Annotated in this window: 110 protein-coding genes and 2 riboswitches (1 of these 112 only partly in view); of the genes, 69 read left to right on the forward strand and 41 right to left on the reverse strand. The window is 65.9% G+C overall.

The genetic code is table 11. The features are described 5' to 3' along the window. Positions 1-60: 60 nt before the first annotated feature. The 9 genes from AC1MLZ_RS15620 to AC1MLZ_RS15660 form a co-directional block, all read right to left on the reverse strand. Positions 61-960 (reverse strand): SDR family NAD(P)-dependent oxidoreductase, encoded by a 900-nt coding sequence (locus AC1MLZ_RS15620; protein WP_480959268.1) that lies wholly within the window; start codon positions 958-960, stop codon positions 61-63. Positions 961-1055: 95 nt separating this feature from the next. After that, on the reverse strand, positions 1056-1367 hold the full coding sequence (locus tag AC1MLZ_RS15625) for a hypothetical protein (protein WP_480959269.1): 312 nt from the start codon (positions 1365-1367) through the stop codon (positions 1056-1058). 116 nt (positions 1368-1483) lie between these two features. Then, a complete protein-coding gene (gene phoB, locus AC1MLZ_RS15630) occupies positions 1484-2176 on the reverse strand; it encodes a phosphate regulon transcriptional regulator PhoB (protein WP_307086425.1) in 693 nt (230 codons plus the stop codon). Then, positions 2176-2865: a phosphate signaling complex protein PhoU gene (gene phoU, locus AC1MLZ_RS15635; RefSeq protein ID WP_332743803.1), complete on the reverse strand. Its 690-nt coding sequence runs from the start codon at positions 2863-2865 to the stop codon at positions 2176-2178. Before phoU ends, phoB begins: the two co-directional genes overlap by 1 nt. 14 nt (positions 2866-2879) lie before the next feature. After that, on the reverse strand, positions 2880-3659 hold the full coding sequence (pstB, locus tag AC1MLZ_RS15640) for a phosphate ABC transporter ATP-binding protein PstB (RefSeq protein WP_480959270.1): 780 nt from the start codon (positions 3657-3659) through the stop codon (positions 2880-2882). After that, on the reverse strand, positions 3659-4969 hold the full coding sequence (gene pstA / locus AC1MLZ_RS15645) for a phosphate ABC transporter permease PstA (protein WP_480959271.1): 1311 nt from the start codon (positions 4967-4969) through the stop codon (positions 3659-3661). Before pstA ends, pstB begins: the two co-directional genes overlap by 1 nt. Then, entirely contained in the window at positions 4962-6338 is a 1377-nt protein-coding gene (gene pstC, locus AC1MLZ_RS15650; protein ID WP_480959272.1) for a phosphate ABC transporter permease subunit PstC, read from the reverse strand. Before pstC ends, pstA begins: the two co-directional genes overlap by 8 nt. 211 nt (positions 6339-6549) lie before the next feature. Further along, positions 6550-7620: a substrate-binding domain-containing protein gene (locus AC1MLZ_RS15655; RefSeq protein ID WP_480959273.1), complete on the reverse strand. Its 1071-nt coding sequence runs from the start codon at positions 7618-7620 to the stop codon at positions 6550-6552. A 46-nt stretch (positions 7621-7666) separates the two neighbouring features. Continuing rightward, the gene (locus AC1MLZ_RS15660; RefSeq protein ID WP_480959274.1) at positions 7667-8893 is read right to left on the reverse strand and encodes an ATP-binding protein; all 1227 of its coding nucleotides are present in this window, start codon (positions 8891-8893) and stop codon (positions 7667-7669) included. 129 nt (positions 8894-9022) lie between these two features. On the opposite strand from AC1MLZ_RS15660, the gene AC1MLZ_RS15665 reads away from it, so the two are divergent. Genes AC1MLZ_RS15665 through AC1MLZ_RS15680 form a run of 4 tightly spaced genes read left to right on the forward strand, consistent with a single transcriptional unit; the run spans position 9023 to position 11577 of the window. Then, positions 9023-9439: a hypothetical protein gene (locus tag AC1MLZ_RS15665; protein ID WP_480959275.1), complete on the forward strand. Its 417-nt coding sequence runs from the start codon at positions 9023-9025 to the stop codon at positions 9437-9439. A gap of 4 nt (positions 9440-9443) precedes the next feature. Further along, on the forward strand, positions 9444-9746 hold the full coding sequence (locus AC1MLZ_RS15670; RefSeq protein WP_480959276.1) for an HPr-rel-A system PqqD family peptide chaperone: 303 nt from the start codon (positions 9444-9446) through the stop codon (positions 9744-9746). Beyond that, complete coding sequence (locus AC1MLZ_RS15675) at positions 9743-10603, forward strand: HprK-related kinase A (RefSeq protein WP_480959277.1); 861 nt, start codon at positions 9743-9745, stop codon at positions 10601-10603. The genes AC1MLZ_RS15670 and AC1MLZ_RS15675 overlap by 4 nt, the downstream gene beginning before the upstream one ends. Then, positions 10588-11577 carry a nucleotidyltransferase domain-containing protein gene (locus AC1MLZ_RS15680; RefSeq protein WP_480959278.1) on the forward strand — a complete coding sequence of 330 codons (990 nt, stop codon included), beginning with the start codon at positions 10588-10590 and terminating at the stop codon, positions 11575-11577. Before AC1MLZ_RS15675 ends, AC1MLZ_RS15680 begins: the two co-directional genes overlap by 16 nt. Here the strand turns inward: AC1MLZ_RS15680 and AC1MLZ_RS15685 are convergent. Next, positions 11574-11954 carry a VanZ family protein gene (locus AC1MLZ_RS15685; RefSeq protein WP_480959279.1) on the reverse strand — a complete coding sequence of 127 codons (381 nt, stop codon included), beginning with the start codon at positions 11952-11954 and terminating at the stop codon, positions 11574-11576. The genes AC1MLZ_RS15680 and AC1MLZ_RS15685 overlap by 4 nt on opposite strands. Beyond that, positions 11951-12619: an HAD family hydrolase gene (locus tag AC1MLZ_RS15690; RefSeq protein WP_480959280.1), complete on the reverse strand. Its 669-nt coding sequence runs from the start codon at positions 12617-12619 to the stop codon at positions 11951-11953. Before AC1MLZ_RS15690 ends, AC1MLZ_RS15685 begins: the two co-directional genes overlap by 4 nt. A gap of 62 nt (positions 12620-12681) precedes the next feature. Here AC1MLZ_RS15690 and glmU point away from each other — a divergent pair, with 62 nt between their 5' ends. From glmU to AC1MLZ_RS15730, 8 genes are all read left to right on the forward strand, one after another. Then, positions 12682-14061, forward strand: coding sequence for a bifunctional UDP-N-acetylglucosamine diphosphorylase/glucosamine-1-phosphate N-acetyltransferase GlmU (gene glmU, locus AC1MLZ_RS15695; RefSeq protein WP_480959281.1), 1380 nt, complete (start codon positions 12682-12684; stop codon positions 14059-14061). After that, on the forward strand, positions 14058-14492 hold the full coding sequence (locus tag AC1MLZ_RS15700; RefSeq protein WP_480959282.1) for a hypothetical protein: 435 nt from the start codon (positions 14058-14060) through the stop codon (positions 14490-14492). Before glmU ends, AC1MLZ_RS15700 begins: the two co-directional genes overlap by 4 nt. Before the next feature lie 17 nt (positions 14493-14509). Next, positions 14510-16333 carry a glutamine--fructose-6-phosphate transaminase (isomerizing) gene (gene glmS / locus AC1MLZ_RS15705; RefSeq protein ID WP_480959283.1) on the forward strand — a complete coding sequence of 608 codons (1824 nt, stop codon included), beginning with the start codon at positions 14510-14512 and terminating at the stop codon, positions 16331-16333. A 292-nt stretch (positions 16334-16625) separates the two neighbouring features. After that, a riboswitch (glycine riboswitch) is annotated at positions 16626-16730 on the forward strand. Continuing rightward, a riboswitch (glycine riboswitch) is annotated at positions 16731-16839 on the forward strand. It begins immediately after the preceding riboswitch. A gap of 49 nt (positions 16840-16888) precedes the next feature. Then, a complete protein-coding gene (gene gcvT, locus AC1MLZ_RS15710; protein ID WP_480959284.1) occupies positions 16889-18136 on the forward strand; it encodes a glycine cleavage system aminomethyltransferase GcvT in 1248 nt (415 codons plus the stop codon). A gap of 1 nt (position 18137) precedes the next feature. Then, positions 18138-18509, forward strand: a complete 372-nt coding sequence (gcvH, locus tag AC1MLZ_RS15715; protein ID WP_480959285.1) for a glycine cleavage system protein GcvH — start codon at positions 18138-18140, stop codon at positions 18507-18509. Positions 18510-18622: 113 nt separating this feature from the next. Next, positions 18623-19981, forward strand: a complete 1359-nt coding sequence (gene gcvPA / locus AC1MLZ_RS15720; RefSeq protein ID WP_480959286.1) for an aminomethyl-transferring glycine dehydrogenase subunit GcvPA — start codon at positions 18623-18625, stop codon at positions 19979-19981. Next, the gene (gene gcvPB / locus AC1MLZ_RS15725) at positions 19978-21639 is read left to right on the forward strand and encodes an aminomethyl-transferring glycine dehydrogenase subunit GcvPB (protein WP_480959287.1); all 1662 of its coding nucleotides are present in this window, start codon (positions 19978-19980) and stop codon (positions 21637-21639) included. Before gcvPA ends, gcvPB begins: the two co-directional genes overlap by 4 nt. Before the next feature lie 150 nt (positions 21640-21789). Further along, a complete protein-coding gene (locus tag AC1MLZ_RS15730; RefSeq protein WP_480959288.1) occupies positions 21790-22317 on the forward strand; it encodes a CcdC protein domain-containing protein in 528 nt (175 codons plus the stop codon). 80 nt (positions 22318-22397) lie between these two features. Here the strand turns inward: AC1MLZ_RS15730 and AC1MLZ_RS15735 are convergent, their stop codons facing one another. Then, positions 22398-23291, reverse strand: coding sequence for a DMT family transporter (locus AC1MLZ_RS15735; RefSeq protein ID WP_480959289.1), 894 nt, complete (start codon positions 23289-23291; stop codon positions 22398-22400). A gap of 185 nt (positions 23292-23476) precedes the next feature. Between AC1MLZ_RS15735 and AC1MLZ_RS15740 the strand changes: the two genes are divergently transcribed. Together AC1MLZ_RS15740 and AC1MLZ_RS15745 are read left to right on the forward strand one after the other, a co-directional pair. Next, complete coding sequence (locus AC1MLZ_RS15740) at positions 23477-25012, forward strand: aminoacyl--tRNA ligase-related protein (protein ID WP_480959290.1); 1536 nt, start codon at positions 23477-23479, stop codon at positions 25010-25012. 172 nt (positions 25013-25184) lie between these two features. Next, the gene (locus AC1MLZ_RS15745) at positions 25185-25544 is read left to right on the forward strand and encodes a VOC family protein (RefSeq protein WP_480959291.1); all 360 of its coding nucleotides are present in this window, start codon (positions 25185-25187) and stop codon (positions 25542-25544) included. Positions 25545-25813: 269 nt separating this feature from the next. Here the strand turns inward: AC1MLZ_RS15745 and AC1MLZ_RS15750 are convergent, their stop codons facing one another. Next, the gene (locus AC1MLZ_RS15750; protein ID WP_480959292.1) at positions 25814-26884 is read right to left on the reverse strand and encodes a PA0069 family radical SAM protein; all 1071 of its coding nucleotides are present in this window, start codon (positions 26882-26884) and stop codon (positions 25814-25816) included. Between the two features lie 173 nt (positions 26885-27057). Here AC1MLZ_RS15750 and AC1MLZ_RS15755 point away from each other — a divergent pair, with 173 nt between their 5' ends. Further along, entirely contained in the window at positions 27058-27255 is a 198-nt protein-coding gene (locus AC1MLZ_RS15755) for a hypothetical protein (protein ID WP_480959293.1), read from the forward strand. A 54-nt stretch (positions 27256-27309) separates the two neighbouring features. Here the strand turns inward: AC1MLZ_RS15755 and AC1MLZ_RS15760 are convergent, their stop codons facing one another. The 4 genes from AC1MLZ_RS15760 to AC1MLZ_RS15775 form a co-directional block, all read right to left on the reverse strand. Next, the gene (locus AC1MLZ_RS15760) at positions 27310-27558 is read right to left on the reverse strand and encodes a hypothetical protein (RefSeq protein ID WP_480959294.1); all 249 of its coding nucleotides are present in this window, start codon (positions 27556-27558) and stop codon (positions 27310-27312) included. Between the two features lie 337 nt (positions 27559-27895). After that, positions 27896-28423 carry a molybdenum cofactor biosynthesis protein B gene (gene moaB, locus AC1MLZ_RS15765; RefSeq protein WP_480959295.1) on the reverse strand — a complete coding sequence of 176 codons (528 nt, stop codon included), beginning with the start codon at positions 28421-28423 and terminating at the stop codon, positions 27896-27898. A gap of 5 nt (positions 28424-28428) precedes the next feature. Beyond that, on the reverse strand, positions 28429-30300 hold the full coding sequence (locus AC1MLZ_RS15770; RefSeq protein WP_480959296.1) for a lytic transglycosylase domain-containing protein: 1872 nt from the start codon (positions 30298-30300) through the stop codon (positions 28429-28431). Continuing rightward, a complete protein-coding gene (locus AC1MLZ_RS15775; RefSeq protein WP_480959297.1) occupies positions 30297-31079 on the reverse strand; it encodes a uracil-DNA glycosylase in 783 nt (260 codons plus the stop codon). Before AC1MLZ_RS15775 ends, AC1MLZ_RS15770 begins: the two co-directional genes overlap by 4 nt. Before the next feature lie 139 nt (positions 31080-31218). Here AC1MLZ_RS15775 and AC1MLZ_RS15780 point away from each other — a divergent pair, with 139 nt between their 5' ends. The 6 genes from AC1MLZ_RS15780 (at position 31219) to AC1MLZ_RS15805 (ending at position 39082) form a co-directional block, all read left to right on the forward strand. Further along, positions 31219-32880, forward strand: coding sequence for an electron transfer flavoprotein-ubiquinone oxidoreductase (locus AC1MLZ_RS15780; protein WP_480959298.1), 1662 nt, complete (start codon positions 31219-31221; stop codon positions 32878-32880). 28 nt (positions 32881-32908) lie between these two features. Continuing rightward, positions 32909-34294 (forward strand): tetratricopeptide repeat protein, encoded by a 1386-nt coding sequence (locus tag AC1MLZ_RS15785; protein WP_480959299.1) that lies wholly within the window; start codon positions 32909-32911, stop codon positions 34292-34294. Between the two features lie 260 nt (positions 34295-34554). Next, on the forward strand, positions 34555-35475 hold the full coding sequence (locus AC1MLZ_RS15790; protein ID WP_480959300.1) for a 4-(cytidine 5'-diphospho)-2-C-methyl-D-erythritol kinase: 921 nt from the start codon (positions 34555-34557) through the stop codon (positions 35473-35475). A 545-nt stretch (positions 35476-36020) separates the two neighbouring features. Further along, a complete protein-coding gene (gene recA / locus AC1MLZ_RS15795) occupies positions 36021-37094 on the forward strand; it encodes a recombinase RecA (protein ID WP_480959301.1) in 1074 nt (357 codons plus the stop codon). A 498-nt stretch (positions 37095-37592) separates the two neighbouring features. Further along, on the forward strand, positions 37593-38429 hold the full coding sequence (locus AC1MLZ_RS15800) for a class I SAM-dependent methyltransferase (RefSeq protein ID WP_480959302.1): 837 nt from the start codon (positions 37593-37595) through the stop codon (positions 38427-38429). Positions 38430-38446: 17 nt separating this feature from the next. Further along, a complete protein-coding gene (locus AC1MLZ_RS15805) occupies positions 38447-39082 on the forward strand; it encodes a glutathione S-transferase family protein (protein ID WP_480959303.1) in 636 nt (211 codons plus the stop codon). Between the two features lie 302 nt (positions 39083-39384). Here AC1MLZ_RS15805 and AC1MLZ_RS15810 read toward each other — a convergent pair whose 3' ends face one another. After that, on the reverse strand, positions 39385-40722 hold the full coding sequence (locus tag AC1MLZ_RS15810; RefSeq protein ID WP_480959304.1) for a dicarboxylate/amino acid:cation symporter: 1338 nt from the start codon (positions 40720-40722) through the stop codon (positions 39385-39387). Positions 40723-40793: 71 nt separating this feature from the next. On the opposite strand from AC1MLZ_RS15810, the gene AC1MLZ_RS15815 reads away from it, so the two are divergent. The 3 genes from AC1MLZ_RS15815 (at position 40794) to AC1MLZ_RS15825 (ending at position 45628) form a co-directional block, all read left to right on the forward strand. Continuing rightward, complete coding sequence (locus tag AC1MLZ_RS15815; RefSeq protein ID WP_480959305.1) at positions 40794-42074, forward strand: M24 family metallopeptidase; 1281 nt, start codon at positions 40794-40796, stop codon at positions 42072-42074. A gap of 331 nt (positions 42075-42405) precedes the next feature. Beyond that, on the forward strand, positions 42406-45057 hold the full coding sequence (alaS, locus tag AC1MLZ_RS15820) for an alanine--tRNA ligase (protein WP_480959306.1): 2652 nt from the start codon (positions 42406-42408) through the stop codon (positions 45055-45057). A gap of 55 nt (positions 45058-45112) precedes the next feature. Next, positions 45113-45628 (forward strand): hypothetical protein, encoded by a 516-nt coding sequence (locus AC1MLZ_RS15825; protein ID WP_480959307.1) that lies wholly within the window; start codon positions 45113-45115, stop codon positions 45626-45628. A gap of 8 nt (positions 45629-45636) precedes the next feature. Here the strand turns inward: AC1MLZ_RS15825 and AC1MLZ_RS15830 are convergent, their stop codons facing one another. Continuing rightward, the gene (locus AC1MLZ_RS15830; protein WP_480959308.1) at positions 45637-47277 is read right to left on the reverse strand and encodes a thiamine pyrophosphate-binding protein; all 1641 of its coding nucleotides are present in this window, start codon (positions 47275-47277) and stop codon (positions 45637-45639) included. A 91-nt stretch (positions 47278-47368) separates the two neighbouring features. Between AC1MLZ_RS15830 and AC1MLZ_RS15835 the strand changes: the two genes are divergently transcribed. From AC1MLZ_RS15835 to AC1MLZ_RS15880, 10 genes are all read left to right on the forward strand, one after another. Further along, entirely contained in the window at positions 47369-48268 is a 900-nt protein-coding gene (locus AC1MLZ_RS15835) for an SMP-30/gluconolactonase/LRE family protein (RefSeq protein ID WP_480959309.1), read from the forward strand. Between the two features lie 207 nt (positions 48269-48475). Continuing rightward, positions 48476-49186 (forward strand): CoA transferase subunit A, encoded by a 711-nt coding sequence (locus AC1MLZ_RS15840; RefSeq protein ID WP_480959310.1) that lies wholly within the window; start codon positions 48476-48478, stop codon positions 49184-49186. Between the two features lie 128 nt (positions 49187-49314). Further along, positions 49315-50136 carry an HAD family acid phosphatase gene (locus AC1MLZ_RS15845; protein WP_480959311.1) on the forward strand — a complete coding sequence of 274 codons (822 nt, stop codon included), beginning with the start codon at positions 49315-49317 and terminating at the stop codon, positions 50134-50136. Next, a complete protein-coding gene (locus tag AC1MLZ_RS15850) occupies positions 50136-50447 on the forward strand; it encodes a DUF5076 domain-containing protein (protein ID WP_480959312.1) in 312 nt (103 codons plus the stop codon). Before AC1MLZ_RS15845 ends, AC1MLZ_RS15850 begins: the two co-directional genes overlap by 1 nt. Beyond that, positions 50447-51082 (forward strand): 3-oxoacid CoA-transferase subunit B, encoded by a 636-nt coding sequence (locus AC1MLZ_RS15855; protein ID WP_480959313.1) that lies wholly within the window; start codon positions 50447-50449, stop codon positions 51080-51082. The genes AC1MLZ_RS15850 and AC1MLZ_RS15855 overlap by 1 nt, the downstream gene beginning before the upstream one ends. Continuing rightward, the gene (locus tag AC1MLZ_RS15860) at positions 51082-51765 is read left to right on the forward strand and encodes a glutathione S-transferase family protein (protein ID WP_480959314.1); all 684 of its coding nucleotides are present in this window, start codon (positions 51082-51084) and stop codon (positions 51763-51765) included. The genes AC1MLZ_RS15855 and AC1MLZ_RS15860 overlap by 1 nt, the downstream gene beginning before the upstream one ends. Then, positions 51765-52667: an alpha/beta hydrolase gene (locus tag AC1MLZ_RS15865; protein WP_480959315.1), complete on the forward strand. Its 903-nt coding sequence runs from the start codon at positions 51765-51767 to the stop codon at positions 52665-52667. Before AC1MLZ_RS15860 ends, AC1MLZ_RS15865 begins: the two co-directional genes overlap by 1 nt. A 203-nt stretch (positions 52668-52870) precedes the next feature. Beyond that, positions 52871-54307 (forward strand): 3-isopropylmalate dehydratase large subunit, encoded by a 1437-nt coding sequence (gene leuC / locus AC1MLZ_RS15870; RefSeq protein WP_480959316.1) that lies wholly within the window; start codon positions 52871-52873, stop codon positions 54305-54307. A 112-nt stretch (positions 54308-54419) separates the two neighbouring features. Next, on the forward strand, positions 54420-55049 hold the full coding sequence (gene leuD / locus AC1MLZ_RS15875) for a 3-isopropylmalate dehydratase small subunit (protein ID WP_480959317.1): 630 nt from the start codon (positions 54420-54422) through the stop codon (positions 55047-55049). Continuing rightward, on the forward strand, positions 55012-56010 hold the full coding sequence (locus AC1MLZ_RS15880; protein WP_480959318.1) for an NADPH:quinone oxidoreductase family protein: 999 nt from the start codon (positions 55012-55014) through the stop codon (positions 56008-56010). The genes leuD and AC1MLZ_RS15880 overlap by 38 nt, the downstream gene beginning before the upstream one ends. Before the next feature lie 23 nt (positions 56011-56033). Here the strand turns inward: AC1MLZ_RS15880 and AC1MLZ_RS15885 are convergent, their stop codons facing one another. Then, entirely contained in the window at positions 56034-56168 is a 135-nt protein-coding gene (locus AC1MLZ_RS15885) for a hypothetical protein (RefSeq protein ID WP_480959319.1), read from the reverse strand. Positions 56169-56331: 163 nt separating this feature from the next. On the opposite strand from AC1MLZ_RS15885, the gene AC1MLZ_RS15890 reads away from it, so the two are divergent. From AC1MLZ_RS15890 to nadA, 6 genes are all read left to right on the forward strand, one after another. Then, positions 56332-56655, forward strand: coding sequence for a DUF1476 domain-containing protein (locus AC1MLZ_RS15890; RefSeq protein ID WP_107962716.1), 324 nt, complete (start codon positions 56332-56334; stop codon positions 56653-56655). Between the two features lies 1 nt (position 56656). Beyond that, on the forward strand, positions 56657-56887 hold the full coding sequence (locus AC1MLZ_RS15895; RefSeq protein WP_480959320.1) for a BolA/IbaG family iron-sulfur metabolism protein: 231 nt from the start codon (positions 56657-56659) through the stop codon (positions 56885-56887). A 10-nt stretch (positions 56888-56897) separates the two neighbouring features. Next, positions 56898-57221 (forward strand): Grx4 family monothiol glutaredoxin, encoded by a 324-nt coding sequence (gene grxD, locus AC1MLZ_RS15900; protein ID WP_380781529.1) that lies wholly within the window; start codon positions 56898-56900, stop codon positions 57219-57221. A gap of 253 nt (positions 57222-57474) precedes the next feature. Next, positions 57475-58332 carry an MBL fold metallo-hydrolase gene (locus tag AC1MLZ_RS15905; RefSeq protein ID WP_480959321.1) on the forward strand — a complete coding sequence of 286 codons (858 nt, stop codon included), beginning with the start codon at positions 57475-57477 and terminating at the stop codon, positions 58330-58332. After that, positions 58314-59039 carry a DUF4230 domain-containing protein gene (locus AC1MLZ_RS15910; RefSeq protein ID WP_480959322.1) on the forward strand — a complete coding sequence of 242 codons (726 nt, stop codon included), beginning with the start codon at positions 58314-58316 and terminating at the stop codon, positions 59037-59039. Before AC1MLZ_RS15905 ends, AC1MLZ_RS15910 begins: the two co-directional genes overlap by 19 nt. 27 nt (positions 59040-59066) lie before the next feature. Further along, a complete protein-coding gene (gene nadA / locus AC1MLZ_RS15915; RefSeq protein ID WP_480959323.1) occupies positions 59067-60050 on the forward strand; it encodes a quinolinate synthase NadA in 984 nt (327 codons plus the stop codon). Positions 60051-60087: 37 nt separating this feature from the next. Here the strand turns inward: nadA and AC1MLZ_RS15920 are convergent, their stop codons facing one another. Then, complete coding sequence (locus AC1MLZ_RS15920; RefSeq protein WP_480959324.1) at positions 60088-60237, reverse strand: hypothetical protein; 150 nt, start codon at positions 60235-60237, stop codon at positions 60088-60090. A gap of 166 nt (positions 60238-60403) precedes the next feature. On the opposite strand from AC1MLZ_RS15920, the gene nadC reads away from it, so the two are divergent. The 3 genes from nadC (at position 60404) to AC1MLZ_RS15935 (ending at position 62480) form a co-directional block, all read left to right on the forward strand. Next, positions 60404-61252 carry a carboxylating nicotinate-nucleotide diphosphorylase gene (gene nadC, locus AC1MLZ_RS15925; protein WP_480959325.1) on the forward strand — a complete coding sequence of 283 codons (849 nt, stop codon included), beginning with the start codon at positions 60404-60406 and terminating at the stop codon, positions 61250-61252. Between the two features lie 63 nt (positions 61253-61315). Then, positions 61316-61777: a hypothetical protein gene (locus AC1MLZ_RS15930; protein ID WP_480959326.1), complete on the forward strand. Its 462-nt coding sequence runs from the start codon at positions 61316-61318 to the stop codon at positions 61775-61777. After that, entirely contained in the window at positions 61767-62480 is a 714-nt protein-coding gene (locus AC1MLZ_RS15935) for a ribonuclease T2 family protein (protein ID WP_480959327.1), read from the forward strand. The genes AC1MLZ_RS15930 and AC1MLZ_RS15935 overlap by 11 nt, the downstream gene beginning before the upstream one ends. Before the next feature lie 215 nt (positions 62481-62695). Here AC1MLZ_RS15935 and AC1MLZ_RS15940 read toward each other — a convergent pair whose 3' ends face one another. Next, positions 62696-62893, reverse strand: a complete 198-nt coding sequence (locus tag AC1MLZ_RS15940) for a hypothetical protein (RefSeq protein ID WP_480959328.1) — start codon at positions 62891-62893, stop codon at positions 62696-62698. A 131-nt stretch (positions 62894-63024) separates the two neighbouring features. Here AC1MLZ_RS15940 and AC1MLZ_RS15945 point away from each other — a divergent pair, with 131 nt between their 5' ends. The 3 genes from AC1MLZ_RS15945 (at position 63025) to AC1MLZ_RS15955 (ending at position 70201) form a co-directional block, all read left to right on the forward strand. After that, complete coding sequence (locus tag AC1MLZ_RS15945) at positions 63025-65019, forward strand: autotransporter assembly complex protein TamA (protein ID WP_480959329.1); 1995 nt, start codon at positions 63025-63027, stop codon at positions 65017-65019. A 62-nt stretch (positions 65020-65081) separates the two neighbouring features. Further along, on the forward strand, positions 65082-69161 hold the full coding sequence (locus AC1MLZ_RS15950; protein WP_480961583.1) for a translocation/assembly module TamB domain-containing protein: 4080 nt from the start codon (positions 65082-65084) through the stop codon (positions 69159-69161). A gap of 38 nt (positions 69162-69199) precedes the next feature. Beyond that, the gene (locus tag AC1MLZ_RS15955; protein ID WP_480959330.1) at positions 69200-70201 is read left to right on the forward strand and encodes a glycoside hydrolase family 3 N-terminal domain-containing protein; all 1002 of its coding nucleotides are present in this window, start codon (positions 69200-69202) and stop codon (positions 70199-70201) included. 181 nt (positions 70202-70382) lie between these two features. Here the strand turns inward: AC1MLZ_RS15955 and map are convergent, their stop codons facing one another. Both map and AC1MLZ_RS15965 read right to left on the reverse strand, forming a co-directional pair. Then, a complete protein-coding gene (gene map / locus AC1MLZ_RS15960; RefSeq protein ID WP_480959331.1) occupies positions 70383-71156 on the reverse strand; it encodes a type I methionyl aminopeptidase in 774 nt (257 codons plus the stop codon). A 1-nt stretch (position 71157) separates the two neighbouring features. After that, a complete protein-coding gene (locus tag AC1MLZ_RS15965; protein ID WP_480959332.1) occupies positions 71158-71364 on the reverse strand; it encodes a ParD-like family protein in 207 nt (68 codons plus the stop codon). A 101-nt stretch (positions 71365-71465) separates the two neighbouring features. Here AC1MLZ_RS15965 and AC1MLZ_RS15970 point away from each other — a divergent pair, with 101 nt between their 5' ends. From AC1MLZ_RS15970 to tatC, 5 genes are read left to right on the forward strand one after another with little or no spacing between them, the layout of a single operon-like run. Then, the gene (locus tag AC1MLZ_RS15970; RefSeq protein ID WP_480959333.1) at positions 71466-72191 is read left to right on the forward strand and encodes a segregation and condensation protein A; all 726 of its coding nucleotides are present in this window, start codon (positions 71466-71468) and stop codon (positions 72189-72191) included. After that, the gene (gene scpB / locus AC1MLZ_RS15975) at positions 72188-72802 is read left to right on the forward strand and encodes an SMC-Scp complex subunit ScpB (protein ID WP_480959334.1); all 615 of its coding nucleotides are present in this window, start codon (positions 72188-72190) and stop codon (positions 72800-72802) included. Before AC1MLZ_RS15970 ends, scpB begins: the two co-directional genes overlap by 4 nt. 35 nt (positions 72803-72837) lie before the next feature. Continuing rightward, positions 72838-73083 carry a Sec-independent protein translocase subunit TatA gene (locus AC1MLZ_RS15980; protein WP_056057475.1) on the forward strand — a complete coding sequence of 82 codons (246 nt, stop codon included), beginning with the start codon at positions 72838-72840 and terminating at the stop codon, positions 73081-73083. 38 nt (positions 73084-73121) lie between these two features. Beyond that, positions 73122-73640, forward strand: coding sequence for a Sec-independent protein translocase protein TatB (gene tatB / locus AC1MLZ_RS15985; protein WP_480959335.1), 519 nt, complete (start codon positions 73122-73124; stop codon positions 73638-73640). 43 nt (positions 73641-73683) lie between these two features. Then, entirely contained in the window at positions 73684-74466 is a 783-nt protein-coding gene (gene tatC, locus AC1MLZ_RS15990) for a twin-arginine translocase subunit TatC (RefSeq protein ID WP_480959336.1), read from the forward strand. A 60-nt stretch (positions 74467-74526) separates the two neighbouring features. Here tatC and AC1MLZ_RS15995 read toward each other — a convergent pair whose 3' ends face one another. The 3 genes from AC1MLZ_RS15995 to AC1MLZ_RS16005 all read right to left on the reverse strand — a co-directional run bounded on the left by AC1MLZ_RS15995 (position 74527) and on the right by AC1MLZ_RS16005 (position 76788). Beyond that, complete coding sequence (locus tag AC1MLZ_RS15995; protein WP_480959337.1) at positions 74527-74661, reverse strand: entericidin A/B family lipoprotein; 135 nt, start codon at positions 74659-74661, stop codon at positions 74527-74529. A 328-nt stretch (positions 74662-74989) separates the two neighbouring features. Beyond that, positions 74990-76510, reverse strand: a complete 1521-nt coding sequence (locus AC1MLZ_RS16000; RefSeq protein WP_480961584.1) for a sensor histidine kinase — start codon at positions 76508-76510, stop codon at positions 74990-74992. A gap of 143 nt (positions 76511-76653) precedes the next feature. After that, complete coding sequence (locus AC1MLZ_RS16005) at positions 76654-76788, reverse strand: NepR family anti-sigma factor (protein ID WP_480959338.1); 135 nt, start codon at positions 76786-76788, stop codon at positions 76654-76656. Positions 76789-77128: 340 nt separating this feature from the next. On the opposite strand from AC1MLZ_RS16005, the gene AC1MLZ_RS16010 reads away from it, so the two are divergent. The 3 genes from AC1MLZ_RS16010 (at position 77129) to AC1MLZ_RS16020 (ending at position 78932) form a co-directional block, all read left to right on the forward strand. After that, positions 77129-77932 carry a response regulator gene (locus tag AC1MLZ_RS16010; protein WP_480959339.1) on the forward strand — a complete coding sequence of 268 codons (804 nt, stop codon included), beginning with the start codon at positions 77129-77131 and terminating at the stop codon, positions 77930-77932. Positions 77933-78044: 112 nt separating this feature from the next. After that, a complete protein-coding gene (locus AC1MLZ_RS16015; RefSeq protein ID WP_480959340.1) occupies positions 78045-78182 on the forward strand; it encodes a hypothetical protein in 138 nt (45 codons plus the stop codon). A 96-nt stretch (positions 78183-78278) separates the two neighbouring features. Then, on the forward strand, positions 78279-78932 hold the full coding sequence (locus tag AC1MLZ_RS16020) for a sigma-70 family RNA polymerase sigma factor (protein WP_192974816.1): 654 nt from the start codon (positions 78279-78281) through the stop codon (positions 78930-78932). A gap of 54 nt (positions 78933-78986) precedes the next feature. On the opposite strand, the gene AC1MLZ_RS16025 is transcribed toward AC1MLZ_RS16020, so the two are convergent. Further along, positions 78987-79169, reverse strand: a complete 183-nt coding sequence (locus tag AC1MLZ_RS16025; protein ID WP_480959341.1) for a hypothetical protein — start codon at positions 79167-79169, stop codon at positions 78987-78989. 75 nt (positions 79170-79244) lie between these two features. On the opposite strand from AC1MLZ_RS16025, the gene AC1MLZ_RS16030 reads away from it, so the two are divergent. The 6 genes from AC1MLZ_RS16030 to AC1MLZ_RS16055 all read left to right on the forward strand — a co-directional run bounded on the left by AC1MLZ_RS16030 (position 79245) and on the right by AC1MLZ_RS16055 (position 85882). Continuing rightward, positions 79245-81953 (forward strand): bifunctional [glutamine synthetase] adenylyltransferase/[glutamine synthetase]-adenylyl-L-tyrosine phosphorylase, encoded by a 2709-nt coding sequence (locus AC1MLZ_RS16030; protein WP_480959342.1) that lies wholly within the window; start codon positions 79245-79247, stop codon positions 81951-81953. Next, complete coding sequence (locus AC1MLZ_RS16035) at positions 81946-82398, forward strand: peroxiredoxin (protein ID WP_480959343.1); 453 nt, start codon at positions 81946-81948, stop codon at positions 82396-82398. Before AC1MLZ_RS16030 ends, AC1MLZ_RS16035 begins: the two co-directional genes overlap by 8 nt. 236 nt (positions 82399-82634) lie before the next feature. Further along, a complete protein-coding gene (locus tag AC1MLZ_RS16040) occupies positions 82635-83801 on the forward strand; it encodes a M23 family metallopeptidase (protein ID WP_480959344.1) in 1167 nt (388 codons plus the stop codon). A gap of 173 nt (positions 83802-83974) precedes the next feature. Continuing rightward, positions 83975-84313, forward strand: a complete 339-nt coding sequence (gene erpA / locus AC1MLZ_RS16045) for an iron-sulfur cluster insertion protein ErpA (RefSeq protein WP_056057508.1) — start codon at positions 83975-83977, stop codon at positions 84311-84313. Positions 84314-84320: 7 nt separating this feature from the next. Continuing rightward, positions 84321-85091, forward strand: coding sequence for an exodeoxyribonuclease III (gene xth / locus AC1MLZ_RS16050; RefSeq protein ID WP_480959345.1), 771 nt, complete (start codon positions 84321-84323; stop codon positions 85089-85091). Beyond that, positions 85088-85882 (forward strand): transporter, encoded by a 795-nt coding sequence (locus tag AC1MLZ_RS16055; protein WP_480959346.1) that lies wholly within the window; start codon positions 85088-85090, stop codon positions 85880-85882. The genes xth and AC1MLZ_RS16055 overlap by 4 nt, the downstream gene beginning before the upstream one ends. Positions 85883-86142: 260 nt before the next feature. Here the strand turns inward: AC1MLZ_RS16055 and AC1MLZ_RS16060 are convergent, their stop codons facing one another. Continuing rightward, positions 86143-87294, reverse strand: coding sequence for an N-acetyltransferase (locus tag AC1MLZ_RS16060; RefSeq protein WP_480959347.1), 1152 nt, complete (start codon positions 87292-87294; stop codon positions 86143-86145). A gap of 177 nt (positions 87295-87471) precedes the next feature. Between AC1MLZ_RS16060 and AC1MLZ_RS16065 the strand changes: the two genes are divergently transcribed. After that, positions 87472-88560 (forward strand): fatty acid desaturase family protein, encoded by a 1089-nt coding sequence (locus tag AC1MLZ_RS16065; RefSeq protein ID WP_480959348.1) that lies wholly within the window; start codon positions 87472-87474, stop codon positions 88558-88560. A 30-nt stretch (positions 88561-88590) separates the two neighbouring features. Here the strand turns inward: AC1MLZ_RS16065 and AC1MLZ_RS16070 are convergent, their stop codons facing one another. The 7 genes from AC1MLZ_RS16070 to AC1MLZ_RS16100 all read right to left on the reverse strand — a co-directional run bounded on the left by AC1MLZ_RS16070 (position 88591) and on the right by AC1MLZ_RS16100 (position 93508). Further along, a complete protein-coding gene (locus AC1MLZ_RS16070) occupies positions 88591-89340 on the reverse strand; it encodes a tetratricopeptide repeat protein (RefSeq protein ID WP_480959349.1) in 750 nt (249 codons plus the stop codon). Next, positions 89337-90092, reverse strand: a complete 756-nt coding sequence (locus tag AC1MLZ_RS16075) for an alpha/beta hydrolase family protein (protein ID WP_480959350.1) — start codon at positions 90090-90092, stop codon at positions 89337-89339. The genes AC1MLZ_RS16070 and AC1MLZ_RS16075 overlap by 4 nt, the downstream gene beginning before the upstream one ends. A 20-nt stretch (positions 90093-90112) precedes the next feature. After that, positions 90113-91042: an alpha/beta fold hydrolase gene (locus AC1MLZ_RS16080; protein ID WP_480959351.1), complete on the reverse strand. Its 930-nt coding sequence runs from the start codon at positions 91040-91042 to the stop codon at positions 90113-90115. After that, complete coding sequence (locus AC1MLZ_RS16085) at positions 91039-91248, reverse strand: helix-turn-helix transcriptional regulator (protein ID WP_480959352.1); 210 nt, start codon at positions 91246-91248, stop codon at positions 91039-91041. Before AC1MLZ_RS16085 ends, AC1MLZ_RS16080 begins: the two co-directional genes overlap by 4 nt. After that, positions 91245-91649 (reverse strand): hypothetical protein, encoded by a 405-nt coding sequence (locus AC1MLZ_RS16090; RefSeq protein WP_480959353.1) that lies wholly within the window; start codon positions 91647-91649, stop codon positions 91245-91247. The genes AC1MLZ_RS16085 and AC1MLZ_RS16090 overlap by 4 nt, the downstream gene beginning before the upstream one ends. 182 nt (positions 91650-91831) lie before the next feature. Then, entirely contained in the window at positions 91832-92086 is a 255-nt protein-coding gene (locus AC1MLZ_RS16095) for a DUF6356 family protein (protein ID WP_480959354.1), read from the reverse strand. A 24-nt stretch (positions 92087-92110) separates the two neighbouring features. Further along, entirely contained in the window at positions 92111-93508 is a 1398-nt protein-coding gene (locus AC1MLZ_RS16100) for a Mur ligase family protein (protein ID WP_480959355.1), read from the reverse strand. A gap of 52 nt (positions 93509-93560) precedes the next feature. Here AC1MLZ_RS16100 and AC1MLZ_RS16105 point away from each other — a divergent pair, with 52 nt between their 5' ends. The 4 genes from AC1MLZ_RS16105 (at position 93561) to AC1MLZ_RS16120 (ending at position 100620) form a co-directional block, all read left to right on the forward strand. Continuing rightward, entirely contained in the window at positions 93561-94376 is an 816-nt protein-coding gene (locus AC1MLZ_RS16105; RefSeq protein ID WP_480959356.1) for an LD-carboxypeptidase, read from the forward strand. Between the two features lie 250 nt (positions 94377-94626). Next, entirely contained in the window at positions 94627-96618 is a 1992-nt protein-coding gene (gene thrS / locus AC1MLZ_RS16110) for a threonine--tRNA ligase (RefSeq protein ID WP_480959357.1), read from the forward strand. Between the two features lie 100 nt (positions 96619-96718). Beyond that, on the forward strand, positions 96719-97249 hold the full coding sequence (infC, locus tag AC1MLZ_RS16115; RefSeq protein WP_031396176.1) for a translation initiation factor IF-3: 531 nt from the start codon (positions 96719-96721) through the stop codon (positions 97247-97249). Positions 97250-97800: 551 nt separating this feature from the next. Then, positions 97801-100620: a TonB-dependent receptor gene (locus AC1MLZ_RS16120; protein ID WP_480959358.1), complete on the forward strand. Its 2820-nt coding sequence runs from the start codon at positions 97801-97803 to the stop codon at positions 100618-100620. 183 nt (positions 100621-100803) lie between these two features. Here the strand turns inward: AC1MLZ_RS16120 and AC1MLZ_RS16125 are convergent, their stop codons facing one another. Then, the gene (locus AC1MLZ_RS16125) at positions 100804-103551 is read right to left on the reverse strand and encodes a [protein-PII] uridylyltransferase (RefSeq protein ID WP_480959359.1); all 2748 of its coding nucleotides are present in this window, start codon (positions 103549-103551) and stop codon (positions 100804-100806) included. A gap of 91 nt (positions 103552-103642) precedes the next feature. On the opposite strand from AC1MLZ_RS16125, the gene AC1MLZ_RS16130 reads away from it, so the two are divergent. Next, a complete protein-coding gene (locus AC1MLZ_RS16130) occupies positions 103643-104932 on the forward strand; it encodes a homoserine dehydrogenase (protein WP_480959360.1) in 1290 nt (429 codons plus the stop codon). Positions 104933-105287: 355 nt separating this feature from the next. On the opposite strand, the gene AC1MLZ_RS16135 is transcribed toward AC1MLZ_RS16130, so the two are convergent. The 4 genes from AC1MLZ_RS16135 to AC1MLZ_RS16150 form a co-directional block, all read right to left on the reverse strand. Further along, positions 105288-105716, reverse strand: coding sequence for a hypothetical protein (locus tag AC1MLZ_RS16135; protein ID WP_480959361.1), 429 nt, complete (start codon positions 105714-105716; stop codon positions 105288-105290). A gap of 9 nt (positions 105717-105725) precedes the next feature. Further along, positions 105726-106061: a hypothetical protein gene (locus AC1MLZ_RS16140; protein ID WP_480959362.1), complete on the reverse strand. Its 336-nt coding sequence runs from the start codon at positions 106059-106061 to the stop codon at positions 105726-105728. Between the two features lie 55 nt (positions 106062-106116). Next, on the reverse strand, positions 106117-106548 hold the full coding sequence (locus tag AC1MLZ_RS16145) for a CoA-binding protein (protein WP_480959363.1): 432 nt from the start codon (positions 106546-106548) through the stop codon (positions 106117-106119). Positions 106549-106645: 97 nt separating this feature from the next. After that, entirely contained in the window at positions 106646-107596 is a 951-nt protein-coding gene (locus AC1MLZ_RS16150) for an Mrp/NBP35 family ATP-binding protein (RefSeq protein ID WP_480959364.1), read from the reverse strand. A gap of 70 nt (positions 107597-107666) precedes the next feature. Here AC1MLZ_RS16150 and hflK point away from each other — a divergent pair, with 70 nt between their 5' ends. The 3 genes from hflK to AC1MLZ_RS16165 form a co-directional block, all read left to right on the forward strand. Then, on the forward strand, positions 107667-108800 hold the full coding sequence (gene hflK / locus AC1MLZ_RS16155; protein WP_480961585.1) for a protease modulator HflK: 1134 nt from the start codon (positions 107667-107669) through the stop codon (positions 108798-108800). Beyond that, complete coding sequence (hflC, locus tag AC1MLZ_RS16160; protein ID WP_480959365.1) at positions 108797-109663, forward strand: protease modulator HflC; 867 nt, start codon at positions 108797-108799, stop codon at positions 109661-109663. The genes hflK and hflC overlap by 4 nt, the downstream gene beginning before the upstream one ends. A gap of 101 nt (positions 109664-109764) precedes the next feature. Beyond that, positions 109765-111161 carry the 5' portion of a Do family serine endopeptidase gene (locus AC1MLZ_RS16165; protein ID WP_480959366.1) on the forward strand. It continues 163 nt past the right edge of the window, so the window shows 1397 of its 1560 coding nt (coding positions 1-1397); it begins with the start codon at positions 109765-109767; its stop codon lies off the right edge, out of view.

Here is a 111161-nt window from a genome sequence, read left to right on the forward strand (position 1 = left end):
CTGGGCCCCCGCTTTCGCGGGGAACGGTAGGGAATTCTCCCCTTTGAGGGGAGCAAGCGGTTACCGTCCCTGCAGCTTGCTCAGGATGGTCATCGACTGTTCCGACCCAGACTGCGGGACGATCTCACCCGCGCGGTCGATGATCGCGTCCCAATGTGCCGCGACACCCTCCACCGACAGGTCCTCGCCGGTCAGCAGCTTGCCCTGCGTCAGCGTCACGTACGCTGCCTGGAACACGCCGGCGCCGGCACCGACGATCATGTTGGTCGGCGCGTCCTCCGACACGAGGAACACCGCAGCAGGCGCGACCTTGTCGGGCGAGAAGGCCTTGAACGCCTCTTCGGGGAAGATGTCCTGCGTCATCCGCGTGCCCGCGGTCGGGGCGATCGTGTTGACCTTGATGTTGTTCTTCGCGCCCTCGATCGCGAGCGTCTTCGTCAGCCCGACAAGCCCGAGCTTGGCGGCGCCGTAGTTCGCCTGGCCGAAATTGCCGTACAGGCCGGTCGACGACGCGGTCATCAGGATGCGGCCGTAATTCTGGGCGCGCATCGTGTCCCACACCGCCTTGCTGGCGTTGGCCGAGCCGTTGAGGTGGACGTCGACGACGAACTTGAAGTCGGCCGGCTCCATCTTGGCGAAGCTCTTGTCGCGCAACACGCCGGCATTGTTGATGAGGATGTGGACGCCGCCCCATTTCTCCGAAGCGCGAGCGACCATTTCGACCATCTGGTCATAGTCGGTGACGCTGCCGCCGTTCGACATCGCTTCGCCGCCAGCCGCCTCGATCTCCTCGACGACCTTGAGCGCGGCGTCGGAATGGCCGGTGCCGTCGCGCGACGCGCCGAGATCGTTGACCACGACCCTCGCACCACGCCGGGCGAGTTCGAGCGCATATTCGCGGCCGAGGCCCCCGCCTGCGCCGGTGACGATGGCCACTCTGCCTTCAAAGCGAATAGACATGGAAAAGGCGCTCCTCTCTTATAGTTGGAGCGCCTTTCCTAGAACGTAAAGCTAGCTACGCAAGCGGCGGTGTCATCCGCCGCCTGCCGCCTGGCTTACTTGCCGCCGCGGTTGCGGCAGCCATCCTTGACCGTCTTCGAGCACACCGGATACTCGGCGGGTGCCGGCGTCGGCGGGGTCACGGTCGGCTGGCCGAACGTCACGGCGCCGGTGGGAGCGGCAGGAGCCATCGGAGCGGCCGGAGCCGCTGCCGGATCGGCAGGGGCCGCCATCGCGGGATCGGCTGGCGCCGTCTGCATTGCGGGATCGGCCGGTGCCGTCTGCGCGGCGGGATCTGCCGGCGGCGTCGTCTGTGCGATCACGGGCGACGCGAGAAGAGCGGCAGCGGCGAAGAGAATGGACTTCATACGAATCTCCTAAATGGATGCACCATTTTGGTAGCGCGACGTCTGAACGCACTAAGTCGCGCTTGGGTCCTTCGTTTCGCATCCGATTCCATTCGCCCCACCTTGGGACGGCCTCGTCAGCCCCCCGTATCGAGTGAATAGCCCGCTGAACGGACGGTGCGGATGATGTCGGGACGCTCGCCGACGTTGATCGCCTTCCGCAGTCGCCGGATATGCACGTCGACCGTGCGGCTCTCGATATCCGAGTCATGCCCCCACACCGCATCGAGCAGCCGCTCGCGCGAGAACACCCAGCCGGGATGTTCGAGGAAATGCTTCAACAGGCGGAATTCGGTCGGTCCGAGCGAAACGACTTCGCCCGAGCGGCGAACCTTGTGCCCGACCGTGTCCATCTCGATGTCGGCATAGCTGAGCGCTTCGCCGGCAAGGGCAGGGCGAACGCGGCGCAAGACCGCGCCGACGCGGGCGACGAGTTCGCGCGGCGAGAAAGGCTTGGTCACATAATCGTCGGCGCCGGTTTCGAGCCCCCGCACGCGATCCTCTTCCTCACCGCGCGCGGTCAGCATGATGATCGGCACGTTCTGCGTCTCTGGTGCGCGACGCAGGCGACGGCACACTTCGATCCCCGACAGACCCTCGACCATCCAGTCGAGCAGGACGATATCGGGCACCTTCTCCTTGGCAAGCAGCAATGCCTCCTCGCCGTCGGGCGTGTGCGCGATCTCGAAATCCTCGCGCTTAAAATGCCAGACGAGCAATTCCGCGAGGGCGGCATCGTCCTCGACCAGCAGCATCCGTGCCCGCGCCATTATGCCTGCTCCTTCTTTATGCCGCGCTCGCGATCGACCATCTGCGTGCCGGTCGCGGCAAAATAGACCATCTCGGCGACGTTGGTGGCGTGGTCGCCGATCCGCTCGAGGTTCTTGGCGACGAACAACAGATGCGCGACCTGACCGATCGTCCGCGGATTCTCGACCATGTAGGTGACGAGCGTGCGGAAGATGCTGTCGTAGAAATCGTCAAGCGCGTTGTCGCTCTCGACGACCCGCACCGCTTCCTCGGCATCCCGCGCGGCGAACGCGTCGAGCACGTCGTGGACCATCTCGCTCGCCATCCGGCCCATCGCGGGCAGGATCGAGATCGGCTCGATCCGGTGTTCGCTCTCGATCATCGGCACGCGCTTGGCGATGTTCTTGGCATAGTCGCCGATCCGCTCGACGACGCCGGCGATCTTCAGCGCGGCGACCACCTCGCGCAGGTCGACCGCCATCGGCGCCCGCAGCGCGATGATCCGTACAGCGAGCCGCTCGACCTCCGCCTCGATCACGTCGATCTGCTTGTCGGCGACGCGCACCTGTTCGGCGAGCGCGAGATCGTTGCGTTGCAGCGCCTGCATCGCCTTGTCGATCGCGTCCTCGGCGAGCCCGCCCATCTGCGAGATCAACCCGCGGAGCTCGCCGATGTCGTTGTCGAAGGCCTTGACCGTATGTGTGTTCATGGTCGTTTCCCGACTCAGCCGTAACGGCCGGTGATGTAATCCTTGGTCCGCTCTTCGCGGGGATTGGTGAAGATGTCCGAGGTGTTGCCGTATTCGACCAGCGTGCCCAGGTGGAAGAACGCGGTCTTCTGACTGACGCGCGCCGCCTGCTGCATGTTGTGCGTGACGATCACCATCGCATAGCGGCCGCGCAGTTCGTGGATCAGCTCCTCGATCTTGGCGGTTGCGATCGGATCGAGTGCCGAGCACGGCTCGTCCATCAGGATGACCTCTGGATCGACCGCAATCGCGCGCGCGATGCACAGCCTCTGCTGCTGGCCGCCCGACAGCGCGGTGCCGCTGTCGGTCAACCGGTCCTTGACCTCGTCCCACAGGCCCGCGCGACGCAGAGACTTCTCGACGATCCGGTCTAGATCCGCCTTCGCGCCGGCCAGCCCGTGGATACGTGGGCCATAGGCGACGTTCTCATAGATCGATTTCGGGAAAGGGTTCGGCTTCTGGAACACCATGCCGACGCGCGCGCGGAGCTGCACCACGTCCATGTCGGGCGAATAGATATCCTGGCCGTCGAGCTTGATCTCGCCCGTAACGCGCGCGCTGGCGACGGTGTCGTTCATGCGGTTCAGCGTGCGCAGGAAGGTCGACTTGCCGCAGCCCGACGGGCCGATGAACGCGACGACCTCGTCCTGGTCGACGTCGATCGAGACGTCGTTGATCGCGATCTTGCTGCCATATGCGACAGAGACGTTGCGTGCCGTCATCTTGAGGACGGGAGGCTTAAGAGGTTTTGGCATCACCAGCGGGTCTCGAATCGGTTGCGGAGGTAGATCGCGACGCCGTTCATCGCGAGCAGGAACACGAGCAGGACGATGATCGCGGCGGAGGTCTTTTCGACGAAGCCGCGGCTGACCTGATCGGACCACAGGAAGATCTGAACGGGCAGCACGGTCGCGGGATCGCTGAGGCCGGAGGGCGGCGCGGCGATGAACGCGCGCATGCCAATCATCAGCAACGGCGCGGTTTCGCCCAGCGCACGCGCCATGCCGATGATCGTGCCGGTGAGGATGCCGGGCAGTGCGAGCGGCAGGACGTGGTGGAAGACCACTTGAACGGGCGACGCGCCGATGCCGAGTGCGGCGTCGCGGATCGACGGCGGGACGCTCTTGATCGCGTTGCGGCCGGCAATGACGATGACCGGCATCGTCATCAGCGCGAGCGTGAGCCCGCCCACGATCGGCGCCGAGCGCGGCATGCCGAACGTGCCGAGGAAGACCGCAAGACCGAGCAGGCCGAAGATGATCGAGGGGACCGCGGCGAGGTTGTTGATCGAGACCTCGATCAGGTCGGTCCAGCGATTCTTCGGCGCGTATTCCTCGAGGTAGAGCGCGGACAGCACGCCGATCGGGAACGCCAGCAGCAGCGTGACGATCATCGTCAGCAGCGATCCCTTGAACGCGCCCCATATGCCGACGCGAGTGGCATCGGTGGAATCCGCCGAGGTCAGGAAGCCGGCATTGAACCCGCGGGTCAGCGCGCCGCTCGCCTTCAACCGGGCGACGATCGCCTCGGCGTCGCGCGTGCCGTTGCCCTTGGCGGCGACGTCGATCGGGCTGGAGACGGGGACCTCGAACACAGCCTTGCGCTGGAGCAGCGACGGGTCGGCCTTGATCGCGTCGCGGACGACCGCCCAGGCGCCATCGGACAGGAGGTCAGTGCCGTCCTTGCCATACGCGGTGCTCGCCGCAGCTAGCACAGTGCCTTCTAGACCCACGCCGGCAAGCGCGAGATCGGCACCGCGTCCGACCAGCCGCGAGGGCTCAATCGGCAGCTGCGCGGCGGCAAGATCGACCGGCAGAGCCACGCGGGTTTCGACGAACCCGCTCGCGCCCTGCATCACCATCGTGATCAGCAGATAGGCGAGGAACGCTGCGGACAGCCACACGGCCGCAAGCCCGGCGAAGCGGAAGCGGCGCTCGGACGCATAGCGGCGGCGGATGCGCGATTGCATCGCCTGCGTCGTCCAGTCGGTCGGCACGCGGCGCACCGGTTCCGCGCCAATGGCAGAGGGCGTCACGGGGAGTTGGGGCACGAGCGTGTCACTCATAGGCTTCGCGGTACCGTTTCACGACGCGCAGCGCGACGATGTTGAGAAGGAGCGTGACCACGAACAGCGTCAGGCCCAGCGCGAACGCGGCGAGCGTCTTGGGGCTGTCGAACTCGGCCTCGCCGGTCAGCAGGTCGACGATCTGCTTGGTAACGGTGGTGGTGCTGGCGAACGGGTTGAGCGTCAGCGTCGCGACTCCGCTCGCGGCCATCACGACGATCATCGTCTCGCCAATCGCGCGGCTCACCGCGAGAAGCACGCCGCCGACGACGCCGGGCAGCGCGGCCGGGAGCAGCACGCGACGGATCGTCTCGGACGAGGTCGCGCCCATCGCCAGGCTACCGTCGCGCATCGACGAAGGGACGGCGGCGATCGAATCGTCGGCCATCGACGACACGAACGGGATGATCATGATGCCCATCACGAGCCCGGCAGCGAGCGCGCTCTCGGACGATGCCCAACTGATCCCGACCGATACGGCAAGGTCACGCACCGCGGGCGCAACGGTCAACGCCGCGAAATAGCCATAGACGACGGTCGGTACGCCCGCGAGCATCTCCAGGATCGGCTTCATCCATTTGCGCGTGGTCGGCGCGGCATATTGCGTGAGGTAGATCGCGCTCATCAAACCAAAGGGAATGGCGACGATCATCGCGATCACCGCGCCGATGAAGAACGTCCCCCAGAACAACGGCACCGCACCCAGCGAAGCGCCCGGATCGCGGCCGTCGATGACCTGCGGGCTCCAGTGCGTGCCGAACAGGAAATCGGTGATCGGCACGACCGAGAAGAACCGCGCGGATTCGTACAGCAGCGACGCGACGATGCCGACCGTGGTCAGGATCGCGATCAGCGACGCGCCGAGCAGCAGCAGCATCACGACCCGCTCGACCTGCGTCCGCGCGCCGAAGCCGGGCTTGACGCGGGTGAAAGCGAACGCGCCGCCGGCAAACGCGAGCAGCAGCGCGAGCGCGGTCGCGATCCAGTCGTAGCGGGATTGTGCCGCGGCGTAGGACGGCGCGAGCGTGCGGGAGAGCCCGTGGAACGCGCCGAAGCTGCGGCCTTCTGCGAGGCTACGCGCTTCGGACAGGATCGACGCGCGATCGAAGCCGGGCGGCGGGAGCTGGATCGCGGCGGGCGTCGCGAGCACGGCGTCGGTGACGAGCGCAGGCGCCGTCATCGACCACACTACGAGGAAGATCAGCGGCGGGACCGCGGTCCATAGCGCGACGAACCAGCCATGGTGTCCGGGAAGCGAGCTGAACCGCACGGTGCTGCCGACGCGGAACCGCGTGGCGCGGACGCGGGCGGTAAGCCAGCCGATCAGGCCTAGACCGAGGACGAGGAAGAGGAGGGCGATGGGGGACATTAGGCGTGCCCTCCCTGATCCACTATCCCACTAGCCACCACCCCGGCCTCCGCCGGGGGGGTGGCTTTGTTGTGTGAGGCTAACGTCGCTAAAATCTCGTTCCCCCGCGGACGCGGGGGCCCAGCTAAGTTCCGACCGCGCGCTTGGCTCCTGGGCCCCCGCGTTCGCGAGGGAACCAAGAAGGAGGGAGGTACGGTGGACGAAACGTAATTCACGACAGCACCGCCGGATCCAACACAGTCTCGTTCGCAATGATCGCCGCAGACCGCGCCTGAACCTCAGCAGGCGCCGCAATCAGCCCCCGCTTCACCAGCGGCCCCGTCGCACCCCAGTTCGCCGCATACAGCTTCAACAAATTCCGCAACCCTGGGATCGCCGTAAGATGCGCCTTCTTCACATAGATATACAGCGGCCGAGACCCCGGATACGCGTTGTCCGCGATCGTCGCATAGGTCGGCGCGACGCCCGAGATCGATACCCCGTTCACGTCGTCCTTATTCTCTTCGAGATAGCTGTACCCGAACACGCCGATCGCATTGGGATTCGATTGCAATTTCTGGACGATCAGATTGTCGTTCTCGCCCGCATCCACATACACGCCGTCCTCGCGCACCCGCGTACACAACGCCTTGTGCGCCTCCGCATCGGACTTCGCGAGCGCCTTGGCGGTCGGATCGCTCGCCTCGCACCCCTTGGTCAGGATCAACTCGGCCAGCGCATCGCGCGTCCCGCTGGTCGCCGGCGGCCCGTAGACCTGGATCGGCACCGCCGGCAGCGCGGGATTAACGTCGCGCCAAACGCGAGCCGTATTCACCTTGCCACCCGGATTGGCGGCCAGCGCCTTGTAGAGATCGGTCGGCGTCAGCTGCATCTTCGGGCCGTTCTTTGCCTCGGCAAAGGCGATCCCGTCGATCCCCACCTGGATCTCGATCACGTCGCGCACGCCGTTCTTTGCGCAGGCCGCATATTCGCTCGCCTTCATCCGCCGCGACGCGTCCTCGATATCCGGGTGCGCCGCGCCGACGCCGGCACAGAACAGCTTCATTCCCGCGCCGGTCCCGGTCGATTCGATCACCGGCGCCTTCGCATCGGGATCGTTCGCGACGAGCTGCTCGGCGATCATCGTCGTGAACGGATAGACCGTCGACGAACCCACCGCGGTAATCTGGTCGCGCGAGCCCGCACCGCCGCCGTTCGCCTGATCGACGCAACCGGCCAGAGCGCCCGTCACCGCCCCCAACACTCCAAGAAGAACAAACCGCTGCACCAGAATTCCCGTCATGCACCGGCCATAGCGGTACTTAAGACGATCCTGTGTGACAGTTGGGTTACCCTTTTATGACAGTGCCCTTGGCCGCCCCGCCGCTCGGGGGCAGGATGACCGAAACGACGGTCCCAACGCCAACCTGACTCGCGATATCGAGCCGCCCGCGATGGCGCTCGACGATGTGCTTGACGATCGCGAGCCCGAGACCCGTTCCGCCCAGCGAACGGCTGCGCCCCGCGTCCGCACGATAAAAGCGCTCGGTGAGCCGCGGAATGTGCACCGCCGCGATGCCGTCGCCCTCGTCGCGGATCGACAGCCGGATCATCCCGGCATCGTCACGCTTCAATTCGATCGTCACCGGCGTCCCCGCACGGCCATATTTCATCGCGTTGCCGATGAGGTTGTGGAGCATCTGCGACAGCTGGACCCGATCGCCCGACACCGAGGAGAGATTCGGATCGATCGTCGCGACCAGATCATGCCCACGATCGCCCGCGGCATCGGCCAGTTCCTCGCGCGTGTCCTCGACGAGCTGCGCGAAATCGACCGCCTGATCGGGCAGGCGAAACTTCTCCGCCTCGATGCGGCTCAACGAAATGAGATCCTCGACCAGCCGCTGCATCCGCCGCGCCTCGTCGTCCATCACCTTCAGGAAGCGCGCGCGAACCTCGGCATCCTCGCCAGCCTCGTCGCGCAACGTTTCGATAAACCCGAGGATCGACGCGAGCGGGGTACGCAGTTCGTGGCTGGCATTGGCGACGAAATCGATCCGCATCCGCTCGGCGGCATAGTTGCCGGTCTGGTCGACGAGGTGGACGATCCGCTGACCCTCCGATGTCTCGCTGAGCAGCATTTCCCAACGCTGGTCGCGCGTGCCGAGCCCGACCAGTTCGATCGGCCGCTCGCCGTCGATCGGTCCCGGCGTACCCAGGCGTTCGGCGGCTGCAGGATGGCGGATCGCGACACGCGCATCCTCACCGAGGATATGCGCGCCGAGCAACGTTCGCGCCGCGCGGTTGGCGACCACGACGCGGCCGTCCTCCACCAGCATCACCGGCGCGACGATCGCATCGAGGACGTCATCGAGCACCGATGGCGACACGCTCGCCGCGTCGTCGGGAGTAGGCGCCTCGTCTCCGGTACCAGCAGCCACCAGCGCCGCGGCGATCCCGCCGACCAGCGCGACGATCGCCCCCTGCACGTCGCGTGTGATTGCGAACACCGCCACGGCAGCGACGACGACGACGACGATCGCCCAAAATGTACGCAAGCCAAATCCGGAAAGCATCATGGTCTCCAAGGCGCGTGTACGCGGCGCCGTTGCGTCCTAGTTCGATACGATCCGCACGGCTATATTGTCAGCGCTTCAGGATTGTGAAAGGGCTTTGGTATAGCAGGGGGGTATAGCAGGGGCACCATGAGCGACGATACCCGACCCGACCAGGATCAGATTTCCGATACCGACGTCCCGACACGCCGCCGCGTCCTCGCGCTTGGTGCCGTTGGCGCAGGCGCGGTCGTGTCGATCCGCCCGGCGCTCGCGCAGACCGTGGGTTCGGTGCTGAATTGCGAAATCGCTGTACCGGATCGAAGCCGCGCGGGCGGCTATATCGATCCGGACGGGAAGGTCGTCCCGGCGCGTACCAAGGGCGCATTCCCGCCGGCGAACCGCGCGTTCAAGGGCGAAGAGGTCAAGCGCGCGATGGCCAGTGGCAGCACGTTGCCGGGCACCGATTCGGACCGGAGCCGCGCCTACGTAAAATACATCCGCCGATTGCAGCGTGGCCAGGGCGGCTTCACCTGCTTCGCTTCGTTGCAGATGCCGCGCGGCTAAGGCCGTGCAGGCCGCGATCGTCGAAGCGGCCGTACAGTCCGCGGTATTTCGGGCGCCCGAGGAGGGTGGCCTCCTGATCGCACCGCTGGACGAATTCACCGCGGTCTATCACCGCGCGTCAGGCATCACGCACCTTCTGACCGAACCCGCACCACAGATTCTCACGATACTCGGCGAGGGCGCGTTGTCGCTCGATGCGCTGCTCGATCGTCTCAGCGCCGACTACGACCTCGAAGACGCGGATCGTGCCGCGTTGGCGGCGCGGCTCGACGAGTTGATCGACGCCGGACTGGTCGAACGCCTGTGAGGCATGCCTTCTCCGTCCGTATAGGCCCGGTCGGCTTTCGCATCGGTTCCGACTGGCGCACGCCGATCGCCCAGCTCGAAACGCTGTATCGCGACTATCCGAAGCCCGCAGACGGCGTAGCGGACTTCACCGTCCGCCTCTTCGCGCGCCGGCCCTGGCGCCGGTTCATCCGCCCCTCGGTCGAGATCGGCGGCGATTACATGCTGCCCGAAGCCGCACCCTTGCCGCTCCGCCAGGGTCTGCTCGCGGCCGAGATGGCGATGAACCTCCAGATGGCGCTTGGTGCTCGCCGCTATCTTCTGCTGCACGCGTCCGCCGTCGAGCGCGATGGCCGGGCGCTGCTCATGACCGGCGAGTCCGGTGCCGGTAAATCGACGCTGGCGACGTTGCTCGCGGCGAAGGGCTGGCGGTTCATGGGCGACGAATTCGCGTTGCTCGATCCCGCGACCGGCCTGGTGCACGCGTTCCCCCGCCTTATCAGCTTGAAGAACGAAGCGATCGCCGCGGCGGAGGCAGCATGGCCGGACGCACGGATGGGGCCGCTGATGCCGGCGACCCCGAAGGGTGATATCCGGCACATGGTCCCCGACGTGCGAGCGATCCGCGCGATGGACGTGCCCGCCAAGCCCGCATTGCTGCTGTTCCCGCGCTACGGTTTCGACCCTGAGACTCGCCCGGTTCCTCCCGCCGAGGCGTTCGTGCGGATGACGCAGGCGTCGACTAACTACACCGCGCTCGGAGAAGCTGGGTTCCGTGCGCTGACCGGGCTGATCGCGGGGGTGCCCTCGGTGGCGATCGACTATCCCGATGGTCCGCACGCGATCGCGCAGGTCGAGGCGCTATGGGCCGCGCTGTGACCGACGCCCGCATCCTCGCGCGCGCGCTCGCCGATCCGGCCATTGTCGCCGGGCTCGATGCGGATGGCTGGACGGCGCTGCTCGCGGTGGCGCGGGCGGAGCAATTGATCGGGACGCTGTCGGTACGCATAGATGGCCTGCCGGTGCCGGGCGCCGTAAAGGTGATCCTCGCCGACGCCCGCGCGGCTGCCGAACACGGCCGCCGCGCCGCCCTATGGGAGGCGGAGATGGCGCGGCGCGCGCTGGCGGTGATCGACTGCCCGGTCGTGCTGCTGAAAGGCACAGCGTTCGTTGCGGCCGGGCTGTCCGCGGGGCAGGGGCGGTCGATCGGCGATCTTGATATCCTGGTGCCACGCCGCGCGCTCGATGCGGTCGAGGCCGCGCTGCTCGCGGCGGGCTGGGAATGGGTGAAGCCCGACCCGTATGACGATGCCTATTACCGCCGCTGGATGCACGAGCTTCCGCCGCTGATCCACCGCGAGCGCGACCGGATGATCGACGTCCACCACACCATCCTGCCGCTGACCGCGCGGATCAGGCCGGATGCGGACGCGCTGATCGCGGACAGCGTCCCGCTCGGCAACGGCCTGCGTACGCTGTCTGTGAACGGCATGATCGTCCACGCCGCCGCGCACCTGTTTGCCGATGGCGACCTGGCGGGCGGCTTGCGCAATCTCTGGGATATCCGGTGCCTCGTAGAAGAGTTCGGCACTGAAGGGCTGGATGCGGACGCTCGCCGGCACGGTCTGCACCGCGAGGTCGCGCGGTCCTTACGACTGGTGGCGATACTGTTCGGCGATGGCGAGGCCCGCGGGATCGATCGCCTCTACCTGCGCCGCCTTACCGCGCGCGACGACTGGGGCAGGCCGGTTCGTCCCATCACGCGGCTGGTCTTCTACGTCCGTTCGCACTGGCTGCGCATGCCGCCGGCGATGCTCGCCCGCCACCTCTGGACCAAGTGGCGCAAGGCCTAGTGCAGCGTGCGGAGCCGTGGCGGCCGACTGCTGCGGACGAGCGCTATGATCCCCACCACGACCGCGACCGCGATCGTATCGGCGATCCAGTCGCGAATGTCGCAATCGCGGTGCAACGACGGGATCGATTGCAGCACCTCGACCATCGCGCCGAGGAACGACAGGCGTTCAAGCACTTTCAGCGCGCGCGCGGCCGGATAGGCGAACGACGCCAGCGCCGCGAGTGTGGCGAAGGCGAGCATGTGCGCGACCTTGTCGCCGAAGCGATCGATCGGCATGTGCGGCGGCTTGGGTAGCAACGCCATCGTCAGCGCGAACACGATCGCGGCGGCAAGCAGCACCTGGAAGAGGCGCGTCAGATCGCGTTCCTGCCTCATCGCGCCAATCCTTCGAGCGTCGGCAGCAGTTCGTCGAAACCGTCGATCACCGCGTCGGCGCCCAGTTCTGAAACCGGCTGCATCAGGAAGCCGAAGCTGCACGCGATCGTCGGCAGTCCCGCCGCTTGCCCGGCCTGGATGTCGAAGATCGAATCGCCGACGAACGCGGCACGTCCGCCGCCGCACATCTTCACCATTTCGATAATCGGCATCGGCGACGGCTTGGCTTCCGTCATCGTGTCGCCGCCCAGGATGCACGCGAACCGATCGGTCAGGCCGAGTTCGCCCAGCACGATCCGCGCGAACCGCTCGATCTTGTTGGTGACGATGCCGAGCGTCACACCCTTCGCCGCCAAGGCATCCAGCGCCTCGATCACCCCCGGATAAGGCTTGGTCAGCACGCAGATATTCGCCTCGTAATAGGCGAGCAGGTCCGCGTGGAGCGTGTCGAGCATCGCCTCGTCATAGCCGCCGGTCGCGGTCAGACCCTGTTTCAGCATGTGCCGCGCGCCGCCGCCGATCATCGGCTTGACCTGCGCGACGGTAAGCGGTGGGCGATCGACCGACGCGAGCGCGTGGTTCACTGCGGCCGCGAGGTCGGCACTCGTGTCGAGCAACGTGCCGTCGAGGTCGAAGCCGACGATATCGAATGAAAATTGCGTCATTGCGTACGGGCCTGCCAGTGACGCTATGGAATTGGCAAGGCTTTCGTGGCAGCGGAAATCCTATGACGACGCATTCCTCCGACCAACCGATTCCTGCGCGCCCGATTGCGGTCGTGATCCTCGCCGCGGGCAAGGGGACGCGGATGAAATCCGACCTGCACAAGGTGCTTCACCCGATCGCCGGGCGGCCGATGCTGCTGCACCTCGTGGCGAGCGCGGCGGCGCTGCATCCGGCAAAGACCGTCGTGGTGACCGGGGCAGGGCGCGAGCAGGTCGAGAAGGCGGTCGCACCCCTCGGCATCGCTACTGCGCTTCAGGCGGAGCAACTGGGCACCGGCCATGCCGTCGCGCAGGCGCGGGATGCTCTTGCCGGGTTCGAGGGCGATGTCATCATCCTTTACGGTGACGTTCCCTTGGTCACGGCCGCGACGATGCAGCGGATGATCGACCGTCTGCACGGTGAAGACGCGCCCGCCGCGGTGGTGCTCGGGTTCCGCCCGGCCGATCCCGGCGCATATGGCCGCGTCATCGCCAACGCCGAGGGCCGAATCGATCGGATGGTCGAGTTCAAGGATGCTGACGAGGCACAGCGCGCAGAGACACTCTGCAACTCCGGCCTCATGGCGGTTCACTCCGCAGATTTGTTCGCGCTGCTCGACCGCGTCGGTAACGACAACGCTGCCGGCGAATACTACCTTCCCGACATCGTTATGCTCGCCGCCGCGGATGGCCGTGCGTCCGCCGTCATCGAGACGGGCGCGGACGAGGTCGCAGGCGTCAACAGCCGCGGCGAACTCGCCAGCGTCGAGGGCGCTTGGCAGGCCACGCGACGCGCGCAGGCGATGGCCGACGGCGTTACGCTGATCGCCCCCGACACGGTCTGGTTCGCGCACGACACGATCCTCGGCCGCGACGTCGTGATCGAACCCAATGTCGTCTTCGGCCCGGGCGCCCAGATCGAAGACGGCGCGACGATCCACGCGTTCAGCCACATCGAAGGCGCGTTGGTCGGCAAGGGCGCGAACGTCGGCCCGTTCGCCCGCCTACGCCCCGGCGCTGACCTGCGTGCGGACGCCAAGGTCGGCAATTTCGTCGAGGTCAAGAAAGCCGTGATCGGCGAGGGCGCCAAGGTCAGCCATCTCACCTATATCGGCGACGCGGACATCGGCGCTGGCGCCAACATCGGCGCCGGCACGATCACGTGCAATTACGACGGCTATTTCAAATACCGCACGGTGATCGGCGAAGGCGCGTTCATCGGGTCCAACTCCGCGCTGGTCGCGCCCGTCACGATCGGCGCCGGCGCGATCGTCGCGGCGGGATCGGTCGTGACGCAGGACGTCGAGACCGACGCGCTCGCGCTGGTCCGCCCGCCGCAGGTCGCCAAGCCCGGCTGGGCCAAGCGCTTCCGAGAGCGGATGCTGGCAAGGAAGCGGTCATGAGGGCGGTCGCGCTCGTTGCCGTGCTGGCGCTGGCCGGATGCGTAACGCCGCAGGGTTCGCGCGACGCGATTCCGCCGATGCTCGCGATTGAGCGCGCGGCGGGCTTGGCGCCCGGCGCCTATCCCGGCGTCTTCGTGATGACGGTTCGCGCGTCGGGCCGGCAAGGAACCAGCCTCTATCTCAATTCGGAGAGCGACTACCGAGACCCGCGCAACCTGTCGTTCGAGGTTCGGCCGATTGCGCAGGCGCAACTCGACGCACGGTTAGGCGCGCCCGCAGCGACTGTGCTGCAGGGACGGACGATCCGCGTCGACGGCCAGGCGCGCCGGGTGCGGATCGACTTCACCGCGGACGGTCGCCCGACCGGCAAATATTACTACCAGACCCATGTCGTTATCGAGCGGGGCGAACAGCTCCTCTCGGTCGACTGAACGAACGGACATCAGCTATGTGTGGCATCGTTGGAATTTTGAGCGGCGAAGACGTCGCGGGGCGGTTGCTCGATGGGCTGAAGCGCCTCGAATATCGTGGGTATGATTCGGCGGGCATCGCCACCGATAATGACGGCGCGATCGAGCGGCGGCGCGCGTCGGGCAAGCTCGTCAACCTCGCGAACGAGCTCGCCGCACACCCGCTGCCCGGTAAGACCGGTATCGCCCACACCCGCTGGGCGACGCACGGCGGCCCGACCACCAACAACGCGCACCCGCACGCGACCGGCGAAGTCGCGGTGGTCCACAACGGAATCATCGAGAACTTCAAGCCGCTGCGCGACGAACTGGTCGCGCGCGGCCGCGTCTTCACCAGCGAAACCGATACCGAAGTCGTCGCACACCTGATCAGCGAGAAGGTCGAGGCTGGCAGCGATCCGGTCTCCGCCGTGCGCGAGATCCTGCCGCGGCTGCACGGCGCGTTCGCACTCGCGATCCTGTTCCGCCAGCATCCCGACCTGCTGATCGGCGCGCGGCTCGGTTCGCCCCTGGTCGTCGGGCACGGCGACGGGGAGATGTATCTCGGCTCCGACGCGCTTGCGCTGGCGCCGCTGACGCAGCGGATCGCGTATCTCGACGAGGGCGACTGGGTCGTGCTGACCCGCGACGGCGCGCAGGTCTACGACCGCGACAACGTGGCCGTAGAGCGCGCCATCACGATCTCGGGCGTGACCGGCGAGTTGGTCTCGAAGGGCAACCACCGGCATTACATGCTGAAGGAGATCTACGAGCAGCCGATCGTCGTCGCCCAGACGCTCCGCTCGTACCTGAAGCGGATGGAAGGCGAAGTCTCGCTGCCGATCCCCGAATTCGACCTGTCGACGATCAAGCGCGTCACGATCGTCGCGTGCGGGACGAGCTTCTACGCCGGCATGGTGGCTAAATACTGGTTCGAGCAGTTCGCGCGCGTCCCCGTCGACCTCGATGTCGCGTCCGAGTTCCGCTACCGTGCGCCGGTGATGGAAGACGGCGGCCTCGCGCTCTTCATCTCGCAGTCGGGTGAGACTGCGGACACGCTGGCGGCACTCCGCCACGCCAAGGCCGAGGGGCAGAAGATCGCGGTCGTGGTCAATGTGCCGACCAGCTCGATGGCGCGCGAAGCGGACCTGCTGCTGCCGACGCATGCCGGGCCGGAGATCGGCGTGGCCTCGACCAAGGCGTTCACCTGCCAGCTCGCCGTGCTCGCCGCACTTGCCGCGAACCTGGCGCGTGCGAAGGGTCTGCTGACGCGGGACCAGGAGCGCGAGATCGTTCGACATCTGTCGGAAGCCCCCGCTGCGCTCAACGGCGCGCTGGCGTATGACGAGGCGATCGAGGCGATGGCGCACAACATCGCCGGCGCGCGAGACGTGCTCTATCTCGGCCGCGGCACGGATTACCCGCTGGCGCTCGAAGGCGCGCTGAAGCTCAAGGAAATCAGCTACATCCACGCCGAGGGCTATGCCGCCGGCGAGATGAAGCACGGGCCCATCGCGCTGATCGACGAGCACGTGCCGGTCATCGTCATCGCACCGTCAGGCCCGCTGTTCGACAAGACGATCAGCAACATGCAGGAAGTCATGGCACGCGGCGGCAAGGTCGTGCTGATCTCGGATTACGACGGCATCCAGGCGGCTGGCGAAGGCTGCATGGCGACGATCACGATGCCCAAGGTCCACCCGCTGATCGCACCGCTGGTGTATGCGGTGCCGGTGCAGTTGCTGGCGTATCATGTCGCCGTGCTCAAGGGCACGGATGTCGACCAACCGCGCAATCTGGCGAAGAGCGTCACGGTCGAATAGTCGGCGGCATAGTTGAGCTGCTGGTGCCCCAACCATAGACTCCACCCCGGCGAAGGCCGGGGCCCAATTGGGGGACGGAGGTAACTGAGGCGCGCTCCTCCGTTACAACGACCTTTCCAATTGGGCCCCGGCCTTCGCCGGGGTGGTGCTGATGGCGGGGGTATCCACGGATTTCTTCCCGCGCCCCCAAACCCTCGATTGACTATAATTGTGCGCCGCGTCACAACTCGCGGCGTCGATGTCGGGCAGGGCTCCCAGCAAAGTATTACTTTGCTGGGCACCGGAACCGGCATGGCACCGCGCGGGAGAGCGTTTCCTGGCCCTTCAAGGACCAAAGGAACCGCCGAAGGAGCAACCACCCCGGAATCTCTCAGGCACCAGAGACCGCGCGAGGCTGATCGACACTCTGGAAAGCGTCCTGGCGTTCGCGCCGAGGGCCACCGAAGGGGTAAGCGCTGGACATCTCCGGCGTGAAAGCTCTCAGGTCCCGTGACAGAGGGGGTTTGGATCGTTGCACCGTCTGGTGCCGCGCGCCCCTTCGACGGAGACCATACCATGAGCGACCCCGAACTGCGCGATTTCGCCAGCATCATCGACCAGGCCGACGACTACGTCGAGCCCGAGATCCTGCCGTTGCCGCTTGACGCGTGGCACCGGGCGCAAGGCGCCCGGATGGTCGAGTTTGCCGGCTACGAGATGCCGATCCAGTATGAAGGCATTATGGCCGAGCACGCCTGGACGCGCGACTCGGCCGGCCTGTTCGACGTCAGCCACATGGGCCAGCTCGTCTTCTCCGGCGAAGGAGTCGCGCACGCGCTCGAAACCGTGCTGCCGGGCGACATCGCCGGGCTCGGCGAAGGCAAGATGCGCTATTCGCTGCTGCTCGCGCAGGACGGCGGCATCCTCGACGACCTAATGGCCACGCGCCTGCCCGACGACCAGCCATCGCCCTTCTCCGCGCAGGACGTCGAGCCCGAAGCCTATGATCCGCTCCACCCATCGCCGACCGCGAGCGGCAGCTTCTACGTCGTCGTCAACGGCGCGACCAAATATGACGACATCAGCTATCTGATCGAGCACCTGCCCGACGACGTCACGATCAACATCCTCGAAGATCAGGCACTGCTCGCAGTGCAGGGCCCCAAGGCGGTCGAGGCGGTCGCGCGGATCGTTCCCGGCATCGACGGCCTCGTGTTCATGACCGCCGGCGCGTTTCACTGGAACGACGTGCCGCTCTGGATCAGCCGCTCGGGCTACACCGGCGAAGACGGCGTCGAGATATCGCTCCCCGCCGAACATGCCGTCGCCTTTGCCGACGCACTGCTCGCGCTCCCCGAGATCAAGCCGATCGGTCTCGGCGCACGCGATTCGCTGCGTCTCGAAGCCGGCTTGCCGCTCTACGGCCACGACCTCGATCCTGAGATCACGCCGGTCATGGCGGACCTCGGTTTCGCGCTGTCGAAGCGCCGCCGCGAAGCCGCCGACTTCCCCGGTGCAGAGCGCATCCTCACCGAGCGCGAGCACGGCCCCGCCACCAAGCGCGTCGGCCTGATCGTCGAGGGCCGCCAGCCCGCCCGCGAAGGCGCCGAAGTGATCGACGACACCGGCGCGACGATCGGCCGCCTCACCAGCGGTGGCTTCGCACCGACGCTCGGGAAGCCGATCGCGATGGCCTATGTGCCGCTCGCGCTCGCAGCGCCCGGCACCCGCATCGAAATCGCGCAGCGCGGCAAGGTCCACACCGCCACCGTCACCGCAATGCCCTTCATTCCCCACCGCTACGTCCGCGCAGGAGCCAAGTGATATGAGCCGTTACTTCACGCAGGATCATGAATGGGTCGATGTCGACGGTGACGTAGGCACGGTCGGCATCTCCGAATACGCGCAGAGCCAGCTCGGCGATGTCGTGTTCGTCGAAGTCCCCGAAGCCGGCAAGACCTTGTCGAAGGGCGACGAAGCCGCGGTCGTAGAGTCGGTCAAGGCCGCCTCGGACGTCTATTCGCCGGTCTCGGGCACCGTCACCGAGGGCAACGCGGCTTTGGCTGACGACTCCAGCCTGGTGAACTCGGACGCCGAAGCGGCAGGCTGGTTCTTCAAGCTGACGCTCAGCGACCCGGGCGAACTCGACAGCCTGATGGACGAAGCCGCCTACGCAGCCTTCGTCGAAGGGCTGTAAGTCGCTGCTCCCCTCCCGCTCGCGGGAGGGGTCGGGGGAGGGGCTGATACAGTCGTTCCCCGCCTCATTCCCTCCCCCGACCCCTCCCGTAAACGGGAGGGGAGGAGACTAGAATGCGCTACCTTCCCCTGACCCAGCCCGACCGCGAGGCGATGCTCGCCGTCATCGGCGCCTCGACCATCGACGACCTCTTCGTCGACGTCCCCGAAGCCGCGCGCCTCGACGGGCCCATTCGCGAACTCCCGATGCACGCCTCCGAAATGGCGGTCGAACGCCACATGTCGGCGCTCGCGAAAAAGAACCTCACCGCGGGCGAAGCGCCGTTCTTCCTCGGCTGCGGCGCGTACAAGCATCACGTCCCCGCGTCGGTCGATCATCTGATCCAGCGCGGCGAGTTCCTCACCGCCTACACGCCCTACCAGCCGGAAATCGCGCAGGGCACGCTGCAGATGCTGTTCGAGTTCCAGACTCAGGTCGCGCGGCTGCTCGGCACCGACGTCGCCAACGCCTCGATGTACGACGGCTCAACCGCGTGCTGGGAAGCGATCGTGATGGCTAGGCGCATCACCAAGCGCGGCAAGGCGATCCTGTCGTCGGGCCTCCACCCGCATTACGTCTCGGTCGCCAACACGATGGCGAAGTTCACCGGCGACGTACTCGACACGACCGCGCCCGAGCTGGTCGCCGACATGGATCTCGACCAGCTGATCGCGAAGATCGACGACGATACCTCGTGCGTGGTCGTCCAGTACCCCGACATCCTCGGCCGCATCGCCGACCTGCGCCCGCTCGCGGATGCGTGTCATGCGAAGAAGGCGCTGCTGATCGCGGTCGTGACCGAGCCTGTCGCGCTCGGCGCGATCACGTCGCCCGGCGAGATGGACGCTGACATCGTCGTCGGCGAAGGCCAGTCGCTCGGCGTCGGCCTCCAGTTCGGCGGACCCTATGTCGGCCTGTTCGGCTGCAAGGACAAATACGTCCGTCAGATGCCCGGCCGCCTCTGCGGCGAAACCGTCGACGCCGACGGCCGCCGCGGTTTCGTCCTCACGCTGTCGACCCGCGAGCAGCACATCCGCCGCGAAAAGGCGACGTCGAACATCTGCACCAACTCCGGCCTCTGCGCACTGGCCTTCTCGATCCACATGACGTTGCTCGGCGAAGCCGGCCTGCGCCAGTTGGCGGAGGTGAACCACGCAGGCGCGGCCGCCGCCGCCGAACGCCTGTCGCAAATCCCCGGCGTAGAGCTGGTCAACGACACCTTCTTCAACGAGTTCACGTTGAAGCTCGCCGTGGAAGCCCGCCCGGTCGTCCGCACGCTAGCCGATCGCGGCATCCTCGCCGGCGTATCGCTCGGCCGTTTGTACCCCGGCAAGGACGCTCTCGCGAACGGCCTTGTCGTCGCCGTGACGGAAACGACCACCGCGGAGGACGTCGAAACGCTTGCGTCCGCACTCCAGGAGATACTGGCATGAGCATCAACCAGAGCGGCTGGCGCCCGACCTCGCCCGAGGCGAACACCGGCGGCGTGCCCGCATCGGTAACCGGCAACAAGGCGCTAATGCTGGAAGAAGCACTGATCTTCGAGATCGGCGACACCCACACCACCGGCGTAGATTTCGCTGCTCCCTCTCCCCTCCGGGGAGAGGGCCGGGGTGAGGGGCAGCCCAGCAATGCTGCGCCCGGAACAGCCCCTCACCCAACCCTCTCCCCGGAGGGGAGAGGGCTATCGCGCCTCGGAAACCTGTCGCGCGCCAACCCCATCGGCCTCCCAGGCCTCTCCGAACCAGAAACCGTCCGCCACTACACCCGCCTCTCCCGCCAGAACTACGGCATCGACCTCGGCTTCTTCCCGCTCGGCAGTTGCACGATGAAGCACAACCCGCGCCTCAACGAGAAGATGGCGCGACTTCCCGGTTTCTCCGACGTCCACCCGCTCCAGCCGGTCGACACCGTCCAGGGCGCGCTGGAAGTCATCCACCAGCTCGCACACTGGCTCGTCACGCTCACCGGCATGACCTCGGTCGCGATGAGCCCCAAGGCCGGCGCACACGGCGAGCTCTGCGGCATCCTCGCGATCCGCGCCGCACTCGAAGCCAAGGGCGAAGGCGCGCGGAAGATCATCCTGGTACCCGAGAGCGCACACGGCACCAACCCCGCCACTGCAGCCTTCGCCGGCTATAGCGTCGAGGACATCCCCGCCACCGCCGAAGGCCGCGTCGACACCGCCGCGCTGAAGGCCCGGCTCGGCCCAGACGTCGCCGGCGTGATGATCACCAACCCCAACACCTGCGGCCTGTTCGAGCGCGACATGCGCGAGATCTCCGAAGCGGTGCACGCGGCGGGCGGCTACGTCTATTGCGACGGCGCGAACTTCAACGCGATCGTCGGTCGCGTCCGCCCCGGCGATCTCGGCATCGACGCGATGCACATCAACCTCCACAAGACCTTCTCGACACCGCACGGCGGCGGCGGTCCAGGCTCGGGGCCGGTGGTGTTCTCGGCAGCACTCACCCCTTACGCGCCGCTTCCGTTCGTGGAGAAGCAAGGCGGCCAATTCGAGCTGATCGAAGAGGAGACCGCAGGCGAACATCACGCCGGCAGCTTCGGCCGCATGGTCGCGTTCCACGGCCAGATGGGCATGTTCACGCGTGCGCTCACCTACATCCTTAGCCACGGCGCAGACGGCCTGCGCCAAGTGTCCGAGGACGCGGTGCTCAACGCCAACTACATCCTGCGCAGTCTCGACGACACGCTCGACGCCCCGTTCGGCCCCTCGGGTCCGTGCATGCACGAAGCGTTGTTCTCGGACTCGAACCTCGCCGAGGGCTTCTCGACGATCGACGTCGCGAAGGGCCTGATCGACGAAGGCTTCCACCCGATGACGATGTACTTCCCGCTCGTCGTCCACGGCGCGATGCTGGTCGAACCAACCGAGACCGAGTCGAAGGCAGCCCTCGACCAGTTCATCGCCGCCCTCCGTTCAGTGGCGGAACGCGCGAAAGCCGGCGACCCGAGCCTCAAGACCGCCCCCCATTTCGCCCCCCGCGCGCGCCTCGACGAGACGCTGGCGGCGCGGAAACCGGTGCTAGTCTGGAAGGACCCGGCTCCGTTGGCGCAAGCCGCGGAGTAACGAGCAAGACCGTTCTCCTGCGGACGCAGGAGGCCAGGGTTACGAATGCTGCGAGCCGTAACCCTGGATTCCTGCGTACGCAGGAAAACGGATTGCCCGGAATACCACAACCGATCTAGCCTCCGCCCAACAGGGTGGGGGCTCAAACCAATGCAGGCGCACGAAGCACAAGGCTGGATCAGCTACGCGATCACGGCCGTCATCATTGCCATAGTCTTCGCAGTGCGCTGGCGCCGCATGAGCGTGGTAAAACCGCTCAAGCTCGAACGCCTCTGGATCTTCCCCGCGCTCTACGCAGCCGCCGCGCTCTACATGTTCGTGATGTACCCACCCCACGGCCTCGCCTGGCTGTTCTGCGCGCTGGCCCTGGTCATGGGCGCAGTGCTCGGCTGGCAGCGCGGCAAGCTCATGCGGATCACGATCGACCTCGACACCCACGCGCTCAACACGACGTCTTCCCCGGCAGCGGTCCTGTTCATCGTCGCGATCGTCGCAGTCCGCACCGGCGCGCGCGCCGTGATCGGCGACGGCCACGCCCTCCACCTCGACGCCTTCGCCATCACCGACATGCTGGTCGCGCTCGCGCTCGGCCTGTTCACCACCCAACGGATCGAAATGTACCTCCGCGCAAAGCGGATGCTCGAAACGGTACGCGTCCCCCAAATCCCGTCATCCTGACGAAAGTCAGGATCCAGAGCCCAGAACGACAGCGCGCGATTACCCTGGATCCTGACTTTCGTCAGGATGACGGGAGAGCCTCAAGCTATCGCGCGGTCCGTCTCGTCCTGCCGCCGGACATGCTCCCGCCAGACGATATACAACCCGCTCGCCACGATGACCGGCGCCCCAAGCCAAGTCGCGTCCGCTGGCAAAGTGTCGAACACCAGCCACCCCAGCAACGTCGCCCACAGCAAGCTCGAATAATCCATCGGCACCACCACCGAAACCGGCCCAAGCCGCAACGACGTCGTCATCGCGATCTGCGCCAGCCCGCCGAATACCCCGACGGCCCCCAAACACACCCAAGTCACCAAATCATGCGACTCCGCCGCCCGCCCGTAGAACACCGACAACGGGATCAACGACAACGCCGAGAACCAGAACACCGTCGTCAACGCACTCTCGGTCTTGCCGATCTGCCGCAACAGGATCGACACGCTCGCGGTCCCGAACGCCCCCGCCAGTGCACAGCCCGCACCCCATAACGGAAAGTGATCGCCCCCCGGTTGCGCGACGATCAACACGCCCGCGAACCCCGCCGCCACCGCCGCCCAGCGATGCCACCCGGTCGGCTCGCGCAACACCAGCGCTCCCAGGATCGTCGCGAACACCGGCACCGTGAACCCGATCGTCGTCGCCTCGGCCAGCGGCAACGCGACGATCCCGTTGAAAGTAAATGCCATCGCTGACAGCCCGACGATCGCGCGTACGACATGCGCCGGCAGCCGCTTGGTCGCCACCGAAGGCAGGCCCGGCCCCGCAAGGATCACCGCCGACACCAGCAAACACGCACCGAACTGCCGGAAGAACAGGATCTCCGACACGCTCGCGCCATGCCGCTCGGCCAGCTTGATTGCGGTGTTCATCAGCGCGAAGATCACGACGGACAGCAACCGCATGCCGATGGCGGGAAGGATGCGGTCGGTGGACATGGGTGGCTACCTAACGAGGGCCGCGCGGGCATCCCACCCCAAACGTCCGTCATCCTGACGAAAGTCAGGATCCAGAGTACCACCCGCAGCACTCCTGGCTCTGTATCCTGACTTTCGTCAGGATGACGGAGCGAGGGGGCGGCGCATGGGGTGACGAACCCACCCGCAACCGCTATCCGCACCCCATGATAAAGCGCGCACTCCCCGTCACCCGCGAGGCGGATTTCTCCGCCTGGTACCAGGCCGTCATCTCCGAGGCCGATCTCGCCGAGGAATCGGGCGTCCGCGGCTGCATGGTCATCCGCCCCTGGGGCTACGGCATCTGGGAGCGCATCCAGCGCCTGCTCGACGACCGGATCAAGGCGACCGGCCACGAGAATTGCTATTTTCCGCTCTTCATCCCGCTCTCGTACTTCGAGAAGGAGGCGGAACACGTCGAGGGTTTCGCCAAGGAGATGGCCGTGGTCACGCACCACCGCCTCAAGGCCGACGGGTACGGCCGCCTGATCCCCGATCCCGAAGCCAAGCTCGAGGAACCCCTGGTCGTGCGCCCGACCTCCGAAATGGTCATCGGCGCTGCGTTCGCGCGCTGGGTCCAGTCGTGGCGCGACCTGCCCGTGCTGATCAACCAATGGGCCAACGTCGTCCGCTGGGAAATGCGCACGCGCATGTTCCTGCGCACCAGCGAATTCCTCTGGCAGGAAGGCCACACCGCGCACGCCACCGCAGACGAAGCGCGCGAAGAGACGCTGAAGATGCTCGAAGTCTATCGTGATTTCGCGGAGGAATGCCTCGGCGTCCACGTCATCGCCGGCGAAAAACCCGAGAACGAGCGCTTCCCCGGGGCCGTCGCGACCTATTCGATCGAGGCGATGATGCAGGACGGCAAGGCGCTCCAAGCCGGCACCTCGCATTTCCTCGGCACCAACTTCGCCTCGGCGCAGAACATCCGCTTCCAGAATGCGGGCGGCGAGTTCGAGCTCTGCAACACGACCAGCTGGGGCGTGTCGACGCGGATGATCGGCGCGGTCATCATGGTCCACGGCGACGACGACGGCCTGCGCGTGCCGCCGATGATCGCGCCGTGGCAGGTCGTAATCGTGCCGATGCTGCGCGACGTCCCCGAGGACGCGGCGATCGTCGACTATTGCAAGTCGCTCCAGGCCGAACTCGCCAAGCAGTCCGCGCTCGGCGAACCCGTCCGCGCGCTGCTGGACCTCAAGCCCGCCAAGGCTGCGACCAAGCGCTGGGGCTGGGTCAAGAAGGGCGCACCGATCGTGATTGAGGTCGGCGGCCGCGATGTCGCCGGCGGCAACGTCACGGTGATCCGCCGCGACCGCCTCTACCGCGAGGACGGCAAGCTCGACAGCATCGCCACGCCTCGCGACACGTTCGTGAGCGAAGTCTCGGGCATGCTCCACGACGTCCAGGCGACGCTCCACGTCGAGTCTATGAACCGCGTAAAGGGCAACATCGTCCCCGCCGCCGACTTCGCCGCGGTCGAAGCGCATTTCGCGGACGGCGTGAAAAACCCCGGCTGGGTCGACGTTCGCTGGTCGAAGCCCACCGGCCCCGCGCTCGACAAAGTCGTGGAGCGGTTGAAGGCGCTCAAGCTCACCATCCGCAACGCCCCGATGGGGCAGACCGGCTGCGACGACGGCGCGTGCATCTTCACCGGCGAACCCGCGGTCGAACGCATCCTGATCGGCCGCGCCTACTAGCGCGCCGATCGGCTGCGACCGGCAAGGTCGGCTTGGCGTCCGGGGGCGGGGCGGAAGCGCCCCAAACCCGACGCCAAGAAGCAGCCGAAACGGTCCGGTCTGTCGGCTGCGTTGCAGGGCCCAGTCTGGTATCGTCGCATCGGCCTGAGCGAAGCGACGTTGGGGGCAGGGCATGGGCGTGACCGGAATCGGCGGCTTCTTCTTCCGGTCGAAAGACCCGGAGGCGATCCGCGCCTGGTATGTCGAGCATCTCGGCGTCGGCTCGCTGCCCTATGGTTCATGGGAAACGCAGGCGGGACCCAGCGTCTTCGCGCCGTTTGCCATCGACGCCGACTATTTCCCCGCGGATCGCCCATGGATGCTCAATCTGCGCGTCGATGAAATAGATGGTCTGATCGCAACCCTTCGCACGGCAGGGATCGCAGTAATCACCGATCCCGAATGGGACATGCCCGGCTTCGGCCGCTTCGCCCGCATCCACGATCCGGAAGGCAACCCGATCGAGCTCTGGCAGCCCGAGGATGCTGCGTAACGACGCGAGCAACGCGGACCGACGCGCGGCGAAGTTCGTAGATCGATATCTCGGCTTAGAAGCGGCCGACGGCAAGACCTTCATCCCTCCCTGAAAAGGGAGAGCCAGGGGTGGGTATGCCCACTTCAGCCACTAAAGTTCGAATGTGCGGAACCTGCGCCACCCCCAACCTCTCCCTTCCAAGGGGGGAGCAGAACGGCAGGTCGAACCGTACTAGCGAGTTTTACGGCGGTTGTCGGCCAAGCCACTGCCAAAGCCTTCCGCCCTTCTCAAAACAATTCCCCCTGAGGCCCCCTCGGCGCACGGAACAGGTCGCTCCGCAATGCAACCCGCTCCCGGTTCAACCCATGCTTCGCGCACGCGATCCGGAACCGCGTCCCCAGCAACTCCGCCCAAGGCCCTTGCCCCTGCATCCGCGTGAAGAAGTTCGGATCGTTATCCCTGCCCCCGCGCAGCGACGCGATCGTCGCCATCACCTTCCCCGCGCGATCCGGAAAATGCTCGTCGAGCCAAGCCCGGAACAGTGGCGCCACCTCATGCGGCAACCTTACCGGGATAAAGAACGCCCGAGTCGCCCCAGCCTCCGCCGCCCGCGCGATCAGATGCTCGATCTCGTGATCCGTAATCGCCGGGATCACCGGTGCGATCGAAACGTACACCGGCACGCCCGCATCGGCGAGCTTCCGCACCGCCGTCAATCGCCGCTCGGGGTGCGGCGCGCGGGGCTCGACGGTCGAAGCCACCTTCTGATCGAGCGAGGTAATCGACATCGCCACCGCCGCCAGCCCCTTCGCCGCCATCGGTGCCAACAGGTCGATATCGCGCACCACCCGGTCGGACTTGGTCGTGATCGTCAACGGATGATCCGTCTCTGCCAGCACCTCGATTATGCCGCGCGTGATCCGCCAGTCGGTCTCGATCGGCTGATACGGATCGGTGTTCGTCCCCAACGCCATCGGCGCGGCCGCATAGCCCGGCTTCGACAATTCCGCCCGCAACAACGCCGCCGCCGATGGTTTCGCGAACAGCTTGCTCTCGAAATCCAGCCCCGGCGACAGGTCGTGGAACGCATGGCTCGGCCGCGCGAAGCAATAGATGCAGCCGTGTTCGCATCCGCGATAGGGATTGATCGAGCGGTCGAACGGCACGTCCGGCGACGCATTGCGGCTGATGATCGTCCGCGGGGTCTCGACCGTCACCGTCGTCCGCAGCTTTGGCGCGATCCCGTCGATCCCCTCGCGCATGTCGAGCCAGTCGCCATCCGCCTCGGTCTGCGGCAGGTTGAACCGCCGGCTCTCGTCGTTGCGCGTCGCCCCGCGAACTGGTCGAGTGGTCTTCATCGGCAAACGATACGCGCGATGTCAGAACAAATATAGAACATAATTCGTTGCGCTGCGCAGTTGCCCGGCAGGATCTTGATTTACATTAGAGAAATAATGACGAGTTTCTAGCGACTTGCCCGTGGTACGAATAAGCGCTCGCCGCCTGCGGCGATAGCGCGTACGGGAGGCCCATGACGGAACAGATCACCACGGTGGAACGGGCATTCGAGCTGGCACGCTCGGGCGAGTGCGAGTCGGTCAACGCGCTGCGCCAGCGGTTGCGGCGTGAGGGGTATGACGCGGTCCACGTCCATCTTCACGGTGCGTCGATCAACAAGCAACTCGTCGACCTGATCCACGCGGCGCGCGGCGGGTCCGCGCTGGCCTGACGCGGAGGCGGTCCGGTCGAGACAAGCGCACTCGTCCGACCGAACCGTGCAGCCTCACTTCTGCGCCAGCATCACCGCCTTCGGCATGTTCAGCCCAGCGGCAGACCATTCGGCGGACGTCTTGCAGGTCTTCCGATCGATCCGCGAGCCGGTCATGGCCGGCTCGACCGTGCAATATTTCTGCGTCTCGCCATCGTACTTCAGGACCGTCTTCTGCGTCGAAGCCGATGGAGTAGCGAAGGCTGGAACGCTGATCGCGAGGGCAGCGACGGCAACGAGGCTCTTCAGAAAGATCGGGGTCATGGCAGGCATTCCTTATATTGGTATGAGGCGCCCGGTGGGGCGGCATCTCGACCAATGCATCTGGCGTGCCAGTTATGTAATACAGTGCGACACATAGGCGAAGATGTTCGAACAGCGAGGTTTTTTCACCGAACAGCTAAACTCTACGGGTGAAACCTGGATCGCAAGACACACCACAATCTGGCGAAAACCGCAGCGAATTGGTGCAAGCCAGCGTACGCTGCCTACAACGTCTCTCCCTCTCCCATCGGGGAAAGGGAAGGGGCCCGCGGCCACTTGGCCGTGGGAAGGGTGAGGGCACGCGACGGGCGAAAGCAAACTCGCCTCAGGGAAAGCCTCAGCGCTCCAGCAGCCGCGGCATCAGTTCGACGAAATTGCAGGGGCAGTGGCGGCTGTCGAGCTGGTCGCGCAGGATGCCGTCCCAGCCGTCCTTCACCGCACCGGTCGAGCCTGGCAGCGCGAAGATATAGGTGCCGTGCGATACGCAGGCGCACGCGCGCGACTGGACCGTCGAGGTGCCGATCGTCTGGTAGCTGAGCATGCGGAATAGCTCGCCGAAGCCTGGAATCATCTTCTCGGCCACCTGCTCGACCGCCTCGGGGGTCACGTCACGACCCGTCACGCCGGTGCCACCGGTGGTGATGATGCAATCCACCTCGGGATCGTCGATCCAGGCGTGCAGTCGCGACACGATCGTCTCGACGTCGTCCTTCTCGATCCGGCGGTCGGCGAGCACATGCCCTGCTTCGGTCAGTCGCGCGACAAGCGTATCGCCCGAGCGATCCTCCGCCAGCCCACGTGTGTCCGACACAGTCAGTACGGCAATCCGCACCGGCAGGAACGTCCGGCTCTCATCGATCGGCATGAAACTCAGTCCGCGCGCGTGATGGTGGCGGATTGCGGCCGGACGCTGGCGTTGACCGCGACCGTAGCACCCAGCGGCGCCACGCTGGCACTCGCGCGCGCGTTCGGCCGGGCATTCATCCGTACCGCTGTCGCACCCGGCAGGCCCGGGAAGCGCGGCCACATGCCCTGCGCCAACGCATTGCGGCTGGTCGATGCCTTCTTGCCGCCCTGCGCCTCGTACATCCAGTAATTGCGCAGCACGGTGGTCACGTAGCCACGTGTCTCCCAGTACGGAATGCTCTCGATATACAGCAGCGGATCGCCGTTATCGTGGACGATCGCGTTCCAGTCGCCGACCGGGCGCGGGCCCGCATTATAGGCCGCGATGACCTTGGGCAGCAGCCCACCGGTGACGCCCGCCATGTCACGCAGCCGCTCCAGATGGCGCTGGCCGATATCCATGTTGGTGCTGGGCTTGGTCAGTGCCTTCATGTCGATCGAGGTGCCACGTTCGCGCGCGAAATCGGTCGCGGCGGCCGGCATGATCTGCATCAGGCCGTACGCGCCGGCCGGGCTCTTCACGGTGTTGCGGAACCGCGATTCCTCGAGCGTGTGCGCGTAGACCAGCGCCTTATCGATGTGCCAGCCGCTGTCCGGCGTCCAGTTCGGCGTCGGATAACGCGCCTCAGCAGTCGACGTGACGCCCTGCGGGCAATTGTGCGCGAGCCAAACGGTCGTCGCCGGCAGGCTCAGCGCTTCCGCTACGCGCACCAGGTTGCCGAACTCGCGCGGGTCGCCGATCTTGGCCTGCTGGCGGATGACGGTATCGGCCAGATCGGTCTCGCCGACCTCGACCAGTGCCGCCGCGACGCGCACGTTCGGGCGCTTGCCGACGACCTTCCAGTCGCTCGCGACGAGCCCGCCGACCGACGTGCCCTTGTCCTTCATCGCCAGCTGCTGGCGCGCAAGCTGGCCGTAGAAGCTCTCGCCGAACTGCGCCGCCGCCTTCAGCCGGCCCTCGATCTTGTCGGGGCGCGAGCACACCATGTCTGCGCGCGAGGCCCAGTACAAAGCCGCTGCCCGCAGATCGACGTCGCCGGCCCGCGCCGCGACACCCTCGAACCCGGTCTCGGCATTCGCGCAGTCATTCTGCCGCCATGCCGACAGCGCGCCGACCCAGCGACCCTGGACCGCCCAGTCGCCGACGCCGTTCTGCGCCTTCGCCGCCATCACGCGCGCGTTCGCATCGTCGCCCTGCAGGAAATAAATCCATGCTATCTTCTGCTGCCACTCGGTCAACGCCTCGGGCGTGAGCCCCGGCGTGCTTTCGAGCAACGACTGCGCCTCGCGGCCCATGTCCGCCTTGACGTAAGGCTGCATCTTCAGCGCAAGATCGGCGGCGATCATGTCGCCCTGCAGGCTCTTGGCGCGGACGCGACGCGGTGCGCCGTCTTGCCAGATCAGTCGCTGTGCCGTGGGCAGGGGGGGCAGGTCGACCGCACCGCGCACCGTTGCCAACCGCGAGATCTGCGCGGCTTCCGGCAATTCCGGCGCTTCGTTGAGTAGCGCGACCAGCGGCTCCATCTCGACCTTGGGCGAGCCCTTCGCCGTATACATCTCGGCGCGCGCGATCGCGTGCAGCGGGCCAGGCTTCATGGTGTCGAGCCCGATCTGCGCATCGGTCCACTTGCCGTCGCGGATCGCGGCGAACACCGTCCTGTACGCCTCGCGCTGGCCGGCATCAAGCTGGTCCGGGATCTGCTCCAACGTCGGCGCACCGACCAGCTTCGTCGTCCCGAGCCGCGCATCGCCGGCAGGCTCACCCGCGACGGTCGCCGCCAGAGCCGGGAAGGGGAGGGCGCTGAGCCCCATAACGATAGCTAGAGTCCGAATCATCTCATACCCTCTTGCGACGTCAGTCCGCGCATCAGCATCTGCAAATCCTTCCAGGCCTCGGCCTTGGCCGCGGGCTTCTCGATCAGGAACCGCGGATGAAAGCTCGCGACCACGCCGGTCTCGCTGGAAGCTTCGCCAGACGCCGAACCGGACCCCGTTCTTCCGGTCTTATGGTTAAACTCGTGTAAACGCCCGCGCGCGGCCTGTAATTCCGTCCCGAGGATCGCACGGCTCGCCGCATTACCGAGCAGCAGCAGTCGCTTGGGTGCAACCAACCCGATGTGATGCTTGGCGATTTCCGCGAGCCGATCCTCGATCTCGCTCTGGATCCGCCCCGCCGTCGGCCGCTTCGCGCAGACCGCCGCGAGATGCACTTCGTCACGCGTCAGGCCGATCGCGGCGAGCATCTTGTCGAGCAACCGCCCCGACGCCCCACTCAGCAATGCCCCTGCATCGCCGTCGTCCCGGTCGGGGCAATCGACAAGCACCATGACCGTAGCGTCAGCCGGACCAACCGCGGCCAGCGAAACCCCGCTCCAGTCCGCCTCGGGAACCTCCGCGCTGCTCCGCCACTCGAGGAAATCGGCCAGTGAAAGCGGCATCGCGGACAGTGCGACGACCGGCGCGGCAGGTGCGGCGGTGGGCACGACCAGCGGTTCAGGCGCCGCGAACCAGTCGCGCGGGACGTCGTCGACCAGCGTGTCGACGCCAGCCTCGTGCCACCAGTCGAGCGCGCTCGCCGCTGTATTTCGCCAGTCGATGGTTTGGTCCGCCCCCACAGGGTAACCTATGCTGCACGGTTGACGTGGCGGTCAACTCGCGCAATCGCCATATTGGACAAGATGGTGCCGGCCCGAGCCCGAACGAAGGGTGGGGCGCAAAGCTATGGCAATAGGGGACATCCCCCGGGAGACGATGATGACGACACGTGAATCGATGCCGTACGACGTGGTGATCGTCGGCGCTGGCCCGGCCGGTCTCTCGGCAGCGATCCGCCTGAAACAGCTCGCGGCCGAGAAGGACGCCGAGATCAGCGTCTGCGTGCTCGAAAAGGGCTCCGAAGTCGGCGCGCACATCCTGTCCGGCGCGGTCATCGACCCGAAAAGCCTCGACGAGCTATTGCCGAACTGGCGTGAGGACGGTTGCCCGCTCGCCGAAGTGCCGGTGACGGAGAACCATCACTGGATCCTCACCAAGACGAAGAAGAGCGAAATGCCGCACTTCGTCACGCCCTCGTTCATGCACAACAAGGGCACGTATACCGGCTCGCTCGGCAATTTGTGCCGGTGGCTCGCGGGCAAGGCGGAGGAGTTGGGCGTCGAGATCTTCCCAGGGTTCGCCGCCGCGGAAGTCCTGTTCAATGACGACGGCTCGGTGAAGGGCGTCGCGACCGGCGACATGGGCGTCGCCCGCGACGGCACGCACAAGGGCGACTACACGCCGGGGCTCGAACTTCACGCGAAGTATACCTTCTTCTCCGAAGGCGTGCGCGGTCACCTCACCAAGGAACTGATCCGCACGTTCGACCTCGCCAAGGACAGCGACCCGCAGGTCTACGGCCTCGGCATCAAGGAACTCTGGGACATCGATCCCGCGCTCCACAGCCCCGGTCGCGTCATCCACACGCAGGGTTGGCCACTGACCGAGACCGAGGGCTCGAACGGCGGCGGCTGGATCTATCACCAGGCGAACGGCCAGGTCTCGATCGGCTTCGTCACGTGGCTGAACTACACCAACCCGCATCTCTCGCCGTTCCACGAAATGCAGCGCTGGAAGACGCACCCCGAGATCGCCGCGCTGCTGAAGGGCGCCAAGCGCGTCAGCTACGGCGCGCGCGCGATCAGCGACGGCGGCCTCCAGTCGATCCCCAAGCTCGTGATGCCCGGCGCCGCCCTCATCGGCGACAGCGCCGGCTTCCTCAACGTGCCGCGGATCAAGGGTACGCATACCGCGATGAAGTCCGGCATGATGGCCGCCGAGGCCGCGGTCGAGGCGATCGTCTCGCAGCGCGGCCATGACGAACTCGCCGCCTATCCCGAGGCGTTCGAGAAGAGCTGGGTGAAGAAGGAATTGTCTGTTGTCCGCAACGTCGTGCCGCTGGTCAAGAAGTTCGGCGACCTGATCGGCTCAGGGCTCGCCGGCGTGACGATGTGGTTAGAGCATCTGGGCATCAAGATGCCCTTCACGATGCGACACCATCCCGACAATGAGAGCCTGTGGCGCAAGGATCTCGTCAAGCCGATCGTCTACCCCAAGCCCGACGGCGTGCTCACCTTCGATCGCCTCTCGTCGGTGTTCGTCTCGAACACCAACCACGAGGAGGACCAGCCGGTCCATTTGACGCTCAAGGATCCGAGCGTGCCGATCGCCTACAACCTGCCGATGTACGACGAACCCGCGCAACGCTATTGCCCGGCCGGCGTTTACGAGGTGGTGGGTGTAGAAGAGGGCGACCCCAAGTTCGTCATCAACGCGCAGAACTGCGTCCACTGCAAGACCTGCGACATCAAGGACCCCACCCAGAACATCAACTGGGTCGTACCCGAGGGCGGCGGAGGCCCCAATTATCCCAACATGTAAGCGTCTGTTTCTCGCACTAGGTCTCGCCGTGGCGGCGCCCGCCACGGCGGCGCCGGCTGACCTTTCCGCCTATCTGAAGGCCCGCGCGGCCGACGCTGAAGGCGATACGAGCCTGGCCGCCGCCAGCTATGCCAAGGTTCTGGCGGCCACCCCCGGCGATCCCGTCGTCGCGATCCGCGCTTACCGCGAGGCGCTGGAGGCCGGCGACATGCCGCTCGCCACCCGCGCCGCCGCCATACTGAACAGGGCTGGCGTAGCCCCGGCCGACGCCGCGCTGATCCCGCTCGCGGACGCGGCACGACGGAACGACGCGAAGGCTGCCAGCGCTGCCATCGCGACGCTCTCGACCGGGCCGCTGGTGGTCCTCGCCCCCTCGCTCTACGCGTTGGTCGCGCAGGCCGAGGGGCGCGATCCCGAACCCTCGCTCGCCACCGCCGCGAAGGACCCCGTCGCCAACCGCTTCGCCACCGAAACGCGGACGCTGATCGCCGCCACACCGCGCAAGCAACCGCTCGCGGTCGGCGTGTCGCGCCTGCTTGCCCGCCTCGCCAGCGATCTCAGCGCGGGCGAACCCTCGCCGCTTTCGATCGCACTGACCCAGGCCGCCCTGCGCGCCGACCCCAGTTTCGACGCGGCCCGTGTCCTCCTCGCCGACGCGCTCGCCCGCAACACGCTGGTCGACCGCGCGCTCGTCGTGCTCGACGGTATCGACGCGAAAAGCCCCTCCGCCTCGGCTGCCGCCGCCGAGCGCATCGACATCCTCGCCACCGCCGACCGCAACGGTGAAGCGCTCGCCGCCGCCAAGAACCGCGTCGACCAGAAGGACGCCGGCCCCGCCGACTGGCAACGCTATGCCGACCTGTTGCTGACCACCGGCAACCCCGCCGACGCCGCGACCTGGTACCAGCGCATCATCGCCGCGGACGGTGCAAAGGGCGGCAGCTGGGGCAATTGGCTGCAATATGGCGGCGCACTCGACCAGGCCGGTCGCTGGCCCGAAGCGCGCGATGCGCTCGAAAAGGCCGTCGCCCGCGGCCCCGCGCAACCGCTCGCGCTCAACTATCTCGGCTTCGCGCAAGTCGAGCACGGCGACGACATCCCCGCCTCGATCCGGCTCCTCGAACGCGCCACCCGCCTCGATCCCGCGAACGCCTCGATCACCGACTCGCTAGGCTGGGCCTACCACCTCTCAGGCGACACGGCGCGCGCACTCCCGTTGCTCGAACGCGCAGCGCGGAGCGAACCCGCCAACACCGAGATCGGCGATCATCTCGGCGACGCCTATTGGACGGTCGGCCGCCAATACGAAGCGCGGTATGCTTGGCGCGCCGCGCTCCTGACCGCCGAACCAACCGAAACCGCCCGCATAACCGCCAAGATCGCCAACGGCCTTCCGCCAAAAGCTCACCGCTGAAATCCTTCTCCCACCGGAAGAGGGAAGGGCCGACACCTTCCAAAGCCCGTCACCCCAGCGAAAGCTGGGGTATCCCACGAGGCACGCACCACCCGCCCCACACGAGATCCCAGCGTCCGCTGGGATGACGGGTGTTTGTTGGCTAAACCCGCCCGCAGCACTGTCGTCAGGATGACGGACGCTGGAGAGTGCACCTCCAGTTGCCAGCGCCCCGCGGTCAGCTAAGCCAAGTCCAAATCCGCTGAACCTCGAGACCCAAAATGCCCGCCATCACCGAACCCGCCCCCGCCAAGATCAACCTGGCCCTCCACGTCCGCCGTCGCCGCCCCGACGGCTATCACGACCTCGAAACCCTCTTCGCGTTCGCCACCGACGGCGACATCATCACGGTGGTACCCGCCGAGGCCAACACCTTCACCATAACCGGCCCCTTCGCCGCAGCACTCCTCCCAAACACCCCCCCGGCGAAGGTCGGGGCCCAATTGGGAACGGCAAATGACGAAGCACCCCGCGCGCCCAACGCCATCCCAAGCCACGCCCCCTGGCAAGGCAACCTCGTAACCGCCGCAGCCGACGCCTTCACCACCGCCTTTGCCCCAAACACCCACCACGCGATAATTCTCGAAAAGCACCTCCCCATCGCCTCGGGCATAGGCGGAGGCTCAGCCGACGCCGCCGCCACTCTCCGAGCGCTGGCCCGCCTCCACGGGATCTCGACAACCCACCCCCGTCTCCACGAAATTGCCGCAAAGCTCGGCGCAGACGTCCCCGCCTGCCTCGCCAACCGCACCACGCTCGGCACCGGCAAAGGCGACACTCTCACGAACCTCGAAGGCCTGTCCGGCACCCCCCTCCTGCTCGTAAACCCCGGCGTCGCCGTCTCGACCGCGGCAGTCTTCAAGACCTGGGACGGCCAGGACCGAGGCCCGATCCCCGACGGCACCCTCCTCGACCGCGCAAAAGCCGGCCGCAACGACCTCGAGCCCCCCGCGCTGGCGCTAGCCCCCGAAATCGCCCAGGTCCGAGCCCTCCTGGACGCAGCACAAGGCGTCCTCCTGTCCAGGATGTCCGGCTCCGGCGCCACCTGCTTCGCCCTGTTCGAAACCCCCGAAGCCAGAGACACCGCCACAACAACTGCCCAAGCCAACGGCTGGTGGACACTCGCAACGACTTTGGCCTGAACGAAACGACACCAAACGATCAGCCCCCGCGATGGTGCGGCTACGCGATGGCGCGATCACCCCACCTCCGTCATCCTGACGAAAGTCAGGATCCAGAGCCGCAAATCAAACCGCCCGCCACGGACTCGTATCGAACCCGCCCACGAGTCGGCCAGTGCCAGAGCCTATGCCGAACAATCCGAACCGATCTCGACCTAATCACCCAGCCCGTTGGCCCGTAACCCGCACATTTTTTCGGCAGGTGACCCACCCACAGGCACCCACCCGGCGGAGGCCGGGGCCCAATTGGGAAACGTCGCTGACGGACAGCCGCACTTCGTTACTCCAACTTCTTCACCCAGCCTCCGCCGACGGGGCAGCTATCCAATTCAGGCAGGCACCAGCTCGTCTCGGGCTGTTGCTCCGCGACCCTCCCCAGACCCAGCCACCGCAAAATTCCCGCAAAAACCCAACGTTCCCTACTTGTTCCATAAGAACAAAGAGAATACATGGCGTTTGACGCGTTGAATGGCACGCGCGCTTGCTTTAGCGATGGGAGCTTATCAATGACCGCTAATCTGAAAGTGATCGACACCGGCATGGCAACCGCAACCAACGACCGCCAGAAGGCGCTCGACGCCGCGCTCGCGCAGATCGACCGCGCCTTCGGCAAGGGCTCGGCAATGCGCCTGGGCTCGAAGGAAACCATGCAGGTCGAGGTCATCTCGACCGGCTCGCTCGGGCTCGACATCGCACTCGGCGTCGGCGGCCTGCCGCGCGGCCGCGTGATCGAGATCTACGGTCCGGAATCGTCGGGCAAGACCACGCTCGCGCTCCACGTGATCGCCGAAGCGCAGAAGGGTGGCGGCACCGCGGCGTTCGTCGATGCCGAGCACGCGCTCGACCCGGTCTACGCCAAGAAGCTCGGCGTCAACATCGACGAACTGATCGTCTCGCAGCCCGACACCGGCGAGCAGGCGCTCGAGATCGTCGACACGTTGGTCCGTTCGAACGCGATCGACGTGCTCGTGGTCGACTCGGTCGCAGCGCTCGTGCCGCGTGCCGAAATCGAAGGCGAGATGGGCGACAGCCATGTCGGCCTCCAGGCCCGCCTGATGTCGCAGAGCTTGCGCAAGCTCACCGGCTCGATCAGCCGCTCGCGCTGCATGGTGATCTTCATCAACCAGCTCCGCATGAAGATCGGCGTCATGTACGGCAACCCGGAGACGACGACCGGCGGCAACGCACTGAAGTTCTACGCCTCGGTCCGCCTCGACATCCGCCGCATCGGCGCGATCAAGGCCGGCGAAGAAGTGACGGGCAACCAGACCCGCGTGAAGGTCGTCAAGAACAAGGTCGCCCCGCCGTTCAAGCAGGTCGAGTTCGACATCATGTACGGGCAGGGCGTCTCGAAGCTCGGCGAAATCCTCGATCTCGGCGTAAAGGCCGGGCTCGTCGAGAAATCGGGCGCGTGGTTCAGCTATGACAGCGTCCGCTTGGGCCAAGGCCGCGAGAACTCGAAGACCTTCCTCAAGGACAACCCCGAAACCGCCGACCGCCTCGAAAAGCAGATCCGCGCCCGCACCGAGAAGGTCGCCGAGGAAATGATGGCCGGCCCCGACGTCGAAGACGACGCCTAACCCCCTAAACCCCTCTCCCTAAGGGGAGAAGAGGGAGGGGCCCATTGCCCTCGCAATGGGAGGGTGAGGGCACGCGGTGAATGGTGCACGCGCATGATAGCCGAGCACGTGTACGACCGATGATGCAAAACCGATGATGCAAAGACGTAGTGAACTAACACCGCGCCAGCCATCCCCAGCACCACCCCGGCGAAGGCCGGGGTCCAATTGGCAAGGCGGCTCAAAGAAGTCCCGCACCAGGCCAAGCTCCCTCGCGGCAAAAAGCACCGTACTGGCGCGTGAACACCGTCCCCCCCTTGTTCTCCCGCGAAGGCGGGAGCCCAGCCTGGATCCCCGCCTTCGCGGGGAAACAACGAAGCGCAGACTGCCGAGCAAAGTAACGCAACGGGCTCCGCGAAACCTCCAAATACCCAACGCCAAACCCACGCCAGCGACTATACTTCCTATACTTCACTCCAAACCGCAGCCCCAGACCGCAACCATAAAGTACCCCAACCCATGACCACCGCCTATGACTGGACCGGCAGAATAGGCGACGTCTGGGCTGAAGAATGGCGCCGAACCGACCGCAGCTTCACCAACCTGACCCCACATTTGAACGCAGCGATCCTAGCCGCCGCGCCCCCCCGAACCCACAAGATCATCGACATAGGCTGCGGCGCCGGCGCAACCACTTTAGCCGCCGCGCAAGCCCTCCCGAACGCGGTTGTAACCGGCATAGATCTCTCGCCAGCCCTGATCGAGATCGCCAGACACCGCGCCGCAACCCAAGCCAATGCCAGCTTCGAATGCGCCGACATCACCGTCGCCGCCCCGAACCATGCCCCGACAGACCTCTACGTCTCGCGCCACGGCGTGATGTTCTTCGCAGACCCCATCACGGCCTTCGCTACCTTGGCCAAAGCCGCTGCCCCCGGCGCGACGCTCGTTTTTTCCTGTTTCGCCGAACGCGCCGCCAACTGCTGGGCGACCGAAACCATCACTGCAACCGGCGGCGACGCAGACGCCCCGGCAAGCACCGCACCCGGGCCCTTCGCATTCGCCGATCCAACCTATGTCGCGACGATACTTGAAAACGCCGGCTGGCACGCCGCCCGACCTGAGCGCATCGACTTCGCCTACCGGGCAGGCGAGGGCGTCGACCCCGTAGCCGACGCCGTCGACTATTTCCGCCGCATCGGCCCCGCCGCCTCCGCCATTCGCGACGCCGCCCCGGAGGAACGCGAGCGCCACATCGCGCGTCTCACCCAGGTCTGTGAACGTCACGGCAACGGCGCCACGGTGGAATTCCCCGCCGTCGCCTGGATCTGGACGGCGAGCAAATCGGCCGGATAAACGACAGGGGAGCCAGCATGATCATAGTCCACCACCTCGAAAACTCGCGATCACAGCGTATCCTGTGGATGCTCGAGGAACTCGGCCTCCCCTACGAGATCAAGCGCTACGAGCGGAACAGGCAGACCATGCTCGCCCCGCCCGAACTCAAGAAAGTCCATCCGTTAGGCAAGTCGCCGGTTATCGAGGATGCCGACGTCCAAGATGGCCAGGTCGTCGCCGAAACCGGCGCGATCGTCGAATATCTCGTCGACAAGGCCGACGGCAAACTGGGCGCGCCCGCCAAACGCGCCGACGCACTCCGCTACCGGTTCTGGCTCCATTACGCGGAAGGCTCGATGATGCCGCCGCTGCTGCTGAAACTGGTTCTCGGGCGCATCCCGATCATGGGCAAGGTCGCGGTCAAGAAGATCCAGCCGATGATCGACGTCCATCTCGACTATGTCGAATCCGAGCTGTCGCAGCGCCCCTGGTTCGCCGGCGCCGATATGACCGCCGCCGACATCATGATGAGCTTCCCCCTCGAAGCCGCGCGCAGCCGCGGCGGCCTGAACGATTCGCGCCCCGCGACGATCGCCTGGCTGGCCAAGGTCCACGCGCGCCCCGCGTACCAGGCCGGCCTAAAAAAGGGCGGCCCCTACGCCTACGCCTGACGGGTGGGGCACAGCCGAAGCGTTGGGTGAAGCGAAATCCCATCCAAATCCGTCATGCCGGGCTCGTTCCGGCATCCACGGTTCCACATGATCAAGGGGTATGAGTTCTCGGAACGATGGACCCCGGAACAAGCCTTGGATGACGGGAAGACCCGAAACGCGGTCTTCAAACTTTCGCGCTGTAACGACACCCCTCCCCTTCAGGGGGGGGTATCGACTGGCACCGCCGCTTGGGAAAACACACCCCAACCCTCCCCTGAAGAGGAGGAAGCCGTGATGGATTAACCTGAAGTCATCGCACTCTAAGCTTGCCCCGGCGTAATCTTCTCATAGCTGTCGATATTGGTTTTCGGCCCATGCCCGGTCGGCGCCGCCGGCGGATCACGGTCGGCCGGCTCACGCTCGTCAAGCCCGCCCTCCCACTTCGCCACCACAGTCGCCGCTACCGCATTGCCGATCACGTTCGTCGCCGAGCGCCCCATGTCGAGGAAATGATCCACCGCCAGGATCAGCAGGATGCCCGCCTCCGGGATCTTGAACATCGACAGCGTCCCCGCAATCACCACCAGCGACGCGCGCGGCACGCCCGCAATCCCCTTCGACGTGACCATCAGCACTAGCAGCATCGCGATCTGCTGCCCGATCGGCATGTCTATGCCGTAGGCCTGCGCAATGAACAGCGACGCGAACGTCATGTACATCATCGATCCGTCGAGATTGAACGAATAGCCGAGCGGCAGCACGAAGCTCGCGATCCGTGGCGGCACGCCGAACCGGTCGAGCGCCTCCAACGTCCGCGGATATGCCGCCTCCGACGATGCCGCCGAGAAGGCGAGGATCAAAGGATCACGAATATACCGCACCAGCAACCGCGTCCGCGGCCCGATCAGCAGGAACGCGATCCCGATCAGCATCGCCCACAGCAGCGCCAGCCCGAGATAGAAGGTCAGCATGAAATAGCCGAGATCGCCAAGAATGCTCGGCCCCCGCTCGGCGAGCGTCGCCGTCACCGCCGCGAACACTGCAAACGGCGCAAACCGCATCACGTAATTGGTGATCTGGAGCATCACCGCGACCAGCGCCTCGATCGCCTTGACCAGAGGCGCGGCCTTTTCGCCGACCGCAGTGATCGCGACGCCGACGAACACCGAGAACACGACGATCTGCAAAATTTCGTTGCTCGCCATCGCCGCGATCATCGAATCGGGCACGATATGCGAAATGAACTTGGCAAGATCGAACGCCGCGGCATCGACACCGCTCGAAGCGGTCGCCGGCGGGATCGCGAGCGCGAGGCCCACGCCCGGCTGCAACACGTTGACCAGGATCATGCCCAGCGTCAGCGACAATAGGCTCGCGCAGACGAACCAGCCAAGGCTGCGCAACCCGACGCGACCGAGCGCGCCCGTATCCCCCATATGCGCGATCCCGACGACCAGCGTCGAGAAGACCAGCGGTGCGATGATCATCTTGATCAACCGCAGGAACAGCGACGTCACGATCGAGAAATAGCCGGCGATGTCCTTCAACTGCGCCGCGGACTCCGGCGTGCCGTTGTCGATCGACGCGTTCAGAACCCAGCCGACGACCATCCCCGCGACGAGGCCGAACAAGATGTAATAGGTTAGCCGCTTGGCCATTAATCGCTCCCGAGAATTGCGGACAGGGAAGGGGATTGCGGCGCCCGGGTCAAGGACCCTATCGTCCGGCGATGTCGACCACACCCCGTAAATCCGCCTTCAGTCCCTCGCGTCGCGACCTGCTGAGCCTCGCGATCGCGGCGCCGTTGCTGTCGACCACCGCGATCCTCCGCGCGGCCGAACCCGATCTGTCGGCGCTGTCCGACATCACCGGCACGACCAGGCCGATCAATGCCGCCGAACGCGCCGCGAGGCTGGTCCGCGCGCAGGCGTTGATGAAAGCGGCGGGCATCGGCGCGGTGCTGATCGAGCCGGGATCGTCGATGATCTACTTCACAGGCGTTCGCTGGCACACGAGCGAGCGGCTGACGCTGGCGATCCTGCCGGTCGAAGGCGAGCCGTGCATCGTCACGCCGTTCTTCGAGGAGCCATCGGTGCGCGAGACGCTCGCCGTCCCCGCCGAGGTGCGCGTCTGGCAGGAGGACGAGAACCCGCTCGCCGTCGCCGCCGGCTTCCTGCGCGACCGAAAGCTGGCCGCGCGGCCGATCGGGCTGGAGGCGGAGGTGCGGTATTTCGCCTATGCCGGTCTCCAGCGCGTGCTGCCGGATGCGAAGATCGTGTCCGCCGACCCCGTCGTCCGCGGCTGCCGGATGATCAAGACCCCCGCCGAGATCGCGCTCATGCAGGCGGCGACCGAGGTCACGCTTGCGGCCTATCGCTGGACCAAGCCGCGCGTCGAGAAAGGCATGACCGGCCCGGAGATCGGCGCGCTGATGAACGCCGCGACCCGCAAGCTCGGCGGCGCCCCCGAATTCGCGCTGGCGCTGATCGGCGAAGCGTCCGCCTATCCGCACGGCAGCCGCGAGATCCACCGCGTCGCTGAAGGCCAAGTCGTGCTGATGGATTGCGGCTGCACCGTGCAGGGCTATCAGTCCGACATCTCGCGCACCTGGGTGCACGGCGCGGCGACCGCAGACCAGCGGAAGACCTGGGACCAGGTCGCCCGCGGCCAGCAGATTGCGTTCGCCGCCGCGACAATCGGCGCGACGGCGGGCAGCGTCGACGATGCGGTTCGGCGGCATTACGAAACGCTTGGCTACGGCCCCGGCTACAAACTCCCCGGCCTGTCGCACCGCACCGGCCACGGCATCGGCATGGACGGCCACGAACCCGTCAACCTCGTCCGCGGGGAGGCCACGAAGTTGGCGGCGGGTATGTGTTTCTCCGACGAGCCGGGCATCTACATCCCCGGACGGTACGGCGTGCGGATCGAGGATTGCTTCCACATGACCGACGCTGGCCCGAAATGGTTCAGCGAACCGCCCAAGTCGCTCGACGCGCCGTTGGGGTAATGCCTCCAACGAGGCAGTCACGCTCACCGCGCACTCCACCACCCCGGCGAAGGCCGGGGCCCAATTGGGGGACGGTGATAACGAGGCACCGCGCTCCATTATTTCCACCTTTCCAATTGGGCCCCGGCCTTCGCCGGGGTGGCAGTGTTGTGGGGTGGTGGGTGTGAAAGGGGGCGACGGCAGCACCCCCTTGTTCTCCCGCGAAGGCGGGAGCCCAGTCTGGGTCCCCGCCTTCGCGGGGAAACAAGCTTTCGTCGTTTCAACGGCGTACGTCCGAGCCTCCTCACACACCTCACTTGAGCGAACCGCCCCGCTCGCCTAAGTCCCCGCCATGACATCGACGAACGACATCCGCCGCGGCTTCCTCGACTATTTCGGATCGCAGGGGCACCAGATCGTGCCCTCCGCACCGCTCGTGCCGCAGAACGACCCGACGCTGATGTTCGTCAACGCCGGGATGGTGCCGTTCAAGAACGTCTTCACAGGCCTCGAATCGCGCCCCTACACCACCGCGACCTCGTCGCAGAAATGCGTCCGCGCCGGCGGCAAGCACAATGATCTCGACAATGTCGGCTACACCGCGCGCCACCACACCTTCTTCGAAATGCTCGGCAATTTCTCGTTCGGCGATTATTTCAAGGAACAGGCGATCACCCACGCCTGGACGCTGCTCACGCGCGAATGGGGCCTGTCGCCCGATAAATTGACCGCCACCGTCTATCACACCGACGACGAGGCGTTCGACCTCTGGAAGAAGATCGCGGGCCTGCCCGATCACCGCATCATCCGCATCCCGACCAAGGACAATTTCTGGTCGATGGGCGACAACGGGCCGTGCGGGCCGTGCTCCGAAATCTTCTACGATCACGGCGACCACATCCCCGGCGGCCCTCCCGGCAGCCCCGACGAGGACGGCGATCGTTTCGTCGAGATCTGGAACCTCGTGTTCATGCAGTACGAGCAGGAGAATGCCGAGATCGTCGGCAATTTGCCAAAACCCTCGATCGACACCGGCATGGGGCTCGAGCGTATCGCCGCCGTCATGCAGGGCGTCACCGACAATTACGACACCGACACGTTCAAGGCGCTGATCGCGGCGTCGGGCGCGCTGACGCACACCGCGACCGATGGCGCCAACACCGCCAGTCACCGCGTGATCGCCGATCACCTGCGCACCGCGGGCTTCCTGATCGCGGACGGCGTGCTGCCCGCGAGCGAGGGCCGCGGCTATGTCCTGCGCCGGATCATGCGCCGCGCGATGCGCCACGCACACATCCTCGGCGCCAAGCAGCCGCTGATGCACCGACTGGTCGCCGCGCTCGTCACCGAAATGGGCGCCGCGTATCCCGAACTGTCGCGCGCACGCCCGCTGATCGAGGCGACGTTGCAGCAGGAGGAAACGCGTTTCCGCCAGACGCTCGACAAGGGACTGAAGCTGCTCGACGAGGCAACTACCGGGATGACCGACGGCACGCTGGCCGGCGACGTCGCGTTCAAGCTCTATGACACCTTCGGCTTCCCGTACGACCTGACCGAGGATGCGCTGCGCGAGCGCAACATCGCCGTCGACCGCGAAGGCTTCGACACTGCGATGGCCGAGCAGAAGCGCGCCGCCCGCGCCGCCTGGAAGGGCTCGGGCGCAAAGGCCTCGGACGACATCTGGTTCGACATCGTCGAGCAGACCGGCGGCACCGAGTTCCTCGGCTACGCGTCGGATACCGGCGAGGGCGAAGTCGTCGCTTTGGTCAAGGACGGCGCGCGGGTCGACCACGCAACGGTCGGCGATACGGTCGCGATCGTCGTCAACCAGACGCCCTTTTATGGCGAGAGCGGTGGACAGGTCGGCGACGCGGGCCACATCTCGAACGACACCGGTTTACGTGCCAACGTCACCGAGACCTCGAAGCAACTAGGCCGCGTCTTCGTCCATCACGCGATCGTCAATGCGGGCGAGATCAAGGTTGGCGATCCGGTCAAGCTCCAGATCGACGTCGCGCGCCGCGCACAGATCCGCGCCAACCACTCCGCGACCCATCTGCTGCACGAGGCCCTGCGCGAACGCCTCGGCAAGCACGTCGCGCAGAAGGGGAGCCTCGTCGCGCCCGATCGCCTGCGCTTCGACTTCTCGCAGCCGGTCGCGATGACCCCCGCCGACATCGCGCAGGTCGAGGCCGACGTGAACGCGCAGGTTCGCGGCAACGGCGCGGTGACGACGCTGCTGATGACCCCCGACGACGCGATCGCGATGGGCGCGATGGCGCTGTTCGGCGAAAAATATGGCGACGAAGTGCGCGTCGTGTCGATGGGGTCGACTGACGAGGGCACGTACTCGATCGAGCTGTGCGGCGGCACACATGTCAACGCGCTCGGCGATATCGGCCTGTTCAAGGTCGTTGGCGAAGGCGCAGTGTCCAGCGGTATCCGCCGTGTCGAAGCCCTCACCGGCGAAGCGGCACGCGCGTATCTGACCGGCCGCGACGATCGCCTGCGCGAAGCAGCGGCGGTCTTGAAGTCGACCCCCGACGAGGTTCCGGCACGCGTCGCGTCGCTGCTCGAAGACCGCCGCCGCCTCGAACGCGAACTCGCCGATGCGAAGAAGGCACTTGCGCTCGGCGGGGGTGGCTCCGGCGAAGCGGCAGGCCCCGAACAGGTCGGCGGCGTCGCGTTCATCGGCCAAGTGCTCAACGACTTCGAAGCCAAGGGTCTACGGGGCGCGGTCGACGAGGCCAAACAGCGCCTTGGCTCCGGCATCGCGGTAATGGTTGCGATCAACGAAGGCCGCGCCTCGGTCGCGGTCGGCGTGACGGCGGATCTGGTAGCGAGCCACAACGCGGTGGACCTGCTCAAGATTGCGGTAGCGACGCTCGGCGGGCAGGGCGGCGGTGGCCGTCCCGACATGGCGCAGGGCGGTGGCCCGGATGGCGACAAGGCAGCGGAAGCAGTCGCCGCGGTGCGCGCCGCGCTTGAGGTCATTAACGCATAATCCTGTCGAAGCGCTAAGGGTTCGGCGTCACGATGATGATTTCTAGGAGAGCATCATGATCGTGACGACCCTGATCCAGACGGTTTCTGCGATCTTGCCGACAGCGCCTTCGGCACCACCCGCGCCACCTGCCCCGCCGATGATGCAGCGGGCCTTCATGCAAGGCGGGTTCGACGGTAGGATGCCTGTCGAGCGCTATGTCGTCGATGTCGATGTCCGGGCTGATGGCGCGGTCGTCTGGGCAGGGCCGATGCGCGTGTCGTCGAGCACCACGGCAAGCTTTAGACGCGATCAGACCGACGCTGACGAAAATGATTGCGGTACGCGGGGCGGATACCGAAACGGCATGCAGACGGGGTTCTCGCTGCAGTTGCGGCCGACCCGGTTTGGCGAGGCGGAGAGCGGCATCGCGATGACGTTACGCTGGACCCGGCCCGGAACCGGGCAATGTCCGGTCCAGTCGAGTACGCGAACGATCGAGATGAACGACGCGGTCGCTCTGCGATCGGGAGAAACGGTTACGTTGAAGGGGGACGGTGGCCTCGTCATCAAACTTCACCGCCGACCGTAAAGGAGCGCTCAGCCCCGCATCTTCGTCAGCGTAGTCCCGGCGGTGATGGCCTCGATATCTGTCACCAGATGCAACAACCGCACACCAGACCGTGCCATCGCCTGTTCGAGAGCCCTCGCAAAATCCTCGGTCCGAGAAACAGTCTCAGCCCAACACCCATAAGCCCGCCCCAGCGCGGCAAAGTCCGGGTTCCGCAACCCAGTCCCCGAAACCCGCCCCGGATATTCCCGCTCCTGGTGCATGCGGATCGTCCCGTACCCGCCATTGTCCACCACCAGCACCAGCATGTCCGCCCCGTGCGCAACCGCAGTCGCCAGTTCCTGCCCGTTCATCAGGAAACACCCGTCCCCCGCAAGCGCGACAACCATCCGCTCCGGATGCCGCAAAGACGCCGCGACCGCAGCCGGCACGCCATACCCCATCGCCCCTGCGGTCGGCGCAAGCTGCGTCCCCGGCCCGGCATACGCCCAATACCGATGCCACCAGCCCGAATAATTCCCCGCGCCATTGCAGATGATCGCATCCGCCGGCAGCCGCTCGCGCATCGCCGCCACGCATGGCCCCAGGTCCATGACCAGATCCCGCGGAGTCGGCGTAGACCACGCGAGCCACTCCGCATGTGCCTCGGACCCAGCCGACCGCGGCGGCAGGTCAAGCACCAGCAGCGCCTCCGCAAACTCCTCCATCCCCGCACACACCGCCACATCAGCACGATAGGCACGGTGCAGCTCATCCGGATCGGGATGCACATGGATCAGCCGCTGCCCCGGATGATCCGGCGTAATCAGTGCGTAACCATCGGTTGTAGCCTCCCCCAGACGAGGCCCGACGATCAGCAGCAGATCCGCCGCCTTCACCCGCTCGACCAGCTTCGGATTGGGCCCGTACCCCAAATTCCCCGCCCACACCGGACAGTCGTTAGGAATGGCATCCTGCCGCCGAAACGCCGCCGCCACCGGAACGCCGTTACGATCCGCCCACGTCGAGAACGCCCCCGAAGCCGCCACATCCCACCCCGCGCCCCCGACGATTGCCACCGGCCGCTCCGCCGTCGTCAGCAAGTCGGCGAGCAAATCCATCGTATCGGCATCGCAAGCCTGCGCCACCCGCTCGACCCGCGGCCGATCGACCGCCTCGACCGCATCCAGCAACATATCCTCGGGCAGAGCCAGCACGACCGGCCCCGGCCGCCCCGACATCGCCGTCGCATAGGCGCGCGCGACATATTCCGGTATCCGCCGCGCATCGTCGATCCGCGCCGCCCATTTCGCGATGGGGGCAAACATCGCCTGGAAATCGATCTCCTGGAACGCCTCGCGGTCGCGCGTGCCGCGGTCGATATCGCCAACGAAGAGGATCATCGGCTGCGAATCCTGCATCGCGACATGCACGCCGATCGACGCATTGGTCGCGCCCGGCCCGCGGGTGACGAATGCGATCCCCGGCCGATGCGTCAGCGTCCCGTCCGCGCACGCCATATACGCAACGCCGCCCTCCTGCCGGCACACGACGAGGTCGATCGCCGGCGTATCGTGCAACGCGTCGAGGACGGCCAGGAAACTCTCTCCCGGCACGGTGAAAATCCGGTCGCAGCCCTGTGCGACGAGTTGGTCGACCAGGATACGGCCGCCGGTGCGTGGTATGATCATCGGCGCATCCTGCCGTCCGTTGTGCGCGAAGTCGAGAAACGGTTACGCTGGCGTCGAAGCCGGGACCAACCCGACTCGCCCGGAGAGGATCATGACCGACTTCACCACCGTCGCCGACGGCCTGCGCTTTCCCGAGGGTCCGGTCGCTATGCCCGACGGCGGCGTCATCCTCGTCGAGATCGAAGCCGGCCGGATCACCCGTATCGCGGCCGACTGTACCAAGTCGACGGTCGCCGAACCCGGCGGCGGCCCCAACGGTCTCGCGATCGGCCCCGACGGCAAGCTCTATTGCTGCTACAATGGCGGCTTCGCATGGCGTGAGGCGAACGGCTTCCTCACCCCGCACGGCCAGCCGCACGACTATTCCGGCGGCCGCATCGAGCGCATCGACATCGCCACCGGCGCGGTCGAGATCCTCTACAAGGACGGCGATTTCGGCTGCTCGCTCCGAGGTCCCAACGACATCGTCTTCGACTCGCACGGCGGCTTCTGGTTCACCGACCACGGAAAATCGCGCGACCGCGAACGCGACATCACCGGCATCTTCTACGCGAAAGCCGACGGCAGCCACCTCGAAGAAGTGATCTTTCCGAGCGAGAACCCCAACGGTATCGGCCTCTCGCCAGACGGCACGCGGCTCTACGCGGCGGAAACCTTTACCTGCCGCCTCATGGCCTTTGACCTCGTCACACCCGGCAAGGTCGCCAGCGCCTCTGGCACGCCGCTCTACCGCCCCGCCGGCTACAAGTTCTTCGACTCGCTCGGCGTCGAGGCGTGCGGCAACATCTGCGTCGCGACGATCGGCGAATGCGGGATCAGCGTGATCTCGCCGGCGGGGGAGCTGGTCGAATTCGTCGCCACCGACGACGTCTTCACCACCAACATCTGCTGGGGCGGCGCGGACGGCATGGACGCGTACATCACCTGTTCCGGCAGCGGCCGGCTGGTGAAGATGCGGTGGAGGCGCCCCGGCTTGAAGCTGGCGTACTGAAGGGATGGGAAGGAGGGCGTCCAGCTCCTCCGTCACCCCGGACCTGTTCCGAGGTCCACCGTTCCGCATGCTCACTACTATCGAGTCCGCGGAACCGTGGATGCCGGAACAAGCCCGGCATGACGGAGAGTAGCCAAGCGTGGCTCGACTGACGTTGCCGAGCGAGAGGCGGCAGCTTATGCGAGGCGAAAGACCAGAGGAGGATGCATGGCGAACAAGCGCTATACCGACGCGGCAACGGCACTCGACGGCGTGCTGTTCGACGGCATGACGATCTGCGCGGGCGGGTTCGGGCTGTGCGGCATCCCCGAACGGCTGATCGACGCGATCGAAGCGTCGGGCGTGAAAGACCTCACGATCGCCAGCAACAATGCCGGAATCGACGGGCAGGGGCTAGGGAAACTGCTCCGCTCGCGGCAGGTGAAGAAGATGATCTCGTCCTATGTCGGCGAAAACAAGGAATTCGAGCGGCAGTATCTGAGCGGCGAACTCGAGGTCGAGTTCTGCCCGCAGGGGACACTCGCCGAACGCTGCCGGGCAGGGGGGGCAGGCATTCCCGGCTTTTACACCAGGACCGGCGTCGGCACGCAGGTCGCCGAGGGCAAAGAAGTGAAGGTCTTCGACGGCCAGGACTATATCCTCGAACGCGGCATCCGCGCCGATCTCGCGATCATCAAGGGCTGGAAGGCGGACGAAAGCGGCAACCTCATCTTCCGCAAGACCGCGCGCAACTTCAACCAGCCGATGGCGACCGCTGGCAAGATCTGTGTCGCCGAGGTCGAGGAGATCGTGCCCGTGGGGAGCCTCGATCCTGACGCGATCCACCTGCCCGGCATCTACGTGAAGCGCATGATCGTCGGCGCGCCTTACGACAAGCAGATCGAATTCCGCACCGTCCGCGAGCGCGCGACGGCATGACGCGAAGCTTGTTGGTAGATCGCAAACGCAACCCGTTCTCCTGCGAACGCAGGAGCCCAGGGTCACGAGTGTTGCGGGTGGTATCCTGGACCCCTGCTTTCGCAGGGGCACTGGCGCTCCAGGGGTGCGTGAGTGTCTCCGCGCCGACGTCGATAACGCCAAGCATCGCCGCGCCCGTCACCGTCGACGGCGTCCCCGCCGGCATGCAGTATCTTTACGCCTCGGGCGAAGCCGCAGCCGCAAGCGTCCAGGCCTGGAACGCACTCGTCGGCTACGTCCGCGCGCAGCGCACGCCAACTTCCGTCGTCCTCGCCCAAGGTGCCTCGCTCGCCGCCCCGACCTGGACCACCTGCGGCACCAAACCCAAGGCCGCCGTGTTCGACGTCGACGAGACTGTCCTCCTCAACCTCGGCTTCGAATACGACGCGTCCTCCGGCCAACCCTGGTCCGATCCTCGCTGGCAGGAGTGGGAGCGCACCGGCGTCAAGCAGGTCGCCCCCGTTCCCGGCGCCCTCGCCGCGCTAACCGCCCTCCGCGCGATGGGTGTCACAGTAATCTTCAACTCCAACCGCTCCGCCGCCAACGCCGCGCAGACCGAGGCGGCGATCGAAGCCGCAGGCTTCGGCCCAGCCCGCCACGGCGAAACCCTCTTCCTCGCCGGCGACGACGCGCTCGGCTCGAAGAAGGACGGCCGCCGCGCGAGGATCTCTGGCAAATACTGCGTCGTCGCGATGGGCGGCGACCAACTCGGCGATTTCAGCGACCTGTTCAACGCCGGCCAGACTCCCGCCGCCCGCCGCGCCGCGGTCCAGTCGCCCGCGATCGCCGCGAAATGGGGGGCAGGGTGGTTCGTGCTGCCCAACCCGGTCTACGGCACCGCGCTCAAAGGCAATCGCGACGAGGTATTCCCGCCAGCAGTCCGCTGGGCCCCGACAGGAGGCGTACGCTAATGGCCGATCACCCCAACGCGATCGTACTCGACAAGGGCGCGCAATTGACGAGCGAATCGGTCGAGGTCGCGCGCATCTGGATCACCAACGGCGCCGGCAGCAACGTGCTGATCGACGCCGGCATACTCGAGGATCCGACCGTGTTCGGCTACCTGATCGCCGACACGATCCGCCACGCCGCGCGCGCCTATGCGGGCACTTGGGGCATCGACGAGGACGCAGCCTTGCAGGCGATCGTCGACGGCGTCGGCACCGAACTCCGCGAGCAGTTCACGACCATCACCACCATCCAGGAAGGAACGATCAACTGATGCCCTGGGACCGTAATCAGATGGCCGCGCGTGCAGCGCAGGAACTCAAGGACGGCTATTACGTCAACCTCGGCATCGGCATCCCGACTTTGGTCGCGAACAACATCCCCGAGGGGATGACCGTCACGCTGCAATCCGAGAACGGCATGCTCGGGATCGGCCCGTTCCCCTATGCGGGCGAGGAGGACGCCGACCTGATCAACGCCGGCAAGCAGACGATCAGCGAACTCCCCTCGTCGGCGTATTTCAGCTCGTCGGACAGCTTCGCGATGATCCGCGGCGGCCATATCGACCTGACAGTGCTCGGCGCGATGGAGGTCAGCGAAGGTGGCGACATCGCCAACTGGATGATCCCGGGCAAGATGATCAAGGGCATGGGCGGCGCGATGGACCTCGTCGCAGGCGTGAAGCAGATCATCGTGGTGATGGACCACACCGCCAAGGACGGCACACCGAAGTTCATCCCGTCCTGCTCGTTGCCGCTGACGGGCAAGAACGTCGTCGACATGATCGTCACGGACTTGGCCGTATTCCAGCGCCCCGATCACGACACCCCATTCAAGCTCGTCGAGCTTGCCCCCGGCGTGACCGGTGACGAGATCGCCGCGAAGACCACCGCGAGCTACACCGCCTGATGGGCTACACCCTCGTCACCGCAAACCGCAATTACTCGAGTTGGTCGCTGCGGTCCTGGGTCTTGATGAAGGCTCTCGGCATCGCGTTCGAGGACCGGATCGAGCCGTTCCTGGCGCCCGTCAATTACGAGACGTTCCGCGCATTCTCGCCGACCGGGCAGGTGCCGGTGCTGATCGACGGCACGCGGACGGTATGGGACTCGTTCGGTATCGTCCTCTACCTCGCCGAGAGGCATGAAGGCGTATGGCCGGTCGACGAAGAGGCGCGCGCATGGGCGATCTGCGCGACGGCGGAGATGCATGGCGGGTTCTCCGCACTCCGGGGCGAGCGGACGATGAACATCGGCGTCCGCGTCGATGCTGCCCCCGGAAGCATCGCGCTCGACCGCGACGTCGCGCGCGTCGCCGAACTCTGGAGCGAAGGCCTCGACCGGTTCGGCGGACCTTGGCTCGCCGGTGCCGAGTTCACCGCCGTCGATGCCTTCTACGCCCCCGTCGCGTTTCGCGTGCGGACCTACGGGATAGAGGTCGGTCCGGCAGGCTTGGCCTGGGTCGACCACGTCCTGGCGCATCCGGCGATGCGCGAATGGGAGACGGTTGCGCTCGCCGAGACATGGCGCGAGGAGAGTCACGAGGCTGACCTGGTCACATGCGGATCGATCACTGCGGACTTCCGGCGCTGATGCCCCGATCCGTCGTGCGTGCTGCAATTGTCATAGGGCTGATCGTGATCCTCATCGCGGGCACGGCGTTCACGGCGGGCCCCGGCACGCTCAGCGTGCTCGACGGCGTGATGGGCGGCGGTCGCGGCACCGCGCGTATTCGCGAAGGCGTCCCGTTCGGCACGCACGGTCAGAAGCTCGACGTCTGGCGCCCGTCCGGCGGCGCGAAGACCGGCCTGCCGGTGCTGATCTTCTGGTACGGCGGCGGCTGGGTCCACGGCTCGCGCGGTGCCTACGCGTTCGCGGCGCGGGCCTATGCGAAGGCAGGCTACGTCGTCGTCATGCCGGACTATCGCAAAGTCCCCGACGTGCGCTTTCCCGCCTTCCTCCAGGACGGTGCCGAAGCGGTGAAATGGACCCGCGACCACATCGCAGAGGCCGGCGGCGACCCCAACCGGATCGCCGTCGCAGGCCATTCCGCAGGCGCCTACACCGTCGCGATGCTGACGCTCGACCGGCGCTGGTTGAAGGCGGAAGGCGTAGACCCACAGATCATCAAGGCCGCGGTCGGCCTGTGCGGCCCGTACGACTTCTACCCCTTCACCGCCAAGCGCGCGATCGACGCGATGCAGGGCGCCGCCGACCCGGTGATGACCCAGCCGATCCACTTCGCCCGAGGCGATGCCCCGCCGATGCTGCTGATAACCGCCGGCAACGACACGCAGGTAAAGCCGCACAACGCGGTCAACCTGACCGCTCGGCTGAAAGCGCTCGGCGCGCCGGTGACGCACATCGATTATCCGGGGTTGAGCCACGAGAACGTCGCGATGGCGTTGTCGAAGCCTTTCCGCGGGAAAGCGCCGGTCCTGGCGGACAGCGTCGCGTTCCTGAACAAGGCGATGCCTCTCCTCCCGTCATCCTGACGAAAGTCAGGACCCAGGATACCAAGCGCTGCCTTTCGTAACTCTGGATCCTGACTGTCGTCAGGATGACGGGGTAGGAGCAATGTTTCCCCGCTCAGGCAGGACAACAAACTTCCTTCGAGCGCGCCCCTGCCTCATCCGAACGACCGAAAATTACATGCAACCTTGGCGCAGCATCCCTTTTCGGTTAACGCGCCCTCATCATGGCCACTCCGCAAACGCTGTACGAAAAGATCTGGGCGTCGCACGTCGTCGAACGCCGCGACGACGGCACCTGCCTGATCTATATCGACCGTCATCTCGTCCACGAAGTCACCAGCCCGCAAGCCTTCGAAGGTCTCCGCGTAGCAGGCCGCAAGGTGCGCCGCCCCGACCTGACGCTAGCCGTCCCCGATCACAACCTCCCGACGACCGCGCGCAGGGACGCCGCCGGTCGCGTCCTGCCGATCGCCGACCCCGAAAGCGCACAGCAGCTCGACGCGCTCCGCCGCAACACGTCCGAGTTCGGCATCGACTATATCGACGCAATGGCCATCGAGCAGGGCATCGTCCACGTCGTCGGCCCGGAGCAGGGCTTCACGCTGCCCGGCACGACTTTGGTCTGCGGCGACAGCCACACCTCCGCACACGGCGCACTCGGCGCTTTGGCGTTCGGGATCGGCACCAGCGAAGTCGAACACGTCCTCGCCACGCAGACGCTGTTGCTGTCGCAGGCCAAGACGATGGAAGTCCGCGTCGACGGCGAACTCGGCTTCGGCGTATCCCCGAAGGACGTCATCCTCGCGATCATCGGCAAGATCGGCGCAGCGGGCGGCACCGGCCACGTCATCGAATTCACCGGCAGCGTGATCCGCGCGATGTCGATCGAGGGGCGCCTGACGATCGCCAACATGTCGATCGAGGCGGGCGCGCGCGCCGGCCTGATCGCCCCCGACGACACGACCTTCGCGTATCTCAAGGGCCGCCCGATGGCTCCGACTGGCGAGAACTGGGACCGCGCCGTCACCTGGTGGCGCAGCCTCGCGACCGATCCCGGCGCGCGCTACGACAAGTCCGTCACGCTCGACGCCGGCGATATCGCGCCCGGCCTGACCTGGGGCACCAGTCCCGAGGACGTCGTGTCGATCACCGGTCTCGTTCCCGAGCCGTCGAGTTTCGCCGATCCCGCCAAGCAGGCCGCTGCGCAGAAATCGCTCGATTATATGGGCCTCACCGCCGGCACCGCGATGCGCGACGTGCCGATCCAGCACGTCTTCATCGGCAGCTGCACGAACAGCCGCATCGAAGACCTGCGCGCCGCTGCGGCGATCGCCGATGGTCGCCATGTCGCGACCGGGGTTCGGGCGCTTGTCGTCCCCGGCTCGGGCCTGGTGAAGCGCCAGGCCGAAGCCGAAGGGCTCGACCGGATCTTCATCACCGCCGGTTTCGAGTGGCGCGAACCGGGCTGTTCGATGTGTCTTGCGATGAACCCGGACAAAGTCCCTGCGGGGGAGCGTTGCGCATCCACGTCGAACCGCAATTTCGTCGGCAGACAGGGTCCCGGTGCGCGCACGCATCTGGTATCACCCGCGATGGCGGCGGCGGCGGCGGTAACCGGCAAGCTGAGCGACGTCAGAGAGTTGATGGGGGAAAGAACGTGAAGAAGGTTTTCGTACTGCTGGCGGCTGGCGCAATGCTCAGCGGCGTCGCGGCCTATGTCGCATCGGCGCGCACGGCTCCAGAGCAAGCGGGCCCGGAGCGCACGGAGCAACGATGACTCCCGTCACGACCGTCTCGGGCCGCGCCTATCCATGGGGCGCGAAGAACATCGACACCGACGTCATCATCCCGGCGCACTGGCTGAAGACGATCACGCGCACCGGCCTCGGTCGCGGCGCGTTCGAGACCGTACGTGCGCAACCCGGCAACATCTTCGACGACCCGCGCTACGCCGGCTCGCCGATCCTGATCGCGGGCGACAATTTCGGCTGCGGCTCCAGCCGCGAACACGCCGCCTGGGCGCTCGCCGACATGGGCATCACCGCGGTGATCGCGCCCAGCTTCTCCGATATCTTCTCGGGCAACGCGTTCAAGAACGGCATCGTCCCCGTCGTCCTCCCACAAGACGCGATCGATCGCCTGCTGGAGGTCGCGCAGGACCAGACGGTGACGGTCGATCTCGAGACGATGACGGTCACCACCCCGTTCCAGGACCGCTTCACCTTCGAACTCGACGCATTCCGCCGCCAGTGTCTCATGGAAGGGCTGGACGAAGTCGGCCTGACGCTGGCAAGGGATACCCAGATTTCAAATTTCGAGGAGGCGGTCGCATCGAATCGCCCCTGGATGACGGTGGAGAGCGGGTATGCGAGCATTGGTGTCGAAGGCGATCGGCGGACCTGAAACTCTGGAAATGGTCGAGCTGCCCGATCTGGCAGCCGGCCCCGGACAGGTCGTCGTCGCGGTCAAGGCCTGCGCGATCAACTTCCCCGACGTCCTGATCATCGAGGACAAATACCAGTTCAAGCCTGAGCGACCGTTCGCACCGGGCGGCGAGATCGCCGGCACGATCGACTCGATCGGCGAGGGCGTCACCGGTTGGGAAGTCGGCGACCGGGTCATCGCGATGCTCGGTCACGGCGGACTGTGCGAGAAGGTGATCGCCGACCCCGCCAAGCTCTACCGGCTCCCCAAAGGCCGCAGCTTCGCCGAGGGCGCATCGCTGATCCTCACCTACGGCACGACGATCCACGCGCTGCTCGACCGCGGCCATATCCAGGCGGGGCAGACCTTGCTCGTCCTCGGCGCGGCCGGCGGGGTAGGGCTCGCCGCGGTCGAACTCGGCAAGGCGTTCGGCGCGAAGGTCGTTGCAGCCGTCTCGTCCGAGGAAAAGGCGGCTGCCGCCAAGTCCGCGGGCGCCGACGAAACGCTGATCTACGCCCGCGCCCCGTTCGACAAGGACCAGTCCAAGGCGTTGGCCGAGCAATTCAAGGCCGCGGTCGGTCGCGACGGTGCGCACGTGATCTACGATCCGGTCGGCGGCGACTATGCCGAGCCCGCGCTGCGATCGATCGCGTGGGAGGGCAAGTATCTCGTCGTCGGCTTCCCCGCCGGCATCCCAAGATTGCCGCTCAACCTGACGCTGCTCAAAAGCTGCGACGTCTGTGGCGTATTCTGGGGCGCATTCGCGGCGCGCGATCCGAAGGCGAACCAGGCGCACATCGAAACGCTCTTCGATCTGTGGGCGCAGGGAAAGATCGCCCCGCGCGTGACCGAAGTGTTCGCGTTCGCGGACGGCGGCAAGGCTATCGCGAAAATGGCGGCTCGTGGCGCCATCGGCAAACTGGTCGTGGAGGTCGCCTGATTATCGCCGGCCTCCGCTACGGATCAGATCCACCCGTAGACCGCGGCCGCGATCGCCGTCCACATCGTCAGTGAGACGAGCACGGCGAGGCCGAGACCTCGGACGACATACGTATCCGATTGCGTGGATTTTGTGGGTGTGGGTGCCGACATGTTCATCATCGCTCTCCTGCCCGTGAGATTTGTCACGTGACTGACATATAAGTAGGTACGTTTCGGTCGCGGCTCCAGTTCTATTTTGTCCGACACGGCCGATTATTGCGCAGGGCAGGTCCACGACCTATCTCGGGACCCAAGACGAGACTGAACGGGGACCCGCGCAATGACCACTTTCGACGATCGCGAACGCGCCAGCGAGGCGAATTTCGCGCGCGAAGAGGAGATGGCGTTCCGGATCACCGCACGTCGCAATCGCCTGCTGGGCGGCTGGGCCGCGCAGGAAATGGCGCTCACTCCCGAAGAAACCGATGCCTACGCGACCGCGCTCGTCCATGCCGACATGGAAGGTGGCGGCGATGACGATGTCGTGCGCAAGCTCGTCGGCGATCTGACCGCGGCGGGCCTCGATCATGACGAGGCGACCGTCCGCCGCGCCCTCGCGCAGCAGATGATCGAAGCGCGTCGCCAGCTGCTGGAGTCCCATTGATATGCCGATGACTGCCGACGACATCGCGACCATGATCCGCGATTCTATTCCCGATGCGCAGGTCGAGATCACCGATCTCGCAGGCGACGGCGACCATTATGCTGCCAAGGTCACCGCCGCCAGCTTTGCCGGCATGAGTCGCGTGAAGCAGCACCAGGCGGTCTACGCGGCACTTGGCGGCCGCATGGGCGGCGTCCTGCATGCGCTCCAGCTTACCACCGCAATTTCCTGAGGACCAAGACATGACCGACGATTCCAACGCCCGCATCGATGCCCTGGTGAAAGCCAGCCCCGTAGTGCTGTTCATGAAGGGCAGCCCGTTGTTCCCGCAGTGCGGCTTTTCCAGCCGTGCGATCGCGATCTTGAACCACCTCGAGGTCGAGTTCGAAAGCGTCGACGTGTTGCAGGATCAGGGCATCCGTCAGGGCATCAAGGCCTATTCGGACTGGCCGACCATCCCGCAGCTCTATGTCGACGGCGAATTCGTCGGCGGCTCCGACATCATGATGGAGATGTACGAGAGCGGCGAACTGGCGCAGTTGTTCGAGACGCAGAAGGCTGGCTGATCCGAGAGGCGCCGGGGAGGGTGGATCGACGCGAGACCGGACGGTAGCGGTCGATCCACCCTGCATGAACGCGGATGCGCTCGGTGACGGTGCAGACGGTGCACCGCACGTGCCAACATCGGTGCATCACGGCATTGCGCGCCTCGCGATAGTTAATCGGGAGTGCCGTTCTGCCCGATCTGTAAAGAATAGCGACGGTCCCTCCAATATTGTGGGCCTTGCCATCGCCGCACCGAGCCGCCATCTCGCGTCCATGGCTGAGCATCCGACCGGTATCCCGATCCAGCTCGAGCCGCTCGTCATCCGCGTGCTCGCGCCCAATCCGTCGCCCTACACCTACACCGGCACGCAGACGCACATCGTCGGCACGACCGATCTTGCCGTGATCGATCCAGGCCCCGACGATCCCGCGCACATCGACGCGTTGCTGCGCGAAATCGGTGGCCGCCCGGTCAGCGCGATCGTCGTCACGCATCACCACCGCGACCACAGCCCCGCCACGCGTCCGCTTCAGTCGCTCACCGGCGCGCCGATCGTCGGCGCTGCGCCGTTCGACCTCGACGACGTCGGTGCGCGGGCAGACGCGTCGTTCGATGCTGCCTACGCTCCCGACCGCGTTCTCATCGAGGGCGACACCGTCACGGGCGCAGGCTGGACGCTGGAGGCGATCGCGACGCCCGGTCACACGTCGAATCATCTCGCCTTCGCGCTCCCCGAGACGAAGGCGCTGTTCTCCGGCGACCATGTCATGGGCTGGTCGACGACGATCGTCTCGCCTCCCGACGGCAATATGACGGCGTACATGGCCAGCCTCGAAAAGCTGATGGCCCGCGATGACCGCGTCTATTATCCCGGTCACGGCGAGGCGATCGACAAGCCGCAGCGCCTCGTCCGCGGCATGCTCGGCCACCGCAAGCAACGCGAGGGGCAGATCCTCCGCTTGCTCCGCGACGGTGCGCGGCCGATCCCGGCGATGGTCGAGCGGATGTATGTCGGCCTCGGCTCGCAACTCGTGCCCGCCGCCGAACGGTCGGTGCTGGCGCATTTGTACGACCTGCAAGCCCGCGGACTGGTTATCGAGGAAGGCGAAGCATGGCGAACGACGGCGTGACCGAACCCGTAAGCAAGAGCGGCGTTGCCCCGTTCCTGGCCAAGGCCGTCGGCGTGGTCATGATCCTCGTTCTCGCAGGGCTGCTCGTGCTCTGGGGTGTGCAGCGCTACGTCAGCGACCGCCTCACGCCCGATCCGACGACGATCGCCAGCGCCAGTCTCGAAGGTCTGCGCGAACAGAACCGCCTGTCGGCCTTCGCCGCGCGCTACGTCGCTGTCGTCACTTCGAAACAGTCGCAGCTCGGCTTCACGACCGAGAAGACGCTGATCATGCCCGGCATGGTGCGCTACGAAGTCGACATGGCCAAGCTCACCCAGGCCGACGTCGCATGGGACGGCACGTCCAAAATCTTGTCGGTGCGCCTGCCAGCCGTCGAGGCGGATGGCCCTCAGGTCGATTTGAACGCAGTCCGCGAATACGGCTCGGGCGGCGTGCTGACCACGTTCACCGATGCCGAGAAGCGCCTCGACGCCGCCAACCGCCGCGCCGGCCAGATCGAACTGATCCGCCAGGCGCGCGAGCCGGCGATGATCAAGCTCGCACGCGACGCCACGCGCCGTGCGGTCGAGCGCAGTTTCGCGATGCCGCTCCGTGCCGCCGGGATCGACGCCAGCGTCGCGGTGCGCTTTGCCGACGAGCCGGTCGCGAATACGGAACGCTGGGACACCTCGCGCTCGCTGCAGGACGTGCTAGGGAATCGCCCCTAGAAGACGGGCAACACTCGGGATACGACCATGGAATTGAACCAGAACTTCGCCGGCATCGACATCCGCGCCGAGATCGAGCGCCTCCGCAAGGAGAAGAACGCCGTCATTCTCGCGCATTATTACCAGAAGCCAGAGCTTCAGGACCTAGCCGATTTCGTCGGCGACAGCCTCGATCTGTCACGCAAGGCGGCGGCCACCGACGCCGACGTCATCGCATTCTGCGGCGTACGCTTCATGGCCGAGACCGCCAAGATCCTCTCGCCCGACAAGATCGTCATCCTGCCCGACATGGACGCCGGGTGCAGCCTGGAGGACAGCTGCCCGCCCGAACAGTTCGCGGCCTTCCGCGCCAAGCATCCCGATCACATCGCGCTGACCTACATCAACTGCTCGACGGAGGTGAAGGCGCTCTCCGACATCATTGTCACGTCGTCGTCGGCGGACACGATCCTCGCGCAAATTCCGCTCGACCAGAAGATCATCTTCGGCCCCGACCGCAATCTGGGCGGTTACCTCGCGCGGAAAACCGGCCGCGACATGCTGCTCTGGCCAGGCGTGTGCATCGTCCACGAGGCATTCAGCGAAACCGAACTGATGAAGCTCAAGGCGCAGCATCCCGGCGCGCCCGTCGTCGCGCATCCTGAATGCCCGCCGATCATCCTCGATCACGCTGACTATGTCGGCTCGACGCGAGGCATCCTCGATTACGCGCTGGCGATGCCCGGCGACACGCTGATCGTCGCGACCGAGCCGCACATCATCCACCAGATGGAAAAGGCGTTGCCCAACAAGCGGTTCATCGGTGCGCCGGGCGCGGACGGCAACTGCAACTGCAATATCTGCCCGTACATGGCGCTCAATACGCTGGAAAAGCTGTACGTCGCGCTACGCGATCTGTCGCCGCGGATCGAGATCGAGGAGGGGCTTCGTCTTCAGGCGAAGAAAAGCCTCGATGCGATGCTGTCGATGGCGTCAAAGACGGTCGGCCAAGGCGACCTTGGGCCAAAGTGATCTTGGCGGGGCTGGTCTACCGCCAGCCCCGCTAGGCTCAGGCGGCAGAAACGTCCGCGCCAAGCTGCGCCAAGGCCTGATCGATATGGATCGCAGCGATCGGCAGTTGGAGCGCATCGGCGAGGATCAGCGCCTCGTCCAGCAGGGCGTTCAGGCGTGCGGTATCGGCGATCGTCTTTGTAGGCATGGAAATTTCCTTGGGTCTCTATCTTGCAACTCGTGTCCGGTCGTTAGGTTCCGCCGCTTTCGGAATATTTTGATCATCCGTCGGAATCGTGAATTCGCTGTTCCGACGAGCCGTTTTTTGGCACCGGCGCGTGCATGACATACGCGCCATTTCCGGGAGACTTCAGGTGAATGCAGCATTGCCCGGATCCTTCGATATCGAGGCGTTCGTTGCCGCGACGCTGGCCGAGGATCTCGGTACGATCGGTGACATTACGTCCGCCGCAGTCATCCCGGCCGATGCGCGCTTCACCGGCGTGATGGACAGCCGCGACCCGATCGTCGTCGCAGGCCTCGATCTCGCCGAGGCGTTCTTCCGCGCGCTCGATTCGAACGTGAAGATCGAGCGTCTGGTCAACGACGGCGATCAGGTTCCCGCGGGCACCGAACTCCTGCGGCTCGAAGGGGCAGGGCGGGCGCTGCTCACCGCCGAACGGTCCGCGCTCAACACCGTCCAGCATCTCTCGGGGATCGCGACGATGACCCGGACCTATGTCGATGCGATCGCGGGCACCGGCGCGATCCTGCTCGACACGCGGAAGACGATTCCCGGCCTGCGCGTGCTGGAGAAATACGCGACCCGGATGGGCGGTGCGCAGAACCACCGCATGGGGCTGTGGGATGCGGCGATGATCAAGGACAATCACGTCGCGGTTGCTGGCGGCGTCGCCGAGGCTGTCCGGCGTGCCAAGGCCGCCGGGATCACGCACATCATCGTCGAGGTGGACCGCATCGACCAGATCGAGCACGCACTGGCGGCCGGCGCGACGCACCTGCTGCTCGACAACATGCCGCCGGCAATCTTGCGCGACGCGGTAACGCTCGTCGACGGCCGCGTGCCGACCGAGGCGTCGGGCGGCGTCAACCTAAACACCATCCGCGCGATCGCCGAGACGGGCGTGACCTATGTCTCGGTCGGTCGCTTGACGCAGTCGGCACCCGCGGCGGATATAGGCCTCGACTTCGCAACCGCCTGACGACCGCGCCAACCGCGGCGTGGATCGGGCGCGATACATACTACAGGGCAGGGAACGACGAGCATGATCAGGCCGATATCCATCGTGCGCTACGAAAGGCTGTATCTCGCCTCGTTCGTGCTCGGGTTGATCGTTTCCGCGATGAGCTGGCCGCAGCGGACAGCGCTGGTCGCGGCCAACCCGGTCCTCGCGCAGGTCAGCTGGATCCTGCCGACATTCCAGGTCGTGGGCATCGCGGTCACGCTGCTGCTCTGGTATTTCACCGCGCGCTCGCCGAGCGTGGCGGCGAAGTGGGTGGTCGTCGTGCTCGCGGTGCTGTCGATCGTCGGCGTCGGCCTGTCGTTGGCAACCGTGGCAAGCGGGCAGACGACGATCGGCACGACCTCGATCGTCTCGTTCGCGGCCGATGCGCTGTACGTCGTCGCCGCGCTTCATCTGTTCAAGGCGGACGCCAAGCTCTGGTTCGGCGAACTGCCCGACGCCGACGAGCCGGACACTTTCGAGGATATGTCGCATGATCGCTAAGATGATCCTCGCCGCTGCGGCGTTGGCCTTGCCGAGCGTCGTCCAGGCGCAAGCCTATCAATGCTCGACACCGACGAGGATCGAGCGGGTCCGCCCCGATCTCCCGTCGAACAGCCAGCCGCGGCGCGACATTCCGATCGGCAGCTACACGCTCGCGATCACCTGGGCGCCGCAATACTGCCGCGATAATGGCGACCGCGCGTCGTCTGGGTTCCAGTGCGGTTCGGGCAATCGCTTCGGCTTCACGCTGCATGGGCTTTGGCCCGACGGCGTCGGCAAGGACTGGCCGCAATATTGCCGCGCAGCGGAGTTCGTGCCGCCTCCGGTGATCCGCGCACATCTCTGCACCACGCCTTCCGCGCAACTGCTCCAGCACGAATGGGCCAAGCACGGCACTTGCATGCCCGGCTACCGGCCTGCCAAATATTTCAACCAGTCGGCCGGGTTGTACGGCAAGCTCCGCTATCCGGACATGAACGCGTTGTCGCGCACTCGGCTGACGGCAGGCCGGTTCGCGGCTGCGATGGCGGGCGCGAACCCCGGCCTGAAGCCGGACATGATGCGCGTCACCGCAACCAGGCAGGGCTGGCTCGACGAGGTCTGGATCTGCCTCGACCGCCGCTTCCGCTACCGCCGCTGCCCCGTGCATCAGGGGGGGCTGAACCCAAGCGCGCCGCTCCAGATCTGGCGCGGGAGCCGGTAGGCGGTACGGGTTGGCTGCGCGATTAACGTAACAGACCGGCACCCCAAACTCCGTTCGTGCTGAGTAGCGACCGAGTAGCTCCGCAAGGAGCGTATCGAGGGCGCGTATCGAAGCATGGGTTCCCCGCGCCAACCTGTCCTTCGATACGCCGTCTCGATACGTGGCTGCGCCACTACTCGACGGCTACTCGGGACGAACGGGGAGCGGGAGGGCCCCTACCGCCGGTCCCTCAACCAGACCAACACCGCCGCAATCACGCCCACCCCGGTCCCAACCAGAAACCCGGGCGTCGCCTCGCCGATCGCAAAGCCGACCCCCGCGCCGCCCAGCATGCCGAGCGCGACGAGGAACCCGCCTGCAGCGCTAGGGTCCTTGTGGGGGGGCAGGGTGTCGCGGGGAGTCGGGTCGGTCATCGCTATGTCCTGCCACGCGCCGCCGCCGGATGCCACCCACGCGCCAAGCCCGACCCAGGCCCGGATGAAACGTGGCGGAAATACGGCGTTAGATACTGTTCCGCAACGACAAGCCCGGCTAGGAGCCGGACATGGTGTTCCGCGTCGGGCGAGCCGGGCCGGCCGCCGCCTTTTTCGTTCTGACGACAGCGGGTGCCGTACCGTGTGCGGGCATGCCCGCCGCAGGAGCGCAAACCGCGCCTGTGCCCACGCAAACTCAGACGAGCCCGACCGCCGACACGCCGATATCGCTCGACCCGAATTCGCCGCTCGCTCCGCTCCCCGATATCGGCGTCGGCTGGCCCGACCTCGCGGCCTCGCCGATGGACCCGGCGGCCACCGTCGCCGCGGTCGATGCCAATGCCGAGAGCCGCTACGCCTGGCGGATCGACGGCATCGACGCGCTCGACACCACGCTGCTGCGCCAACGATTCGCCGCACTCTCGACGCTCGACGCGAACGATCACCAGGCCGCCAACGCCGCCCAGCTCGATCGCCGCGCACGCGAGGATGCCGACCTGCTCAACAGCCTCCTGCGCGCGCAAGGCTATTACGACGCCAACGTCGTCACGCGCGTAGAGCCCGGCGCGAAACCGATGGTCGTGCTCTCGGCGACGCCCGGCACGCTCTATACGTTCAAGGGCGTGACGATCGACGGCATCGCCGCGGCGGGTGACAAGGCGCCGGGGCTGACGACTGCGTTCGGTGTGAAGCCAGAAGACCCGGTCAACTCGGACGCGATCGTCGCGGGCCAGGCCAACCTGACCACGCAGATCGGTCGCGAGGGTTTTCCGTTCGCCGTGGTGGGCGATCCGGCGATCGTCGTCGACCACGCCACCCGCACAACGACGCTCGACTTGTCCGTCCAACCCGGCGGCGCACGAAAGTTCGGCCAGATCGTCGCACTCCCCGGCAATCGCGTGTTCGGCGCCGATCATGTCGCGGAGATCGCGCGCTTCTCTCCCGGCGACGTCTACGACGCGGCAAAGCTCGACGATCTCCGCCGCGCGCTGATCCAGACCAGCCTGGTCTCCGCGGTCGATCTCAAGCCCGTGCAGGGCGCAACCCCCGATACCGTCGACATCGCCGTGAAGCTCGACCGCGCGCCGCCGCATACCATTGCCGGCGAACTCGGCTACGGCACCGGCGAAGGCGCGCGTGCGGAACTCAGCTGGACGCACCGCAACCTGTTCCCGCCCGAAGGTGCGCTGACGCTGCGCGGGGTGCTCGGAACGCAGGAACAGCTCGGCTCGGTCGTCTTCCGCCGCAACAATTTCAAGGCACGAGACCGGGTGCTGACGCTCCAGGCATCAGCCGTGCACACCAACCGCGACGCCTATGACGCCAAGACGTTTTCGCTGGCAGGCAGCCTTGAACGCCAGACCAACATCTTCTTCCAGAAGACCTGGACCTGGTCGGTGGGCAGCGAACTCGTCGCGTCGGATGAGCGCGACGTGATCCTCTCGACCGGCGACCCGCGCCGTCGCACCTTCTTCATAGGCGCGCTGCCGACCAGCCTCAATTACGACGGCTCCGACGACCTGCTAAACCCGACTAAGGGTTTCCGCCTCGGCGGCCGGCTCAGCCCCGAAGTCTCGCTGCAAGGTTCGGTATTCGGCTATACGCGAACCCAGTTCGACGGCAGCGTCTACCAACCGTTCGGCAGTCGGGTGGTGCTCGCCGCACGCACCCGGCTTGGCACCATCGTCGGCGCCCCGCGCGATCAGGTCGCGCCATCACGCCGCTTCTACGCAGGCGGCGGCGCGTCGGTACGCGGCTACGGCTATCAATCGATCGGCCCGCGCGATCCGAACAACGATCCGATCGGCGGCCGCAGCCTCACCGAATTCTCGATCGAGGCCCGCGTCCGCGTCCTCGGCAGCTTCGGAATCGTGCCGTTCCTCGACGCCGGCAACATCTACACGTCGCCGCTGCCGAAGTTCACCGGGCTGCAATACGGCACCGGCATCGGCGTGCGCTATTATTCGAACTTCGGCCCGATCCGCCTCGACGTCGGCACGCCGATCAACCCGCAGCCGGGCGACAGCCGCATCGCGGTTTACGTCTCGCTGGGGCAGGCGTTTTGAGCGAGGACGTCGTCCTTCCGAAGCGTCGCATCGCCTGGTGGCGCTGGATCGTCAGCGCGGTCATGGCGCTGCTCGTGATCGTCGGTACCGCGTTGCTGATCGTCGACACCGACATCGGCCACCGCTTCGTCGCGGACCGCATCGCCGCGATCAAGACCGCCAACGGCCTACGCTTCACGGTCGGCCGGATCGACGGCTCGCTATACGGTGACACGCGGCTGACCGATCTGCGCGTGTACGATCTTGAAGGGCTGGTCTTCCAGGCGCCCAACGTCACGCTCGACTGGTCGCCGTTCGAGTGGTTCTCGAATCGGCTGGAGATCCGGCGGCTGATCGTCGATCGCGCGATCCTGACGCACACTCCGCGCACCCGCCCGTCGAAAACACGCGGTCCGATCCTGCCCGACTTCGACATCCACATCGGCAAGCTCACGGTCGGCCGCCTCACGCTGGCGAAGCGCGTCCTCGGGACCGAGCGGATCGGGACGCTCGAAGGCCGCGCCGATATCCGGTCGGGCAGGGCGCTGGTCGACCTGAAGGCGCGCGTTGCCGGCAGCGACGACCTGAAGCTGCGGATCGACGCCGAGCCCGCCCGCGACCGCTTCGACATCGACGTCGCCGCAAAGGGGGCCGCGGGCGGCGTGCTCGCGCGGATGGTGAAGGCCAGGGGCCCGGTCGCGCTCGCGGTCACCGGCGAAGGCAGCTGGGCGAAGTGGAACGGCCACGCGAACGGCATGATCGGCACGACGCGCGTCGTCGATCTCGCGCTCGCGCAGGTCGCCGGCCGCTACACGCTGTCGGGCACGCTCGCGCCGTCCTCGCTGCTGAAAGGTCGCCTGCAAAAGCTGACCGCGCCGCGCATCCTCGTCAACGGCAGCGCGGGGTTCGCCAACCGCCGCCTCGACGGCCAACTCTCGCTGCGTACGCCCGCGCTGGCGGTAGACACGACCGGCATCATCGATCTTGCCGCAAACGCCTACCGCGACGTGCACATCAAGGCGCGACTGCTGCGCCCGCCCGCGCTTTTCAACAATATGACCGGCAACATGGTGGAATTGCGCGCGATCCTCGACGGCCCGTTCGCGACCGCGGCGTTCGACTACCGTCTCGACGCCAGCCGCTTCGCGTTCGACCAGACCGGGTTCGAGAACGCGCACGCCGTCGGCAAGGGCCGTCTGTCGGCTGCGCCCGTTACCGTCCCGATCCGCTTCACCGCCGCGCGCGTCACCGGCGTCGGCGCCGTCGCGGGCGGTATACTGCGCAACCTGTCGGTCGACGGGCTGCTCCGCGTGACACCGACGCTGCTGACCGGCGATGCGCTCAAGCTCCGCTCCGACAAGCTCACCGGCAGCATCAACCTGATCGTCGACCTCCGCAACGGCCAGTTCGAGGTCGGGATCAACGGCGGGCTCGGCCGCTATCTGATTCCCGGTCTCGGCATCGTCGACGTGAAGTCCACCCTGCGCGTCGTACCCGGACCGAACCGCAAGGGCACGCGCGTCATCGGTCAGGGCAGCGCGCAGATGGTGCGGCTCGACAACGCCTTCTTCCGCAGCCTCGCGGGCGGGTTGCCGCGCATCACCACCAACCTCGAACGCACCACCGATGGCGTGCTGCACTTCACCAACCTCGTGCTGACCGCGCCGCAGATCCGGCTCACCGGCAACGGCTATCGCCGGCGCGATGGCACCTTTCATTTCGAGGGCGGCGGGCGCCAGCAGACCTATGGCCCGGTGACGCTGAACCTCGACGGCCGGATCGAGAAGCCCACGCTCGACCTCGTCTTCGCCAGCCCCAATGCGACGCTCGGCCTGTCGAACGTCCGCGCGCATCTCGATCCCACGCCCCAGGGTTTCACCTTCACCGCGGCGGGCGGATCGCGGCTCGGGCCGTTCACCAGCAACGGCGCGATCCTGTTGCCGCCGGGCAGGGGCGCAACGATCGCGATCGCCGCGCTGAACGTCGCGGGCACCAAGGCGACCGGCAACATCGCAGTCGTCGATGGTGGCTTCGACGGCGCACTCGCGGTCGCAGGCGGCGGTATCTCGGGTGAACTCCTGTTCCGCCCAGTCGGCCAGATCCAGCGCATCGAAGGCCATCTCGCCGCCAGGGCCGCGACACTCGACACCGTCGCGCTCCGCCAGGGCAAGCTCGATTTCGTCACTTTGCTCGATCCCGCCGGCACCTCGATCGAGGCGACCGTAACCGGCCTCGGCCTGCGTCGCGGCGCGCTCAGCCTCGCCCGGTTCAACGGTTCCGCGTCGCTGCGCGGTGGCGTGGGCACGATCAGGGCGTCGATCGCCGGCTCCCGCGGTCGCGCCTTCGACATCCAGAGCGTCACCCAGGTCACCGCCGACAGCTACGCCATCTCCGCGCAAGGCACGCTCGACAGGCGGCCGCTCAAACTCCTCACGCCCGCGGTCCTAACCCGGGCCGAAGACGGCTGGCACCTTGCGCCGACCAAGCTCAGATTCGGCGGTGGCGAGGCCCAGGTCGGCGGCCGCTTCACCAACGCCAGCACCGCGATCGACGCCAGCCTGACGCGCATGCCGCTCGCGCTGCTCGATATCGCGTATCCCGGCCTAGGCCTCAGCGGCAGCGCGTCGGGCAGCTTCACGATCGCGACCGCGAATGGCGCCGCGCCGACGGGCAAGGCGAACGTCACGATCCGCGGCCTCAGCCGCGCCGGCCTCGTCCTCTCGTCACGCCCGATCGACGTCGGCGTCGCGGCGGTGCTCTCCCTCGACAAGCTCGGCCTGCGCGCGGTCATCGCATCGGCCGGCAGGACTATCGGACGCGCCCAGGCGCAACTCGCGCCGCTGGGGCAGGGGGACTTGGCATCCCGCATCAGCAACGCTCGCCTGTTCGGGCAACTCCGCTACAGCGGGCCGGCGGACACGCTCTGGCGCCTCACCGGGGTCGAGCTGTTCGACCTCTCCGGCCCCGTAGCGATCGGCGCGGACGTCGTGGGCACGCTCGCCAACCCGACCCTGCGCGGTGTCGTCCAGGCGAACGGCGCGCGGATCGAGAGCGCGACCACCGGCACCGTCCTCACCAACGTCCAGGCGACCGGCCGTTTCGGCGGATCGCGGCTCGTGATCGACCGGTTCGGCGCCGACGCGGGCAAGGGCGGGCGCGTCACCGGCACCGGCCAGTTCGAATTCGCCGCCGCCGCCGGGATCGGCCTCGACCTCAATCTGCAGGCCGACAAGGCTGTGATGATCGCCCGCGACGATATCGGCGCCACCGTCACCGGCCCTCTGACCTTCAAGTCGAACGGTTCGGGCGGGACGATTGCCGGCGACGTCGTACTCGACAAGAGCCGCTACCGTCTCGGCCAGGCGACCGCCGCCAGCGCGGTGCCGCAGCTCAACATCCGCGAGATCAACCTGCCCGACGGCGGCGAGGAAGTCGCCAGGCCGACCAAGCCCTGGACGCTGGCGATCAAGGCCCGCGCGCCGAACCAGGTCATGGTCAGCGGCCTCGGCCTCACCAGCGAATGGTCCGCCAATCTCCAGATCGCCGGCCAGCCTGCAAACCCGGCGATCACCGGCCGCGCGACGCTGATCCGCGGCGACTACGAGTTCGCCGGCCGCCAGTTCGAACTGGCACGCGGCGTGATTCGCTTCGACGGTCAGGTCCCGGCCAACCCCGCGCTCGATATCGAGGCGAACGCGGATTCGACCGGGCTCAGCGCCTCGATCCGCGTCACCGGCTACGCGCTGAAACCCGAGATCGGCTTCACCAGCACGCCCGCCCTGCCGGAAGACGAACTCCTCTCGCGGCTGCTGTTCGGCACCTCGATCACCAACCTGTCCGCGCCCGAAGCCCTCCAACTGGCGGCGGCCGTCGCCGCGTTGCAGGGCGGCGGCAGTGGCCTGAACCCGATCAACGCGGTGCGTCGCGCCGCCGGGCTCGACCGCCTCCGCATCCTCCCCGCGGACCCGCAAACCGGGCAGGGCACCTCGATTGCCGCCGGCAAATACGTCACCCGGCGCCTCTATGCGGAGATCGTCACCGATGGTCAGGGCTATTCCGCCACGCAGGTCGAGTTCCAGGTCACGCGCTGGCTGTCGCTGCTGTCCAGTATCTCCACCCTCGGCCGCCAGAGCGCCAACGTCCGCGTGTCGAGGGATTATTGAAGGATGATCCTTCCGCGGTGCTGGGATAAAGACGGACTATGAAGCCCGTCATCTTCGGCCTGTCCGGCCCCATCCTCACCCCCGCCGAACGCGCGTTCTTCGCCGAATGCGAACCTGCCGGCTACATCCTGTTCAAGCGCAACATCGTCGACCGCGTACAGGTGAGGGCACTGACGGACTCGCTCCGCGCACTCGCCGGACGCGATAATCTCGCGATCCTGATCGACCAGGAGGGCGGCCGCGTCGCCCGTATGAGCCCACCGGAATGGCCCGCATTCCCGGCAGGCCCGGTATTCGATGCAGCCTACGAACGCGCGCCCATGACCGCGATCCAGGCCGCGCGCGCGAATGCACAGGCGCTCGGCGTGATGCTCAGCGAGGTCGGGATCACGGTCGACTGCCTCCCGCTGCTGGACGTCTCGCAGCCCGATACGACCGAAGCCGTCGCCTCACGCACGTTCGGCTCCGACCCCATGCGCGTCGCAGCCCTCGGCCGTGCAACGCTGGAGGGGCTAGCCGAAGGCGGCGTGGTCGGCGTGGTGAAGCACATGCCCGGCCACGGCCGCGCCAAGGTCGACACGCACCATCACCTCCCGACCGTCACCGCGACCGACGCCGAGCTCGAGATCGACCTCGAACCCTTCCGCACGCTCAACCAGGCGCCGATGGGCATGACCTCGCACATCGTCTTCCAAGCCTGGGACACCGACCGCCCCGCGACGCTCTCGCCGATCGTGATCGACCAGATCATCCGCGACCGCATCGGCTTCGACGGTCTCCTGATGACCGACGACATCGACATGAAGGCGCTGTCCGGCACCGCCGGCGACAAGGCAGCCGGCGCGATTGCGGCAGGGTGCGACCTCGTACTCGATTGCTGGGCCCGCATGGACGAGATGGTCGAGATCGCCGGCCGCCTGGGGGAGATTTCGGAAGCGTCGCGCGTGAGGTTGGAGCGGGCGATGGCGTCGGTTGGCTCGGCCAAGGGTTATTTTGCGGAACTGATCGCTACGCGAGACGCGCTACTCGCGAGCGCTTAACTCCCGATCTCCCGAACTTCCGTTCGTCCTGAGTAGCCGCTGAGCTTGTCGAAGCGGCGTATCGAAGGATAGTTGGCGCGCGGAACCCGTGCTTCGATACGCACCTTCGATACGGCTCTGGCGAGCCTACTCAGTCGCTACTCAGCACGAACGGAATGAGTTGAACGGTTGCGAACTCTGTTCATGCCAACCCCCGAGCCCGCTCGTCCCCCCGCAACGTCAGCACCTCGACCCCGTCGCGCACCACCGCCACCGTATGCTCGAACTGCGCGGAAAGCTTGCCGTCGTCGGTGACCACCGTCCATCCGTCATCCTCGGTCGACACCTTGCGCGTCCCCTGGTTGATCATCGGCTCGATCGTGAAGACCATCCCCTCGCGCAGCGTCATGCCGGTCCCGGCCAGCCCGAAATTGAGCACCTGCGGCTCTTCGTGCATCTCGCGGCCGATGCCGTGGCCGCAATAATCGCGCACCACCGCATAGCCGTTCTTCTTCGCATGCCGCTCGATCGCGAAGCCGATGTCGCCGAGATGTGCGCCCGGCCGAACCTGCCGGATGCCCTGCCACATCGCCTCCTGCGCGACCCGCACGAGGCGCTTCGCAGCCGGCGGCGCATTGCCGACCAGATACGTCTTGCTCGAATCGGCGATGAACCCGTTCTTCTCCAACGTAATGTCCAGATTGACGATATCTCCGTCGCGGATGATGTCGCTTGCGCTCGGCACGCCGTGGCAGACGACATGGTTGATCGAGCTGTTCAGGACATATTCGAAGCCATATTGCCCCTTGCTCGCGGGCCGGGCCGCGAGGTCGTTGGTGATGTAGCGATCGACTAGGTCGTTGACCTGCAACGTCGACAGCCCCGCCAGATCGTGCGCGTCGAGCATCTCGAACACCGACGCCAGCAAGGCCCCCGACACGCGCATCAGCGCCAGTTCCGCCGCCGTCTTCACCATTTCAGGCAACCGATTTGTCGGCAACGCGCACCGAAGCCGCGGCGAGTTGCGCGGTGACGATATCGTTGAACGACAGCGTCGGATTGGCCTCGGCGAGCATCCCGATCTTCATCCAGAACTCGGCCTGCGCATTGATCGACCGGCACAGCACCTGGCTCGCTCGCCGCGCATCCTCGTGCAACGCGTCGTCGATCTTCACGATACCCATTCCAACCTCACTACGAGCCGACCATACGAAGCATGTATGCTTCGTATGGCGGACCGTCAACGTGAAGGCTGGATGCCCGCCGGCGCGCGCTGTAGCGTCCGATGATGGACGACGCGCAACTGACCCTGGACTTGGACGGATGGGAGGGGCCGCTAGATCTGCTGCTGTCGCTGGCTCGCGGGCAGAAAGTCGATCTGCGGAAAATCTCGATCCTCGCGCTCGTCGAGCAGTATCTGGCGTACGTCGACTCCGCCCGCGCGCTGAAGCTCGAACTGGCGGCCGACTATCTCGTGATGGCGGCGTGGCTCGCGTATCTGAAGTCGGCTTTGCTCCTGCCACGCGATCCGCTCGCCGAGCCCGATCCGGAGGAACTCGCGCTCCGGCTGCAACTCCGGCTCGAACGGCTGAGTGCGATGCGTGAGGCCGGTGCGCGGCTGATGGCACGCGATCGCACCGGCCGGGACGTGTTCCTGCGCGGCGCGCCCGAGGGGTTGCGGACGGTGCGCAAGGCCGCGTGGCAGGCGGAAATCTTCGACCTTATCGCAGCCTATGGCCGGATTTCGGCGCGGACCCGGCCCGTGATGCATGTCGTTGCCGACCGCGAGGTGATGACGCTGGAGGCGGCGCTGGAACGCGTGTCGACGCTGGTCGGCGAGCGGATCGACTGGAGCGTGATCGAAAGCTTCCTCCCCGAGGCCGGAGAACGTCTACGGCGATCCGCGCTGGCGTCGAGCTTCGTCGCCGCACTCGAACTCGCGCGACAAGGAAAGATCGAACTGCGCCAGGCCTCGCCGTTCGCGCCGCTGTATCTAAGAGCCCGCGCGTGACCCGGCCCGACGCATTCGCGCGCGCCGTCGAGGCAGTGTTGTTCGCAGCGGAGACACCGTTGACGATCGACTCGATCCGGGCGCACGTCGGGACAGGGGATGTTCGGGCCGCGCTCGATCAACTGACCACCGACTATGCCGGTCGGGGCATCCACATCGTCCGACGCGGCGAGCGCTGGCAGTTCCAGACTGCACCGGACATGGCGCATATGCTCCGCCGCGACCGCGAGGAACCGCGCAAGCTCAGCCGCGCAGGGATCGAGACGCTGGCGATCATCGCCTATCACGAACCGGTCACGCGTGCGGAAATCGAGGCGATTCGCGGCGTACAGATCTCGAAGGGGACGTTGGACGTGCTGATGGAGGCCGGCTGGGTGAAGCCTGCCGGACGACGCGAAGTGCCGGGGCGGCCGCTGATGTTCGCGACGACCCCTGCGTTCCTCGTCCATTTCGGGCTCCAGAGCCGCCGCGACCTGCCCGGAATCGACGATTTGCGCGCCGCCGGGCTACTCGATCCGGTCGATCTCGCCTTCGATCGCCTCGATGACGGCGATGATCATGAGGGGGATGGCGTCGAGGATGGCGAGATCGCTGGCAAAGCGGCCGGATGAGGCCTAGATAGGATTCAGTTTCCAGGAGAATTGCCATGGGCGGTTTTAGCCCGATTCACTTGCTCGTTCTCGCGGTCGTCGCGATCCTTCTTCTCGGCGGTGGCCGATTCTCGAGCCTGATGGGCGACGTCGCCAAGGGCGTTAAGAATTTCAAGAAGGGCATGTCCGAGAACGACGACGAGACGCCTGCCAAGCCCTCGGCGCGTATCGAAGCGCAGAAGACCGCCGATCCCGCCTTCGATCGCGACGGCAATCGCGTCCGCGACGACCGTCCTGCCTGAAGCCGGCAGAGTTGACGACCCTAGATAGGCGCGGCTGAATGTTCGATATCGCGCCCTCCGAGTTTCTGCTCGTGGCCTTCGTCGCGCTCGTCGTGATCGGTCCCAAGGATTTGCCCAAGGCGATGCGCGTGGTCGGCTTTTGGGTCGGCAAGGCACGCGGCGTCGCCCGGCAGTTCCGTTCGGGATTCGATTCGATGGTCCGCGAGGCCGAACTCGAAGAGATGGAAAAGCGCTGGGCGTCGGAGAACGAACGCATCATGCGCGAGCATCCCCAGACTGATCCCCAGACTGATATCGCCGCGGCCGAGACCGCTCAAGTGGTGCATTCGCCCGAGACCGACACGCATCACGACGATCATACGGCAGAACCGGTAATGGTCGAGAAGCCGGTGGTGGCCGCTGCCCCGGCTCACGATCCGTCGACGCCGTTCGAACACGAGCACCAGCCGGTCGCCGATCGCGGTCCGGACCTGTTCGATACCCCGCTGGATACGCCGGCCGCGACCGTGCCTTATCGCGGCGACAAGACCGGCCGGTCCGACGTGGCGCCATCATGAGCGAAACGATCGTGACCGCCCCCCATAATGCCGAAAGCCAGACATGAGCGAGATCGACGAAAGCCGGGCGCCGTTGCTCGACCATCTGATCGAGCTGCGCCGGCGGTTGCTGTATTGCATCGCCGCCCTGGTCGTCACGTTCGCGGTCGCGATGTATTTCGCCGAGAATATCTTCGGCTTCCTCGTTCACCCGCTGCTCGCAGCCGGGCAGAACAAGGTCATCTATACCGAGGTCTTCGAGGCGTTTTTCGTCCAGATCAAGGTGGCGTTCTTCGCGGCGATGATGCTGTCGTTCCCCGTGATCGCGAACCAGGTGTGGCAGTTCGTCGCGCCGGGCCTGTACAAGAAGGAGCGCGGCGCGCTGCTGCCGTTCATCCTCGCGACACCGGTCCTGTTCCTGACGGGCGCGTCGATGGCCTATTACATCGCGATCCCGATGGCGCTGCACTTCCTGCTCGGGTTCGACGGCATGGTAGGCGGCATCCACCGCGAGGCGCTGCCGGCAATCGGCAATTATTTGTCGTTCACGATGCAGTTCCTGTTCGGCTTCGGCATCTCGTTCCTGTTGCCGGTCCTGCTGATGCTGCTGGAGCGCGCCGGGATCGTCACGCGCAAGCAGCTGATCGGCGCGCGGCGCTATGCCATCGTCGCGGCGTTCGCGATCGCCGCGGTGCTGACTCCGCCGGATATCGGCTCGCAGCTGTTGCTCGCGATCCCGCTGGTCATCCTGTACGAACTGGCGCTGATCGGCATCTGGTTCACCGAGCGCAGCCGGGCGAAGTCCAAGGCGATCGAGGGCGACTCCACCGACATCGTCGAGGGCTGAAACGAAAACGGGGCCCGGTGCATGCGCACCGGGCCCCGTTTGACGATTAAGCGCAAAGGCTTACTTGGCGCCGTCCGCGGTGTTGGCGACGGTCTTGCCGGCCGAGCTCACGTCCTTGCCGGCGCCTTCGATCGTGTTGCAAGCCGACACCATCAACGCGCTGGCGACAATCGCCAATCCAACCAACTTACGCATGATACTTCCTCCAAGAAGGGCTTGAATGCCACCGTGTGGAGAATGTTCGGACAAAGCATTCGTTCCGTTTGCGGAACTGAAAACCAGCTCGCTTCGGCGAGATGCCGGGTATCATTGAAACGGTAAGACCCGGAAGCATCACCGGGGGGGGAGGGTGATACTTCCGGGCCTATGACTTGGATAGCGAGAGCGGGGGGGCATAAAGTCGCTATCCGAAGTCTCTAACGGCGATCGCCAAGGTCGGTTCCCGGTTCTTCACACTTTAGGTATAAAAAACTTCGGGGTGGCTCCGAGCAGGAATAAAGTCCGGATCCGACCTTTATTTCGATCAATCGCGACCGACTACCGCGAAGGCTATTTCATACGCGCCCGCCAATGGATCATGGTGCAGCGGCGACCGCAACTGGCGCGACAGGCCTTCCATGACGCGGCCGTATCTCGACACGGTCTCACGCAGGATGTCGCTTTCCACCAGTGCGCGGGACACGACGCGGAGCACCGCGCGGCCCGGCGTTTCGGACGGTTTCACGACCACGCGGATCTGTGCCGCGGGGTCGCACGTCATCGCGAGTTCGATCGTCTCCGTCGCCAGGAACGCGAGCGCGACTGCAACGTCCTGATTGACGAGGTATGGATCGATATCGAGCGTGATGCCCAGCCCATGCGAGCGATCGGCAGCGGTCGCGCGGATATTTGCGGAGAGTTCGCCGATCATGGTGCGGAGGTTCAGCCCGCGATTTTCCTCGAGCTCGGCGAAATGATTGCGGTGGACGACCGCCAGCGCATCGACGCGGCGCTGGATCGACGAATAGGCGTCGGTGGCGTCCGCGCTGCGGGCGCTGCGGGCGTGGAAATTGATCAGGCTGGAGATCACCTGCAGGTTGTTCTTCACACGGTGATGCACTTCGCGCGTGAGCTTGGTCTGGCGAACCAGCCCCTCGGCAAGCCCGGCTTCGTGCAATGCAACGGTCCGACTGATCGACTGGAACGTCTCGCCCAGCTCGCGAATTTCTTGCGCAGGCAGCGTGCGGACCGCACCGAAGTCGATCTCTTCACCCGGCGTGAAGGTGGCGACCGAGCCGCGCAATTGCCGCAGCGGACGGATCAGCAACCTGTCGACCACGAACCACGCGATGCTCGCCGCAGCGAGCCACATCAGCAGCGGCAATAACAAGGCGATGACCAGTGAGGACGTCACCGGCGCGCTGCGGATGCTGGTCCGCAACGCAAGACCCGCGACGCCAAGATCGGTCGCCATCGTCTCCATACGATCGAGCGGACGCTCGTCTTCGATCCGTTCGAGATACAGCGCGTCGTCGTTCAGCACGATGGCGCTGCTCAGTTCGAGTGCTCGGCTCGTGGGGCGAGCGATCTTCTCCAGGAATGATCGCGGAAAATAGGCACGTGCCGAGGTATGCCCGCCAGGACCCGAGATCGCGAGTACCAGTCCACGATCCGGCACGATCGCGGCGGCGATAGGCATGTCGTCCTGATTGATCACGACTCGTTCGGGCAATGGCATGCCGCAGAGCACGGTGCCGTCCCGCTCGGCGATGACGAACCGGGTTCCCGCAGACGATTGTTGCGCAAATACGCCCTGCGCCCGCGCGCAACTGGGGGCATCGGCAGGATCGTTGCCAAGTGCGTTCACCGCCACTCGCAGCGCGGTCATGTCGCCGACGAGTTCGATTGCGAGCGCGCGCGCGCTTTCGTTCGCGGTAACGCGCAACCGCGCACGCGCCTCGGCATCTGCCAGGCGGGTCGTCTGCAAGGTCGCGAATACCGCGATCAATGCCAGCGGGAGCAGCGCGGCGCTGAGGATCAGGAACAGCTTTGCGCCCGTCGTCATCCGTCGCAACGACGAAACGACGCGTCCCTCGGGCTTCATGCGCTGAACGGTGCCGTCGCCACCATTCGAACCGGTGGCGGAAATATCATGCGCGGACGCGATTGCGGCGTCCGGAACGGGGGGCATGGCCATGTGGCCCGCCGTCAGTCGAGCTTGCCGAGTAGGTCGAGCAAATCGTCGGGAATCGCCTCGTCGACGGTCTTCTGGTAAACTGAACGCAGTGCCGACCCCATCTGGCGATCCTTATCGGTACCATTTGCGGGCTTCTTTGCAGGCACTGTCTTCTCCGTGTCGTGGCCCAAACTCAAAACTTCCCCCTGCACGACGCAAACTCATGTGAATGCAAATGGTCAAGCGCACCCGGATATCGAGGCGCAAACACTCGCGAAAAGATGCTCGTGAAACCAAATAGCATCTCGATAGTTCCACGTCCGAGCGAATAATCCGTATCTTCGTATCACCGCGTTCACGGCCGAACCGATCGGCCGGGTCGAAGGACGCCTATACAGCGTATCGTGCGTGGAACGAAGGGGCGGCTTTTTCGGCCACTACCATTGCAATGACGCGAGCCACCCGACACATGAGGGGCCGCGTAGGATCAGGGAGTATTCGTTACCCATGTCTCTTGGACAGCAACTTGCACCGCACCTTCCATTCCTGCGGCGCTATGGCCGGGCCCTGACCGGCAGCCAGATGCACGGCGACAAATATGTCCGCGCGACGCTCGAGGCGATCGTTGCCGCGCCCGAGGAATTCCCCCGCGACGTCGATCCCCGTCTCGGCCTGTACCGGATGTTCCAGGCGATCTGGAACTCGGCGAACTTCGACGAGGTCGCCGACGAGACCTCTGGTGACTCCGAAGGTCACGAGGCTGTTGCGCGCGCCCGTCTCGCACGGATGACGCCACTGTCGCGCCAGGCGCTTCTGCTTACCGCGATGGAGGGTTTCACGCCTGAGGATGCAGCGTATCTGATCGAAGTCGAGACCAGCGAAGTCGACGATCTCGTCGCCGAAGCACTGTCCGAAATCGAGAACCAGACGCGCGCTAAGGTCCTGATCATCGAGGACGAGCCGATCATCGCGATGGATATCGAGACGATCGTCCGCGATCTCGGCCACGACGTCACCGGCGTGGCGGTGACCCGCGACGAGGCGGTTGCGCTTGCAATGGAAATGCGTCCGGGCCTCGTGCTCGCCGACATCCAGCTTGCCGACGACAGTTCGGGCATCGATGCGGTCAAGGACATCCTGGCCGAGTTCGAGGTCCCGGTGATCTTCATCACCGCGTTCCCCGAGCGCCTGCTGACCGGCGAGCGCCCCGAGCCGACGTTCCTGATCACCAAGCCGTTCCAGCGTTCGACCGTGAAGGCTGCGATCAGCCAGGCGTTGTTCTTCGATCAGGCGACTGTTCCCACCGCCTGATCGGGGCGGCTTTGACAGCCAACCGCTTGATTGTACCGCGTTCTCGCTGCATTCTGGGTCCGTGTTCGTAATGGTTGCGGACCCAAAACGGTTTTCGGGGGTTTAACGGATCATGGCTGACCCGAACGAACGCATTCACATCGAAACCGACGACGCCCGGGCGGGTGCGACTCCGCACATGACGCGCTATATTCTGGCGATTTCGCTGGTGCTCGTGATCGTTATCTTCGGATTTCTCGTCCTCCGCTAACCTCCATCAGGCGTACTCTGCTGGCAATGGCCGGTTCGGACGCGTATGTTCGTCGCACGTCGACGACAGTCTTCTTTCGGGATTGATCGGATTTCCATGACCCAGCCTGCTCCGCGTACCGACGCCGAGGACGATATCGACGAAGTCGTCGAGCCGGTGGAGCATGTCTCGCTCTCGGACGCCGAGTTCAAGGTGCAGCTCGCGCAGGTCATCCCGCATCTGCGCGCATTCGGTCGCTCGCTATCGGGTAGCCGAGACCTGGCCGACGATCTCGTTCAGGAGACGTTGCTGAAGGCTTGGGCTGCGCGTCTCCGCTTCCAGGCGGGCACGAACATGCGTGCGTGGACCTTCATCATCCTGCGCAACCTGTATCTGTCGCAGATGCGTCGCGCGCGCTTCAAGGGCGAGTGGGACGATCTGGTCGCCGACCGCATTCTGGCAGCGCCAGCTAGCCAGGACCGTCACGTCGAGCTCGGTGACATGCAGCGCGCCTTGATGCATCTCCCACAGCCACAGCGCGAGGCGCTCATTCTGGTGGGCGCAGGCGGCTTCGCGTACGAAGAGGCGGCCGAAATCTGCAACGTCGCGGTGGGTACGATCAAGAGCCGTGTCGCGCGTGGCCGAGTCGCATTGGAGACCATCCTTAACGACGGTTCGTTGCCATCACGCCGCGATCACGAGACCGATACGACGAAAACCGCGTTGGATTCGATCATGGGCGATGTCGAGGAATTGAGCCGGGGTCGTTGAGATCTCGGCATCAAAGTTAAAATATCCCGATTGAGATCAGTTCCTGCCCTCGAATTAGTTGAGGCGGTGCGGTAGCGCATCGAGTTTTCGCAGCATCGACGCCATGTCGTCGGGCACGCCGTTGCATCCGTCAAAAGCACTTCGCAGCGCATGGCCGACGACATCGGTCACGCGCGGGCGGCGCACGACCTGCTGGCCGTCCTGTTCGCGTTTGATCGTAAGACATGCATAGGTCATGATGCGATAACGGTTGACATCGCTATTCGTTGCTTTGTCGTGTCATAGTATTGCCGGATTCTATAGTATCCGGTCATGCCCGTAACGATCCCATCTATTGCTCCGCTCGACGGCCCCGGCAGTCCGATCGCCGCCGCCGTGACGCGCGCGCGGTCATGGTCGCCCTTTCTTGCGATGATCCTCGATCGCGAACCGGCTTTGGCGCAATCGCTGGCGGCGGGGCGGCTCGATCTCGCCGCGTCGAGCGCCACGCCCGATATGCCGACCGCAAAGCGTCTCCGGATCGAACGGCGTGCGATGGCGCTGAACGTTGCGATCGGCGATCTGGCCGGCGTGCTGGACCTTACTGCGGTGACCGGCGCCTTGTCCGAGTTCGCCGATCGTGCGCTCGACACCGCGATCCGCGCCGCGATCGAGGAGCGCACGCCGGGTGCCGAGCCGCTTGGTTTCGTCGGCATCGCGCTCGGCAAGCAGGGCAGTCGCGAACTCAATTATTCGTCGGACATCGATCCGATCCTGCTGTTCGATCCGGCAACCTTGCCGCGCCGCCCGCGCGAGGAGCCCGAAGAGGCGGCGGTCCGCATCGGCAAACGTGTCGTTGAACTTCTCCAGGCCCGCGACGGCGACGGCTATGTCCTGCGCGTCGATCTGCGGTTGCGGCCCTCGCCGGAGATCACGCCGATCGTCCTGCCGATGGAGGCTGCGATCGGGTACTACGAGGCGCAGGCGCTGCCGTGGGAGCGTGCTGCCTTCATCCGCGCACGCGCCGCTGCGGGCGACATCGCCTTGGGGCAGCGCTTCCTCGCAGCGATCCGACCGTTCGTCTGGCGACGCGCGCTCGATTTCGGCGCGATCGGCGAGATTCGGGGGATTTCCGCACGCATTCGCGACCACCACTCACAGGGGCAGGCGTTCGGTCCCGGCTACGACCTGAAGCGCGGCCGCGGCGGCATCCGCGAGGCGGAGTTCTTCGCGCAGATCCACCAGTTGATCCACGGCGGCCGCGACCCTGCGCTGCGCGTTCCGGCGACCCGCGATGCGCTCGCGCGATTGGCGGCGGCGGGGTGGATCGGCGAAGACGAATCGCGCGCACTGATCGACGGCTACACGCTGCTGCGGACGATCGAGCACCGCGTCCAGATGATCGACGATCGCCAGACGCATGCCTTGCCGACCGGCGACGCACTCGATCGCGTCGCCAAACTGCACGGGCTGGACGACGCAGCCGCCTTGCTCGCCCTGCTCGCACCGCGCGTAACGGCGACCGGGCGGATCTACGACGCGCTCGACGACAATACACGGCCAGCCTTCTCCCACGATGCGGTAACCCTGGAAGCGGACCTCGCCGCGGCCGGTTTCGACGAGCCCGACCATGCACGTCGGCGCATCGAGGCGTGGCGGGGCGGGGCCTATCCCGCCCTGCGCAGTCCCGCCGCGCGCGAGGCGCTGGAGGCGGTTCTGCCGACCCTCGTGCCGGCACTCGCGACTGCGCCCGTTCCCCAGGCGGCGTTGTTGCGGCTCGATGCGCTGCTCGAACGGCTGCCGAGCGCGATCAACATCTTCCGCCTGCTGGAGGCACGGCCGGGGCTCGCGACGTTGCTCGCGGCGATCCTCAGCCACGCACCGACGCTCGCCGACGATCTCGGACGACGCCCCGACCTGCTCGATGGCTTGATCGACGCGACCGCGTTCGAGCCGGTTGGCGCCATCGCCGCGCTGGAGTCGGCGATGCGCGCCGGAGACGCGGGAGGCGATTATCAGGCGCGTCTAGATCATGTCCGCCGCGTCGTCGGCGAATTGCGGTTCTCGCTCGGTGCGCAGGTCATCGCCGGCGCGTCCGACCCGCTCGACGTGGCGGCGGGCTATGCACGGGTGGCCGAAGCCGCGATCGGCGTGCTCGCAAACGCGACGATCGAAGAGTTCGTCAAGACGCATGGCCGTGTACCGGGCAGCGAACTGGTCATACTCGCGCTGGGCCGGATGGGCGGCGCGATGCTTACGCACGCCTCCGATCTCGATCTGATCTATCTGTTCACGGGCGACTTCGCAGCGGAGTCGGACGGCGCCAAGCCGCTCGGCGCCACGCTCTACTACAACCGCCTCGCCCAGCGCGTCACCGCCGCGCTCTCGGTCGCGACCGCGGCAGGCCCGCTCTACCAGATCGACACGCGACTCCGGCCTTCGGGCGGGCAGGGTCCGCTTGTCGTCACCCTCGACAGCTTCGCGCGGTATCAGCGCGAGGACGCATGGACCTGGGAACATATGGCGCTCACCCGGGCGCGGCCGGTGTTCGGATCGGCCCATGCACGCGGTGCCGTGGCCGGGATCGTCCGCGATGTCCTCGAAGGGGATCGGCCAGACCGCGACGTCATTGCCGAGGCCCGCACGATGCGCACCGACATGGCGACGCACAAGCCGCCCAAGGGCGCGCTAGACGCCAAGCTCCTCCCGGGCGGTCTCGTCGATCTCGAATTCGCGATCCACGTCGTCCAGCTGGTGAACCGCACTGGGTTGGACCCTAATCTTGGCACGGCGATCGACAGGCTGATCGAACAGGGCCTCGTCCCGCCCACAATCCCCGCCGCGCATGACGTGCTCACTCGGCTGCTCGTCACGTTGCGCCTCGTCGCCCCCGATGCCGCGCCGCCGGGGCACGCGACCGAGGACCTGATCGCTCGCGCCATCGGCGTCCCGGACTGGTCGGCGGTGGTTGCCACGCTCGAATCGACGTTGCAGGAGGTCCGCCGGTTCTGGATGCAGGTGACGGGAGAGCAGGATGGATGAGGGATCGACGGTTCCAGGCGTGACGGTGACGATCGACGATGCGCCCGTATCGCTCGCGAGCCTGGGCACGCCGCTCGTGGTGTATTTCTACCCGAAGGACGACACCGCCGGCTGCACGACCGAGGCCAAGGATTTTACTGCGCTCGCGAACGATTTTGCCACCGCGGGTGTCACCGTCGTCGGCGTTTCGAAGGATACGGCCGCCGCGCATGCGAAATTCACGGCCAAGCATGCGCTCGCGGTCCAACTCGCGAGCGATGTCGACGGCGCGGCGTGCGAGGCGTTCGGCGTCTGGGTCGAGAAGGCGATGTACGGCCGCAAATATATGGGGATCGAGCGCGCGACCTTCCTGTTCGGTGCCGACGGTACGCTCGCGAAGACCTGGCGCAAGGTGCGGGTCGCGGGCCATGCGGATGCTGTGTTGGCCGCTGCAAAGGCGCTTTGAAGCCTCTGTGGATTCGCGGTTTTTCGCGATCTGACGTCATCGTTCCGTCGTTCCTGCATCAACTCGCCGCACCGGAATGCCGCTCCGCCGCGTCACCGGGCTCGCGCTATTGCCCAAGGCCACGCCGTCCGGCCTAACCACAATGTCTGGGGCGCGGAGGGGCTGCGAGTCAGGACAGAGTTTGGGCGCCGTCCGCTTTGGGAGCGAACGGCCCTGCATTTTTGTGTCGGGGACCAATGGTCGAATTTACCGCAGCAGCCATCGTGACGCGCCTCAAGGCCGTGTTCGCGACGCGCGATTTCCTGTTTCACGACGGCAATTCACTCCGTCGAATCAGCCTGGGCGCCAAGCGTCAGGCCGCGATGGCTGCGATCGGCGCAGTCACCCTGGGCTTTTCCGGTTACGGCGCGGTCGCTGCGGCCGGTGCGGCCGAGCCCGCCGACACGAACGCGCAGATTGCGCACATGCAGCATCAGCTCGGTCAGATGCGTGAGCGCGTCGCGACGATCCGCGAAACCGCGCAGGCGCATGCCCAGCGTGTCGATCACCGCCAGGCACTGATCGCCGCCGCGCTGACCGGCACCGGCGACGCGAAGGCTCTGGCGCTCGCGACCCCGTCGATCGATCCTGCCGCCGACAAGCTTGCTGCCGACGTCGTGAAGCCGTTCGTGAAGGTCGAAGGCCATCAGGTCCAACTCGCTGGCGTCGCGCAGAAGCTGCTCGACCAGCGCTACGCCGACACTACCGCGACCGTCCGGAAGCTCGGCCTGCGTCCGGAGCGTGTCGCCAGGCATCAGCGCTCCACCGCAATGGGCGGTCCGCTGATCGCCGCGAACAGCGAGGAGGCCAGCGCCGATCTGCGCGCCGACGCCCAGTTCCGCACGCTTTTCCAGACCTGGAAGAAGCTCGACACGTTGCAGCAGGGCGTGATCGCGATCCCGTCGGTGCAGCCGGTTCATTCGCTTTCGTTCACCAGCAATTTCGGCATCCGCTCCGATCCGTTCCGCGGCACCGCGGCGATGCATGCCGGCGTCGACATTCCCGGTCCGATCGGCACGCCGATCTATGCCACCGCCGACGGCATCATCGCGCACGCCGGTCGCCAGGGCGGCTACGGTAACATGGTCGAGATCAGCCACGGCAAGGGCATCGCGACGCGCTATGGCCATCTCTCGAAGATCCTCGTCGCCGACAACGCCCGCGTAACCCGCGGACAGCTGATCGCGCTGATGGGCTCGACCGGCCGCTCGACCGGCTCGCATCTTCACTATGAAGTCCGTATCGACGGCCACGCCGTCAACCCGGTCCCGTTCTTGACCACCGCGGACTACCTCCTCGCCGCGCAGGATCGCTCGGTCAACGCGATCCCCGTCTCGACGACCGGCCCCGCCGCACAGGACTGACACGCGGACGTAATCGTACGCGCCAATGCAGGCCACGCCCCCGTCATCCCGGCGAAAGCCGGGACCTCAACCCACGGGGACGAACTCTCAGCATGGGCGGTATCCACTCGCGCCGGCATGATGGCGCAAAGCCCGAGGTTGCCGCCGGTTCCGCGACCTCCTATCTCCGGCGCATGGCAACGCTGGTCCAAGACATCATCCTCACCCCCTCCGCTGCGGCGCGCGTCGCGGCGATCGCCGTCAAGCAGGGGAAGCCGGCGATCCTGCGTCTCTCGGTCGACGGCGGCGGCTGTTCCGGCTTCCAGTACAAGTTCGGGTTCGCCGATTCGGTCGAGTCCGACGATGTGATCGCCGAGCATGACGGTGTGAAGCTCGTCGTCGACAGCGTCAGCATCGACTTGGTCCGTGGCTGCGCGGTCGATTACGTTGAGTCGCTCGCCGGCGCTGCGTTCAAGGTCGAGAACCCCAACGCCGCATCGGGTTGCGGCTGCGGCTCCAGTTTCTCGGTCTGACGCCCCCGTGAAAATCGTTACGTACAACGTCAACGGCATCAAGGCGCGGTTGCCGCGGCTGATCGAATATCTCACCAAAGACCAGCCCGACATCGTCTGCCTCCAGGAACTGAAGTCGAGCGACGACACCTTCCCGATCGCGGATATCGAAGCGGCGGGCTACGGCGCGGTCTGGCATGGCCAGAAGGCCTGGAACGGCGTCGCGATCCTCGCGAAGAGCGGCACGCCTGTCGTCCGCCAGCGGGGACTCGAAGGCGAACCGGAGGACGAGCACAGTCGCTATATCGAGGCGGAAATCGACGGCCTGATCGTCGCCGCGCTCTACCTTCCCAACGGCAACCCGCAGCCCGGCCCGAAATTCGATTATAAACTCCGCTGGATGGACCGCCTTGCGGCCCGCGCGAGTGTCCTGCTGGCGGAGGAAAAGCCTGCCATCCTCGCCGGCGACTACAACGTCATCGCCAACGACGACGATACCTTCTCCGTCCGCGCGATGCAGGGCGACGCATTGACGCAGCCCGAAAGCCGCGAGCATTACCGCGCGCTCGTCGCACAGGGCTGGACCGACGCGCTCCGCACGCAATACCCCAAGGGTGGCGTCTGGACGTTCTGGGATTACCAGGCGGGCGCATGGCAGCGCGACGCCGGGTTCCGCATTGACCATCTGTTGCTCAGCCCCCAGGCCGCCGACCGGATGATCGATGCCGGCGTCGACAAGGCGTATCGCGGCCGCGAAAAGGCAAGCGATCACGCGCCGACCTGGGTTCGCCTGCGATGAAGGCGCTCGCCGTCGCGCTAGTGTCGATCGCAGCGCTGTATGCGGCGGATGCGAATGCGCAGGACCGCGAATACTGCCCCGAGCGGCCGGGGATCGACACGCCAGCCTGCACGATGGCGCCCGGCAAGATTTCGGTCGAGACCGCGATCGCCGACTGGACGCGCGACGACCAGCCGGGCTCGCGCGAGGACAACATCCTGTTCGGTGATACGCTGGTGCGCGTCGGCGTGAGCGATACGATCGAGGCGCGGGTCGGCTGGACACCGTTCGGTCACGACCGGATGCGCGATGATACCGGCGTCGATACGGTCAACGGCATCGGCGACGTATCGTTGGGGCTCAAGGCGAACCTGCACGATCCCGACGGCTCGGGCTTCTCGATCGCGGTGCTGCCATTCGCAACGCTACCGGTCGGGCGGTCTTCGATCGGCGCGGGCGACTGGGGCGCGGGGTTCCTGGTCCCGGTAACGTACGAACTCTCCGATACGCTTTCGCTCGATCTCACCCCCGAGATCGATGCCGCGGTCGATCAGGACGGCAATGGTCGGCATCTCGCCTACAGCGCGGCGGCGGGCCTAGCGGTGAAGTTGAACAAGGATTTCACGCTCACCGGCGAGATGCAGGCGCTGCGCGACGACGATCCCGAGGAGCACGCGACTCAGACGCTCGCGGCGCTGTCGCTGGCGTGGTCGGCGAACGACGATCTCCAGTTCGACGTGCTCGGCGCTGCGGGGTTGAACGATCATACGCCCGACGCACGGGTCTATGCGGGGATTTCGCGGAGGTTCTAGAGCTGGCCGAACTGCTTCTGCTTTAAGCCGTGGCAGGCCCGCCGCTCCCTCCCGAACTCCCCGGCGCGATCGGACAGGGGGCCGCGGTCACGCTGAAATACCGTTCGGCAAGACTAAGCGGGAGTAGAGAGTACCAAACCTACGTCATCCTGACGAAAGTCAGGACCCAGAGCCAAGAACGACAACGCCCGAAACTCTGGGTCCTGACTTTCGTCAGGATGACGGGTGGTTCGGATGTTCCGAAGGTCGCCGGCCGTTCGCTACAGCACCCGCTCGTACACCTGATACACCTTGTTCACCCGGCTCTCGATCGTCTCCGCGATCGACCGCATCCCCTGGTTGTCGTCCAGGATCCAGCCGATCTCCGCACGCTTCGCATCGTAATGCTCGACCGAGGCGCGGCGGATATATTCGATCATCATGAAGGCGAGTTGCCCGGCCATCCGCGATGCCTGCAAGTCCTTGACCACCCCCATCAGCGGAACGCGCACCGTCGTCACCTTTGGTTTGCGCAACCACCACAACAGCTTGGCCCAGCCGAACGGCAACAGGCTGCCGTTCAACGGCTTGATCGCTTCGTTCAGGTCGGGCAGCGTGATCATGAACGCGACCGGCCTGCTGTCCAGTTCGGCGATCCGGATCAGGTCGTTGAAGACGATCGGCTTCAGCTTGACGCCGACATCCTTGATCTCGGGCGGGGTGAGCGGCACGAAGCCCCAATTGTCTTTCCACGCGTCGTTGAGGATCGACAGGATGATCGCCGCTTCCTCCTCGAACTTGGTCTTGTCGACGTTGCGGACGACGATGCTCGGGTTCCGCTCGCCCGACTTGATGATGCGCTGGACGATCGGCGGGAATTGCTTGGTGACGTCGACTTCATAGGTCATCAGCTGCTTGATCGGGCGATACTGCGCCCATTCGATCCAGCCGCGATATTCGCGCTTGGCATGGCCCATCATGATCGTCGGCGGGTGATCGTAGCCGTCGATCAGCAGGCCCGGCTCCTCCCAGATCGACATGCTGATCGGCCCGAGCGCCCGCGTCATGCCCTGCTCGCGCAGCCACGCCTCGGCGCGCGCCAGCAGCGCCTGGAAAATGTCCTGCCGCTCGGCCTCCATCAGCCCCCACTGGCCGACACCTGGGCCGAACCCTTGCTCGGACGGCATCGTCAGCGCCAGCGTATCGATATGCGCGGAGATCCGCCCCACCACGCGCCCGTCCTCCTCGGCAAGGAACAACTGCGCTCTGGCATGGCTGAACCAGCCGTTCTTCTCGGGCGTGATCAGTCCGAGCGCTTCCGACTTCAGCGGCGGAACCCAGTTGGGATCGTCCGCATAAAGGCGAAACGGCAAGTCGATGAAGATCTTGCGATCCTTCTTCGTCTCGACCGGACGGATTGTAAGCTTGGCCATGTGTCGTTCCCGAAAGCGCAGTCGAGCGTATCTACCCAGCACCGCAGTCAAAGGCGAGTGACACCTGCATCATCGCCAGGGTATGTCACGGTGATCGTGTTTCCTTGGCGAATGCGGCCTCCGTGCGACCTGTAAATGCCACGCTGTGGCCACTATCTTCGGGCAATGGATATGCCCATGGACACTCTTAGTCTCGCCCGCGGCACGGCCGCTTCAGTCGCTCCGGTGGCTGGCTTGGTGCGCGTTGCCGACGACAAGGCGATGCTGCGCGCCGCCGCCGATCTGACGCGCGATCTGGTGAAGCCGCGCCCGGCGGTCTATTGGGGCGACCTGATCGCCTCGATGGTCCTCGGCTATGGCGCGCTTTTCGTCGCCGCGACGTCGGACTCGACGGCGGTCGCGATCGTCGCGGCGATCGCGTCGGTGCTCGGCCTGTATCGTGGCCTCAGCTTCATCCACGAAGTCAGCCACATGAAGCACGCGGCGGTACCCAACTTCCGGCTCGGCTGGAACATATTGGTCGGCGTACCGATGCTGACCCCGTCGTTCATGTACGAGGGCGTCCACAACCTTCATCACGCCAAGACACGGTACGGCACGGTCGAGGATCCCGAATATCTCCCGCTCGCGCTGATGAAGCCTTGGACGCTGCCGCTGTTCATCGTCGTCTCGGCACTGGCACCGATCGCGCTGTTCGTCCGGTTCGCGATCCTCTCGCCGTTGTCGCTGTTGTCGCCAAAGCTGCGGACGATGGTGGTCGAGCGCTATTCGGCGCTGGCGATCAACCCGCAATTCCGTCGCCGTGCCCCTGAAGGCGAGGCAAAGGCCTATTGGGATCGTCTCGAAATCGCGGCCAGCCTCTGGGCGATTACGCTGATCGCGATCACGGTAACCGGAATCCTGCCGCTCCGTGCGTTCCTCACGATCCTCGGCATCGCGTCGGCCTTCGCCGTGCTCAACCAGGTCCGCACGCTGGTCGCGCATCTCTGGGAGAATGACGGCGAGCCGATGACCGTGACGGCGCAGTATCTCGATACCGTCAACGTGCCGCCGCCGGCGTTGCTGCCTGCGCTCTGGGCGCCGGTCGGGTTGCGGTATCACGCGCTGCACCATCTGTTGCCGGGGCTACCCTATCATGCGCTGGGTGAGGCGCATCGCCGGATCTCGGCAGAGCTCGACGCGATGTCGCCGTATCACAAGGCGAGCTATCCGGGATTGCCGGGGCTGGTCAGCAAGATCGCCCGCAGCACGATGGTCCGCCGCTGAAACGAGGGTCCGGGCACGTCACCCGGACTTTCATTTAGAAACGTCGAACTGCTTCAGAGCCGCGGCGGCATTACGGCCCGCGTCGCCGGTCGGGGCCAGCCGCACAGCCGTTCCCCAGGCCGCGCGCGCACCGGGTTCGTCGCCAAGTGCCGCAGCGATGTTGCCCGCCTCCAATTGAACCGAAGCATCGTCCGCCGAACGCTTCACCGCCTCGGCGATATCGGTCTTAGCCCGCGGCAGGTCGCTCATCCGCCGGGCAAGCGTTGCCGACAACAGCCAGGCCAGCGGATCATCCCCCGCGTTCTTCAGCGCCCGATCCAGATCGCCACGCGCTGCGTTCAGCTCTCCCGCCGCGACCAGCGCGCGCGCGTGGTCGAGCTGCGCTTCGCCGAGCGGCAATCCGGTCAGCGTTCCCGCCGCCAACGCCGAATCGAGTGCGGCGCGTGCCTTGGCCGGCTGGCCCGCGGCGAGCCAGGCGTTCCCGCCCTGCGCCCAGTAATCCGCCGCATTTGCGTCCTTGGCGACCTGCGCTTCACGCGCGGCATCCTCGAACTCCACGGCCGCCGACGGCCAGTTCTTTTCGGCCGCAAACGCAAGGCCCGCACATTGGCGCGCGAAATAGCCGCCACCGCCGATCCGCCACCGGCCTGCTTCCGCACGCGCGGCTGCCGGATCGGTCTGCGCCAGCGCGGCACAGCGGGCGGCGCGGTTCGGGCGGGAAACGTCAGGCCCGGCAACGGGCGAGGCCTGCGCGGCGATCAGCAACAACGTCAGGATCATAAGGCGGCGATCACATCCTCGACCGCCCGGATGATGAGCACGATATCGGAATCGCGCGAAAGGCGGTGGTCGCCGTCCTTGACCAGCCACGTCTGCACATCGGCTGAACGCAACAGCTCGGCCAGCCGTGCGGTACGCTGCCACGGCACCTCCTTGTCGCGCTGGCCTTGGACCAGCCGGACCGGGCCATCGAACGCGATCTCGCCGAACATCAGCCGGTTGGCCTCGCCCGACGACCAGAACGCGCGGGTGTAGACCGTCGGCTCGGGACCGTAAGGGCTCTTGCGCTCGATCCGCCCGTTGCTGAGCAGCGCCATCTTCTCGTCGGTGGTGAAGCCCCAGTCGGTGAAGTCGGGCGCCGGCGCGATCCCGACCAGCCCCTTCACCAGATCGGGGCGCAGCTTCGCCGCCAACAGCATCAGCCACCCGCCCAGCGACGATCCGACGAGGATCGCAGACTCTTCCACAAGCGCATCGATCATCGCCAGCACGTCGTCGCGCCAATCGACCAACGTCTGGTCTTCGAACGCGCCTTCGCTCTGCCCGCACCCGCCATAGTCGAACCGCAGGAACGCGCGTCCCTCGGACTTCGCCCACGCCTCAAGCGTCACCGCCTTGGTCCCCATCATGTCGGACGCATAGCCCGACAGGAACACGATCGTCGGTCCGGTCCCTGGCGTGTGATGATAGGCGAGGCGAGGGCGCTCCTTGGCCGGAGGCGTCGGTGCAGGCGGCGTGGCGGTATCGGTCATGCCGGCACCTTAGCCGCGCCTCAGCGCCGGAGAAAGGCGTCGAGTGCAGCCTGGAACGCGGCAGGCTGGTCGAGCATCACGAAATGCGCAGCATCGCCGATATCGACAAACGTCACGTGCGGCGCGCTGGCATACGCTTTTCGATAAAGCGCGTCGGCAGCGGGTTTGGTCGGCCCCGCCGCGTTCCACGGATAGACCAGGGTGATCGGCGCGGCGATCGAGGCCATGTCGGGACGCAGGTCGGTGGTCAGGTCCTCGTACATCGCCTGCGCCGAGACGCGTGCATCCGCCTTCGCCGCCCAGGAGGCAACCGCTGCGCGTGAGTCCGGCTTCAGTGCCATGCGCGCGGCAAGCGCCGCGTTCGCCGCTGGGTTTGCCGGCTTGCCGTACGCCGCCGTCATGCCGGCGCGCATTGCCTTGGCCTGCGGTTCGAGCGCCGCCACGGTCGCGCCGGGCACGAAGATCTCGCCGACATACGGCAGCGAATCGACGATCATCAGCTTGCCGACGTCATCCGGATGCGCCTTTGCCAGCATCAGCGCGACCAGGCCGCCCATCGAATGCCCGACGATCGCAGGCTTGCCGAGCTTCGACTGGGCAATCAGCGTGTGCAGATCGCCGACGATGCCATCGAGGATGCCCGGCGACAGGTTTGCGCGCGGATCGTCGCCGCCGAAACCGTTGACCTGCACCACATACACCCGGTGCGACTTCGCGAGGGTCGGCACGACACCCGCCCACACCGCGCGCGGCGACGACAGCCCCGGAACGAGGATCACCGGCGTGCCCTTGCCGAAGGTCTGCACCGAGATGTGCGGCATCTGCGTCTCGGCCGCATCGACCTTCGGCGCGGCGGCGGGCGCAACCTGCGCGTGGCTCGCGCCCGGATGCAGGACGATCATCAGCGTCACGGCGGTAGCTGCAAGGCGGGGTTTGAGATGCGAAGTCATGCCGCAGGCTCCCTCGACGGGCTGGTGAAAATATCCTCGATGGCGAGGTCGAACAGTTCGGCGATCTTGAACGCGAGCGGCAGCGACGGATCATAGCGCCCCGTCTCGATCGCGTTGACGCTCTGCCGCGACACTTCGAGCCGCTCGGCTAGGTCGCCCTGGCTCCAGTCGCGCTCGGCGCGCAGTACCTTGAGACGGTTCTTCATGCCGGGCGCCGCATTGCCACGATATTGTACGCCCAGCCGATCCACAGCCCGGCAAACCACAGCACAGCGGCATAATATGCCACGACATGCGGCACCAAGCCGAAACCTTCGAGAAAGCCCCACGCGGTCATGACGCTGACCATGAACCCACTGGCGATCAGTGACTGACGGATCATCAACATGCGCAGATACTCGTCAGTTTCCTCGACCATATACTGGCCGAGCGCGATAAAGGTGCCGATCAGCGGTGCCGCAGGCAGCAGCGCCGCGACATAGGCGATCGGGCCATGCAGCGCGCCGCGCCAGAACAGCGCCACGATCGTGACGAGCAAGACCGCGTAGACGAGGCCGAGTGGCACAATGCGGCGGTAATAACGACGGATAGCCGGGTTCATGAGCATGGCAGGCGTCCTCTCAAGTTGGTAAAGGAAGCTTGTCATCGGCGTGGCGTATTGTCAACGACGCTAGACAACGTGCCGCAGTCTTTACCGCTCAGGTCGACCCCGGCGAGAACCCGTTCTTGGCCTAACCCGGCCTAACCTTCTTTTTGGATCGGGCGTTTCCGCACCCCGTCAATCGCGCGTCAGATGATGAATTCGACCGTCTTCATCTGCGTCTGATCGGCCGCCACAGCACCGCGCTTCAGGACCATCTGGCGGTGCAGTTCGGCAACCGTATCGCTCCCGCGCGTCTTGCACAAAGCGGGCACGAACGCATGGACCAGCGCCCCGAGGCCGCCCTTGATCATCGTCAAGCCGAAGCGCCCGGCGACGCCGAAATGCTCGACATAGCTCTCGCCGACGGTGGCTGGATGGTCGAGGAACAGGCGGCGGAACATGGGCAGTCTCCTGCTTGCTCTATATCAGCCGGCGGCCAAGGCGTCGACCATTCCCGCCGCCAGCACGCTCAGCGTGTCGTCACGCGCGCCCATCACCACGATCCGGTCGCCCGGCCGCGCCTCCGCGACCAGCGCCGCAGCGGCGTCTGCGCGGTCCGCGATGTGTCGCGCGTCCCGACCACCCTCGACGATCTGCCCGACGATATCGGCGCTGGTGACCACCCTCGCGACCGTCCCGCCGTAATAGGCGGGGTCGGGCAGGACGAGCACGTCGTCCTCCGCCATCCGCCCGACGAACGTAGCGACCAACTCGCGCCCCATGACCTTCAACGGGCCATAGCCATGTGGCTGGAACAACAGGAGCAGCCGCCCGGGGAAGGCGTGGAGCGTGTCGAGCGTCGCAGCGATCTTGTCCGGGTTATGTCCGAAATCGTCGATCACTGCGACGCCGCCGCCCGATCCGACCAGATCGAAGCGACGGCGCAGGCCGGTGAACCCGGCGATCGCCTTCACCGCGTCGGCCAACGACACGTCCGCCGCCATCGCTGCTCCGATCGCAGCAAGTGCATTCGACACGTTATGCCGCCCTGGAACCGCCAGCTTCACCGGCGTCCGCACGCCTCGAGACACGATGTCGAAGCCGATCGCGAACGGCTCGGGCTTCAAGTTTTCGGCACGAAGATCGGCCGACGCATCGATCGCAAAGGTGGTGATCTGACCGCGCGGAAGACGCGCCGCGAGCGCCGCCGCATCGGGATCGTTCGCGTTCACCACCGCCGTCTCGGCCTTTGCGATGAAGTCCCCGAACAGCAGCCGCAGTTCCTCCAGCGACTTGTGATCGAGGCTGACGTTGTTGAGCACCGCGATCTTCGGCGCATAGCCCGCGATCGATCCGTCGCTCTCGTCCACCTCACTGACGAATGCGTCGCCTTCTCCAACCAGCGCACTGGCAAACGGTGCGTCCGGGGTGGCGAAGTTCTTCATCACCGCCCCGTTCATCACCGTCGGATCGCGCCCGACTGCGTGGAGGATCCAGCCGATCATCCCAGTAACGGTCGACTTGCCGCTCGTGCCCGCGACACCGATCGACAACCGGCTGTCGTTGAATAACGACGCCAGCATTGCCGCACGGGTCGAGCGAGTGCAGCCCAAAGCGTCCGCCGCGATCATGTCCGGCACGCTCGCCTCGATCGCCGCCGAGCCAATGACGAGCTGGTCCGCCGAGACGATGCCGCTGCCGTCCTGCGGGAACAGCGCGACGCCCTTGGCCGCGAGGTCGTCGAACTTGGCGGGGACGCGGCCCTGGTCGAGGTTGCGGTCCGATCCCGCGACGGTCGCGCCACGGCCGGCAAGGATCATCGCGAGCGGCATCATGCCGCTGCCGCCGATGCCGACGAAGAAACAGGGTTTGCTGATATCCATCGGCCCGCGATATGGGCGGTTTGGTAACGGGGCAAGGTCGGGAACACGAACAATGCGCATCGGTGTCCTCGCCGCGTCGAGCCGAACCAATCCCGCGGCGATCGCCAAGATCACGGCCTACGCGGCGACCGCGTTCCCGGGAGTCGAACTCGTCTTCCACCCGCAATGCCTCGAGACCGACGGCCATTTCGCCGGCTCCGACTTTCGTCGGGCGGCCGCGTTCCTGGAGTACGCCAACGATCCCGCGTTCGATGCGATCTGGTTCCTGCGCGGCGGCTATGGCGCGAACCGCATCCTCGCGATGGTCATGCCCGAACTCGGCCGCGCGGCGCGCCACAAGACATATCTCGGCTATTCCGACGTCGGCTTCCTGCTCGGTGCGCTCTACGCCCGGCGGATCGGACGCCCGGTCCACGGCCCGATGGTCAGCGACGTGAACCGCCATGACGGCGAGGCGACGGTCGCGCGCTCGCTCGGCTGGATGGTTCGCGGCGACCGGACGGGGCTGGAGCCGGGACTGAACGGGCAACCGTCGGCGGCGTTCAACCTCAGCATCCTGACGTCGCTGATCGGCACGCCGTGGTTGCCCGACCTTACCGATCACGTCCTGATCGTCGAGGAGGTGTCGGAGCCGATGTACGCGATCGACCGCATGCTCTTCAAAGTCGCCAACGCCACGCAGCTGAAGGGGATCGCCGGCCTGCGCCTTGGCGGGGTCACTGCCGTGCAAGAGAACGAGCCGCCCTGGGGCGAAACGCTCGACTACATGATGGTCCGCTGGTCGCGCGACATGGGCGTGCCCTATCTCGGGCGCGCGGAGGTCGGTCACACGCAAGCGAACCATGTGGTGCCGTTCGGGGTGGTTTGATCCTTCACCGTCACGCCGGGCTCGTTCCGGCATCCACCGTTCCTCGTGCCCGAGAGACATGAGTTCGCGGCACGGTGGACCCCGGAACCAGTCCGGGGTGACGGAGGGGCGGGGCGGTCTGGCGGTGCGCGTGGCGGGGCCATCTGCCGGGGCCGGGGAACGCCCGACGCAGTAGTTCCGGCGAAGCGGGTTGCCTATATAGGTAGTGCGACGGCATAAGCCGCGCTCTTCCAACACGAGAAAGTCCTCCATGTCCGCCATGTTCCGAATCACGCTGCCCGACGGTTCCGTCCGCGAGGTTGCGCCCGGGACTACGCCCGCGGACGTCGCCGCGGCGATCGGGCCGGGCCTTGCCAAGGCTGCGCTCGCCGCGCGCATCGACGGGCAGGTGCGCGATCTCAACCGGCCGTTCGAGGGCGATACCGCGCTCGCGCTGGTGACCGCGCGCGACGAAGCCGACGCGCTCGAACTCGTCCGTCACGATCTCGCGCACGTCATGGCGGAGGCGGTCCAGCACCTCTTTCCGGGCACGCAGATCACGTTTGGCCCCGCCACCGACGATGGCTTCTACTACGACTTCGCCCCGAAGGACCGCCCCTTCACCGACGAAGACCTTCCCGCGATCGAAGCCGAGATGCGCGCGATCATCGCCCGGAACGAGCCGTTCCTGCGCGAGGTCTGGTCGCGCCAGCAACTGATCGATCGCTGGACGCAGCAGGGCGAGAGCTTCAAGGCTGAATGGGCCGCCGAACTCCCCGAAGGCGAGGAACTGACGATCTACCGCCAGGGCGAGTGGCTGGATATGTGCCGCGGTCCGCACATGGCCTCGACCGGCAAGCTGGACCCAGCCGCCTTCAAGCTTACGCGCGTCTCGGGTGCGTATTGGCGCGGCGACCAGAAGAACGCGATGCTCAGCCGCATCTACGGCACCGGCTGGCTCAACAAGAAACAGCTCGACCAGCACCTCTTCCGCCTCGAGGAAGCCGCCAAGCGCGATCATCGGAAGATCGGCGCGAAGATGGACCTGTTCCACCTCCAGTCCGAAGCGCAGGGCTCGGTATTCTGGCATCCCAAGGGCTTCGTGCTCTGGCGCCAGCTTGAGGCGTATATGCGTCGCCGCCTCGACGCCGCCGACTATGCCGAGGTGAAGACCCCACAGCTGATGGACGCCAAGCAGTGGGAGCAGTCGGGCCACTGGGGCAAGTACCGCGAGAACATGTTCGTCGTGCCGGACGAGATCCCGAACGTCGAGGACGAGGGCGCCGTGCTGTCGGGTGAGGGCGACCTGATGGCGCTGAAACCGATGAACTGCCCGGCGCATGTGCTGATCTTCAAGCAGGGGATCAAGTCGTACCGCGACCTGCCGATCCGGATGGCCGAGTTCGGCTGTTGCCACCGCAACGAGCCGCACGGCGCGCTGCACGGCATCATGCGCGTCCGCCAGTTCACGCAGGACGACGCGCATATCTTCGTCGGCGAGGATCAACTGGTCGAGGAAGTGCGCAAGTTCTGCGAGTTGCTCGACAGCGTCTACAAGGACCTCGGCTTCGACGATTACGCGGTAAAGCTCGCGCTGCGCCCCGAGAAGCGGTTCGGCGAAGATGCGATGTGGGACAAGGCCGAGGCGGAGCTGCGCGAGGCGGTGATGCAGTCCGGCCTGAGCGATACGATCAAGGCGAACTTCGAGGAACTGCCGGGTGAGGGCGCGTTCTATGCGCCGAAGCTCGAATTCCACCTGACCGACGCGATCGGCCGGACGTGGCAGGTTGGCACGATCCAGTCGGACCGCGTGCTGCCCGAGCGACTCGACGCGTCATACGTCGGTGCGGATGGCGAGCGGCATCGCCCGGTGATGCTCCATCGTGCGATCCTCGGCACGTTCGAGCGCTTCATCGGCATCCTGATCGAGCATCACGCCGGCCGCTTCCCGCTCTGGCTCGCGCCGGTGCAGGTGGTGGTGGCGACGATCGTGTCCGATGCCGACGACTACGCGCATCAGGTCGCCGCGACTTTGCGCAAGGCTGGGATCCGGGTCGAGACCGATCTGCGCAACGAGAAGATCAACTACAAGGTGCGCGAGCATTCGCTGGCGAAGGTTCCGCTGCTGTTCGTGGTCGGCAAGCGCGAGGCGGACGAGGGCACCGTTGCGATCCGCCGCCTCGGCAGCCAGGGCCAGGAGATGATGGCGCTCGCCGATGCGACCGCACGGGTTGCGATCGAGGCACGCGCACCCGATATGTGACCTAACGGGGCTGGCTTTTCGCGCGTGCGTTTCTGCGCTATAGGCCGGCCCAAATACTTCGTCAGAAACTTCAGGAGCAAACCCCATACGTCCTCCCACGATGCGCCGGCCGATGCAGACGCCCGCAATGAACGGCCCGCGATTCAACGAATTCATCCAGAGCCAGAAGGTCCGCGTGATCGATCACGAGGGCGAGAATCTGGGCGTGATGTATACGCGCGAAGCGATCGAGCAGGCAGCCGAGCATGGCCTCGACCTGGTCGAGGTGTCGCCTAACGCCGATCCGCCCGTCGCCAAGTTCCTCGATGTCGGCAAGTTCAAGTACGAGGCGCAGAAGAAGGCGAACCTCGCACGCAAGTCGCAGAAGACGCAGGAGATCAAGGAGATCAAGATGCGTCCGAACATCGACGACCATGACTATGACACGAAGATGAAGAAGGTGAACGACTTCATTGGCGAGGGCGACAAGGTCAAGATCACGCTCCGCTTCCGCGGTCGCGAGCTCAGCCACGGTCAGCTCGGCATGAACCTGCTGAAGCGCGTCCAGGACGACGTCGCGGAGATCGCCAAGATCGAGGCGTATCCGCGCATGGAAGGCCGCCAGATGCTGATGGTGCTGGCCCCTAAGTAAAACGGCGCACGGTTTCGGCTGTGACGAAGGCTGGTCGGTCCCGAGGGACTGGCCGGCCTTTTTCGTGTCTGGAGTGCTGGCGGGCCGCCCTTAACGATCGCCGGCTCCTCCGCCGTCTCACCGTCTACCAACGGGAGAGGGAAGGGCCCGCGAGTGTCTTGACCGTTGGAAGGCGAGGGCGCGCGCTCATTCCACCCAGGCGAACGCCGGGGTCCAATTGGGGAACGGCAATGGCTGCAGGCAGCGCTTCGTTACTCCCGCCTTCCCAACTGGTCCTGGCCTTCGCCGAAGTGGCACCCTTTCCTGGACGGCGCGCGCGAGGATCTAGGTTGCGCCACATGCGATAGACTGTGGGTCAGCCCACCACTCATCGCAAACAGTTGCTATTTGAAACTAGGGTTTGGTCGGGCTGCTGTGTGGCGCTTTTGAGACACGATGTTCAAAAATCTCTTTCCGTATGCGGAAATCGCTAGACGTGGCGGTTCGGATATCTCTACCTATCGTCCAAACCATAAGTTCGAAAAGATTCGAACACTCAGGAGAGAATGCCGATGCGTATGATCGCATACCTGTTGTCCGCCGCCGCGACCACGGCGCTCGTCACCCCGGCATTCGCCCAGGACGTGCCAACCACCCAGCCCGAAGCGCAGACCGCGACGACCACGTCCGGCACCGCGGCAGGGTCGGTCGATGCCGGCCAGCCTCCGGTCGCGCCGCAGGCCGACACGGGCGGCAACGCGAGCGATATCGTCATCACCGCCACGCGCCGTTCCGAACGCCTGTCGAACGTGCCGATCGCCGTCTCGGCAGTCGGCTCGGCCGCCCTCGAGAACACCGGCGCCAACGACATCCGCCAGGCCACGCAGCTCGTCCCCTCGCTGCTGATCTCGTCGACCGGCAGTGAAGCCAACGCCTCCGCCCGCGTTCGCGGCATCGGTACGGTCGGCGACAATCCCGGCCTCGAAAGTTCGGTCGCGGTGTTCATCGACGGCGTTTATCGCAGCCGCACCGGCTCTGGCCTGAACGATCTCGGCGAAGTCGATCGTATCGAGGTTCTGCGCGGTCCGCAGGGCACGCTGTCGGGCCGCAACGCCACCGCAGGATCGATCAACATCCTGACAAAGCTGCCTTCCTATAACTTTGGCGGCTATGCCGAGGCGACGTACGGCAATTACAACAACGTCCGCATCGCCGGTGGCCTGACCGGTCCGATCATCAAGGACAAGCTGGCCTTCCGCCTCGACGGCGTGTTCGGCAAGCGCGACGGCTATTATTACGACGTCATCAACGACACGGATTACAACGATCGCAATCGCTATTTCGTCCGCGGCCAGTTGCTGTTCGAGCCATCGTCGGATGTCACCGTTCGCTTGATCGGCGACTACACGCGCCGCGACGAGAAGTGCTGCGGCGCAGTCTATATCAACACGCAGGAAAAGATCGATCCGACCCCCGGCGTCGCCGGCGATTTCGCGATCAATCCGTCCGGCAATCGCATCGTCCAGGTCATGCAGAGCATGGGGGCCGTGTTCCCCAGCGCGGGTGATCCATATAATCGCCGCATCGCCAACTCGCCCGGCCGGGCCTATTCGAACGTCACCACCGATTACGGTGGTTCGGGCCAGATCGACGTCAATCTCGGCGGGGCGTCGCTCACCTCGATCACGGCATACCGGGAATACAAATCGGGCGGTGCAGCCGATATCGATTACGGCAATCTCGACATCGGCTATCGCGCGGACGACGGTAACAGCTATCGTCAGTTCCACACCTTCAGCCAGGAAGTCCGCCTGAACGGCTCGCTGTTCAACGATCGGTTGAACTGGCTGGTCGGTGGCTATTACTCGAAGGAAGACCTGGTCGTTGCCGACAATCTCAAGTTCGGCACGCAATATGGCGCATTCGCCGCCTGCCGTATCGTCGCGACGGCCAATCCGCTGGCGGCATTGCGCAACCCGAACAACCCGGGCTGCCTGAGCACGACCCCGCAGGCTGCGCTCGGCGGCGCGAATGGACGACAGGCGCTTGGTGCAGGGTTCGGCGCTCTCGGACCAACGATCCTCGCCGGTCTCGATCGCCTCAGCACGCTCAACAATCTGGGCGATCAACGCTCGACCTATTACCAGGACAGCGAGAACTACGCGTTCTTCACGCACAATATCTTCAAGCTGACCGACAAGCTCTCGATCACCGGCGGCTTGCGCTACACGCGCGAGGCGAAGGATTTCCACGCCGATTTCAACAACAACAACACGGTCTGTCCGGCACAGCAGGCCAATCTCAGCCCATTGCTGGCCAGTGCCGCGGTCCCTGCCGCGCTCAAGACGCTGGTCGGTGGTATCATCACGCTCACCTGCACGGGTAACTCGACCTCCGCGCTCAACGGCCTCGACCTGAACGACGGGTTCAAGGAAGGCGAGTTCACCGGCACCGGCGTGATCTCGTACAAGCCACGTACCGACACGCTGCTGTATGCGTCCTTCTCGCGCGGCTACAAGGCGGGCGGCTACAACCTCGACCGTTCGGATCTGACCGCGAACGTCTTCTCGTCGCCGACCAATGCCAGCGTCGCCAATCTGCGCTTCGATCCCGAGACCGTAAACGCGTACGAAGTCGGCCTGAAGTTCAGCTCGAAAGACTTCACGTTCAACGTCGCGGGCTTCCGCCAGGAGTTCAAGAACTTCCAGCTGAACACCTTCAACGGCACCAACTTCATCGTCCAGAACATCAGCACCTGCGATACGAGCCTGAACGGCGCGGATCGCGATGCCAGTGCGGCCACGGGCGCCTGCACGGGCAGCGTCAAATACGGCGTCATCTCGCAAGGCTTCGAACTCGAAGCGGGGTTGTTCCCGGCGCCTAATTATTCGGTGAACCTCGGCTACACCTACACGAACACGCGCTTCCGCAACAATCTGGTCGGCAGCGAGGACGGTCAGCCACTCGATCCGGCCTTGTTCCTGCTGTCGGGCAGCAACCTGTCGAATGCGCCGAAGCACACCGTCACCGCGTCGACCGCATGGACCCCGGATATCGGCTCGTCGGGCATGACCGCGCTGTTCTACGTCGATGGCCGCATGACCAGCGACTACAACACCGGCTCCGATCTGTTCCCCGAAAAGGCGCAGGACGGGTTCTTCCTGATGAACGCGCGTGTGGGTCTCCGCGGACCACAGCAGAAGTGGGCGCTGGAAGTCTGGGCGCAGAACCTGCTCGACACGAACTACCAGCAGGTCGCGTTCAACGCGCCGTTCCAGGGGGCGGGCAGCCAGGCTCAGACCCAGGCATTCGGCACGACGGCCAACCAGATCTTCACCTCGTATCTGGCCGAACCACGCACCTACGGCCTGACGCTACGCACCCGCTTCTGATCGGGTTAGGTAAGAAAAAGCCGGTCCGCACTTCGGTGCGGGCCGGCTTTTCGCATCCCGCTTGTCATTCCCGCGGATGGGGAAACCCATATCGGCTGGCTCTCCGGTATGATCACGGACCTTCGAGGATATGGATCCACGCCCACGTAGGGGATGACGAAGACGTGGCGAAGGAGCGTGGGCCTAAGCCGCCAGATCGATCTCTTCTCCGGCGGCTGCCGCCAGCAACCGCCGCTCCAGCGTCCTCAATCTTGCGGGCTGGGTAATCCGGTCACCGGTCAGGTCGGTAATGTAGAACGTATCGACCGCCCGCTCGCCATAGGTCGCGACATGCGCCGAGTGGATCGTCACCTTTGATTGGAACAGTGCGTTCGCGAGCTGGTTCAGCAGCGCCGGCCGATCTCGCGCATTGACCTCGACCACCGTGAACCGGTTCGACGCCTTGTTGTCGACCAGCGCGTTCGGAACGATGTCGAAGGCTTCCGCGCGTGTCCGGGGCAGGGGCTTTGCCACTAGCCGATCGGCGAGCTTGCCGCGATTGGCGAGCGCATCTTCGATCGCCGTTTTCAGGCGAGCCAACTGGCCGGACTCATCGAAGGGCCGTCCGAACGGATCCTGGACAAGAAAATTGTCGATCGCCATCCCGTCACGAGTGGTGTGGATCCGCGCATCGATGATATTGCCGCCGGCCACGTGGATCGCCCCGGCAATGCGGTAGAACAGGCCCGGGTGATCAGCCGCGTAGATGGTTACCAACGTCGCGCCGCGCCCCGGATAGACGTGGGCGTCGATCGCGAGCTGCGCATCGCCGGTGCTCGCGAGGAAGCGTGCGTTGTGCGCGAGCACGTCCTCGGGCTCGGCGATCCAATAGGCTTCGGGTAAGCGGTGAACGAGCGTTGCGAACACCTCCTCGCTCCATCCGAGTTCGTCGCGAAGATGCGCCTGCTTGGCCGCGATCCTCTCGGCACGCCCCTTCTGTTTGTGACCGAGCCGCAGCACTTCTTCGGCTGATTCATAGAGGTCGCCGAGCAACTGGCGTTTCCAACCGTTCCACACGCCGGGGCCGACCGCACGGATGTCGACAATCGTGAGGGTGAGTAGCAGGCGGAGCCGCTCGGGGCTTTGCACCACATCGCAGAAATCGAGGATCGTCTTGAAGTCGCTGAGGTCACGCTTGAACGCGGTCGCCGACATTAGCAGGTGCCAGCGCACCAGCCAGGCGACGGTCTCGGTCTCCGCCGGGGTCAGCCCGAAGCGCGGGCACAGTCGCTGCGCAACCTCCGCCCCAAGGACTGAGTGATCGCCGCCGCGCCCCTTGGCAATGTCATGCAGCAGTACCGCGACGTACAGCGCGCGCCGCGAGACGATCTGTTCGAAGATCGCACTGGCGAGCGGGTGATCCTCCTTCAGCACACCGCTCTCGATCCGCGCGAGCAGGCCGATCGCGCGGATGGTGTGTTCGTCGACGGTATAGTGGTGGTACATATCGAACTGCATCTGCGCGACGACACGCGCGAAATCGGGCACGAACCGGCCGAATACGCCCGCCTCGTTCATCCAGCGCAGCACGAGTTCGGGATCGCGCGGAGAAGTCAGCACGTCGAGGAAAAGTGCATTTGCCGAAGGGCTGTTGCGAACTTCATCGACAAGTTTCGCGTCGCGGGCGGCGGCTCGCATGGCCAGGGGGTGGATCTCGACGCCGTGCTTATCGGCGAGCTGGAAGATCTCGATCAGGCGTTCGGGATCGGCCTGGAAAAAGTCGTCGCTCGGCAGTGCCAGCCGACCGCGATCGAGCACGAAGCCGTTCAGCTTGCGCGGTGAGCGGCGGATTGTGGGCAGCCCGAAACGCCGTCCCCGCGCCGCGAATTTCTCGTCGAGATGCGCGAGGAACACGCCGCTCAGCGTGCCGACGGTCTTCGCCTGCAGGAAGTAGAACTGCATGAACCGCTCGACCTTCGACTTGCCCGGTCGGTCGGAGAACCGCATCCGGTCGGCGATCTCGCGTTGCAGGTCGAAGGTAAGGCGATCTTCGGCGCGGCCGGTGATGCTGTGCAAATGGCACCGCACCGCCTGGAAAAAATTGTCGGCGCGGTGGAACAGCCGGTATTCGGCCTTGGTGAACAACCCGACCTCGACCAGCTCGGCGGCGCGCTGGACGTCGTAGATGTATTTGCCGATCCAGAACAATGCGTGAAGATCGCGCAGGCCTCCCTTGCCCTCCTTGACGTTGGGTTCGACGACATAGCGGGTGTCGCCCATCTTCCGATGCCGCGCGTCGCGTTCGGCGAGCTTGTCGGCGATGAAGGTGCGCGCGGTGTCCGCCTGGACCTCGGTCTTGAAGCGGTGTGACGCCTGTTCGTACAATTCGGCGTCGCCGCAGACGTAGCGCGCCTCGAGCAACGCGGTGCGGACGGTGACGTCGCTCTTGGCCTGGCGGACCATCTCGTCGAGCGAGCGGCTGGACTGGCCGAGCTTCAGCCCGAGATCCCACAGCGCGTACAGCATCGATTCGATCACGCGCTCGGCCCAGGGCGTCTGCTTGCCGGGGGTGAGGAAGCCGATGTCGACGTCCGAATGCGGTGCCATTTCCGCGCGGCCGTAACCGCCGACAGCGATCAGCGTGAGGCGCTCGCCGATCGTCGGATTGGGCAGGGGGTAGAGCCGCTGCGTCGTGAAATCGAACAGGATGCGGAGCAGCGCGTCGATCAGATAGGCCTGCGCACTCGATGCTTCCAACCCGCGCGACGGATGTTCGACGAGGCGACGTTCGACTTCTACCCGCCCCTTCTCCAGTGCGGCTTTCAGCAATGCGGTCGCGTCGCGGCGGAGCGCGGTCGGGTCGACGCCTTCCAGCGCGGCAATGGTTTCAGCGACGGCGCGGCGATCGATGATCGCGCGACGGTTGGGGAGATGATCGAAGCGGCCTGACATGACGCCCAGATAGGGGCGCCGGTCGCGTGCGTCATCAGGATTGCGCAAAACGTCCGTGAAACGTAACCGGACGCGCGAGTGGAGGACGAAAATGAGCGAACCATTGCGTGTAGCCCTTGCGGGACTGGGGACGGTAGGCGGCGGGGTGATCCGGCTGCTCGATGCGAACCGCGATTTGATTGCGCGACGCGCCGGGCGGGAAATCGAGATCGTCGCGGTTTCCGCGCGTGATCGGGCCAAGGATCGCGGCGTTGACCTGTCGCGCTTCGCGTGGGTCGACGACACGACCGCGCTGGCGAAACAACCCGGCGCCGACGTCGTGGTCGAACTGATCGGTGGTTCCGATGGTCCGGCGCTGACGCTTGCGCGAAGCACGCTGGGGGCGGGGCGGAGTTTCGTCACCGCGAACAAGGCGATGATCGCCCATCACGGGCTCGAACTCGCGCAGGCAGCCGAAGGAGCAGGCGTCGCGCTGAAGTTCGAGGCGGCGGTCGCCGGCGGCATCCCGGTCATCAAGGGGCTTCGCGAGGGCGCCGCGGCGAACGAGATCGCCCGCGTCTATGGTATCCTCAACGGCACCTGCAATTTCATCCTGTCGAAGATGGAGTCGGAAGGCCGCGACTTTGCCGAGGTGCTGGCCGAAGCGCAGGCGCTTGGCTTTGCCGAGTCCGATCCGAGCTTCGACATCGACGGCGTCGATGCGGCGCACAAATTGTCGATCCTGGCCGCGGTCGCGTTTGGGACGCAGCCGGCGTTCGGCGACGTCGCGATTGGCGGTATCCGGCATCTGCTGGGTGCGGACATCGCCGAGGCGGCGGCGCTGGGGTATCGCGTGCGGCTGCTCGGGGTGGCGGAAGCAGGGGCCGACGGGCTGTTCCAGCGCGTCCATCCGCATCTGGTGCCGATCGATCATCCGCTGGCGCACGTCACCGGATCGCTCAACGCGGTCGTGGCAGAGGGCAACTTCGTCGGCCGACTGCTGTTCCAGGGTGCTGGCGCGGGTGACGGCCCGACCGCAAGCGCAGTCGTGGCCGACCTGATCGACATCGCACGCGGCGAGTTCGGCCCGCCGTTCGCGATGCCGGTGGTGTCGCTGACGGCGGCACCCAAGGCGGACAGCGGCGAGCGGCGGGGGCGTGCGTATCTTCGCTTCACCGTAAAGGACCGGGTCGGCGTGCTGGCCGAGATTGCGGCGGCGATGCGGGATGCGGGTGTCTCGATCGAGAGCCTGATCCAGCGCGGCGCGATCGCGGACGGCAGCGTGCTGGTGGCGATCGTGACGCATGAGAGCCCGGAGCGGTCGATCGCGCAGGCGTTGGAGAAACTTCGCGGGTCGCAGAGTTTGGTGGGTCAACCGATGTGGATGCACATTCTGGATTGAGGAGTGCAGGCGGGTCGTCGCGCCGAGAGATACCACCCCGGCCTTCGCCGGGGTGGCGGGTATAATGGGTATGGCGGTGTTCAACAGCCGTACCATGCCGCTGCTCGACCTGCTCCTTGTCCTCCCGCGAAGGCGGGAGCCCAGACTGGGTCCCCTCCTTCGCGGGGAAACAACGTTGGCACAGATCGCCAGCGCGGAGGGCGCTTCAGTTTTCCGGATCATCCAGCGCGATCGGCACGCAGTGTCCGGCTTCTTCCGGAACTTCCGCGCCACGTCGCGAACCAGCGCCATCGGATACTTCCCCTCGCCATTCTCGCAGCAGCCGTGCGGATCGATCGCGCCTACGCCCCCAGGCCTAATTCACGGTACCCACGGGGCCGTCTAGGTCGATCGGTACGCGGCCACGCTTGTCGGGTTTCTTCGCGAGGGCGCTCTTGATCAACCCTACCGCAGCCTTCGCGATCGGGGCGATCGGCGGGCCGAAGCCGACCTGACATCCCCCCTGTCGAGCCGCACACGGTGTATCCGACAAGTCCAGCGCGCGGACGGCGCTGAGGTTGGGGTTGGAGGCAATCGCGTGATCGGGCGGGCCGCGATCGTCGCGCATCGGCAGGCGTGGGGTGGTTGTCGCGGATTTGCCGCAGACGATGATCTCGTTCCCATCCTGCGTCTGCGTCACACACGGGTCGACGAGGATCGAGAAGCGCTCCGGCATGGGCGGTGCCGCTGGGACGGCGGGGGTGGCAGACACTTGGAGCAGCGCGGACAGAATTGTTGCGAACATGATCAGTCCTTAAGGCGCGGGCTTGCGGAACGATGTGCCGCCTTCGCCGCCGACGGTCATCGTGACGCCCGCCATGCCGCCGCCGACCTGGAACGGACCGAGATCGGCGAGCGGCGAAGTGCGGTTCAACAGGCGCGTGCGCTCGTTGCGGACGCTCTCATGCGCCGGATCGCCAGCGTCATGCTCGACAAACGGCACGCGAAACCGGTCGGCGGTCCGCATCCCGCAGACCGTGATGTCGGTTTCGTCGGCGCTCTGGATACAGGGTCGCTCGGCGGCCATGCGTGCCTTCGCGGTTGCCATCTGCGGGTCTTCGATCACCATCGACAACAGCATCGCGAGCATCGGCGCCTCCCGGACAGAACCGCAGACTGGCCGCGATCGCCGGGGAGGGCAAGCGTCATTGCTCGATCTTGGCGACCCCGAGCCTGGGGATGTCGATGACGGGGCACCGGTCCATGACGACTTGCAACCCAGCAGCTTCTGCGCGCTTCGCTGCCTCGTCGTTGACGACGCCCAGCTGCATCCAGACGGCCTTCGCACCAGCCGCGATCGCCTGGTCGACTGCTTCGCCAGCTGCGGCCGAGTTGCGGAAGATGTCGACGATGTCGATCGGGTCGCCCAACTGCGACAAGTCGCGGAAGACGAACTCGCCGTGGATGTGCTCGCCGGTGATCTGCGGATTTACCGGGATCACGCGGTAGCCGTGTGCCTGAAGCTTGGCCATCACGCCGTAGGAGGGGCGGTCGGGGCGATCGGATGCGCCAATCATCGCGATCGTCCGCGCGCTTTCGAGCAGCGTCTTGATATCGGCATCGGCGGTCAATGGCATCGATGCCTCCTGTCGGGGAAACCTGGGCCGCTCGTACCGTGGCTCTACGCGCCAGGTACGACCGGTAATCAGACAACGTCGATACCGTCCGCCGGTTTCACAATTTTGCGAGCCATGCGACGACCTGAGCCGCAATTGGCATGAAGACCGTATCGTCGGGGTTCGAAGCGGGCGGCGTCCCTGCATCTGACGCGGTGCGGATCGAGATCGTCAGGGGTACGCGACCGAGGAACGGGATGCCGAGTTCGCGCGCCGCCGCCTCCGCCCCGCCGTTGCCGAACGGGTCGGACGCCTCGCCGCAATGCGGACAGATATAGCCGGCCATGTTCTCGACTAGGCCGATGATCGGGATGCCGGCCTTCTCGAACAGGTCGATCGCGCGGCGCGCATCGATCAGCGCGAGATCCTGCGGGGTCGAGACGATCACCGCGCCCGCCGGCCGGTATTTCTGGACCATCGTCAGCTGGACATCGCCGGTGCCGGGGGGAAGGTCGAGCACCAGCGTATCGGTGACACCCCAGTCCGCCTCGACCAGCTGGCCGAGCGCGCCCGCGGCCATTGGCCCGCGCCAGGCGATCGCCTTGCCCGGCTCGACGAGCTGGCCCATCGACAGCAACGGCACGCCGTACGGGGTCGGGACGGGGTCGAGCACCTTGTCCTTCGCGGTCGGGCGCGTGCCCTCGACGTTCATCAAGCGCGGCTGCGACGGACCGTAGATATCGGCGTCGACCAGCCCGACGCGGCGGCCAGCACGCGACATCGCGATGGCGAGGTTGGCGGCGAGCGTCGATTTGCCGACACCGCCCTTGCCGCTGGCGACCGCGATCAGCCGGCGGGTCGAGCGTTCGGCAGTCACTGCGATCCGTACTTCGGTCACGCCGGGCTGCGTTGCGGCCATCCTGACGGTCGCCTCAAGCGCATCGCGCGCCTGCGTATCGAGCCCGGTCGCATCGATGATGATGCCCGCTCGCGTCCCTTCGAGCCGGACGGTCGCCCGCTTGCCCGCCACTGCGGCAACCGCCGCCTTTAACGCTTCGATATCGATCATCGAGGCCAGATAGGGCGGCCAAGGGCGCTTGGCACTGTTTTTCCGCCAGCGCACACCTATAAAGGTTGGTATGACGATCTTCTCGCGCTGGTTCCGGCGCCCCGATATCCTCGCCACCGAAACACCGAAAGGCCCTTGGGGCGGCTCGGGCGACGACGGTAACCCTGGCCCACGCAACCCCTGGGCCTTGCCGCCCGGCGGTCGCAAACCCGCGGCCAAGCCTACCGCGCTCGACGAGTTCCTGCGCAAAGCACGCGGCTCGGGCGGTGGCGGGGGCGGCAATGGCGGCTTCGGTGGCTTGCCGTCGGGTGCCAATGCCCGAGCGCTCTGGGCGATCGGCGTCGCGATCATCGCGGTCGTCTGGATCCTGTTCACGTCGGTCCACCAGATCGGCCCGCAGCAACGCGGCGTCGTCACCTATTTCGGCAAATATGCCGGCACGCTCGATCCGGGTATCCGCCTGACGATGCCTGCCCCGATGGCCGACGTGACGGTGGTCGACGTGCAGAAGATTCGTACCGACAACTTTCCGGTCGGCGATGGCGAGAACCTGACGCTGACCGGCGACCAGAACATCATCGACCTCGCCTATTCGGTCCGCTGGGACATCGCCGATCCGCGCGATTACGTGTTTCAGCTTGCGGAGCCGAACGAGACCGTTCGCGCCGCCGCCGAAAGCGCGATGCGTGCGGTGGTCGCGACGACGACGCTCGACCAGGCAATCGGTACGGGTCGTACCGTAATCGAACAGCGCGTCGCCGAGATGACGCAGCAGATTCTCGACGACTATAAGTCCGGCGTTCGCATCCAGGGCGTCGCGATCAAGCAGGCCGCTGCGCCGGCGCGGATCGTCGAGGACTTCAACGCCGTCACCGCCGCGCAGCAGGAAGCGATCGCCAACCTCAACCAGTCGCGCTCCTATGCGCAGCAGGTCGTGGCGCGCGCGCAGGGCGAGGCCGCGTCGTTCGACAAGGTGTACGAGCAGTATCGCCTCGCACCCGTAGTGACGCGCCGACGGATGTATTACGAGACGATGGAGGCGGTGCTCGCCAAGAGCGACAAGACGATCGTCGAGACGCCGGGCGGGGTGGTGCCATACCTGCCGCTGTCGAACGCCAAGCGCCTGCCGAACCCCGAGGCTGTCCCATCGACGCCAGCGCCTGCAGCGGCGGCGGCTGCCCCCCAGTCCGGAGCTGCCCAGTGAACGCCGTGAGTTTCCGCAACCCGATCGTGGCTGGGATCATTGCCCTGCTGCTGGTGATCCTCGCTGCATCGACCTTCGCGATCGTCCCCGAAACCAAGCAGGCGGTGATCCTGCGCTTCGGCCAGCCGATCCGCACGGTCAACGCGTGGCAGCCCAACACCGCGTTCGGCCAGACCGGCGCTGGCCTGATCGCGCGCATTCCGTTCGTCGACCGGATCGTCTGGATCGACAAGCGCGTGCAGGATCTCGAACTCGACAACACGCTCGTGCTGTCGACCGATCAGCTCCGGCTCGAGGTCGATGCGTATGCGCGCTACCGGATCGTCGATCCGCGCAAGATGCGCAACGCGGTCGGTAGCGAGGATCGGATCCCTGATCAGCTTCGTCCGATTCTGGGTTCGGCATTGCGCAACGAACTCGGCAAGCGACGCTTTGTCGAACTGCTGAGCCCGGAGCGATCCGAGCTGATGGACAACATCCAGAAGGGCCTCCAGCGCGTCGCCAGCCAGTACGGCGTCGAGATCGTCGACGTCCGCATCAAGCAGGCGAACCTCCCCGTCGGCCTGCCGCTCGAGAGCGCACTCAAGCGCATGTCGAGCGCGCGCCAGCAGGAGGCGATCACGATCCGTGCCGAGGGCCAGAAGCAGGCGCAGATCGTCCGTGCGCAGGCCGATGCGGATTCGGCGAAGATCTATGCCGAGAGCTTCGGCAAGGACGCCGACTTCTACGACTTCTACCGCGCGATGCAGTCGTATCGGCACACGTTCGGCGCGGATGGTGGTTCGGCTCCTGAAGGATCGACCTCGATCATTCTTTCGCCGAGCAACAGTTATCTGAGGGAATTCGAGGGCCGCGGGCGTTGAGCCTGCGGAACCTTTGAATGCCGTTCATATTCAAGCATCATTCAGGACGGTGTGCCTAACAGCCATCTGTTTCGATTGATGAAACGAGAGGACAACATCTAGTGCGTTACGCCTACGCCATTACCAGTGCTCTTCTCCTCGGCGGCGCGACCGCGACGCTCGCGCTCCAGCCGAGCGGCGCGCAGGTCGCCCAGAACGAACCCGGTGCGATCCAGGCCGTCTCGCCGAAACCCGGCGCGCCGATGAGCTTCGCCGACATGGTCGCGCGGCTCCAGCCCGCGGTCGTCAACATTTCGACCAAGCAGACGATCGTTCAGAAGCAGCAGGCCAATCCGTTCGCGGGCACGCCGTTCGGTGATCTGTTCGGCGGCATGGGCAGCGGCGGCGCTCCGGGTGCTCCCCCGGTGAAGCGCGAAGGCGCCTCGCTCGGCTCGGGCTTCCTGATCTCGCCCGACGGCTATGTCGTCACGAACAATCACGTGATCTCGCCCGGCGCGCAGGGCGCGACCGTCGACTCGATCTCCGTCACGCTCAGCGACAAGAAGGAATATGTCGCCAAGGTCATCGGCAAGGATCAGGAATCGGATCTCGCACTGCTGAAGATCGATGCGACCAACCTGCCGTTCGTGAAGTTCGGCGATTCGAATGGCGCGCGCGTCGGTGACTGGGTCGTCGCGATCGGCGAGCCGTTCGGCCTCGGCGGCACCGTCACCGCGGGCATCGTCTCGGCGATCAACCGCGTCACGGGGCAGGGCGGCGCATATGACCGCTTCATCCAGACCGACGCCTCGATCAACCAAGGCAACTCGGGTGGCCCGATGTTCGATCTCAACGGCAACGTGATCGGCGTGAACTCGCAGATCTTCAGCCAGTCGGGTGGCAATATCGGCATCGGCTTCGCGATTCCCGCCGCCGTCGCCAAGCCGATCATCGCCACCTTCATGAAGGGCGGCACGATCGAGCGCGGCTATATCGGCGTCCAGTTGCAGCCGGGCGGCACGATCAACGAGGATACCGCCGCGGCACTCGGCATCCCCAAGAACCAGGGCGAGCTGATCAACGACGTGACCGCAGGCGGCCCGGCGGCAAAGGCCGGCGTGCGCGCGGGCGATGTCGTCACCAAGGTGAACGGCCAACCGGTGACAGTCGACCAGTCGCTGTCGTACCTCGTCTCGAACGTGAAGCCCGGCCAGACCGCGCGTCTCGACATCCTGCGCAACGGCAAGCCGACGACGGCCAACGTGGTCGTCGTACCGCGTCCGACCCCGGACAAGCTCGCCGCGACGCTCGGCGGTGATGCGCAGGGCTTCGGCACCGACGACGGCGATGACGGCGATGATTCGGGTTCCACAGCCGCACCGACGGCAGGCGCGGCACTCGGCATCGGCGTACAGCCGTTGACCCCGGCGATCGCGCAGGCGGTCGGCGTCGAGGCCAGCACGCAGGGCGTCGTCATCGCGGTGGTCGCGCAGACCAGCGATGCGTACGGCAAGCTCAA

It is taken from the genome of Sphingomonas sp. PEI4, from assembly GCF_056679955.1.

What these genes read in the sequence shown, in the direction of transcription:
- AC1MLZ_RS16090 (WP_480959353.1), bottom strand. Translation starts at nt 91,649, where the DNA reads ATGCTCATGAACCCGGCTATCCGTCGTTATTACCGCCGCATTGTGCCA.
- alaS (WP_480959306.1), top strand. Translation starts at nt 42,406, where the DNA reads ATGACATCGACGAACGACATCCGCCGCGGCTTCCTCGACTATTTCGGA.
- AC1MLZ_RS15805 (WP_480959303.1), top strand. Translation starts at nt 38,447, where the DNA reads ATGATCATAGTCCACCACCTCGAAAACTCGCGATCACAGCGTATCCTG.
- hflK (WP_480961585.1), top strand. Translation starts at nt 107,667, where the DNA reads ATGACGATCTTCTCGCGCTGGTTCCGGCGCCCCGATATCCTCGCCACC.
- leuD (WP_480959317.1), top strand. Translation starts at nt 54,420, where the DNA reads ATGACTCCCGTCACGACCGTCTCGGGCCGCGCCTATCCATGGGGCGCG.
- AC1MLZ_RS15790 (WP_480959300.1), top strand. Translation starts at nt 34,555, where the DNA reads ATGCCCGCCATCACCGAACCCGCCCCCGCCAAGATCAACCTGGCCCTC.
- AC1MLZ_RS15970 (WP_480959333.1), top strand. Translation starts at nt 71,466, where the DNA reads ATGATGGACGACGCGCAACTGACCCTGGACTTGGACGGATGGGAGGGG.
- recA (WP_480959301.1), top strand. Translation starts at nt 36,021, where the DNA reads ATGACCGCTAATCTGAAAGTGATCGACACCGGCATGGCAACCGCAACC.
- AC1MLZ_RS15910 (WP_480959322.1), top strand. Translation starts at nt 58,314, where the DNA reads ATGGCGAACGACGGCGTGACCGAACCCGTAAGCAAGAGCGGCGTTGCC.
- AC1MLZ_RS15815 (WP_480959305.1), top strand. Translation starts at nt 40,794, where the DNA reads ATGTCGACCACACCCCGTAAATCCGCCTTCAGTCCCTCGCGTCGCGAC.
- AC1MLZ_RS16125 (WP_480959359.1), bottom strand. Translation starts at nt 103,551, where the DNA reads ATGTCAGGCCGCTTCGATCATCTCCCCAACCGTCGCGCGATCATCGAT.
- glmS (WP_480959283.1), top strand. Translation starts at nt 14,510, where the DNA reads ATGTGTGGCATCGTTGGAATTTTGAGCGGCGAAGACGTCGCGGGGCGG.
- AC1MLZ_RS16130 (WP_480959360.1), top strand. Translation starts at nt 103,643, where the DNA reads ATGAGCGAACCATTGCGTGTAGCCCTTGCGGGACTGGGGACGGTAGGC.
- AC1MLZ_RS15880 (WP_480959318.1), top strand. Translation starts at nt 55,012, where the DNA reads ATGCGAGCATTGGTGTCGAAGGCGATCGGCGGACCTGAAACTCTGGAA.
- AC1MLZ_RS15980 (WP_056057475.1), top strand. Translation starts at nt 72,838, where the DNA reads ATGGGCGGTTTTAGCCCGATTCACTTGCTCGTTCTCGCGGTCGTCGCG.
- AC1MLZ_RS15665 (WP_480959275.1), top strand. Translation starts at nt 9,023, where the DNA reads ATGAGCGACGATACCCGACCCGACCAGGATCAGATTTCCGATACCGAC.
- AC1MLZ_RS16120 (WP_480959358.1), top strand. Translation starts at nt 97,801, where the DNA reads ATGCGTATGATCGCATACCTGTTGTCCGCCGCCGCGACCACGGCGCTC.
- AC1MLZ_RS15835 (WP_480959309.1), top strand. Translation starts at nt 47,369, where the DNA reads ATGACCGACTTCACCACCGTCGCCGACGGCCTGCGCTTTCCCGAGGGT.
- pstB (WP_480959270.1), bottom strand. Translation starts at nt 3,659, where the DNA reads ATGCCAAAACCTCTTAAGCCTCCCGTCCTCAAGATGACGGCACGCAAC.
- tatC (WP_480959336.1), top strand. Translation starts at nt 73,684, where the DNA reads ATGAGCGAGATCGACGAAAGCCGGGCGCCGTTGCTCGACCATCTGATC.
- AC1MLZ_RS15930 (WP_480959326.1), top strand. Translation starts at nt 61,316, where the DNA reads ATGATCAGGCCGATATCCATCGTGCGCTACGAAAGGCTGTATCTCGCC.
- AC1MLZ_RS15885 (WP_480959319.1), bottom strand. Translation starts at nt 56,168, where the DNA reads ATGAACATGTCGGCACCCACACCCACAAAATCCACGCAATCGGATACG.
- AC1MLZ_RS16020 (WP_192974816.1), top strand. Translation starts at nt 78,279, where the DNA reads ATGACCCAGCCTGCTCCGCGTACCGACGCCGAGGACGATATCGACGAA.
- AC1MLZ_RS15855 (WP_480959313.1), top strand. Translation starts at nt 50,447, where the DNA reads ATGCCCTGGGACCGTAATCAGATGGCCGCGCGTGCAGCGCAGGAACTC.
- AC1MLZ_RS15700 (WP_480959282.1), top strand. Translation starts at nt 14,058, where the DNA reads ATGAGGGCGGTCGCGCTCGTTGCCGTGCTGGCGCTGGCCGGATGCGTA.
- AC1MLZ_RS15680 (WP_480959278.1), top strand. Translation starts at nt 10,588, where the DNA reads ATGGGCCGCGCTGTGACCGACGCCCGCATCCTCGCGCGCGCGCTCGCC.
- grxD (WP_380781529.1), top strand. Translation starts at nt 56,898, where the DNA reads ATGACCGACGATTCCAACGCCCGCATCGATGCCCTGGTGAAAGCCAGC.
- leuC (WP_480959316.1), top strand. Translation starts at nt 52,871, where the DNA reads ATGGCCACTCCGCAAACGCTGTACGAAAAGATCTGGGCGTCGCACGTC.
- AC1MLZ_RS16095 (WP_480959354.1), bottom strand. Translation starts at nt 92,086, where the DNA reads ATGTTCCGCCGCCTGTTCCTCGACCATCCAGCCACCGTCGGCGAGAGC.
- AC1MLZ_RS16135 (WP_480959361.1), bottom strand. Translation starts at nt 105,716, where the DNA reads ATGTTCGCAACAATTCTGTCCGCGCTGCTCCAAGTGTCTGCCACCCCC.
- AC1MLZ_RS15945 (WP_480959329.1), top strand. Translation starts at nt 63,025, where the DNA reads ATGGTGTTCCGCGTCGGGCGAGCCGGGCCGGCCGCCGCCTTTTTCGTT.
- AC1MLZ_RS15865 (WP_480959315.1), top strand. Translation starts at nt 51,765, where the DNA reads ATGCCCCGATCCGTCGTGCGTGCTGCAATTGTCATAGGGCTGATCGTG.
- AC1MLZ_RS15730 (WP_480959288.1), top strand. Translation starts at nt 21,790, where the DNA reads ATGCAGGCGCACGAAGCACAAGGCTGGATCAGCTACGCGATCACGGCC.
- AC1MLZ_RS15745 (WP_480959291.1), top strand. Translation starts at nt 25,185, where the DNA reads ATGGGCGTGACCGGAATCGGCGGCTTCTTCTTCCGGTCGAAAGACCCG.
- AC1MLZ_RS15935 (WP_480959327.1), top strand. Translation starts at nt 61,767, where the DNA reads ATGATCGCTAAGATGATCCTCGCCGCTGCGGCGTTGGCCTTGCCGAGC.
- infC (WP_031396176.1), top strand. Translation starts at nt 96,719, where the DNA reads ATGCGCCGGCCGATGCAGACGCCCGCAATGAACGGCCCGCGATTCAAC.
- AC1MLZ_RS15735 (WP_480959289.1), bottom strand. Translation starts at nt 23,291, where the DNA reads ATGTCCACCGACCGCATCCTTCCCGCCATCGGCATGCGGTTGCTGTCC.
- phoB (WP_307086425.1), bottom strand. Translation starts at nt 2,176, where the DNA reads ATGGCGCGGGCACGGATGCTGCTGGTCGAGGACGATGCCGCCCTCGCG.
- AC1MLZ_RS15955 (WP_480959330.1), top strand. Translation starts at nt 69,200, where the DNA reads ATGAAGCCCGTCATCTTCGGCCTGTCCGGCCCCATCCTCACCCCCGCC.
- AC1MLZ_RS16140 (WP_480959362.1), bottom strand. Translation starts at nt 106,061, where the DNA reads ATGCTCGCGATGCTGTTGTCGATGGTGATCGAAGACCCGCAGATGGCA.
- AC1MLZ_RS15830 (WP_480959308.1), bottom strand. Translation starts at nt 47,277, where the DNA reads ATGATCATACCACGCACCGGCGGCCGTATCCTGGTCGACCAACTCGTC.
- moaB (WP_480959295.1), bottom strand. Translation starts at nt 28,423, where the DNA reads ATGCCGATCGATGAGAGCCGGACGTTCCTGCCGGTGCGGATTGCCGTA.
- AC1MLZ_RS15620 (WP_480959268.1), bottom strand. Translation starts at nt 960, where the DNA reads ATGTCTATTCGCTTTGAAGGCAGAGTGGCCATCGTCACCGGCGCAGGC.
- AC1MLZ_RS15965 (WP_480959332.1), bottom strand. Translation starts at nt 71,364, where the DNA reads ATGGGTATCGTGAAGATCGACGACGCGTTGCACGAGGATGCGCGGCGA.
- AC1MLZ_RS16030 (WP_480959342.1), top strand. Translation starts at nt 79,245, where the DNA reads ATGCCCGTAACGATCCCATCTATTGCTCCGCTCGACGGCCCCGGCAGT.
- pstA (WP_480959271.1), bottom strand. Translation starts at nt 4,969, where the DNA reads ATGAGTGACACGCTCGTGCCCCAACTCCCCGTGACGCCCTCTGCCATT.
- AC1MLZ_RS15940 (WP_480959328.1), bottom strand. Translation starts at nt 62,893, where the DNA reads ATGACCGACCCGACTCCCCGCGACACCCTGCCCCCCCACAAGGACCCT.
- AC1MLZ_RS16035 (WP_480959343.1), top strand. Translation starts at nt 81,946, where the DNA reads ATGGATGAGGGATCGACGGTTCCAGGCGTGACGGTGACGATCGACGAT.
- AC1MLZ_RS16010 (WP_480959339.1), top strand. Translation starts at nt 77,129, where the DNA reads ATGTCTCTTGGACAGCAACTTGCACCGCACCTTCCATTCCTGCGGCGC.
- gcvPB (WP_480959287.1), top strand. Translation starts at nt 19,978, where the DNA reads ATGAGCATCAACCAGAGCGGCTGGCGCCCGACCTCGCCCGAGGCGAAC.
- AC1MLZ_RS15760 (WP_480959294.1), bottom strand. Translation starts at nt 27,558, where the DNA reads ATGACCCCGATCTTTCTGAAGAGCCTCGTTGCCGTCGCTGCCCTCGCG.
- thrS (WP_480959357.1), top strand. Translation starts at nt 94,627, where the DNA reads ATGTCCGCCATGTTCCGAATCACGCTGCCCGACGGTTCCGTCCGCGAG.
- gcvT (WP_480959284.1), top strand. Translation starts at nt 16,889, where the DNA reads ATGAGCGACCCCGAACTGCGCGATTTCGCCAGCATCATCGACCAGGCC.
- AC1MLZ_RS15655 (WP_480959273.1), bottom strand. Translation starts at nt 7,620, where the DNA reads ATGACGGGAATTCTGGTGCAGCGGTTTGTTCTTCTTGGAGTGTTGGGG.
- AC1MLZ_RS15810 (WP_480959304.1), bottom strand. Translation starts at nt 40,722, where the DNA reads ATGGCCAAGCGGCTAACCTATTACATCTTGTTCGGCCTCGTCGCGGGG.
- phoU (WP_332743803.1), bottom strand. Translation starts at nt 2,865, where the DNA reads ATGAACACACATACGGTCAAGGCCTTCGACAACGACATCGGCGAGCTC.
- AC1MLZ_RS15950 (WP_480961583.1), top strand. Translation starts at nt 65,082, where the DNA reads ATGGCGCTGCTCGTGATCGTCGGTACCGCGTTGCTGATCGTCGACACC.
- AC1MLZ_RS16000 (WP_480961584.1), bottom strand. Translation starts at nt 76,510, where the DNA reads ATGACGACGGGCGCAAAGCTGTTCCTGATCCTCAGCGCCGCGCTGCTC.
- AC1MLZ_RS16080 (WP_480959351.1), bottom strand. Translation starts at nt 91,042, where the DNA reads ATGACTTCGCATCTCAAACCCCGCCTTGCAGCTACCGCCGTGACGCTG.
- AC1MLZ_RS15860 (WP_480959314.1), top strand. Translation starts at nt 51,082, where the DNA reads ATGGGCTACACCCTCGTCACCGCAAACCGCAATTACTCGAGTTGGTCG.
- AC1MLZ_RS16040 (WP_480959344.1), top strand. Translation starts at nt 82,635, where the DNA reads ATGGTCGAATTTACCGCAGCAGCCATCGTGACGCGCCTCAAGGCCGTG.
- AC1MLZ_RS16075 (WP_480959350.1), bottom strand. Translation starts at nt 90,092, where the DNA reads ATGACCGATACCGCCACGCCGCCTGCACCGACGCCTCCGGCCAAGGAG.
- AC1MLZ_RS16065 (WP_480959348.1), top strand. Translation starts at nt 87,472, where the DNA reads ATGGACACTCTTAGTCTCGCCCGCGGCACGGCCGCTTCAGTCGCTCCG.
- AC1MLZ_RS15850 (WP_480959312.1), top strand. Translation starts at nt 50,136, where the DNA reads ATGGCCGATCACCCCAACGCGATCGTACTCGACAAGGGCGCGCAATTG.
- AC1MLZ_RS16070 (WP_480959349.1), bottom strand. Translation starts at nt 89,340, where the DNA reads ATGATCCTGACGTTGTTGCTGATCGCCGCGCAGGCCTCGCCCGTTGCC.
- AC1MLZ_RS15690 (WP_480959280.1), bottom strand. Translation starts at nt 12,619, where the DNA reads ATGACGCAATTTTCATTCGATATCGTCGGCTTCGACCTCGACGGCACG.
- AC1MLZ_RS15755 (WP_480959293.1), top strand. Translation starts at nt 27,058, where the DNA reads ATGACGGAACAGATCACCACGGTGGAACGGGCATTCGAGCTGGCACGC.
- AC1MLZ_RS15770 (WP_480959296.1), bottom strand. Translation starts at nt 30,300, where the DNA reads ATGATTCGGACTCTAGCTATCGTTATGGGGCTCAGCGCCCTCCCCTTC.
- AC1MLZ_RS15685 (WP_480959279.1), bottom strand. Translation starts at nt 11,954, where the DNA reads ATGAGGCAGGAACGCGATCTGACGCGCCTCTTCCAGGTGCTGCTTGCC.
- glmU (WP_480959281.1), top strand. Translation starts at nt 12,682, where the DNA reads ATGACGACGCATTCCTCCGACCAACCGATTCCTGCGCGCCCGATTGCG.
- gcvH (WP_480959285.1), top strand. Translation starts at nt 18,138, where the DNA reads ATGAGCCGTTACTTCACGCAGGATCATGAATGGGTCGATGTCGACGGT.
- AC1MLZ_RS15800 (WP_480959302.1), top strand. Translation starts at nt 37,593, where the DNA reads ATGACCACCGCCTATGACTGGACCGGCAGAATAGGCGACGTCTGGGCT.
- AC1MLZ_RS15995 (WP_480959337.1), bottom strand. Translation starts at nt 74,661, where the DNA reads ATGCGTAAGTTGGTTGGATTGGCGATTGTCGCCAGCGCGTTGATGGTG.
- tatB (WP_480959335.1), top strand. Translation starts at nt 73,122, where the DNA reads ATGTTCGATATCGCGCCCTCCGAGTTTCTGCTCGTGGCCTTCGTCGCG.
- gcvPA (WP_480959286.1), top strand. Translation starts at nt 18,623, where the DNA reads ATGCGCTACCTTCCCCTGACCCAGCCCGACCGCGAGGCGATGCTCGCC.
- AC1MLZ_RS15740 (WP_480959290.1), top strand. Translation starts at nt 23,477, where the DNA reads ATGATAAAGCGCGCACTCCCCGTCACCCGCGAGGCGGATTTCTCCGCC.
- AC1MLZ_RS16085 (WP_480959352.1), bottom strand. Translation starts at nt 91,248, where the DNA reads ATGAAGAACCGTCTCAAGGTACTGCGCGCCGAGCGCGACTGGAGCCAG.
- map (WP_480959331.1), bottom strand. Translation starts at nt 71,156, where the DNA reads ATGGTGAAGACGGCGGCGGAACTGGCGCTGATGCGCGTGTCGGGGGCC.
- AC1MLZ_RS15895 (WP_480959320.1), top strand. Translation starts at nt 56,657, where the DNA reads ATGCCGATGACTGCCGACGACATCGCGACCATGATCCGCGATTCTATT.
- AC1MLZ_RS16145 (WP_480959363.1), bottom strand. Translation starts at nt 106,548, where the DNA reads ATGCCATTGACCGCCGATGCCGATATCAAGACGCTGCTCGAAAGCGCG.
- AC1MLZ_RS15920 (WP_480959324.1), bottom strand. Translation starts at nt 60,237, where the DNA reads ATGCCTACAAAGACGATCGCCGATACCGCACGCCTGAACGCCCTGCTG.
- AC1MLZ_RS15780 (WP_480959298.1), top strand. Translation starts at nt 31,219, where the DNA reads ATGACGACACGTGAATCGATGCCGTACGACGTGGTGATCGTCGGCGCT.
- AC1MLZ_RS16150 (WP_480959364.1), bottom strand. Translation starts at nt 107,596, where the DNA reads ATGATCGATATCGAAGCGTTAAAGGCGGCGGTTGCCGCAGTGGCGGGC.
- AC1MLZ_RS16060 (WP_480959347.1), bottom strand. Translation starts at nt 87,294, where the DNA reads ATGGCCAAGCTTACAATCCGTCCGGTCGAGACGAAGAAGGATCGCAAG.
- AC1MLZ_RS15890 (WP_107962716.1), top strand. Translation starts at nt 56,332, where the DNA reads ATGACCACTTTCGACGATCGCGAACGCGCCAGCGAGGCGAATTTCGCG.
- AC1MLZ_RS16105 (WP_480959356.1), top strand. Translation starts at nt 93,561, where the DNA reads ATGCGCATCGGTGTCCTCGCCGCGTCGAGCCGAACCAATCCCGCGGCG.
- AC1MLZ_RS15840 (WP_480959310.1), top strand. Translation starts at nt 48,476, where the DNA reads ATGGCGAACAAGCGCTATACCGACGCGGCAACGGCACTCGACGGCGTG.
- AC1MLZ_RS16055 (WP_480959346.1), top strand. Translation starts at nt 85,088, where the DNA reads ATGAAGGCGCTCGCCGTCGCGCTAGTGTCGATCGCAGCGCTGTATGCG.
- AC1MLZ_RS15660 (WP_480959274.1), bottom strand. Translation starts at nt 8,893, where the DNA reads ATGCTTTCCGGATTTGGCTTGCGTACATTTTGGGCGATCGTCGTCGTC.
- AC1MLZ_RS16025 (WP_480959341.1), bottom strand. Translation starts at nt 79,169, where the DNA reads ATGACCTATGCATGTCTTACGATCAAACGCGAACAGGACGGCCAGCAG.
- AC1MLZ_RS15750 (WP_480959292.1), bottom strand. Translation starts at nt 26,884, where the DNA reads ATGAAGACCACTCGACCAGTTCGCGGGGCGACGCGCAACGACGAGAGC.
- nadA (WP_480959323.1), top strand. Translation starts at nt 59,067, where the DNA reads ATGGAATTGAACCAGAACTTCGCCGGCATCGACATCCGCGCCGAGATC.
- AC1MLZ_RS15625 (WP_480959269.1), bottom strand. Translation starts at nt 1,367, where the DNA reads ATGAAGTCCATTCTCTTCGCCGCTGCCGCTCTTCTCGCGTCGCCCGTG.
- AC1MLZ_RS16100 (WP_480959355.1), bottom strand. Translation starts at nt 93,508, where the DNA reads ATGGATATCAGCAAACCCTGTTTCTTCGTCGGCATCGGCGGCAGCGGC.
- AC1MLZ_RS15825 (WP_480959307.1), top strand. Translation starts at nt 45,113, where the DNA reads ATGATCGTGACGACCCTGATCCAGACGGTTTCTGCGATCTTGCCGACA.
- AC1MLZ_RS16015 (WP_480959340.1), top strand. Translation starts at nt 78,045, where the DNA reads ATGGCTGACCCGAACGAACGCATTCACATCGAAACCGACGACGCCCGG.
- pstC (WP_480959272.1), bottom strand. Translation starts at nt 6,338, where the DNA reads ATGTCCCCCATCGCCCTCCTCTTCCTCGTCCTCGGTCTAGGCCTGATC.
- erpA (WP_056057508.1), top strand. Translation starts at nt 83,975, where the DNA reads ATGGCAACGCTGGTCCAAGACATCATCCTCACCCCCTCCGCTGCGGCG.
- AC1MLZ_RS15905 (WP_480959321.1), top strand. Translation starts at nt 57,475, where the DNA reads ATGGCTGAGCATCCGACCGGTATCCCGATCCAGCTCGAGCCGCTCGTC.